Source organism: Thermomonas sp. (assembly GCF_023953935.1).
Taxonomy (GTDB): Bacteria; Pseudomonadota; Gammaproteobacteria; order Xanthomonadales; family Xanthomonadaceae; genus Thermomonas.
This window is the reverse complement of sequence record NZ_JAMLIW010000006.1, coordinates 1-82500: the sequence shown is the minus strand read 5'-3', so window position 1 is coordinate 82500 and position 82500 is coordinate 1. Positions and strand designations below refer to the sequence as shown.

The window sequence follows — 82500 nt, the reverse complement described above, 5'->3', positions numbered from 1 at the left end:
GTGAGTGGCTTGCGGGTGACATTCTTGCCGGTGGGATCGCCGATCATGCCGGTGAAATCGCCGATCAGGAAGATGACCTGATGGCCCAGATCCTGGAACTGGCGCATCTTGTTGAGCAGCACCGTGTGGCCAAGGTGCAGGTCGGGCGCGGTCGGGTCGAAGCCGGCCTTGATCCGCAGCGGGCGGCCGCCGTCTTTCATCGACGCGGCCAGGCGCGCCTCGAGCTCTTCGCGCTTGAGGATTTCGTCGCTGCCGCGGGCGAGCAGTTCCATCGAATGCTGCAAATCCACCACGAACGCCTCTCTCCCGCGGCCGAACACCGCATTCAGGTTTTTGCCGGCAACGTTAATATCACGTTAAAGCGGCCATCAAAAAAACATCCGCCGATTCAACGGGTTGACGCACCTTTCTGACGCGACTATGTTAGCCCGCTGTGGCGCCCACGAACGCGCCGGAGATGATCATATGACGGATCACACGGCGGATTCGAACCACAATGCGGTCCGGCGCAAGAATCTGGAGCGCGCGCGGGTCAACGCGGACCGCTCGATTTCGTCGCTGATCCCGCACGATTTCCGCGGCCGCTGGACGCGCCGCCACTGGGCGCAGGTCAGCGTGCTGACCACCATGGGCGCCCTGCTGGTCGCCATCGTCCCGGGGTTCTCCCAACTGCTGGGCACGCCCGGCAACGTGACGGCGCAGCGCATGACGATGGCGCTGACCCTGCCCAAGCCCGACAAGGCCGCGACCAACCAGGACCGCTGGCAATCGGTGACGCTCAAGCCCGGCCAGACCCTGAGCGGCGTGTTCGAGGAACTGGGCATTCCCTACAGCCAGCTCGAGCGCGTGATGCAGCACCCGCGCATCCAGCCGACCCTGCGTCGACTGCGCCCCGGCACCCAACTCAGCTTCAACCTGCCCGAGGACGGCAGCGTGCGGGCGATGCGGCTTGAAGCCGGCCCCGGCGTGGGTGATACCCCGATCGAACTTGAGTTCAGCGCGGATGCGGTGCGCGAACGGGCGGTGCCGGTGGAAGTGACGACCCGTACCGTGGTGTTGACCGGTGAAGTCGGCAATTCGCTGTTTGCCTCGGCCCGCGCGCTGGGCTTGGGCAATGCCCAGCTCAACCAGCTCACCGACGAGATGTTCAAATACGACATCGACTTCGATTCCGATCTGGACGAACACGACCGCTTCAGCGTCGTCGTCGACCAGACCTGGAAGAACGGCCAGCTGGTCAGCACCGGCCCGGTGCAGGCGGCGGCGTTCACTGTCGATGGCAAGATCAAGAGCGCGTTCCGCTTCCTGCGCGACGGCAAGCCCGAATACTTCACCCCGGACGGCCGCTCGCTCAAGCGCCCGTTCATCCGCATGCCGATTCCGTATGCGCGCATCAGCTCGGGGTTCGGGATGCGCCGCCATCCGATTCTGGGGCGGATGCGCGGCCACATGGGGATTGACTACGCGGCGGCCTCCGGCACCCCGATCATGGCGGCGGGCAATGCGCGGGTGGCCTTCGTCGGCCGCAAGGGCGGCTACGGCAACGCGGTGATCCTCGACCACGGCGGCGGCAAGACCACGCTGTACGGCCATATGTCGCGTTTCGCCAACATCCACGTCGGCCAGAGCGTCGCCCAGGGCGCGGTGATCGGCTACGTCGGCAGCACCGGCCTTGCCACCGGCCCACACCTGCATTACGAATTCCGGGTCAACGGCGTGCACATGAATCCGCAGAAGATGACCCTGCCACCGCCGGCACCGCTCAGCGGCGCGGCCCTGGTGGCGTTCCACGCCGACACCCGGCATGCGCTCGACAAGATCCGCGAGATGGAAGACGTGGTGTTCCAGCTCGACGACGGCAGCCGCATTGCCGATGCCGCGCCCACTGCGCAACCGGGTGCGGTCGCCTCGGCGCAAGCGCCCGCGAGGAAGCCGGCCCACGCTCCCGCGCGCCGTCGCGGCTGATTGACGCGCGCAGGCAGTGCGATACTGCGGCGCATGACGGCTGCCGCTGACCATCGCCTGTACCTCGGCCTGATCTCCGGCACCAGCGCCGACGGCATCGATGCCGCGCTGGTGCGATTCGATGGCGATCACGCACACGCACAACCGACATTGGTGTTCGGCCGTACCTATGCGTGGGAACCGGCACTGCGCGAGCAGCTGGTGGCGCTCGGCCAGCAGGCGCAGGCGGTGACGCTGGATGCCATCGGCGCGCTCGACGTGCGCATCGGCCAGGCCTTCGCGGCAGCGGCGCAGGCGGCGCTCCGCGAGAGCGGCCTGGCGGCGACCGCCGTCACGGCGATCGGTTCACACGGGCAGACCTTGCGCCATCACCCGCACGGCGCTGCGCCGTTCACGCTGCAACTGGGCGATCCCAATTGCATCGCCGAACGCTGCGGCGTGCCGGTGGTGGCCGATTTCCGTCGCCGCGACGTCGCCGCCGGTGGCCACGGCGCGCCGCTGGTGCCGGCCTTCCACGCCGCCGTGCTGCACGACGCCGGTGAGGATCGCGCCATCCTCAATCTGGGCGGGATCGCCAATGTCACCTTGCTGCCCGCGCAGGGCGCGGTGCGCGGCTTCGATACCGGCCCGGCGAACGGGCTGATGGATGCGTGGTGCGCCCGCCACACCGGCGCAGCGTTCGATGCCGGCGGCGCGTTTGCGGCGCAGGGCCGCGTGGATACCACGTTGCTGGATCGGCTGCTGGATGAGCCGTGGTTTGCCCTGCCGCCACCGAAATCGACCGGCCGCGACCAGTTCCATCTGGATTGGGTGGAATCGCGTTTGGCCGGCCAGGAAGCCGCCGCCGACGTGCAGGCCACGCTGCTGGCGCTGACCGCGTGCAGCGTGCGCGACGCGCTGCGCGCGCATCAGCCGGCTACCCGGCGCGTCATCGTCTGCGGCGGCGGCGTGCACAATCCGCGGCTGCTGGCGGCGTTGGCCGAAGCCCTGCCGGGCGCGGTCGTCGAGACCAGCGCCGTCCACGGACTGGATCCGGATTTCATCGAAGCGATGGCCTTCGCATGGCTGGCCCGCGAATATCTGGCTGGCCGGCCCGGCAACCTGACGGCGGTGACCGGCGCGGCCGGGCCGCGCGTGCTGGGTGCGCTTTATCCGGCTTGAGCCGCCGGATCGAAGACCCGCGCGCGCAGCTTCGGCGTCAGCCAGACGTACAGCAATGCCGCCGGTACCAGCGCCAGCACGGTGATGATGAAATACATGCCGTAGCCGGTCGCCATCACTATCCCGCCGGCGAAGAAACCGAGGACCTTGCCTGGCAGGTTCACCAGCGAACTGAGCAGCGCGTACTGGGTGGCGGTGTGCTTGGGGTTGACCAGCGCCGACAGGAACGCCACGGTCGGTGGACCGAGCATGCCGAGGGTGAAATTCTCCGCCGAGATCACCGCCGTGAGCACCCACAGGTCGCCCTTGTGCACCATCAGCAGCAGGTAGAGCAGATTGCAGCTGCCGCAGACCAGCATCATGATCCCGAGCGATTTCCACGCGCCCAGCTTGGTCACCATTGCACCGCCGCAGAACACCCCCACGATCCCGACCCACACGCCCCACAGCTTGGTGATCGAACCGATCTGGGTCTTGGTGAAGCCCTGATCGATGTAGAACGGGCTCATGATGCCGCCCACGGTGGCCTGCTCGGGCACCTTGAACAGCAGGATGTAGGCCAGCACCGTCAACGCCAGCGCCCAACCGAAGCGGCGGAAGAAATCCGCGAACGGATCCGCCACCGCGCTCACCATTGCCTCGCGCCAGCGCGGATGCTGCGGCTTGATTGCGACCTGCGGCTCGCTCGCGACCAGATTGGCGGCCAGCGGAATCAGCATCGCCGCCGCCATGATCAGGTAGACCAGGCTCCAGGCGATGTGGTCGGCCATGATCGCGGCGAAGGCACCGGCCACGATCAGGCCGATCCGGTAGCCCAGTGAATAGGTCGCCACCAGCGCACCCTGCGCATCCACCGGCGCGATCTCGATGCGGTAGGCATCCACCGCGATGTCCTGAGTGGCGCCGAAGAACGCCACGCCCAAGGTTGCCGCAATGAACAGGCCCAGCTGCGCCGGGGTGATCGCGGCCATCAGCAGCAGGCTGGCGATGACGCCGAGCTGGGCCGCCAGCAGCCAGCCGCGCCGGCGTCCCAGTCGCTGGAAACCCGGCAACCGCCAGTGATCCAGCAGCGGTGCCCAGACGAACTTGAAGGCGTACAGCATGCCGGCGCTGGCGATCATCGTGATGTCTTTCAGGACGATGCCGTTGTCCTTCAGCCAGAACGCCAGGGTGCCGGCCACCAGCAGGAACGGCAGGCCGGAGGAGAAGCCGAAGAAGAACATCGTGCCGGCGGCAGGCTGGCTGAAAGACTGCCAGACGGAGGGCTTTTTCGGCTTGGCGTCGGCGTTCAAATGTCGTACTCCACCCGCAGCGGGGCGTGGTCGGAAAATTTCGGCTCCGGGAAGATGTCGGCGCTGCGGATGCCGGCGGCGATGCCGGGCGTGCAGAGTTGATAGTCGATCCGCCAACCGACGTTGTTGGCGCGGGCGCCGCCGCGCTGCGACCACCACGAATACTCCACCGCATCGGGCTTGGCGACCCGGAAGGCGTCCTTCCAGCCCCGCGCAGGTGGCGTGATCAGTCCGTCGTGGCAGTCGTCTGCAATCAAGCCACTGAGCCAGGCGCGCTCGTGCGGCAGGCAGCCGGAGTTCTTCTGGTTGCCGGTCCAGTTCTTGATGTCGTTCCTGGCGCGGACGATGTTCCAGTCACCGCACAGGACGTATTCGCGGCCGCTGCGAAGCCAGCCGTCCATGATCGGTTCGAGCCAGGCCATCACCGCTTCCTTGAAGCCCTGGCGCTCCTCGCCGGAGCTGCCGGACGGGATGTAGAAACTCACCACGCTGAGATTGCCGAAGCGCGCCTCGATGTAGCGACCTTCGTCGTCGAATGGCGCCCAACCCAGCGCGGTGCGTACTTCGTCGGGCGCGCGCCGACTGTAGATCGCCACGCCGCTGTAGCCTTTCTTCTGCGCATCCTTGAACAGTGCCTGATAGCCCGCAGGGCGGAACGCCGCACCGGTGAGCTGGTGCTCCTGCGCCTTGGTTTCCTGCACGCACAGCACGTCCACGTCCTGCTGGCGGAACCAGTCGAAAAAACCCTTGCTGGCGGCCGAGCGCAGGCCGTTGGCGTTGAAGCTGAGGATGTGCATGGGTAACGGGATTGTGGAGACGGGAGACGGGATTCGGTAGAGCCAAAGCGGGTTCTTCCGGTGACCCTGCAAGGATAAGCGCAACTCGAAGCCGCATGCGCTAACCTTTTGCGGGTTCGAACGTCGATCTTGTCCATGCTCGCCGAATACCAGACCCGTTTCCTGCAACTTGCACTGCGCGTCGAGGCGCTGCGCTTTGGCGAGTTCACCTTGAAGTCGGGGCGGGTGAGTCCGTACTTCTTCAACGCCGGGCGCTTCGATTCCGGCGCGGCGCTGCGTACGCTGGCCGCATGCTATGCCGACGCGATCGCGGCAGCAACGCTGGACTTCGACCTGCTGTTCGGCCCGGCCTACAAGGGCATTCCGCTGGCCACCGCGCTGGGCTGCGAGTTCGCCCACCGCGGACGCGATCTGCCGCTGGCGTTCAACCGCAAGGAGGCAAAGGCGCACGGTGAAGGTGGCTGCTTGATCGGCGCGTCACTGGCCGGCAAACGCGCGTTGATCGTGGATGACGTGATCACCGCCGGCACCGCGATCCGCGAGTCGCTGGCGATCATTGCCGAAGCCGGCGGCACCCCGGCCGGGATCGTGATCGCCCTCGACCGCCAGGAGCGGGTGCGCGAGGACGCCACCGAATCGGCGGCACAGGCGGTCACGCGTGAACACGGCATCCCGGTGCTCGCGGTGGCCGGGCTTTCCGACCTGCTTGCGTTTGCCGGTGAAAGCCGCGAACTTGAGGCCCACCATGCCGCCCTGCTCGCTTACCGCGCGCGCTACGGCGTGGCCTGATAGGCTTGCCGGAAGGGGGAGACCGCCCATGTCGAACACCGCCCACACGACCGCAATTGCCCTGACCCTGGCACTGGCCGGAATCGGCGGGGCCATGGCGCAGTCCAGCACGCCCCCGCCGAAGAAGATCTACTGTTGGGATGAAGGTGGCCGCCGGGTCTGTGGCGACGCCCTGCCGGCCTCGGCGGCCAACAGCGCGCGCACCGAATTCAACGCCCGCACCGGCCTGGAAACCGGTTCGGTCGGGCGCGCCCTGACCGCCGACGAGCGCGCCGCCGCCGCCGCCGCCGCCCGCAATGCGCAGATCCAGGCCGACGCCGAAGCGGCGGCGCGCAGGCGCGATCTGGCGATGGTCGAGTCGTATCGCACCGAGGATGACTTGCGCAAGGCCTACGGCGAGCGCACCAGCCTGCTGGATGAGACGATCAAATCCAGCGTGCTCGGCCTGTCGAATCTGCGGCTGAGCCTGATTTCCCTGCTCAACCAGGCCAGCGACAAGGAACTGGCCAGCGCACCCGTGCCGGTGTCCCTGACCAATTCGATCCGCGACCAGCACGCCGAACTGCTGCGCCAACAGCAGATTCTGCAATCGCAGCGGGCCGACCGCGCCGCCCTGGAAGCCGAAATGCAGGACAGCCTGCGCCGTTATCGCGAAACCCGACAGGAAAGCGCCGCTGGCGCGGATGCGGCGCCGGCCACGCCGGCTCCGGCGGCTCCGGCAACGCGCTGAGCCGCACGCTGGGGCAGTGCTGACTCGGTCTGCGTTGCCCTGGCCGCGCCGTTGACCGCAGCGATGCTTGCCGGCCCGCGGATTTCCGGGCAGTGCCTCAGCAGAACGGCAGCTGCAGATTCGGCTCCAGCGCCAGCATGTTGGCCGAGAACAGGCGCTGGATGCGTGCCAGTGCATCGTTGTTGTCGGCATCGAAACGCATGACCAGCACCGGCGTGGTGTTGGAGGCCCGCACCAGCCCCCAGCCATCGGGCCAGTCCACCCGCACGCCATCCAGGGAGGTCAGCCGGCCACCCTCGAAGGTGGCCGACAGCCGCAGCCGATCGACGAATTCGTGCGGGTCGGTTTCTCCCGGCAGTTCGACCTTGATCTCCGGCGTCGAAACGCCATCCGGCAGCGCGGCGAACACGTCCTCGGCCGGCTGGCCCTGCCCGTCCAGGATTTCGAGCAATCGCGCGGCCGCATAGATGCCATCGTCGAAACCAAACCAGCGCTCGGCGAAAAAGAAATGACCGCTCATCTCGCCGGCAAGCGCGGCGTCGGTTTCGCGCATCTTGGCCTTGATCAGCGAGTGCCCGGTCTTCCACATCATCGGGCTGCCGCCGTGGCGCAGGATCTGGGTGGACAGGCGCGACGTGCACTTGACGTCGTAGACGATCACCGCGCCCGGGTTGCGTTCCAGCACGTCGGCCGCGAACAGCATCAGCAAGCGATCCGGATAAATGATGTTCCCGGCCTTGGTGACCACGCCCAGCCGGTCGCCGTCGCCATCGAAGGCAATGCCGATGTCGGCATCGAGTTTCTGCACCATCTGGATCAGCGCCTCGAGGTTGCGCGGCTCGCTGGGGTCTGGATGGTGGTTGGGGAACTCGCCGTCGATGTCGCAGAACAGCGGCGTGACGTCGGCACCGACCGCCGCCAGCACCTGCGGCCCGATCTCGCCGGCCACGCCGTTGCCGGCATCGACCACCACTTTCAGGCGCTGGCCAATCTGGACGTCGCCGGAAATCCGCTGCACGTAGTCCTGCCCGATGTCGCGCTCGTCGAGCGTGCCCTGGGCCTCCGCTTCCAGCAGTCGATCCTCGGCAATCCGCGCGTGCAGGTCCTTGATCGCGGGGCCGGACAGGGTTTCGCCCCCGACCACGATCTTGAACCCGTTGTAATCGGGCGGATTGTGGCTGCCCGTGACCGCCACGCCGCAGCCGGTACGCAGGTGGAAGGTACCGAAATACACGACCGGGGTCGGGACCATGCCGATGTCGATCACATTGCGTCCGGCCTTGCGCAGACCGGCGATCAGGCCCTGCACCAGATCCGGCCCGGACAGCCGGCCGTCGCGGCCAACCACGATCGTATCCAGCCCCTGCTCGGCCATGCTCGAACCGACCGCCTGGCCAATCAATTCCGCCACGCCCGCATCCAGCGAATGCCCGATCACGCCGCGGATGTCGTAGGCGCGGAAAATCCGGTGGTCGATGACCACGGGCACCTTCTCCTTGACCGGCTTGGGTTCTTCCTTGACCCGCTCGTGCAGGGTGCGCTCTTCGGCGGGCTTCGCCGGCTGCAATTCGGCCAGGGTTGGCCCGGCCTCGACCTCGGCCTGGCCACCCATCGCCAGCAGGCGCGGACGCAGGACCAGCCACAGCACGGCGGCGATGCCTGCAAGTACCAGCCCGAGCACGACCCCGGCCAGCGCACCCAGGCCAAACGGCACCCGGGTTTCATCCGGTGTCGCCGCCACCAGCCGCAGATCGCTGTCGGGAATCTTGACCGACAGTGCCTCGGCTGAATTGCTCAGCGCGGTGTCCCCGCCCTCGATCACGCTCTGGCCGCCCTGGCGCAGCGCAATGTAGACCCCGCCGGGCAGCTTCGTGGTTTCGATGATGTTGCTCAGCGCATCCAACGGGATTTCTGCGTAGGCCACCCGCACGCCCGCCGCCTGCACCGGCGCGGCCAGCGCCAATCGCCGTGCCGTGCCGGCCTGGACCACCCGGACACTGGTCTTGCCGCTGGACAGCGCCGCTTCCGCGGCTGCCAGCGGTCCGAACCCGCTGCGCGGCAGCCCCGCGTATGAAGCATCCAGGTCCGCCGGCCAGACTTCGGCACGCATCACCTCGGGCCAGCCCTTGCGCAGCGCCGTCGCCGCCTGCGGCCCGCCAGCGGTCAGGGCCGCCTTGAACTCCGCCGACGCCAATCGCGCATCCAGCTTGCGCCGCTGTTCGTCGAGCTTGCGGCGGATCGCCAGCGCCGCGTCGTCGCGCGCTGACTCGAGCGAATGCAGGCGGCTGTCGTCGCGCAGCCGCAGCCCGCCCGCGATCAGGCACCACAGGGCCAGCGCGCCCAGCAGCGCCACCAGCCATGGCAGCGCGCGCGCGGCCTGCAGCGGGTCGAACTCCAGCTTGGGCTTCTCGCTGCCCGCGTGTTCGCCCTTCTCGCCTTTTCCACCCAAGCCAAACACCGCCATGGACACCCCCCGTCAGCGCACCCCAGTATGGCCGAAGCCGCCCTGTCCGCGCGCGGTTTCCTCGAACGCCTCCACCACCCGCAGGTCAGCCCGGACCACCGGCAGCAGCACCAGCTGCGCGATCCGATCCCCGGGTTGGATGGTGAACGCCTCCGCTCCGCGATTCCAGAGGCTGACCATCAGCGGGCCCTGATAATCGGCATCGATCAGCCCGGTGCCGTTGCCCAGCACGATGCCGTGCTTGTGGCCCAGCCCCGAACGCGGCAGCAATACCGCGCACAGGCCGGGATCGCCGATGTGGATGGCGAGCCCCGACGGGACCAGCGCAGTCGCGCCGGGCGCCAGCTCCAGCGGCGCCTCCAGCGCCGCGCGCACATCCATCCCGGCGCTGTGCTCGGTGGCATGCGCGGGCAGCGGCCATTCGCTGCCGATACGCGCATCGAGCACCCGGACTTGCAGCAGGTGCCGAGTCACGGCTTGCCACCGTGCAGGTGGGCGTCGATCAAGTCCAGCAGCTGGGCCGCTAGCACAGGCTTCGGCGCCGGCCCCAGCGGGCGCTCGCCGTTGGCATCGATCACCAGCAGCGCGTTGTCGTCGCTTTCGAAACCGCAGCCCGGCAGACCCACCTGGTTGGCGCAGATCAGATCCAGCCCTTTGCGCTCGAGCTTGCTGCGCGCGTAGGCGGCGACATCGTTGGTCTCCGCCGCAAACCCGATCACCCGCGCCGGTCGCTGCGGGTGCGCGGCCACCTCGGCCAGGATGTCACGGGTCTTGACCAGTTCCAGCACCAGCACGTCCTGCCCGGGCTGTTTCTTGAGCTTGCGGTGCAGCGGTGCGCGCGGGGTGAAATCCGCCACCGCCGCCGCGCCGATGTAGATGTCGCACGGCAGCGCGTCCAGCACCGCCCGGTGCATCTGCGCCGCGCTGCGCACATCCACCCGGCGCACGTCCTCCGGCGTCGGCAAATGCACGGGGCCGGCCACCAGCACCACCTCGGCGCCGCGCTGCGCGGCCACCGCGGCAATGGCAAAGCCCATCTTGCCGCTGCTTCTGTTGCCGAGGAAGCGCGCCGGATCGATATCCTCGAAGGTCGGCCCCGCGCTGACCACGATCCGCATGCCGTCAAAAGGCCCGCTCATGCGCACGCCTCCAGCGCGGCCACGATCGCCGCAGGTTCGGCCATGCGCCCCGGCCCGGATTCGCCTTCGGCCAGCGGGCCATCGTCCGGCCCGATCAGGCGCACGCCGCGCGCCAGCAGCAGGGCGACATTGGCCTGGGTGGCCGGGTGCCGCCACATCCGATGGTTCATCGCCGGAGCCACCGCAATCGGCGCCTCGGTGGCCAGACACAGAGTGGAAACCAGATCATCGGCCAGCCCATGCGCCAACTTCGCCAGCAGGTTGGCCGTTGCCGGGGCCACCACCACCTGCTGCGCCCACGCTGCCAGTTCGAGGTGGCCCATGCCGGCTTCGGCCTGCGCGTCCCACAGACTGGTGCGCACCGACCGGTGCGACAGCGCCTGGAAGGTCTGCGCGCCGACGAAGCGCTGCGCGTTGTCGGTCATCGCCACCTGCACCGCGGCACCGGCCGTGCGCAGCCGACGCACCAATTCGGCCGATTTGTACGCGGCGATCCCGCCGCCTACGCACAGCAGCACGCGGTAGTCGTCGTTGGGAAAACGCGGAACCTGCATCGGGCCATTCCCTGACCTCTTTCCAGCGCATCAGCTTACCCGATGCCGGGGCAAACGCCGCTGTCCGTTTCGACGTGGCTTGTTCACGATTGGCATATGCATATCCGTGACTGGCCCGAATCCGAACGCCCCCGCGAAAAACTGCTGGCCCGCGGGCCCGGCAGCCTGTCCGACGCCGAGCTGCTGGCGCTGTTCCTGGGCTCCGGCACCCGCGGACAGGATGCGGTGACTGCCGCACGCACGCTGATCGCCAACGCCGGTGGACTGCGGCCTTTGCTGGATCTGGACGCCAAGGCCATGACCCGGCACCGCGGGCTCGGCCCGGCCCGCGCCTGCCTGCTGACCGCTGCGCTGGAACTGGGGCGGCGCCATCTGGCCGCCCAGCTTGAACGCGGCGCGGCGCTCGGCGACCCGCATGCGGCCGGGCGCTATTTCGCCCAGCGCCTGCGCGGGCTGGGGCACGAGGTGTTTGCGGTGCTGTACCTGGACACCCGCCACCGTGCGCTGGGCTTCGAGGAGCTGTTCCGCGGCGGCATCGATGGCGCCGAGGTCCATCCGCGCATCATCGTCCAGCGCGCACTGGCCTTTGGGGCCGCCTCGGCGATCATCGGCCACAACCACCCCAGCGGGAACCCCGAGCCCAGCGCCGCTGACCGCGCCGTGACGATGCGCATCAAGCAGGCGCTGGCGCTGGTCGATATCCGCCTGCTCGATCACTTCGTGATCGGCGACGGCCCACCCACCTCGATGGCGGAGCTGGGGATGGTGTAGCGGCGGCAAGTTGGCAAGCGGTCTGTCGGCAAGCCCATGCCCGTCCTCGCGTACAATGGCAGGTCGTATCAACGTCGCAACCTTCCCCACCGTGAAAGCCCAGCTCCGCGCCCTGATCGCCGATCTGATCGAACAGGGCCTGACCGCCCTGCGCGCCGCGGGCGCCCTGCCTGCCGATTGCCCGACGCCGGACTTCGTGATCGAACGCCCGAAGGAACGCGCGCACGGCGACTTTTCCAGCAACGTCGCCATGCTGCTTGCCAAACCGGCCCGGACCAATCCGCGCGCGCTGGCGCAGCAGCTGGTTGCCGCGCTGCCAGCCTCCGAAGCCATCGACCGCGTCGAAATCGCCGGCCCCGGCTTCATCAACTTCCACCTCACCCCGGCCGCCTGGCAGCAGCAGGTGCGCGAGGTGCTGGATGCCGGCGCCGCCTTCGGCCGCAACGCCAGCGGCGGCGGCAAGACCGTCGGCGTCGAATACGTGTCCGCCAATCCCACCGGCCCACTGCACGTCGGCCACGGCCGCGCCGGCGCAATCGGCGACTGCATCGCGCGGGTGCTGGCCGCCAACGGCTGGAACGTGCAGCGCGAGTACTACTACAACGACGCCGGCGTGCAGATCGAGAACCTCGCGCGTTCGACGCAGGCGCGCGCCAAGGGCTTCAAGCCGGGCGACGCCGACTGGCCGGCGGAGGCCTACAACGGCGACTACATCATGGACGTGGCCACCGCCTACCTGCGCGGGGATTCGGTCGAAGTCGAAGGTCACGTCGTCACCGGCAAACCCGACCCCGACGACCTCGACGCCATCCGCAAGTTCGCCGTCGCCTGCCTGCGCCGCGAGCAGAATGACGACCTGAGCGCGTTCGGCGTCCGCTTCGACCGTTATTTTCTTGAATCCTCCCTGTATGCCGACGGCAAGGTGGAAGAAACCGTCAATGCGCTCATCGCCAAGGGCCATACCTACGAGGACGGCGGCGCGCTGTGGCTGCGCACGACCGATTTCGGTGACGACAAGGATCGGGTGATGCGCAAGTCCGACGGCAGCTACACCTATTTCGTGCCGGACGTGGCCTATCACCTGAGCAAATGGCAGCGCGGCTACCAGCGCGCCGTCACCGAGCTGGGCGCCGACCACCACGGCTCGCTGGCGCGGGTGAAAGCCGGCCTCCAGGCGCTCGACTGCGGCATCCCCGCCGGTTATCCCGATTACGTGCTGCACCAGATGGTGACGGTGATGCGTGGCGGCGAAGAGGTGAAGCTGTCCAAGCGCGCCGGCAGCTACCTGACCCTGCGCGATCTGATCGACGAAGCCGGGCGCGATGCCACCCGCTGGTTCCTGATCGCGCGCAAGCCGGATTCTCAGCTCACCTTCGACATCGATCTGGCACGTTCGCAGAGCAACGATAACCCCGTGTTCTACGTGCAGTACGCGCACGCTCGTGTGTGCAGCCTGCTGCGCCAGTGTGGCGAGAAGGGATTCGTTTTCGATGCCGAAAACGGCGCGGCGCAGCTGCACCTGCTGGACGACGCCCCCGCGCAGGAGCTGATGCGCGAACTGTCGCGCTATCCGGAAGTGGTGGAAGCCGCGGGCAGCACGCTGGAGCCGCATCTGCTCGCCCAATATCTGCGTGAACTCGCCAACGCCTTCCACACCTGGTATCACGCCAGCCCGGTGCTGGTGGATCAAGCCACGCTGCGCGACGCGCGCCTGACCCTGGCGTTGGCGGTACGACAGGTGCTGGCCAACGGCCTGGACCTGCTGGGCGTGGGCGCACCGGAGAGCATGTGATGGCAGCACGTCGCGGTAAATCGCAGGCACGACGCAATTCTTCGGGCCGCCTGCCCGGCTGGGCCTGGCTGGTGATCGGGGTGGCGCTGACGCTGGCGGCCGTGCTGCTGGTGCCGCGCCTGCTCAAGCCCGGCGCCGGCGATGGCTTCCTGCGGGTGGGCCCCACACCCAACCCGGACGCCCAGCCGATGGCAGCGCAGGGCGACACCATCGCGCCCGACGTCGCCACCGAGACGCCCAGGCCGACCAACGCCGAACCGCCCAAGCCGCGCTACGACTTCTACACCCTGCTCCCCGGCGAGGGCGTGCAGATGACCGATGCCGAACTGGCCGCCAGCGCCAAGGCCGAGGCCGAGGCGCGCGCAAGACAGGCCCAACTCGACGCCACGGCTGCGGCTGAACCGGACGGCACCCTGCCCGCGCCGATTGGCGAGCCGACCAGCGCCACCGCGCCGACGGCCACGGCCGCCCCCAACGAGACCGCCCCCGGGGCCGCCCGCTACCTCCTGCAAGCCGGCGCCTTCGGCGCTTCCGGCGACGCCGAGGCGGTCAAGGCCAAGATCGCACTGCTGGGCCTGAGCGCACGGGTGGAATCGGCGCAGGTGGGCGACAAGACCGTCTATCGCGTGCGGATGGGGCCCTACGGCACCGCTTCGGAACTGGCCGACGCCAAGGCCAAGCTGGCCGGCGGCGGGCTGCCGGCGATGGCAATCAAGGCGAAGTGAGCGCGGCGACGGAACCGCATGCGCTGCGCATGATGGTTGTCACTGTTGCGGCGATGGGCGCGGGGCCAACCTGCGCCTGAACTTTCCGTCTGGACGCGTGCCATGTTCCTGACCATCGGTTATTACAGCCTGATCGTCCTCTGGGTTGGCAGCGAAATCTGGCTCAGCCTGCGCCGCCGCGCCAACGCCGACAGCAATCGCCAGGACCAGGGCAGCCTGAAGCGGCTGTGGTGGGTCATCTTCGTCAGTATCTTCGCCGGCGTTTTTTTCTCCTACCTGCACCTGCTGCCATTTCCGGAATCAACGCGCCACCCGGCGTTCTTTGCCGGCATGGGCTTGATTGCGCTGGGGCTGCTGCTGCGCTGGTGGTCGATCCGCGTGCTGGGGCGCTTTTTCACCGTCGATGTCGCCACCGGCGGCGACCAGCACATCGTTCGCACCGGCCCTTACCACTGGCTGCGGCACCCGTCCTACACCGGCGCGCTGACCAGCTTTTTCGGCCTGGGCCTGTGCCAAGGGGACTTCGTGTCGATGGGACTGATCTTCTTTCCCGTTCTCGCCGTCTTCCTGCACCGCATCCGCATCGAAGAGCGCGCGCTGGCGCAGGCATTCCCCGAGACCTGGCCGGACCACGCCCGCCACACCGCCCGCCTGCTGCCCGGCCTGTGGTAGCGCCGTCGTAGAATGCGGGGATGACGACATCTCCCCGCACCGCCCTCATCACCGGCGCCACCGCCGGCTTCGGCCGCGCCGCAGCGCGCAAATTCATCGACAACGGCTGGCAGGTCATCGCCGCCGGTCGCCGCGCCGAGCGGCTGGACGCCCTGCGCGCCGAACTCGGTGACGCCCTGCACACCGCCTGTTTCGACATCCGCGACGAAGCCGCGATGCGCGCCGCGCTGGCCGCGCTGCCGGAACGCTTCCGCGGCATCGACCTGCTGGTCAACAACGCCGGTCTGGCGCAGGGGACGAAGCCGGCGCAGGACGCGCTGCTGTCGGACTGGAAAACCATGATCGACACCAACGTGACGGCGCTGGTGACGCTGACCCACGCCCTGCTGCCGACGCTGATCGCACGCAAAGGCGCGCTCATCAACATCAGCTCCACCGCGGCGATCTACCCCTACACCGGCGGCAACGTCTACGCCGGCAGCAAGGCCTTCGTCAGCCAGTTCTCGCTGAACCTGCGCGCCGACCTGCACGGTACCGGCGTGCGGGTGACGGCGATCGAGCCGGGCATGGCCGAAACCGAGTTCACCGTGGTCCGCACCCACGGCGACCAGACCGCCTCCGACAAGCTCTACGCCGGCGCCCACCCGATGACCGCCGAGGACATCGCCGACACGATCTTCTGGGTGGCCACCCTGCCGCCGCACCTGACCATCAACCGCATCGAACTGATGCCGACCTCGCAGTCGTTCGCGGGGTTTCAGGTGCATCGCGACGGCTGATTCTGGCTATTTTGGGAATTTTACCTATTCAGCCTGTTTTCCCCAAAAAGGGTATATTGGCCTCATCTTCTGCTGGAGATCGGCCATGAACGCTGCCACCACCCCGAAACCCGCGAGCGCCCTGCCCCAGACCCCCGCCTCCGACGTGAAAAAGCTGGGCTGGCGCGGGGTGATGAAGCTGGTGGCCAAGAACGGCAAGGTGCTGGTGACCAACCACAAGCAGCCCGAAGCGGTGATCCTGCCGGTGGAGGAATACAACCGCATCCTGCAGCTGCTGATCGATGCGGGGGAAAAAGATCGCGCCGTGGTAGAGCAGTTGCGTCGCAAATACGACGAACGCCTGCAATGGCTGGATGAGCCGGGCGCAGGCGACATGCTCGACAGCCTGTTCAACAAGCCCCTGGATCTTGGCGGGAAAATCTTCACCGGCGACGAGTTCTGAGCCATGGTCAAGCCCAAGCTGTTCGTGCTGGCCGGCGTCAACGGTGCGGGCAAAAGCTCGGTGGGCGGCGATCTGCTGCGTCGTGCGGGCAAGACATGGTTCAACCCCGACGACTACGCACGCGACCTGCTTGCCGCCTCCGGCTGCTCACCCACCGAAGCCAACGCCGAAGCATGGCAGGAAGGCATGCGTCGCCTGGAAATCGCCCTCGCCGGGAGGCACAGCCACGCCTTCGAGACCACGCTGGGCGGGAACTCCGTCCCGGCGAAGCTGCGCGAAGCCGCCACCACCCATGACGTGTTGATGTGGTTCTGCGGCCTGGACACGCCGGAACATCACATTGTCCGCGTGCGGCAGCGTGTCACCCGTGGCGGCCACGACATCCCCGAAGCCAAGGTGCGCGAACGCTACACCGCCTCGCGGCGCAACCTGATCGCGCTACTGCCCTTCCTCGCGCAATTGCAGGTGTACGACAACAGCATCGACGCCGTCCTCGGCCAGCCGATGCCCAACCCGCGCCTGCTGCTGCAAATGGAGCGCGGACACATCGCCTGGCCGCGCGACGTGCAGGGCTTGCGGGACATGCCCGACTGGGCCAAGCCGATCATGGAAACCGCGTTGTCGATGTGATCCCGGACTTGGGCGCCTTACACCGCAAACGAGGCAGCAACATCAAGCCGGCGCAGCATCCAGATAGGTGTACGCGGTCAACCCGCGTTCCAGAGCTTCGCTCAGGCGCTCGCTTTCGGCACCGCCAAGATCGGCGGAGGTCACCAGCGCGCGGTAGCGGCGGCGCAGGTCGTCGAGCTTGTAGCCGACGTAATCCAGCATCACGTCGGTGGTGTCGCCACGGCGTTGCTGGCTGATGGCGTAGCCGGCGCCGCTGGCCTTCACTTCGATGGCGTCGGTATCGCCGAACAGGTTGTGGATGTCGCCGAGGATCTCCTGGTAGGCGCCGACGAGGAAGAAGCCGATCCGGTAGCGCTCGCCCTTGCGCAATTCGTGCAATGGCAGCGAGCTGTCCAGATCCTCGTTTTCGACGTAGGTGTCGATCTTGCCGTCGGAGTCGCAGGTCATGTCGGCAATGATGCCGCGCCGGGTGGGCGCTTCGTCCAGACGCTCGATCGGGACGATCGGGAAGATCTGGTCGATCGCCCACACGTCCGGCATCGACTCGAAGACGCTGAAGTTGGCGAAGTACTTGTCCACCAGGCGCTCGTTGAGTTCATCCAGCAGGTCGCGGTGGCTCTTTTCGTCATAGGTCAGGCGCGCTTTCACCGCGTGCGCGATGGCGTAGAAGAGATCGTCGATGCGCGCGCGCTGGGTCAGATCCAGTTGCCCGAGTGCATACAGGCTCACGCCTTCCTGATGCGCCTGGGTGGCCTCGTGGAACACCTCCACCGCCGGCCGCTGCGCCATCTCGGCGTGCAGTTCGCGCAGTTGCCGCACCGGCTGCGATTCATCGGCGTGCACGTCAGGCACGCGGCCTTCCGGGGCGCGTTCGACTTCACTGACATTGGTGACCAGCACCGCGTGGTGGGCGGTCATCGCGCGCCCGCATTCGGTGAGGATGCGCGGCGGCGCCAGGCCTTCGCGCGCGCAGGCTTCGGCCAGCGGCTGCACGATGCTGGAGGCGTAATGGTGGATGCCGTAATTGACCGAATTGTAGGAACGGCTGCGAGTGCCTTCGTAATCAATTCCGAGCCCACCGCCGACATCGACGTGGCTGATCTTCGCGCCCAGTTTGCTCAGCTCGACGAAATAGCGGGTGGCCTCGCGCATGCCGGCGGCGATATCGCGCACGTTGGAAATCTGGCTGCCCATGTGGAAGTGCAGCAGCTGCAGGCAATCGCCCATGCCGGAATCGCGCAGCTCCTTCCACAGGGTCAGCAGCTGGCGCGGATCGAGGCCGAACTTGGCCTTGTCGCCGCCACTGTTCTGCCATTTGCCTGCGCCCAGCGACGTCAGCCGCATGCGCACGCCCAGGCCCGGCTGCACGCCGAGTTTTTCCGCTTCTTCCAGCGCCAGCCTCAGCTCGGACGGTTTCTCGATGACGATGTAAGTCTCCAGGCCCAGCTTGCGCCCGATCAGCGCCAGCCGGATGTATTCGCGGTCCTTGTAGCCGTTGCAGACAATCGTGCCGCCGGGACGCGACAGCGCCAGCACCGCCATCAGCTCGGGCTTGCTGCCCGCTTCCAGACCAAAGCCATCACCGTGATGGCTGGCCAGGGTCCCTGCGACGCCGGCGTGCTGGTTGACCTTGATCGGATAGATGGCGGTATAGCCACCGGCGTAATCCCAATCTTTCCGGGCCTGTGCGAATGCGGCCTGCAGCTTGCCGAGGCGGTCGCCGAGGATTTCCGGGAAGCGCACCAGCAGCGGCAGCTTGGCGCCCTGCGCCATCGCCGCATCAACGATCTCCGGGAGCGCGAAATCCGGCCCGCCCGCGCCGCACGGGCGCACGCGCATGCGCCCACCCGTGCCGATATCGAAATATCCATCCGCCCAGTGCGGGATGGAATACGTCTTGCGGGCGAGGTCCAGCGTCCACTGACTCATTGCAAGGCCACCGGTAGAACAGGAAGGACGCGCATTGTAGGCCGCACGCGCCCGCCTTGCCTGCCGGCGTCGCTAGCGCGCCGCCACCGCGTCCGCCATCTGCGCCACGGCCTGCTCCAGCAGCGGGCGCGGCAGGGCGAAATTGAAGCGGACATGGCCCTGTCCGCCGTCACCGCACTCACCGCCGTCGGTCAACGCCACCTTGGCCTGTTGCCGGAAAAACGCCTGCGGCGTGGGTGTCAGTGCCAACGCGCGGCAATCCAGCCACGCCAGATAGGTGCCCTGAGCGGGAATATGGGCGATCTGAGGCAGTTGCCGTGCCAAACGCTGCGCCAGCACATCGCGATTGCCTTGCAGGTATGTCAACACCTGCGCTCGCCACGGCTCGCCCTGCGCCCAGGCCGCAGTGTGCGCAATCACGCCAAAAGTCGAAGTGGCGTCGTTGACGTGATGGCCGATCTTCCGCCACAGCGCACGATCTTGATCGCGACTCAGGATCAATTGCGCGCACTTCAGCCCGGCCAAGTTCCACATTTTCGAGGCCGACACCGCCGTGATGGCCTGCTGCGCAGCGGCTTCGTTGATGGCGGCATAGGGCACGTGCTGCTGGCCGGAAAATACCAGCGGAGCGTGGATTTCATCCGCAAACACCCGGGCGCGATGGCGGCCCGCAATCGCGCTGATGCGCTCCAATTCGTCACGGCGATACACCTTGCCGATGGGGTTGTGCGGATTGCACAACAACAGCATCCCGGCCCCGCCGGCAAAGGCGGCCTCCAGCCCCGCCTCGTCCATCTGCCAGCCGTCCGGCGTGCGCAGCATCGGCAGCTGGATCACCGGGTTGCCCACCCAATTCAGGATGGGGATGAACGGCATGTAGCAGGGCACCGGCACCACCACCGGCGTGCCGATCGGCAGAAAATGCCGCAGCACCACTTCCAGGGCACTCAAGACATCGGGCATCACCTTGACGTCAGCGGGCGCCACCGTCCACGCATGGTGGGTCTGCTGCCATTGCGCGCAGGCTTCGCCCAGGTCCTGCAACAGCCTGGGGGTGAGATAGCCGGTCAGTCCATCGTGCATCGCCTGCGCAAGCGCCTGCTGGATCGGCGGCGCGATGCCGAAATCCATTTCCGCGATGAAGGCGCCGATGCAGCCGGGGAAAGCCGTCCATTTGCGGCTGCCGGCTGCTTGCAGCTCGGCGGCGGTGATCGCGTCAAACTCGGTCGTCTCCAATGTCACTGACTCCTTTGCAAGTTCGGGAAAGCGGCTGCGCCAGCGCCGTTCGGACACGGTCCAGTCCAAGAATAACCGGGGCACCGGTCCGGGTCCCGGTCAACCCCTGACCAATCCTCGATACAATCCGCGCCTGTATCGCAGAGGACAATTCCGCCATGAGCGAGGCCATCTGGCTGCATGAGAACTTCGAGCACACCGGCTCGTCAATCGGCTTTCGCGTGACCCGCAAGCTGGACGAGGTGCAGTCGCCGTTTCAGAAGATCGAGATCTTCGAATCGACCGACTGGGGCAACCTGATGCTGATCGACGGCGCGATGATGCTCACCACCCGCGACAATTTCTTCTACCACGAGATGATGGCGCACCCGGCGCTGTTCACCCACGCCGACCCCAGGCGCGTGGTGATCATCGGCGGCGGCGATTGCGGCACCCTGCGCGAAGTGCTGCGGCATCCGGGCGTGGAGCAGGCCATCCAGTGCGACATCGACGAACAGGTGACGCGGATGGCGGAGAAACACTTCCCCGAACTCTGCGAATCCAATCACGATCCGCGCGCCGAACTGCTGTTCGACGACGGGATTGCCTGGATGGCCCACTGCGCGCCGAACAGCGTGGACATCGTGATCGTTGATTCCACCGATCCGGTCGGCCCGGCCGAAGGCCTGTTCAACCAGGCGTTTTACGAGAGCTGCCACCGCGCGCTGAAGGCCGACGGCATCCTCGTGCAGCAAAGTGAATCGCCGCTGGCGCTGCTCGACCTGATCAAGGCGATGCGTGCGGAGATGGGCAAGGCCGGCTTCCACAGTTTCCAGACCCTGCCGTTCCCGCAGCCCTGCTACCCCACCGGCTGGTGGAGCTGCACCCTCGCGCAGAAAGCCGCGACCGCCGATTTCGGCTTTCGCGAAGACGCCGCACGCGCCAAACGCTTCGACACGCGCTATTACTCCGCTGACGTGCACAAGGCAGCGCAGGCGCTGCCGCCGTTCGTCGCCCGGGCGTTGGCGGGCTGAACAGGCGCGCTACCCTGCTGAAAGCAATGCTGGACGGTTCGGACTGTCTGAAGTTGGAACTTGCGCACGGAAGCCGAGTCGGGTTGCCGTTATGGTCCACGGTTGGCTGGTTCCGGGATGCCCATGAAGCGACGCCTTGCCCTGTTGCGCTGCCTGTTGTCGCTGTTGCTGGCGTCCATCGCCTTGGCAACGGGCGCGCAGCAGGTGGCACCCGCAACCGGCGCAGATCGCGCTGCCCGCTTCGATGCCGTGTTCGAACGGGTCGTGGGCCCGTCGTCGATGGATTCCAGCTTCGTCGATTACGACGCCAACCTCGAACGCCTGCGGGTCCTGCTGCCCCCCGGTGACAAGGCGCGCGATGTCCAGTTCCGCTCGGTCTACTGCAGCAGCGAGCGCTGGAAGGATTCAGCCAAAGGACTGGCCTACGCCACGGACGCGCTGGCGCGTGCGCAAGCGGCCGGGGACATCGCCTCGCAGGGCCGCGCGATCTTCTGCCGGGTCGATTTCCTTTCTGTCCTGAAAGGCGGAAAACAGGCGCTGGAGGAAGCCGGGCGCATGGTGGCGCTGCTGCAAAATTCGGAAGAACGCCAGTTGTTCGCCGAAGCGCTGTCCCTGCGGGGGTCGCTGTTGTCGGACATGGGCGAGCAGGCCAAGGCCCTGCTGGATTTCCAGCGCGCCCGCGCCAGCTACCGCGAAGCCGGGATCGAACATGAAATCGACGCACTGATGATGCTGACGGCGGTGGCTTACCGCCGCATGGGCGACTGGGCCCAGGCCGAGCGCTACTTCACCCACGCCATCAACCGCATGGAAGAACAGCGCGACTGGGAGCGGGTGGTCACCTACAACATCCAGCTGGGCTATCTCTACGACGAGGCCGGCGACCCGAACAAGGCCGAGGCGCCATTGCGCGAAGCCCTCGCGGTCGCCCGCAGCCACCAGGATGACGCGAGCATCGCCAGCGTGCAGATCGCGATGGCCACCGTCCTGATCGACCAGAAGCAGTTCGACGCCGCATTCGACCTGCTTGCCCAAGCCCAGTCCTTTGCACAAACACGCGAAGACCACTGGAACGCGGACGTACTGGCGCTGCTGTCCGGACAGGCGCTGGCCGGCACGGGCGAACATCAAGCGGCGCTTGCCCATTACCGCGTGGCGCAGCCCCTGATCGAGCGTGACGGCAACGAGCGCTATCTGGCCACGCTGTTCCGCGCCCGATCCGCCAGCGAGGAAGCGCTGGGAGAGACCACCGCGGCGCTGGCCGACTACAAGCGCTACAGCGACTTGCAGTCAAGCTTGCAGGGCAAGATGCGGTTCCAGCAAAACCGCCTGCTGGAATACGAATACGAAATCCGGCGCCGCGATTTCGAGAATCGGCGCCTGCGCGCCGAAGCGGCTTCACGCCTGCAGCAGGTCAAGGCCCTGCAAAGCATCCGCCACTGGCAGCGGCTGGCGCTCCTGCTCGGCGCACTGCTGGTGGCCCTGCTGGTCTGGCTGGCACTGCGGCAATGGCGCAAATCCGGGACATTGCGCGCCTTGGCGATGACCGACTCCCTGACCGGCATCGCCAGCCGGCGCGCGATCGAAGCCGGGCTGGACCACGAATTGGGCCTGGCCGCGGCCAGCGGGCAACCGCTGTCGATTCTGATGCTCGATCTGGATCACTTCAAGACAATCAACGACCACCACGGGCATGCCGCCGGTGATCGCGTCCTGCACGCGGCCACCGCAATCTGGAAACAGCAGCTGCGAGAGTACGACCGGCTGGGTCGCATCGGCGGCGAGGAATTCCTGATTCTCTGTCCGGACACCAGTCGCGAACAGGCACAGGTCGCTGCCACCCGCTTGCTGGACGCCACGCGCGCGCACGCGCTGGCCGACATCGACCCGGCTCTGACCCTCACCGTGAGCATCGGCATCGCCCAATTCGAACCGGGCGACACCCGCGAGGCTCTGCTGGCCCGCGCCGATGCGGCGCTGTATCGCGCCAAGGATCGCGGCCGGAATCGCGTGGAATCCTGAACCGCCATGCTGCCGGCAATCCCTCCGGCGTTCACGGCGCGCGCGTAGAATCGCGCAGTTTTCTTTCTGAAGCCTCCCGCATGCCGACGTTCTGGGCCCGGTTCTACCTGCGCCAAAGCCTGCTGCTTGCAGCCAGCGCTTTGGCCCTGCTGTTCCTGTTCAGGGACAATCGGCTCGACCTGCTGCTGGCGGACCCGTTTTTCGATTTCGGCAGCATGCTGTGGCCCCAACGCAACGCATGGTGGGCCAAGACCCTGATCCACAGCGGCTTCAAGAACGTCCTGATCCTCGCCGCCCTGGCCTGCCTGTGGATCGCCTGGCGCCACCGCAAAGCCAACGATGCGCGCCGCTGGCGGCTGGTCGCCGCCGCCATCTTCGTTATCCCCACCGTGGTGCAGATCGGCAAACGCCTGTCCCCGATGCACTGCCCGTGGGACGTCGATCGCTATGGCGGGTACGCCCCTTATTTCGATGTGTCGGCGCTGTTTTCGACGCAGGTGAGCCAGGCCGGGCACTGTTTCCCCGCCGGCTTCGTTTCAGTCAGCAGCTGGCTGTTGGCCTTTGCCTTGCTGCGTTACCCGGAGGATCGCCGCTTCAGCCGGCGCGCGGGGCTCGGCGCCGTCGCGCTGTGCCTGGGCTTCGGCCTGGTTCAGCAGATGCGCGGCGCGCACTTCTTCTCGCACGTGCTGTGGACGCTGTGGCTGAGCTGGGCGCTGGTCGTGGTTCTGCATGCGCTGCTCGGGGTCTGGCGCGAACCTGCCGACTGAACCCGGGTCACGCCGGCGCGGCCTTACAGCGCATCGGCATCCAGCTCGCCGGTGCGAATCCGCACCACCCGTTCCAGATCCCAGACGAACAGCTTGCCATCGCCGATCTTGCCGGTGCCGGCAGCCTTAACGATGGCCTCCGTCACGGCCTCGACCTGGTCGTCGGTGACGGCAATTTCCAGCTTGATCTTGGGCAGGAAGTCGACCACGTATTCGGCGCCCCGGTACAGCTCGGTGTGACCCTTCTGGCGCCCGAAGCCCTTCACTTCGGTCGCGGTGATCCCCGCCACGCCGGCCTCCGCCAGCGCTTCGCGCACGTCATCGAGTTTGAAGGGCTTGATCACCGCCATCACCATCTTCATCGCATTGCCTCCCGTGGTTGCGGGCAGGATACCGCGGGCCGGCAATTCCCTGACGCCCGTGCCGGGAATTGTCCGACCTTTGCGCGCGCAGTCCCCCGAGTGCCGGCGGCGTGCGCAACGCGCAATCTGGCCCGGCCACCGGAGGACCGCCATGAACGCACTGCAAATCCAGGATCTCAACCAGCTCGACGAACTTGCGCGCCGCCTTGCCAACCTCGTTCCACCGCATCCGCGGGACGAGCGCGACGAGCTGCGCGAGAACTTCAAGATCGTCCTGCGCGACACCCTCGGCGCACTGGGTCTGGTCAGCCGCACCGAATTCGAACTCCAGCGCGCCCAGCTCACCCTCACCCGGGACCGACTGGCGGTGCTGGAAGCGCAGTGGGGGCGTTGGCACCGCGGCGTGGCCCGCACACCCGGTCGTCCTTGAGGTGTCGTGATGAACCTTGCCGTCGTGCACAGCCGCGCCCGGATCGGTGTCGATGCGCCAGCCGTCCGGGTCGAGGTGCATCTCGGCGGTGGGCTGCCGGCGATGTCGATCGTCGGCCTGCCGGAGGCCGCGGTGCGCGAGGCCAAGGATCGCGTTCGCGCCGCCATCCAGTGCGCCCAATTCGAATTTCCCGCCCGCCGGATCACCGTCAACCTGGCGCCCGCCGACCTGCCCAAGGACGGAGCCCGATTCGATCTGGCGATCGCGCTGGGCATCCTTGCCGCCAGCGGCCAGATTCCGGTCGAGGCCCTGGCCGGCTGGGAATTTCTCGGCGAACTGGCGCTCACCGGCGCGCTGCGCGGTTGCGACGGCACGCTGGCAGCCGCACTGGCGGTCGCTGCCAGTGGCCACCGGCTGATCGTCGCCCCCGACAACGGCGCCGAAGCCGCACTCGCCAGCGGCGTCGAAGTGCGCACCGCGCGCACCCTGCTGGAAGTCTGCGCCGCGCTTGAAGGACGCGTCGGGCTGCCGCAGGCCGCGCCGCAGGACTGCCAGCGGGCGCCGCTGCCCGACCTTGCCGACGTGCGCGGACAAACGCAGGCGCGACGGGCGCTGGAAATCGCCGCCGCCGGCGCCCACCACCTGTTGCTCATCGGTCCGCCCGGCAGCGGCAAAACCCTGCTGGCATCGCGGCTGGCCGGCATCCTGCCCGAGCCCTCCGAAGCCGAAGCGCTGGAAGTGGCCAGCATTGCCAGCGCCAGCGGCCACGGGCTGGATTTGGCGCAGTGGCTCCAGCGCCCGTTCCGCGCCCCCCACCACACCGCCAGCGCGGTGGCGTTGGTCGGTGGCGGTGCCGATCCACGCCCCGGCGAAATCTCGCTGGCCCACCACGGCGTGCTGTTTCTCGATGAGCTTCCGGAGTGGAGCCGGCACGCGCTGGAGGTGCTGCGCGAACCGCTGGAATCGGGCAGCGTCGGCATCTCGCGCGCCGCGCGCCATTGCAGCTTTCCGGCCCGTTTCCAATTGGTCGCCGCGATGAACCCCTGCCCCTGCGGCTGGGCCGGGGATCCGTCCGGCCGCTGCCTGTGCAGCAGCGACATGATCCGCCGCTACCGCGCCCGCATTTCCGGACCGCTGATGGAGCGCATCGATCTGCATGTGGAAGTGCCGCGACTGGCGCCTACCCTGCTGCGCACGGATGCGCCGGCGGGCGAATCCAGCGCCGACGTTCAGGCCCGGGTGGTGGCCGCACGCGCGCATCAACGCGCGCGCGGCCCGCTGCCAAACGCGCGCCTGGGCCAGAGCCAGACCAATGCGTTCTGCCGGCTGGCGCCACGTGACAGCAGCCTGCTGGAGCATGCGGTGGAATCCCTGCAACTGTCGGCTCGCTCCCTGCACCGCATCCTGCGGGTGGCGCGCACGATCGCCGATCTGGCCGACAGCGCGACCATCGAAACCCCGCACCTGACCGAAGCCATCGGCTATCGCACGCTGGAGCGACAAGGTGAACGCGCCGCTGCCTGAACCGCTCGCGGCAGATGCCGGCGCGCTAACGAACGCATCCGCGTGCCGTCGGCGGCACCGGCACGCCGCACGCCAGCGCCGCAAGCTCCGGGCCGGCGCTTGGCCGGCCCGTCAACGCCCGCTCTGGGCCGAATCAGGCCGCCGCGCGCTTGCCGTGGAACTGTTCCTCTTCGGTGCTGCCCCTGAGCGCCACCGTGGAGCTTTGTCCGCCCTGAACGGTCTGGGTGACGGCATCGAAATAACCGGTGCCGACCTCGCGCTGGTGCTTGACCGCGGTGAAGCCGCGTTCGGCGGCGGCGAATTCCTTTTCCTGCAATTCGACGAAGGCGCTCATCTGCCGCCGCGCGTAGCCGTGGGCCAGCTCGAACATGCCGTAGTTGAGGGCGTGGAAGCCGGCCAGGGTGATGAACTGGAACTTGTAGCCCATCGCGCCCAGCTCACGCTGGAACTTGGCGATGGTGGCGTCGTCCAGATTCTTCTTCCAGTTGAAGCTCGGCGAGCAGTTGTAGGCCAGCAGCTTGCCGGGGAATTTGCGATGGATCGCCTCGGCGAACTTGCGCGCGAACTCCAGATCCGGCTTGCCGGTTTCGCACCACACCAGATCCGCGTAGGGCGCATACGCCAGGCCGCGGCTGATGGCCTGGCCCAGGCCATTGCGGGTCTTGTGGAAGCCTTCGACGGTGCGCTCACCGGTGCAAAACGGCTTGTCGTTGTCGTCCACGTCCGAAGTCAGCAGGTCGGCGGCTTCGGCGTCGGTGCGCGCCACGATCAGGGTCGGCACGCCGCACACGTCAGCGGCCAGCCGCGCCGCGGTCAGTTTTTCCACCGCCTCGCGGGTCGGTACCAGCACCTTGCCGCCCATGTGGCCACACTTCTTGACGCTGGCCAGCTGGTCCTCGAAGTGGACGCCGGCCGCACCCGCCTCGATCATCCCCTTCATCAGCTCGAAGGCGTTGAGCACGCCACCGAAACCCGCTTCGGCGTCGGCCACGATCGGCTGCAGGTAGTCGATGCCGTGGTCGCCTTCGGCGTGGCTGATCTGGTCGGCGCGCAGCAGCGCGTTGTTGATGCGCTTGACCACCAGCGGCACCGAATTGGCCGGATACAGCGACTGGTCCGGATACATCTCGCCGGCGACGTTGGCGTCGGCGGCGACCTGCCAGCCGGACAGGTAGATCGCCTTCAGCCCGGCCTTGACCTGCTGCATGGCCTGGTTGCCGGTCAGCGCGCCCAGCGCGTTGACGAAATCTTCCTGATGCAGCGACTTCCACAACTTCTCGGCACCCAGCCGCGCCAGCGAGTGCTCGATGTGGACGGTGCCACGCAGGCGGGCCACGTCGGCGGCGGAATAGGTGCGGGTGATGCCGGCCCAGCGCGGATTGTTGGCCCAGTCAAGGTTGATCTGTTCGGCAGTGGGGAGAGGGTTCTTCATGGATGGCCTCGTTGGATGGTGGGGTCGGTGCAGGACAGCGTGGATCGGTGCGGTTTCAGTCGATGCGCTCGTACGCGGGAAGGGTGAGGAAATCAGCCAGCGCGTCGGCGTGGGTCAGGCGATCAAGGAGACCGATGGCCTCGCCGACGTGGTCGGCGCCGGGCATTCCGGGAATCCGGGCCAAACGGCTGGGCAAACCGATCAGGATGCGATCGAGCAGGACGAAATCGATCGGGCTGCCATCCTCCAGCGCCAGCGGCTCGCCGCCGCCGTCCGCGTAGTGCAGCCATTGCCACAGCTGGGCGCGGGCAATCTCGGCGGTCGCCGCATCCTCCATCAGATGGTGGATCGGCACGCAGCCATTGCCGTCCAGCCATGCGGCCAGATAGCGCACGCAGACCTCGACATTGTTCTCGAAGCCGGCGCGGGTGATGGTGCCAACCACTGGTTCGATCAGATCGTCGCGATCCACTTCCACGTCATCGCGCAAGACGTGCTTCTGGTTCGGGCTGCGCATGCGCGCATCGAACACCTCGCGCGCCAGCGGAATCAGCGCCGGGTGCGCCACCCAGGTGCCGTCGTGGCCCGCAGTCACCTCGCGCAGCTTGTCGGCGCGCACTTTCTCCAGCGCGGCCTCGTTGGCCGCCGGATCGCCGCTGATCGGGATTTGCGCGGCCATCCCGCCCATCGCGTGGGCGCCACGGCGGTGGCAGGTCTTGATCAACAGTTCGGAATAGGCGCGCAGGAACGGTCGGGTCATGCCGACCTGGCCGCGTTCCGGGAACACGTGGTCGCGGTGGCGGCGGAAGGTCTTGATGCAGGAAAAAATGTAGTCCCAGCGCCCACAGTTGAGGCCGACGATGCGGGCTTTCAGCGCGTGCAGGATCTCGTCCATCTCGAACGCGGCCGGCAGGGTTTCGATCAGCACCGTCACCTTGACCTGGCCGTGCGGCAGGCCGAGTTCGCTCTCGATGCAGGCCAGCGCCTGCTCCCACAGTGCGGCTTCTTCCATCGACTGCAGCTTGGGCAGGTACAGGTAGGGGCCGCGGTCCCTGCCGCCCAGCAACGCCGCGTTGTGCAGCAGGAACAAGGCGGCGTCGAACAGCGCGGCCGAGATCCGCTGACCATCGACCAACACGTGTTTTTCATCCAGATGCCAGCCACGCGGCCGCACCAGCAGCACCGCCTGCTCGGCTTCCGGCTTGAGCGTGTAGTGCTTGCCGTTGTCGGCGGTGAAGGCGAGCGTGCCGCGCACCGCCGCGCGCAAGGCCCACTGGCCGCCGATCAGGTTGGCCCAGGTCGGGCTGGTGCTGTCCTCGAAATCGGCCATGAAGCAGTTGGCGCCGGAATTGAGCGCGTTGATCACCATCTTCGGATCGACCGGCCCGGTGATCTCGACCCGGCGGTCGCGCAGCGCGGCCGGGGTGGCCGCCACCGTCCATTCACCGGCGCGGATCGTGGCGGTATCCGGCCGGAAATCCGGCAGGGCGCCAGCGTCAAAGGCCGCCTGCCGGGTCTGGCGTGCGGCCAACCGCGCCTGCCGTTCGGGCTCGAAGCGGCGGTGCAGCTTGGACAGCAATGCCAGCGCCTCCGGGGTCAGGATCGCGCCCTGGCCGGGCAGCGTCCGGGTGATCTCGACGCCCGATTCGAGGCGATCTTGCAGAACTGCCGACATCGGTGGCTCCGTCAGGTGAGGGGGTTTCACCATCCGCAACCGTTTGGTATTTGACAAACCAGATTTGTCAATGTAAATCATAAATTTCTTAAATATCCAAGCAATATCAATGGCCAACAGCCCCACTTCTGCGCTGCGATTCGCCTACAAAGGTTCGCGCCTGAAGCCACTGCGGGCGTTTTGCCAGATCGCCCGGCTCGGTTCGATTTCCCGTGCCGCCGAGGCGCTTTTCCTCAGCCAACCCGCCGTTTCGCTGCAATTGCAGGCGTTGGAACGCGAATTGGGCGTGCGCCTGCTGGAGCGCAGCGGACGCCGGCTGACCCTGTCACGGGAAGGTGAGCTGCTCTACGACATGGCGCGTCCGCTGGTGGAAGGGCTGGACAATCTGGCCGCCAACTTCCGTGAGCGCGTGCGCGGGCTGGACGCCGGCGAACTGCACGTCGCCGCCGGCAGTTCCACCATCCTGTACCTGCTGCCGCAGTTCGTGGAAGCCTTCCGCAAGGCCCACCCCGACGTGCGTCTGGCCCTGCACAACGTGACGGGTGCCAGCGGCCTGGACTTGCTGCGCGGCGATGGCGTGGACCTGGCCGTGGGCTCGATGCTCGACGTCCCGGCCGACCTGAGCTACACCCCGGTGTATCGCTTCGAACCCATGCTGATTACGCCACTGGATCACCCGCTGGCGCGCAAGCGCGACCTGCGCCTCGACGACCTGTCGCCCTACGGTTTGATCCTGCCGCCCAAGCGCCTGACCACCTACCGGCTGGTGGACCTGGTGTTCCAGCAGAACCGCGTCCCTTATACCGTCGCGCTGGAAGTCGGCGGCTGGGAGGTGATCAAGCAATACGTGGCGATGGGATTGGGCATCAGCATTGTGACGGCGATCTGCCTGACCGAAGCCGACCACCAGCGGCTGGCCACGCGCTCGCTGTCCAACTGGTTCCCGGCGCGCAGCTACGGCATCGTCATGCGCAAGGGCAAATACCTGAGCAAGCAGGCCCGCGCCTTCGTCGATCTGATCAACCCGCAGGCGCTGGCGCCGCGCCAGTACGACGAGACCGGGCATTCGGAGCGCTGATCCCGTCCGCGCGCAGGTCGACCGTCACTCCGCTTCGCCCTGCCCCCGCGCGCCCGCCCGCCCCGGGCAGCCCCAGTGCAGGATCGGCGTACCGGGCGGCAGCACGCGGCGGAACAGGGCCACGCGCGCCGGCTTCGGATTGACCACCACTGGATGTTGTGCGGTCTGCAGCAGCGGCAGGTCGGCGCTGGAATCGCTGTAGGCCACCGCAACCGGCTGGGTGAAGCCGGCATCGCGCAGCATCGCCAGCTTCATCGCGTGGTGACAATGGCGGGCGACGACAAGACCGCCGCAACCGGGACCCAATTCGGTGCCGAGCACCGGCAAATCGGCGTCACCGGCCACCCGTTCCAAGATTGCCCGCGCCAGCCGCGGCGGCGCGCCGGTGGCCACCACCACGCGATCGCCCTTGTGCCGGTGCTCGGCGAACACCGCCAGCGCGATCGGCAAGGCGCTGGCGCGCAGTTTGGTTTCATGCAGCGCAACGTAGCGGTCGATCAACGCGTCCAGCGACAGCCGTTCACCCACGCTGCCTGCCCAGACAAACGCGGAAATCCCGCGCTTGCGGGTGGGCAGGAAGGCCAGCATCGGGCCCGCCACCGGCGCCACCAGCAGCGCCAGCAACCCACGCCACCAGGCCCGCCCGATCAACCAGCGGTAGAAACCAGTGCCGGCGTCGCCGTCGCACAGGGTGTGGTCGAAATCGAACACCACCAGCGGCGCAGCGGCGGCCGGCGCGGGGAAGTGCTCGCTCACGCGAACAAGTCCTGCAAGGCTCCGCCCGGATCAGGCTGGCGCATGAAGGTTTCACCAACGAGGAATGCGTGCACGCCGGCGGCACGCATCCGCGCAACATCGTCATGATTGCGGATACCGCTTTCGGTCACCAGCACGCGATCGGCCGGCACCGCGTCCTTGAGCGCAAGCGTGGTTTCGAGCGACACCTCGAAGCTGCGCAGGTTGCGGTTGTTGATGCCGAGCAGACGCGCTGGCACCGGCAGCGCGCGTTCGAGTTCGTCGAGATCATGGACTTCGATCAGCGCGTCCATGCCCAGCTCGGCGGCGAGGAAGGCGTATTCGGCCAATTGCACGTCATCCAGCGCGGCGGCGATCAGCAGCACGCAATCGGCCCCCAGCGCGCGCGCCTCGTGGAGCTGCCAGGCATCGACAATGAAATCCTTGCGCAGCACCGGCAGCGCGCAGGCCGCACGCGCCTGCTGCAGGAAGGCGTCGCTGCCCTGGAAAAATTCGACGTCGGTCAGCACCGACAGGCAGGCCGCGCCATGTTCGGCATAGCTGCGCGCAATTGCGGTGGGGTCGAAGTCGGCGCGGATCACGCCCTGGCTGGGGCTGGCCTTCTTGATTTCGGCGATCACGGCCGCCTGGCCGGACGCGATCTTCTCGGCGATCGCATCGGCAAACCCGCGCGTCGGCGCCGCGTCGGCGGCACGCGCGCGCAGCTCGGCCAGAGGCACGCGGCCCTGACGTTCGGCCACCTCCTCGCGTTTGCGCGCAAGAATGCGCTGGAGCACGTCGTGCATCGTCATCTACCGCTCTCGTCAACCCGTCATTGTATGGGGCTGACGGCTTGGCTGCGCATCGTGGACGCAGGCCTCACGCCGGCGACAAATTCGCCGAAGCCAGCTTCAGCCATTTGCTGCCGACGGCCTCGAAGTTGACCTGGATATTGATGTAGCGGCCATCGCCGACGAAATCGGTGACGGTGCCGCGGCCGTAGCTGGGGTGCAAAACGTCCTGACCGATCCGCAGCGCGGGTGCATCCAGCGCGGCGTGGCCGGGGTTGCGCTGGAAGCCGGGGCTGGGCGTGAACGCTGCCGAAGCCGCTGCCCGCGGGCGCACGTCGCGCAGCAGGCTTTTCGGGATTTCGCGCAGGAAGCGCGATGGGATGCCGTACAGGTCGCTGCCGTGGATGCGCCGGCATTCGGCGTGCGCAAGCACCAGTTGCTGGCGGGCGCGGGTGATGCCGACGTAGGCCAGCCGGCGTTCTTCGGCCATCCGCCCCGGCTCTTCGGCGCTGCGTGAATTCGGGAACAGGCCCTCTTCCAGCCCGACCAGGAACACCAGCGGAAACTCCAGGCCCTTGGCGCTGTGCAGGGTCATCAGCTGGACGCCGTCTTCGCCGGCCTGGGCCTGGCCTTCACCGGCTTCCAGCGCAGCATAGGCGAGGAAGGCGATCAACTCCGGCATCGCCGCCGCATCTTCCTCATCGCCGCGCACGAAGCGGCTGGCCACCGAGACCAGTTCGTCGAGGTTGTCGACGCGTGAATCGACCTGGCCGCGCGATTCCTTGTCGTAGTGTTCGCGCAGGCCCGAGCGGGCCAGCGCGTGGTCGATCTTTTCGGCCAGCGGCATGGCGGCGGATTCTTCGCCCAGCGTCTCGATCAGGACGGTGAAGCCGGCCAGCGCATTGCGCGCGCGTGCGCTGAGCGCGCCGCCTTCGACCAGCCGTCGCGCCGAGCGCCACAGCGATTCGGCGTGGCCGCGCGCGCCGCGTCGCACTTCGTCGAGAGTGCGCTCACCAATCCCGCGCGTGGGCGTGTTGACTGCGCGCTCGAAGGCGGCGTCATCATCGCGATTGGCGATCAGGCGCAGGTAGGCCAGCGCGTCCTTGACCTCGGCGCGCTCGAAGAAGCGCACGCCGCCGTAGACGCGATAGGGGATTTGTCGCGCCACCAGCACTTCTTCGAACGCGCGCGACTGCGCATTGCTGCGGTACAGGATTGCGGCGTCACCAAAGCGGCCGCCTTCGCGTACCCACTGGGCGATGCGATCAATGACGTATTCGGCTTCATCGACCTCGCTGTAGGCGTGGAACAGGTCGATCGGTTCACCCGCGCCAGCGTCGGTCCACAATTTCTTGCCCAAGCGGTCTTCGTTGTGCGCGATCACCGCGTTGGCGGCATCCAGAATCGTGCTGGTCGAACGGTAGTTCTGTTCCAGCCGGATCGTGCGCACGCCGGCGCCGGTCTGGCCGCCGAAGTCGCGCAGGAAACGCTGCACGTTCTCGACCTTGGCACCGCGCCAGCCGTAGATGGCCTGATCGTCGTCGCCGACCACGAAGACCTGCCCACTCTCGCCGGCCAGCAGCCGCACGAAGCCGTACTGGATGGCGTTGGTGTCCTGGAATTCATCGACCAGCAGGTGGGTGAAACGGTGGCGGTAATGCGCCAGCAGCGCGGGGTTGTCACGCAGCAGTTCGTGCGCGCGCAGCAGCAGTTCCGCGAAATCGACCAGACCGGCGCGCTCGCAGCGTTCCTGGTAGGCGGCATAGGCGCGCAGCAGCACCTCGTTCCAGACATCGCCTTCGGGTTGGATGTGCTGCGGACGCCGGCCTTCGTCTTTTTGCGCATTGATCCACCAGGCGATCTGGCGCGGCGGATACAGGCCGTCATCGAGATCGAGCTGTTTGGCCACGCGCTTGACCAGCCGCAGCTGGTCGTCGGAATCGAGGATCTGGAAGCCTTCCGGCAGCTTCGCCTCCTGCCAGTGCAGCCGCAGCAGGCGGTGGGCGAGGCCGTGGAAGGTGCCGATCCACGCGCCGCGCGGCGCTTCGCCCAGCTGGGCGGCGATGCGTGCGCGCATCTCGCCGGCGGCCTTGTTGGTGAAGGTGACGGCGAAAATGGCGTGCATCGGCACCCCATCGACTTCATGCAGCCAGGCGATGCGGTGGGTGAGGACGCGGGTCTTGCCGCTGCCGGCGCCGGCCAGCACCAGAATGTGGCCGGGCGCGGCGCAAACGGCCTCGCGCTGGGCCGGGTTCAGCCCGTCGAGGAGGTGGGTGACATCCATGCGTCCAGTGTACCGGGCGCCGGCCTGCGGACCGGCGCTACAGCAGTTCGACGGTGCCCGCGCGCCCGTCCACGCGCACGCGCTGGCCGTTTTCCAGCAGTTGCAGCACCTGGCGCACGCCCATCACCGCCGGCAGGCCCAGCTCGCGCGCGGTGACGGCGCCGTGCGACAGCGGCCCGCCGCTTTCGGTGATGACGCCGCGCGCCTGGTAGAACAGCGGCGTCCACGCCGGGTTGGTGGTGCGTGCGACGAGGATGGCGTCCTTGGGGAAGTGCGGGAAATCCTCCGGGCTGCGCACCAAGAACACCTCGCCCTCGACGCGGCCGGGGCTGCCGCCCAGGCCCTTGAGTACGCGCACACCGTCGGCCGGCGCGGCTTCGGCTTCGCCATACACCCAGTCCGGGGTGCGCGCGCAGGCCGCCTGGTAGCCGGATTTGTGCTGCGCGGCGGCCGGCGTGATCGGTGCCAGATCGCCGGTCGTCAGCGCCCGGTCGAGTACGTCCAGCGGCACGAAATAGACATCCATCGGATCGGCCAGCACGCCGCGCTGCACCAGCTGCGCGCCGATGGCCTTGAGCCCACGCCGGAATGGCAGGTGCAGGCGGGTGGTCTGGTAGTGCTCCAGATCGTCCAGCGCGGTGTAGACGCGCGCCAGGCGGATGACCTCGCGCACCAGATAGCGCAGGTCGGCGGGCGCGTGCTCGATCACCGCGTGCTCCATCGCCATCTGCGCCGCGCGCGGTCCGTGTTCACCGTTGCCGCGCTGGGCGTCGTCCTGCTGGACCAGGATACGCAGCTGGTCGAGGACCACGGTCGGGGCTTCCAGCCAGGTCGGGTGGTAGGCGTCGAAATCGAGCTCGCGGTGGCCGTGGCGGGCGAGGAATTCGGTGAACTCGGCGGCAAAGTCCGGGTGCTGAGGCAGCCGGGCCAGCAGCGCGGCGCTGTCGTCTTCGACAAATGCTGCTGTCAGCGCGGCGTCGCGGCGCACGCTGCGCGACAGCGTCCACAGCTCGGCGTTGACCTGTCCGGTCTTGGTGTCGGCCATCGCCATCAGGCGGTCGAACACGTGCCGCGCCTCGTCTTCCGGCAGCGCAAGCCGCAGCATCGCCAGCAAGGTGGCGTACAGCGTGGCCTGGGTGAGCGAGATCGCGATATTGGGCAGGAAATAGCGTGCGCCCAGCGCGTTGATGCGCTGGACATAATCCCACAGCTGCGCCAGCGATCGCCCTTCCAGCGGCTCTTGCATCAGCGCGCCGATGCCCAGCAGGTAGGTGTCCAGATCGCGCATCCAGCGCACCGGCAGCTCCTGCACCCAGCCGAAGCGTTCGGCGATCTCCGGCAGTGCGGCGCGGATGGAATCGACGTCGCGCAGCATCCGCACCGGGGTGCGGCCGCGGTAGAGGTCCACCGCGTTCTGGTTGCCGTAGATGGAGTAGTCGCGCATCGCGAACCACTTTTCACCGAACGGCGGCAGGCCCATCAGCTGGAAACTGTAGTTGAGCGAAGCGTGGAAGCCGGCTTCGCACAGATCCCAGGTCAGCGGGGTGACGGGATTTGGAAAGCGTTCGGCGGATTCGTCGCGGGTCCAGCGCGCAGGAATGCGGGTGACTGCGCGCGATTGCAGCAGGAACAGCTGGCCGCCCTGCCAGGCCCATTCGATGTCCTGCGGGAAGCCGAAGTGGGTTTCCGCCGCCAGCGCCAGTTGCGCGACCGCCTGGCGTTGTGCGGGATCCAGCGCAGCGCGGGCGGCGTTTTCCGCATCCAGTTCCACTTCGCGGGTGCCACCGGTAGCGCTGTCCACCAGCGCCACCGGTTTGTCCACCACCACGCTTTCCACTTCGGAAAAATCATCGCGGCGAATACGGTACTCGTCCACCGGCGCCTCGCCGCCGACCACGCTTTCGCCGAGGCCGAACGCGGCGTTGATCAACACCTGATCGAGCGCGCCGCGCACCGGGTCGATCGAGAACGCCACCCCGGCCGCTTCATCGGCGCCGACGCGCACCATTTTTTGCACCACCACCGCCATCGCGGCAGACAGGTGATCAAGCCCGAGCCGCTCGCGGTAGGGCAGCACGTGGGCGTTCCACAGCGAGGCGTAGCAACGGCGGATCGCGTCGAGCACGGCATCGACCCCGCGCACGCCCAGCAGGGTGTCGTGCTGGCCGGCGAAGGCGGCACCGGGCAAGTCTTCCAACGTGCCGGAAGAGCGCACTGCGACCGGACCGTCCAGCAATCCGAGCGCGGCCATGTGCGTGTGCAATGCATCCCCCAATGCGTCCGGCAATGGCTGCGCGAGAATCAGCGCCTGGATCCTTGTGCTGCGGGTGGCGTGATCGAGCGCAGCATCCGTCAGCACAGCGCGGATCGGTCCGCGCAAGGGTTCGACGAAGGCCCGGTAGACCGCGCTGCCGACGATCAGTCCCGGCGGCACCGGCAGATGCGCCGCGGCCTGCGCAAGGTTCGCGCCCTTGCCGCCGCTGACGGCCAGGTCGGTTGCTTCCGGATCGTTGAATGCAAACAGTTCGATCACGCGTCAATTTCCTTTCGATAACGTCGGACGAAGGCCAGCACCAGCGCAGCCAGCAGCACGCCGGCCAGCACATCGATGCCGTAGTGGTAGCGCAGATAGACGGTGGCGAGCACCAGGGCCGCGACCACCGGCGTCAGCAGCAGGGCGATGCGCCGATGGTCGCCCAGCGCGAAAAAGCCCAGCACGTACACGCCGATCCCGCTGTGCAGGCTGGGGAACACGTCCATGCCGGTGATGCCTGCCGCGACCACCTTGGTCAGCATCGCGGTCATCGCGCCGCCTTGGACGGGGTAGGAGAACAGTTCGGGGAACGCCGCATACGGCCCGCTGGCCGGCACCAGCAGATAGCCGCTGAAGCCGACCAGGTACATTGTCGTGAGGCCGAGAAAGAACGCGCGCGCCTCGCCCTCGCGGCGCCGTCTGGCAAACCCGATCACTGGCAGCAGGACGATGAAATAGAACAGGAAATAGCCGGTACTGAGCAGCTCCGACAGCTCTGGTCGCTGCCATGACAGCAGATGTTCGGTCAGGCTCGCCCCGCCCCAGAGCGTGCGATCCAGTGCCAGCAAGGTCGCGTCGGCGCGGTGGGCGATGAAGACGGTGGCAATCCCCTTGAACAACGGGAAGATCAGCCAGCACGCGACGAACTGCAGCAGACCGCGATAGCTGGCCCACACACTGCCCGTTGGCGATCCGGTCGCCAACAGCAAGGCCAACCACGCACCGCCGCCAAGAAACGTGGCGGTACGCAGGGTCGGATCACCCATCCGCGCGGCACCGATCCCGCCCAGCACCAGGATCAGCAGCAGTTGCGCGCAGAACGCCCAGCCGATCCAGCGTTCGATCTTCATCATCGTCACGCACGTTCTCCATGCACGAACTGCGGCCAGCGCCACCAGCCCAGCGCCGCCAGCAGCGCCAGCGCGGCCAAGGGCAGCGGAAACCGCCATGCCAGCAGCGCCAGGCAGGGCAGCCACGCCAGCGCCATCAGCGCGCCGCCCACCATCCGGAACAGGGTGACGGTGTTGCGCGCATCGGCTTTGCGGCCCGCCAGCCAGCCGACCAGCAGGATTGGCGCCAGCAACAGGCAAAACCCGGCCACCGCCAGAGCGTCCCACGGCCAGCGGCGCGTGCGCGGGGTTTGGGCGAGTTCGGCCGGTGGCGCGTTCTGGGCAGCGATCAAGGCCTGCGCGTACGACGCGCCGTTGGCCATCTGCCGCCGTGCTTCAGCTTCGACCCGCTCGAACGTTTGCGCGTCCGGACAGTTGACCGACACCGCGTCCAGCGCCGCGGTGATCAGCGCGTGCAGGCGCAGTTCAAACGCGCGCTCGGGCTCGTCGGGCAGGCGCGGCGGCAGCGCCACTGGCGCGCCGACCAGCACTTCGGCGCGCGAACGCAGGGCATCGGGCCGCGCGTAGTGCAGGCCCAGCGGTACCAGCTCGAACGGCGTGCCCTCGTCCAGCAGCAGGCGCGCCATCCGCGCCGCGCCGCGTTGATAGGGCAAGGGCCGATGGCCCCATTCACTGCTGCCCTCGGGAAACACCATCAGATCGCCGCCGCCGCGCAGCTGGGCACAGCCGGCGGCGATCGGATCGGAAAACGCGCCGCGGCGGACGCGAAACCGCGCGCGGTCCTTGTCGCGCACGACCACAATCCCGCCGAACATCCAGCGCAGCACCGGATGTTTCCGCAATTGCACCGAGATCAGGCCGGTGGCCGCGGGGAACGCGCGCAGCACGAGATAACCGTCGATCGCGCCGTTGCGGTGGCTGGTGACGATCAGCCGCGCCGCCGCCGTTCGCGCCGGCTGGCTGCGCGCACCGGTGATGCGCACGCGCCCGAAATAGAAACCGCGCAGCAGCGCCGCCAGCGCGCGCACGCGCCAGGGCAGCGGCTGGCCCAAGGGTGGCGGGTTCGGGGGAGGAGTGTCGGTTTGCGGCACCGGCGCAGTGTCCGGATCGCGGCGGGATTGCGCAAGCCGGCGGCGTCAGTCCGGGTTAAGGCAACGCTGATCAAGACAGCATCGCCTTGAAGTTGTGCGCCGGCAGAGCGTGCCGGCAGCGCCGCAAACACGCATCATTCAAGCAGGATTGGCTACAGTGCCAAGCCTGCCTGACGAATGCGGATTCCGCCATGATCGATTTTCATTATTGGCCCACGCCCAACGGCCAGAAGGTGGCCTTGTTCCTCGAAGAAACCGGGCTGCCTTATCAGGTCCGTCCGGTCCACATCGGCAAGGGCGAGCAGTTCGCGCCCGAGTACCTGAAGATTTCCCCGAACAACAAGATGCCCGCCATCGTGGACGCCAATCCGGCCGACGGCGGCGCGCCGATTTCGGTGTTCGAATCCGGCGCGATCCTGCGCTATCTGTCCGACAAGACCGGCCGGTTCACCGGCGTGGATGCCGGCGCCGATCCGCGCACCGAGCTGCGGCAGGCGATCGAGGTTGATGAGTGGCTGTTCTGGCAGATGGCCGGCCTCGGCCCGATGACCGGCCAGTACGGCCACTTCCACGTCTATGCGCCCGAGGTGATTCCGTATGCCCGCGAGCGCTACCGCAAGGAGGTCGAACGCTTGCTCGGGGTGCTCGATCGGCGTTTGCAAGGGCGGGCCTGGATCGCCGGCGGCGGCTACAGCATCGCCGACATGGCCTGCTATCCGTGGGTGGGCGCCTACGCCAAGGCGCCGATCGACCTGACGCCGTTCTCCAACGTCCGCCGCTGGCAGGCGGAGATCGCCGCGCGTCCGGCCACCGAGCGCGCCGCCGCGTTGGCGCAGCGGGTCAATCCGGATGCCGGCAAGCCGATGAGCGAAGAAGAGAAAAAGGTCTTGTTCGGGCAGGGGCGCGCCTGAGCCGACGGCCCGATTCGGCGCGCGTGGCAGCAACGCGATGCTGTCACTCGCCGCAGTGGAACGGGATGTCCAGTGAAGCGCGGCTGCCGCCGCCGCCGCGCAGGCTGGCCTTGACGGTGAGCGGGATGCAGCCGGTGTCGGAAAGCCAGACCGGGACGTGAAAGCGGCCTTGGGCGCTGAAAATGCCCAGCGCCGAGGTGCGCTTCAAAACCACCTTGCCCGACCGGGTTTCCGTGACAACGATGTCCAGCACGCCCGGCGGATAATCGCCCGGCTCCCCGCGCAGGATGACATCGACCAGGGTGGATTCGGACGGCTCGCTGGCGTCGCCTTCACCGATGATCACGTTCCACAGCGCCGCATCCGGGGCGATCGGGGCCGACAGGCTGCCGCTGTGGCTGTAGAACAGCCGTGCTTCCACCCGTTCGATGTTCGGGCCGTCCGCGGCCAGCGCCGCGCCTGGCATCGACAACAGCACGGTGATGAACGCCGCCCCGGTGATTCCGCGAACTCTCATGTTGCCGTCCTTTCTGTATTGGCTCGTGCCGCAGTCACGCCTACCACAGCCCGCGATCCAGCTCTGCCAGCCGCGCCTGATACAGGCCGGTAAGGCAACGTTCCAACGCCGCACCCTGCTGCGCGCCGCAGCGGGTGTTGCGGTTGGAGATGAAGGCGCGCTGGTCCTTCCGAACCCGGGCATCGTTGTCCGGATCGCCCGAGGTGGATCGCAGTCGGTATGCGCGCGCCATCCGCGTATCCAGCTGGGCCAGCCCGGTGTTGGCGCAAATCGCATGCTCGATCGGGGTGCCTGCTTTGCCACAGTCGAACGACGGCACCGGCGTGCGCAAATTCGTGCGCAAGATGTCCTTCAGCGCGGAAAGCGGAAACTCCACTTCCTGCGGACCGGAGGAATACGGGCCCACGGCGTAGGGGTCGAACAGGATCTTCAGCTTGTCAGGCAGCAGCACGAAGGTCTGGAAATTGCCCCACTCGGGGCCGGCACCGCCTTGGATCATTTCCGGCATGGAAAGCTCATCGGGCAGCAGCGCGCGATTGAGCTTGGCGATGGTCAGCGCGCTCAGCCGCTGCAGACCCTTGCGGCCGTCGATGACCTGCTCGATGTCGATCTGCGCGCCTTCCGGCAACAGGAAGTTGAAGGCCACGGAATTGTGGTTGGGGTGGGCACCACCGGCGTAGCTGTAGATCCCGAACACCACCGAAAAAAGCTTGCCGTCGTTGCGGGGAATCTCGTAATCGATGTCGAGCGACCAGGGCGAACCCGAGCCGACGTCATCCGCGCTGACATTGCGGTAGTCGTCGGCCTGCTGTTTGGCCCATTGGCCCAGCTGCGCGTCGATGGCGGCATTGCCGGTGCGCGGCCAGGCCACCGAAATCTCGACCTGCGCATTCTTCGATTCGAGCTTCCGTTCCTGCACCGGCAGGCCGGCAGCGAACAGGTTGCCGGCAAACAGCAGCGCAGCGAAGAACACGACCCATTTCATGGCAACTTTCCTTTCGACGCCCATCTCCTCAGAAAACGCCAAAGGGGACGGATTCCGGACGACTACGCCGCGCCGGAATCGGATCGCGGCACTTGAACCGGGGACGCAACGCGCCGCCGCCAGGACGGTGACACCAAGCTGCCCCGGCGCACCGCAATCGCCAGCAAGGCAATCGAAGGCAGCAGGCACACGGCAACCGCCACCACCGACGTCTCGGCGCCGAAGCTGCCGCCCGTGAGCCAATCCGGCCCTGACAGGCTGGCATCGAGCCAGCCGCCCTCGGCCGTGCTGCCTGACACGGGGATACCGTAGACCGTGCCCTCGACGATGTTCCAGCCCGCGTGCAGACCAATGCACGCCCACAGCGAACGGGTGACGTGATAGAGCAATGCCAACAGGATGCCAGCCTCGATCATGATCGCAATCGCGCTCCACGGATCCGCGTAGGGGTTGCCCAGGTGCAGGGCACCGAATATCGCCGCCGACACCAACAGCGCCGACCACGTGCCCAATCCCTCTTCGACCATTCGGTACAGCACCCCGCGCAAGACGATCTCCTCGGCCACCGCGGCGCCGAAACCCACGATCACAACGCCATGCAACCAATCAACCTGCGCACGGGTTCCGTCAACGTGGTAGCTGTCAGCCAACCACAACACCAGCACGACCACGCTGAACAGCGCCAGGCCCGCCGCCAGCCCACCCAGGCCGTAGCTTGGCAGGTCACGCCAAGCCAGTTCCCCCGCACGACGCCGTTCGAGTCGGAACACGATCGCCAGATAGGCCAACAATGCCGGCAGCAGCTGGGCCGTCAACAGCGCCGCCGGCGGTGCCATCGGGCCCTCGACCCTCCAGCCCCACACGGAAAACGCGGATTGCACAGCCAATCCGATCCCGGCCACCAGCAGCAAGAACCACAGGATCCGCGCACCCGGCGAATACAGCAGCCAGCGCTGCCAGCGCGGTTTGTCCAACGGCGTGGAAAACGCGATTCGCTCAGCGGGCACGACGACTCCTCCGGCTCAGAACTGCATCTTCAGCTCGAACTCCTTCGGCGGGGTGGCGCCCAGCAGGTTGCGCACGAAGTAATCCCAGCGCCGGCGCATGACGTAGTAGCTGTCCATGCCGTAGCCGTGGCGGGCGTGCGGCAGCAGCAGCAGGTCGAAGTCCTTGTTGGCCTTGACCAGCGCATCGACCACCAGCAGGGTGGACTGCGGCGGCACGTTGTCGTCCATCATGCCGTGGATCAGCAGCAGCTTGCCTTGCAGGTGGCTGGCCAGCGGCGCGTTATCCTGGCCGGTGTAGTTGCTGGTGCCGTCGGGTTTGCGCTCCAGCAGGCCCTGGAAGCGCTCACCCCAGTCGTCCTCGTAGGACAGGTTCTCGTGGTTGCCGGATTCGGCGATCCCGACCTTGTACACGTCCGGATAGCGGAACATCGCGGCGGCGGTGGCATTGCCTCCGCCGGAATGGCCCCAGATGCCGGCGCGGCTGGTGTCGATCCACGGATAGCGTTCACCCAACTGCTTCAGCGCGGCGACCTGATCGGGCAGGGTGTTGTCGGCCATGTTGCCGTAGGACACGTCCTGGAAGGTCTTGCTGCGCATCGGCGTGCCCATGCCGTCGAGTGCAATGACGACAAAGCCGAGTTCGGCCAGCGCCTGGTTATCACCCTGCGCCGGCAGGAAGCTGCGGCTGCGCACCGAGCCGACCTGCGGGCCCGGATAGATGTAGGTGATGATCGGGTACTTCTTCGCCGGATCGAAGTTCGACGGCTTGAACATCTGCCCGTACAGGTCGGTCTTGCCGTCGCGCGCCTTGACCGTGAACGCCTCCGGCGGCACCCAGCCGGCGGCACGCAGGCGAGTGAGGTCGGTGCGTGCCAGCTCGGCCACCTGCTTGCCGTCGGCATCGCGTACCACGGCCACTGGCGCGGTCGCAATGGTCGAGTAGGTGTCGAGGAAATACTTGCCGTCGGCGGAGGCGGTAATGGAATGATTGGCGTCTTCCGGCGTCAGCAGTTGCACGTCACCGCCATCGAGACCGATGCGGTAGTAATGGACGAAGTAGGGATCACGACCGGCCTCGCGGCCGACGCCGGTGAACCACAGGCTGCGGGCCTTGGCATCGAGGCGGACGATCTTGGCGACGTTCCAGTTGCCGCTGGTGAGCTGGCGCTTGAGCTTGCCGGTGGTCAGGTCATACAGGTAGAGATGGCCCCAATTCGATTGCTGGCTGAACCAGAGGAATTCGTTGCTCTCCGGCAGGTAGCGCCAGTTCACCGAATCCAGCGCCGGTGCGCTCTGGTACTGGGTGGCCACGGTTTCCTTGAACACATCGCGCACGGCGCCGGTCTGCGCGTCGGCCACCCGCAGGGTCGCCGATTTGTGGCCGCGGTCGGTGCTGACGAAGGCCAGGGTCTTGCCGTCCTGCGCCCACTGCACGTCTTCCCAGCCGTTGCCGCAGACGAGGTCATCGGCGCAGGTGGAACGGTGCTGGTCAGGCGGCATCTGCAAGCGGATGAGCCTGGGCGTGGCCGCCGACAGGTCGATGATCACCCGCTCGATCAGCGTGATGTCCTTGTCACCGGCGAACGGATAGCGCCACTGCTCGACCTTCGGCGCGCCGACATTGGTGCCGACCAGGGTCATCAGGCTGGTCTTGCGCTGGTCCTGGCGGAACGTGGCAATCTTCTTGCCATCCGGCGACCACACCAGCACCGCATCGCCGGTGTGCTTCCAGCCGGCGTTGTCGGTGGCATAGCCGTAGTCGGGCTTGCCGTCGAAGGTGAGCTGGGTTTCCTTGCCGCTGGCGACATCACGCAGCCACAGGTTCCAGTCGCGCACGAAGGCTTCGCGGGCTCCATCCGGTGACGCAACGCCCGGCTCGTCGCCGCTGACCGCCGGTTTGGGAACCGCGGTACAGCCGGACGTGTCGCAGCGGAACCCGCCGCCTGCCATGCTGGTCAGCAGGAGGCTGCCGTCGGCATTGCGCTGGATCGCCAGCGGCGGCAGGCGATCCTTGTTGACCGGACGGCCCTTGCCGCCGGCGGCGAGGTTCATCGCATCGGCCAGGGCCTGCGGATCGAACGCCGGCGCGCTTTTGCCGGTGGCCGGGTCAAAACGCAGCACCCGGGTCTTGCCGTCGGCCTGCTCGCGGTAGACCAGGCTGCCGTCGTCCAGCCAGGATGGCTGGCTGATGGCATGGTCGATCAAGGGCATGGTGCGGTCGGCCAACATGCTGGCCGCGCGCTGGTAGTCCGCCGTCGTCACCGTCTGGCCCATCGCCGCGCCTGCTCCCGTCATCAGCATGGCCCCCAACAGCCAACCCGTGCCCGTGATCCGTGCCATCGTCTGCTCGCCCGATCCCAAGCGCCCACCGGCGCACCAGACCCGATCCTAGCGCGCACGGCGCCGGCGTGCCCGTGCCGATGGTCGGGGCCGGGCGATTCATCGGCGCTGGCCCGGGTTCGTCGCAAAATCCTTGCATCCGGCCCCCTGTGACCGCATATCCTTGGCCAGACGTTGTCACAAACTGGAGTGGACGCGCGATGGGATTGATCAGCTTGCTCTGGGGCATCGTTGCCCTCGTCTGGATGGTGCTGGCCCTGATCCCGCTGGTGGGCTGGGCCAACTGGCTGTTGATTCCGTTTGCAGCGGTCGGCGCGATCCTCGCCGCGGTCGCCCTCGCCGTCACCCGTCCAACCCACAATGCCCGCGCCAAGACCGGCTTGATCCTGAACGGCATCGCGATAGTCGTCGGCGCGATCCGGCTGGCCCTCGGCGGCGGCCTGCTGTGAGCTTCACGTGGCGCCCGTAGAATGACGCCATGAGCCAGTTTCCGATCCGCCCGCGGCGCATGCGCCATGACGACTTCTCGCGCCGATTGATGCGCGAGACGGTGTTCACCGCCAATGACCTGATCTATCCGGTTTTCGTGCATGAAGCGCGGGGCCGAGCCCCGGTTGCCTCGATGCCCGGCGTCGAGCGCCTGTCGATCGACGAACTGCTGCGGGTGGGTGAACAGGCGCTGGAATTGGGCGTGCCGGTGCTCGACCTGTTCGGCGTGCCCGATCCCGACGCCAAGACCGCCGACGGCCGCGTGGCCTGGGATGAAAACGGCATCATTCCGCGCGCGATCCGGGCGCTGAAATCGCGTTTCCCTGAACTGGGCGTGATGAGCGACCAGGCGTTGGACCCGTACACCACCCACGGTCAGGATGGGCTGATCGACGAGTCCGGCTACATTCTCAACGACGAGACCATCGAGGCCTTGATCAAGCAGTCGCTGGTGCATGCCGCTGCCGGGGGCGACGTGCTCTCGCCCTCGGACATGATGGATGGCCGCATCGGCGCGATTCGCGCGGCGCTGGAGGCCAACGGCTACATCCACACGCGGATCCTGGCCTACAGCGCCAAGTACGCCAGCAGCTTCTACGGCCCGTTCCGCAGCGCGGTGGGCAGCGCCGGCAGCCTCGGCAAGGGCAACAAATACACCTACCAGATGGACCCGGCCAACAGCGATGAAGCGCTGCACGAAGTCGCGCTGGATCTGGCCGAAGGCGCCGACATGGTGATGGTCAAACCCGGCCTGCCGTATCTGGACGTGCTGTACCGCGTCAAGCAGCAGTTCAAGCGCCCGACCTATGCGTATCAGGTCAGCGGCGAGTACGCGATGATCAAGGCCGCCGCCGGCAATGGCTGGCTGGACGAAAAGATGGTGGCACTGGAGGCACTGACCGCGTTCAAGCGCGCGGGTGCCGATGGCGTTCTCACATATTTCGCGCTGGACGCGGCGCGCTGGCTGCGCGAAGCTGGCTGAGGGTCAAGGCAAAGACGAGGATTCGCCATGAGCAAGCGCTACGCAGTCTTCGGTTCTCCCATTGCCCACTCGCAATCGCCGTTCATCCACGCGGCATTCGCGAAGCAAGCCCGCATCGCGCTCGACTACACCGCCATCGAAGCCGGGCCGGAGGATTTCGCCGGCAAGCTTGCCGCCAGCGGCGTCGATGGGGCCAACGTCACCCTGCCGCTCAAGGAAGTGGCTTTTGCCCTGTGCGGTGATCGGGTCAGCACCCGCGCGCAACGTGCCCGTGCGGTCAACACCCTGGTCCGCGACGCCGACGGCTGGCGCGGCGACAACACCGACGGCATCGGCCTGGTCCGCGACCTCACCGAACGCCACGGCATCGACCTGCGCCAACGGCGAGTGCTGATGCTGGGCGCTGGCGGTGCCGCGCGCGGAGTCACGCCGGCGCTGCTCGACGCCGGCATCCGCGAACTGATGATCGTCAATCGCACCCGCGAACGCGCCGATGCGCTGGCCGATGCCTTGGGCGAACCCGCCCGCGTGCATGCCCGTGGCTGGGATGCGTTGCCGAAGCTAGGCAGCTATGACCTGCTGATCAATGCCACCTCCGCCGCTCACAGCGGCGCCTTGCTGAGCTTGCCGATGGCGCTGGTCGAATCCCGCAGCGCCGCCGTGGACGTGAGCTATGGCGAGGCCGCGGTTCCGTTCCTGGCCTGGGCCCGTGCCGCCGGCTGCGTGAAGACGGTGGATGGCCTCGGCATGCTGGTCGAACAGGCCGCGGAAAGCTTCCTGCTCTGGCACGGCGTCCGCCCGGACACCGATGCGGTGTACGCGCAGCTTTCGGCGCGATCGATCGCGCTGTTCACCGCCGACTGAGCGCTGCAACGGCGTCGTACTCCCGCCTACAACAACCCCTCGCGCTTGATCGCCAGATAGCGTTCCACCAGCGCACCGGGCAGTTCGGCGCAGGTGACATCCAGAACCGCCACATGGTGGGCGCGCAGGGCGTCGTGGGCGACGGCGCGTTGTTGCAGGTAGCGCGCAGCCGAGGTGGCACGCAGGGCGCCGCGCAAGTCATGCGCATCGTCATCCAGCGCTTGATCGAGCACCTGCTCGCGCAGGCTGGCAATGACCACGTGATGGCGCTGGCGCAGCAGGCGCACGGCGGCCAGCAGGTCTTCGCTATCCTCGTCGCGCAGGTTGGTGACCAGCATCACCAGGCTGCGGCGGCGCTGGCGCAAGGTGAGCTCGGTGGCGGCAGCAAGATAGTCGGTGGCCACCGGCTGCGGTTGCAGGTCGTAGGTTTGTCGCAGCAGCACGTCGATCGCACCGGCGCCACGCTGCGGCGGCACCCAGCGACGCGGGCCGCCGTGGGCCAGCAGGCCGACCGCATCGCCCTGCCGCAGCGCCAGCCACGACACCACCAGCGCCGCATCCAGGGTCTGGTCGAAGTGTGAAAGGTTGCCGTCGCGGGCGAGCATGCGTTGGCCGGTATCGACCAGCAGCACCAATTGCTGGTTGCGCTCGTCCTGGTATTCACGCGAGATCAGCCGGCGCATCCGCGCGGTGGCCTTCCAGTCGATCTGGCGCAGGCTGTCGCCGATGCGGTAATCGCGCATCTGGTGGAAATCGGTGCCCTCGCCACGACGCCGGCGCACGTGCGCACCGACCGCGCGCGAGGCCTGCTCGTCGCCCAGCAGGGCGAGCTTGGCCAGCGGCGCGAAGTTCGGGAACACCCGCACGCGCTGTTCCGGTGCCACGGTGGCGCGCCGCCACCACAGCCGCCAGGGCGCGTGCAGACGCAGGTGGACGCCGATGAAGTCGGCATTGCCGCGCTCGACCGGACGCAGCCGGTAGGCAAAGCGGCTGTCGCTGCCAGGCGCCAGATCCAGTCGCCGTGGCAGGCCCGTGGCTTCCCAACCCACTGGATGCAGGTCGAACACATCCACCCGCTGCCGGCGCCCGCCGGCTTCCAGGACCAGTTCCACCGCACGGTCGATGCCGACCGCCAGCGCCTCGGGAAGATCGCGCCGCACCGAAGGCAACGCCTGTCGCCGCAGACGCAGCGCATCGACCAGCGCCAACAGCGCCAGCAACCCACCGGCCAGCGGCCACGCCAGCGTCGGAACGAGCGCGAAACTCACCAGCAGGCCGAGCAGCGCCCAGCCCGCCAGCAGCCAGATCAGGGCCGGTGCCGGTCTCACTGGCGCGGGGCGTCCACCTTGGCCAGCAGCGCGCGCAGCACCTCGTCCACCGACTGGCCTTCGATGTGCAGTTCGGGCGCGAGCTGGATGCGATGGCGCAGGCAGGGCAAGGCGATCTCGCGGACATCGTCGGGGGTGACGAAATCGCGCTCGGCCAGCACCGCCTGCGCGCGCGCCGCCCGCACCAGCGCAATGCTGCCGCGCGGCCCGGCACCGAGGGCGATGCCCGGCCATTTGCGGGTGGCGGCGGCAATCCGCACCGCATAGTCGAGCACCGCCGGATCGACCCGCACCAGCGCGGTGCCGATCTGCAGGGCGCGCACGTCTTCATGGCCGAGCACGCGCTGCACCTGCGAAAGATCGAACTCGGCGGCGGTGCGGCCTTCACTGACCGCGGCAACCATCCGTTTCTCGTCCTCGATGCCGGGATAGCCGATCAGGATCTTGAACAGGAAGCGATCAAGCTGCGCCTCCGGCAACGGATAAGTGCCTTCCAGCTCCAGCGGGTTCTGCGTCGCCAGACACAGGAAGGGCGAGGGCAGCGGGAAGCTCTCGCCTTCGATCGTCACCTGCTGTTCCTGCATCGCCTCCAGCAGCGCCGACTGGGTCTTGGCCGGGGCGCGGTTGATTTCATCGGCCAGCAGCAGATGGGTGAACACCGGGCCCTTGCGCACTTCGAAACGTTCGGTTTTCGGGTCGTACACCGCGTGCCCGCAGATGTCGCTGGGCATCAGGTCGGGGGTGAACTGGACGCGTGCGTGCTGGCAATCCAGCGCCTGCGCCAACGCCCGCACCAGCAAGGTCTTGCCGAGGCCGGGCACGCCTTCGAGCAATACATGGCCACCGGCGAGCAGGGCGATCAGGACCTGGTCGAGCACCTCGGGCTGGCCGATGAAGGCCTTGCCGACGGCATCGCGGATGGCGGCGGCACGCGCGCCCAGCGCGGCACCGACCGGCGGCGGAACGGGAGGCAGGGCAGGCGAATTCATAAGCGTTTCCTCAGGTCGATCAGGCGGGCGATGCGTTGGCGGAAATCGTGCGCATCGCGGGGTGGGCGGGTATCCAGCAGGCTGCGGACGTCACTGGCCGGCAGGCCGGTGCGCTTGGCGATCAGGCTGGCCTGTGGCTCGCCCTCCAGCGCGGCGGCCAGCGGATCGCGGCGACGCAGCCGCGCCTGCACGGCGGTCAGCAACGCCCGATGCAAGGCCGCGAGTTGGCCGTAACGCAGCAGGTGCTCGCCGCTGGCTTCAAGGTGCTCCAGCAGCGAGCGGCGCGGCGGTTGCGGTGCCGGCAGCAGCGGGCCGAACCGCTGGGCGCGCATCCACAGCCACAGCAGCAGGCACAGGAACGCCGGCAGCAGCGCGCGCCAGCCGTGCTCCAGCAACCAGCGCCACAGCGGCGGCAGGTCCACCGAATAGACCAGATGGAAGCGGCCGGAACCCCAGTTCGGCGTCAGCAGCTGGCGCGCGAATTCCGGGTTGCCGGCATCAGCGAGCTGGTCATTGGTCAACAAGCCCATGTCCGAAAGCAGGTCCACGCTGCCCTCGCCAAGGCGGAAGCGGGCGAACAAATAATGGCCTTGCGGGTGCTGCAGCCCGGCCGCGACGTCGGCGTCATCCTCCAGGGTGAAGCTTGGAGCACCGCAAAACAGCGACTGCTCCCGCTGGCCCGCCGTGGTACGCAGCAGGCACGACGACCGGGTGACCACAGGCTGGATCGGCAGGAATCCGGACAGCGGCTCCGCCCCGGTGCCCTGGCCGCTTTCGCTGAACTCCGGCAGCCCCACGACCAGATGGCCGCCGCCGCGCACGAAGCGCTCCAACCCCTCCAGGTCGGTCTGGCCCAGGCTGCGCGGATCGCCCAACATCACCACGGTGTCATGCGCGCCAAGCGGCACCGCATCAAGCTGCAGGCGCTGGCGCGACAGCACCTGTTGGCCGGCCCCGCGCAACGACAGCTTGAGTGCATACAGCGGATTGAAGCTGGCCTCGCCGATGGGCGGCAGCTCCACGCTGCGCTCCACCTTCTTGTAGGTGAGCAGGAACCAGGCCGCCACCAGCCCCAGGAACAGCAGGCCCAGCAGCCAGGGCAGGACGGAAGACCCGCGCTTCATGGCGCCCACCCGAAGCGTTGCCCCAGCAATGCCAGCAGGGATTCGAAGTCATCCCCCCCCGGCAGCCGCTCGGCATAGGCGGCGTATTGCCAGACGTTGACCATGCGCGCGAACGCGGCACGATCCTGCGCATCACCCAGCGCGCGCGCCGCGCGCAGGCACTGGGCCTCGGTGGCGCCGGGCACCAGCAGCACGCCGGTCCGTTCGACCATCGAAGCGACGCTGGCGCGATACAGCAATGCCAGCGCCGCGCGCGACTGGCCGCCGGCCCACAGCCGACGGGCATGGCCGATGACGTCGGCGGGCAGCGGCAGGGCCTCGGTCTGACCGTCCTGGACTATCGGTGTGGATGGCGCCTTGGGGGCAGGCGCGAAGCCGCGCAGCCACGGCAGCCAAGTGCGGCGGCTCAGGAAAAGGAGGATCAGCAGGATACCCAGCAAGATCCACAAGCTGTACTTGGCGATGCTGGCGAACACCGCCGCGAGCTTGCGCAGCCACGGCGAATCGTCTCGGCGCACGGCCTCTTCGGGATTGCGGCGCACCCATTCACTGAGGGTCTGCTTCGGGTGCAGGCGCGGATCGTCTTCGGTGCGGGCCACGGCTTCAGGGAAACGCGGGTCGTTTTCAACCTGTCCGAAGATCTCCAACAGGCCGGGCATCGGCGCCGTGGTTTGGTCCGAGTCCCGAGCTTCGCCCCCCTCGGCGTAATCGAAGCTGTCCGCCGCTGACGCCGTGCACTGGCCCCGGGGTTCTTCCCCCGCCTGCTCTGCCTGCGCTGCTTGCGCCGCCGCAGCCGCAACCCCCGGCGGCAGCGGGCAGGCACGCGACTGACCCGGCACGGCCAGCGCCAGCGCCGCCAACAGCACCGCCGCGCCGGCGCCACCCAGCCGCGTGCGCAGGCGGCGGAAGGCAATTTCCACGTCCCAGGCCTCGATCCGGGTGCGGCGATCGAGGTACAGACCAAAGCCGGCGCCGACGTAGAAGGGTTCAATCACGGAGGTGACCGACCATGCCAGCAGGTTGCCCAGCAGTTGCACCCAGCGCGGTGGCTCCCGGCTGATCAGGTCCCAGGCCGCGCGCATGGATTCGGACATCAGCTCGACCGGCACGAACAGCAGCGCCAGCGCGTAGGTCGCGAAGACCAGCACGAGCTCGAAATTCGCGCACACCAGGGTCAACAGCGCCGCCGTGCCGTGCACGCCACCGCCGACCACCCGCCGCCGCTGCGCGGCGCGTGGCCCGCCTTCCAGCAGGTCAATGGGCAGGTACAGCGAACGTACCGGGCTGAGCCGACGCCAGCCGAGGTAGCCAGCCATTGATCGCAAACCCCAGCCCCGCATTGCCGCCCGCGTCTCCCGCGCGCTCGGCGCCGGGCCGAACACGGCGCGTGAAATCACGTACAGCGGGATGCGGTCGAACACCGGCTTGAGCCACCACATCACCACCGCCGCCAGCCACACCTTGTCCAGCCCCCACGCGACGGCGTTGACCAGGACGAACACGGGCAGGGTCAGCACCAGCCACGGCCCCCAGATGGCCCGGGCGTGGCGGCGCACCAGCGCCGTGCCCAGTTCCACCGCCTCCCAGGCCGTGCGCGGGCGCAGCTCGACGCTGAGGTCATCGAGCCGCATCGCGATCCCTCCCGCCCAGCGCCAGCCAGGCCAGCACCAGCGCCCACAGCACGGCGGCAACGCCGTATTTGACCGCCGCCGGGATCGTCCCGATCGACGACCAGAACGCCTCGATGAAGGCGGCAATCACCAGCATCAGGAACACGCCCAGGCACAGCGCCGCGCCGCGCTTGCCGTCTTCGATCAGGGCGTTGACCCGGGTACGGCGACCCGGCGCCAGCAGAGCCAGGCTCAGGCGCAGCCCGGCGCCGCCGGAAATCACGATCGCCGTCAGTTCGAAGGACGCATGACCGGCCGCGAAGCGCCAGAACGGATCGCCAAGGCCGACGTTCTGCAGGTGTCCGGCCACCATCCCGATCATCACCCCGTTGAAGGCGATGGTCAGCACCGGGCCGATCCCGGCCAGCAGGCCACTGGCGTAGGTGCGCAAGCCAATGCTGATGTTGTTGAAGATGTAATAGCCGAACATCTGCAGGTCATCGCCCGAGCTGCGGCCCAGCTTTTGCGCGGCTTTCGAATACATCTCTTCCCACTGCGCGACCTGCTGCGGCGGCATCAGGGTGTGGATGAGCTCGGGCTTGAACTGCAGAGCGACGAAGCTGGCGAGCAGCGGCAGCAGGAACAGCAGCGTCGAAGCCCACATCACCCCCGACTCGGCGCGCACCAGACGCGGAAAATCGGCGATGAAGAATTCGATGGCGCGCTGCCAGCGCGGCGGCGGCGGTCGGTACAGCACGTCGTGGCCGCGTTGCACCAGTTCCTGCAACCGTTCGAGCAGATGCGGGCTGTAGCCGCGCCTGCGCGCCAGGCCCAGCTGGCGCGCCAGCCGGCGGTAGACGACCGGCACGTCGATGTCGGCCATTCCGCGCCAGTGGATGTCCGCACGCGCCTTGCGCGGGCGTGCGGCGCGGGCCTGCAGCCAACGCTCGAACTCGACCCATTCCTGCTGGTGCCGGGCGATGAACTGTTCCTGCCGCATCCGCGCTCAGCCCTGCCCCGACAGCCAACGGGCGATGCCGCCCAGCCGCGCCACCCCGGCTTCCCGCTGCGCGCCGGTGATCGGGCTGGCCAGATCGGCCAGCTCCATCTGCCGCTGTGGCGTCAGCCGTGGGGCCCGCTCGGCGAACGCCAGCACCGCCATCTGCTCCTCCGGCCGCAGCGGCGACAGCGGGGCGCTGGCGTCGCCCGCAGAGGTGACCGGCAGCGGCTGCAGCGGGCGCACGTGCACCACAAGAGTCCCGGCCACCAGATCGCCCAACCGCCGTCCCCACGGATCGCAGAAACCCGAAATCAGCCCACAGGCATAGCCGAAGGGCAGCATGTCCACCGTGCGCATCAGGTTGCGCACGATCGAGGCCAGCCATCCCACCGGCGCGCCGTCGCCGGCGACCACCCGCAATTCAAGCGCGCGCTTGCCCGGCGTCTGCCCGTTGAACAGACCTTCGCACAGGATCGGGTAGCCCCAGAACACCACGAACAGCGTCAGCAGGTAGAGCCCGGCGCCGGTGCTGCCAAACATCGCGAACACCATGCCGAACAGCATCATCAGCGCCATCCGGATCGCAAAATCAATCGCCCAGGCCAGCGCGCGCGGCACCGGGCCGGCGGCCGGCAGACGCAGGGTGATGCCCTCGGGGGTGTCGACGGTGCGAACGGTATCCAGCATGCGCAGGCACTTTAACCGCTGGGCGCGGCGACGCGAAGCGGTTGCCTCTTCCAACGGCAAGTGCGCCAGGAAGAGGCGGCATGATTCCAATGTCGATCCGTCAATGCACGAGCGTCTCGGCCTGGCACCCGCGTCCAGCCCGGGTTGCCGGGCTGGACGGGATCAAGCCATCAGGGCTTCGGCGGCACCGGCTTGCCGTCGGCATCGAGCACCGTCACCTCGCCGATGTTCAGCGCCCGCACCGGGGCTTCGATCTGCTTGAGATCGCCCACGATCACCCAGGTCAGGGCGTTCGGGCTGAACACGCGGGCGGCGGCGTTGACCTGCCCCGGGGTCATCGCCTCGATCTCGGCCTTGCGCCGGAACACGTAGTCGTCCGGACGCCCGAACAGGACGTTGCTGGTGATCGTGCCCAGCACCGAGCGCGCGGTTTCATAGGCGCCCGGCAGGCTGAGGGTCAGCACCCGCTCCATGCCCTCGACCTCTTCGGCGCTGGCCGGACGCGTGCCGTTGGCATAATCGGTGATCTCGCGGCGCATTTCCGCCACCGCCTCGCCGGTCTTGTCGATCTGCACCGGCGCCCGCGCCATCCACAGACGCGGCCCGATCGAACCGCCAGCCCCGCTGCCGGCGCCGTAGGACCAGTGCTTCGCCTCACGCAGGTTCATGTTGAGGCGGGCGGTGAAATCGCCGCCGATCACCATGTTGGCCATGTCGTATTCGGTCGATTTCGGATCGGAGCTGGGCGGCAGCAGTTCGGCGGCCGTGATGTTGGCTTGCACGGCGCCCGGCTGGTCGATCAGGAACACCCGCGGCCGCGGCTGTGCGGCCACCGCCGGGATGGCATTGGCGGCGGCGGCGTCACCCGCCGGCTTCCAGTCGCCGAAGTGACGCTCCAGCACCGGCAGGATTTCGGCCAGCGTGGTGTCGCCCACCACCACCAGGGTCGCGTCCTGCGGGCGCAGCGCGCGGTCGTGCCAGCCTTGCAGGTCGGCGCGGCTCAGCCCGCCGATCGACGCCTCGGTGCCGCTGCCGGTGCGCGGCGCGGCGTAGGGATGGCCGGCGCCGAAGACCAGCTGCGGCATCACCCGCGCGGTCAGCGCATTCGGGTTCACCTTTTCCTGCCGGATCCCGGCGATCCACTGGCCGCGAACGCGGTCGATGTCGGCCTGCTCGAAGCGCGGCCGGCGCAGCATGTCGGCGTACAGCGCCACCGAGGCGTCGAGGTTCTGCTTGAGCGCCGACAGGTAGCCACTGCTGCCGTCCAGCCCGGCGCTGGCGCCGAGGTTGGCGCCCAGCGCTTCGGCGCGGTCGGCGAAGGCCAGCGAATCGCGTTCACCGGCGCCCTCGTCGAGCAGACCCATGGTGAAGCTGGCCAGCCCCGGACGGTTGGCCGGGTCGGCCGCCTGGCCGGCGCGGAACTCGTAGCTCATCTGCACCACCGGAATGTCGTGGCGCTCGGCCAGGATGACCTTCGTGCCGTTGCTCAGGGTGGCGCGCTGCTGGTTCGGGAAGATCAGGTCCGGGAACCGGGTCGGCATCGGCGGGCCGGCCTTGCGGTCCACGTCGCTGGTCACGGTGGTGTAGCGCGGATCCGGCTTGGGGATGACGAACGGGGTCGGCGCCACCGCCGGCTCTTCGGCGATGGGCACGCGCGGGCCCGGATTCACGACCAGGGTGTGGCTGCCCTTGCCCGCCCCCAGCCAGCTGTTGCCGGCGGCGCGCACCGAATCGGTGCTGGCCTCGGCCAGGGTCTTGAGGACATCGCGGTAGCAATCGGGCTTGCCGGTGTAGACCGTACATTCGGCCAGCACGTCGGCCTTGCCGCCGAAGCCGCCGATGCGCTCGACCCCGCGCACCCAGTCGGCCTCGATGCCGGTGCGGGCGCGATTGAGCTCTTCCGCACTCGGGCCGTCGCGCAGCAGGCGCTGCAGTTCCTCGTCGATGATGGCCTCGACCCGGGCCACGTCGCCACCCTGCTTGACCGCCGCGGTGATGATGAAGTTGCTGCCCAGCTGCGAGGCCGAGACCATCGCGCGCACGCTGTCGACCAGCTGGTCATCGTGCACCAGCCGCTTGGACAGGCGCGAGGACTTGCCGCCGGCGAGGACGCGGGCGAACAGGTCGAGGCGGTCGATGTCGGGCTGGCCGTACTGGGCCACGTTCCAGATCCGGTAGATGCGTGACTGCGGCACCGTGTCGGTCATGGCCGAGCGGGTGTTGCTGGTGTGCGCGGCCACGTTGATTGCCGGCTGGGCCATGCTCGGGCCGGCCGGGATGTCGCCGAAATACTTCGTCACCTTCTCGCGGGCGGTGGCCAGGTCGATGTCACCGGCCAGCACCAGCACCGCGTTGTTCGGCCCGTACCAGGTCTTGAACCAGGTCTTGACGTCGTCCAGCGAGGCGGCGTTGAGGTCGTTCATGGAGCCAATGGTGCTGTGGTGGTACGGGTGCCCGGCCGGGTACATGATCCGGCCCAGTTCGTCCCAGACCTGGCCATAGGGCTGGTTCTCGCCCTGGCGCTTTTCGTTCTGGACCACGCCGCGCTGCTCGTCCAGGGTGGGCTGGTCGATCGCGCCGAGCAGATGGCCCATGCGGTCGGATTCCATCCACAGGGCCATGTCGAGGGCGGTGGTCGGGACGTTTTCGAAATAGTTGGTGCGGTCGGAATTGGTGGTGCCGTTCTGGTCGGTGGCGCCGACCGCCTTGAACGGGGTGAAGAACTCACCCGGCGCGTTTTCACTGCCGTTGAACATCAGGTGTTCGAACAGGTGGGCAAAGCCGGTGCGGCCGGCCGGCTCGTCCTTGCTGCCGACGTGGTACCAGACGTTGACGGCGACAATCGGCGCCTTGCGGTCGGTGTGCACGATCACCCGCAGACCGTTGGGCAGGGTGAAACTCTCGTAGGGAATGTTCACGGCCGGGGCAGTGGCGGCCAGCGCGGGCGGGGTGTAGCTGCCAACGCCAAGGGCACCGACAAGGGCGAGTGCGAGGGCGGCGGGACGGAAGACGTTCACGAAGAGCTCCTGATCAACGGCGTGGAACCTTTCATGATAGACGTCACATATCGTCGATACACTAGGCCAGAAGCCACACCCCGGAGGTCCCATGGCGCGCACCGCCGTCGTCACCGGCGCCAACCGCGGCGTCGGTCTAGAATTCACGCGCCAGCTGCTGGCCCGCGGCGACCGCGTTCTGGCCGGTTGCCGCCAGCCCGGCAAGGCCACCGAGCTCAACGCGCTCACCGGGCACCATCCCGGCCGCCTGCGCGTCCTGCCGCTGGACCTGGCCAATCCGGATTCCCGCGCCGGGTTCGTCGCCGAGCTGCCGCTGGCGCTGGGCGAGGACGCCCGCATCGACCTGCTGATCAACAACGCCGGCGTGCTGCATTCGGGCGAACGCTTCGGCCAGCTCCGGCAAGCCACGCTGGAAGACAGCCTCGCGGTCAACGCCATCGGGCCGCTGCTGCTGACACAGGCGCTGGCGCCGTGGTTTGCCGACGCCAACGCTGTCGAAGGGGGCGGGTTGCCGATCAACCAAGCGAGTATCGGGGAGCGACTTGATCGGCAACCCGCCCCCTTCGACACGAGCCACCACCCCGTCATCGCCAACCTCAGCTCGCAGCTCGGCTCGATTGCCGGCGTCACCCGCTTCGGCGCACCCAGCTATGCGATCAGCAAGGCCGCGCAGAACATGGCCACGGCGCAGCTGGCCAAGGCGCTGGCGCCGCGCGGGGTCGTGGTCCTGGCCTTCCACCCGGGCTGGGTGCAGACGGCGATGGGCGGGCCGAAGGCCACCGACGCGCCGCAGGCCGTGGTGGCCGGGATGCTGAGCGTGATCGATGCCGCCACCCCGGAGCAATCCGGCGGCTTCTTCGACTGGCGCGGCGAGCGCCTGCCGTGGTGATGCGCGCCTGATGTTCCACGTCATCCTGCACCGCCCGGAAATCCCGCCCAATACCGGCAACGTGATCCGCCTGTGTGCCAATACCGGCGCGATGCTGCACCTGGTACGGCCGCTCGGCTTCGATCTCGACGACAAGCATCTGCGCCGGGCCGGGCTGGATTACCACGAATACGCCACGCTGCGGGTGCACGACGACCTTGATGCCGTGCTGGCGGCCATCGCCCAGGCGAGCAACGCGCCGCCACGGCTGTTTGCGCTGTCCACGCGCGGCCAACTGCCCTACGACGCGCCCGCCTACCGGGATGGCGATGCCTTTCTGTTCGGCAGTGAAACCTGCGGCCTGCCGCCCGAGGTGTGGGCGCTGATTCCCGATGAACAGCGATTGCGCCTGCCGATGCGGCCAAACAACCGCAGCCTCAACCTGTCCAACGCGGTGGCGGTGATGGTATTCGAGGCGTGGCGACAGACCGGGTTTGACGGCGGCAGTTGAGCCACCGCGCGCGTCATTCCAGCAGATTGACGTTGCGGGTGATTTTCCCGGTCTTGAGGTCGATCTGCAGCAGCTGCGAGGCGTTGGCCAGCAACAGCGATTTCCCTTGCAGCACGAACTGCTCGGTGTCGAAATCATTGGCCCAGTCGCCGCGCGTCTGCGGCAGCGGCGTGCTCCAGCGGGTGGCCAGCGTTGCCGCATCCATCTGCGTCAGCAGCTTGTGCTGGCCGCTGGTCTTGTCGGTGCGCGAGAGCACCAGCAGGCCTCCGTCGAACAGCGTCGCCGGGCGCTCGTGCATGCTGTCCCCGGCGCCGAGGAACAGATACCGGGGCTTCAGGAAATCCACTTGCGAGCGTTGTGTCGGGTCGTTCTCGCGCGCGATGTAGCGCCGCCCGTCGCCGGCCTCGCGCAGCCCCTCGGGCAATTCCCCGTCCAACTGCCAGGAGATTCCCCGGAACGACTCGAACTCGCCGCTGGCGACCTGCGCGGCGCCGGCCTCCGGGTTCAACCGGTAGGTGCGCCCGTCCTTGCCCTGGAACAGCACGGCGTCCGGCTGCGCCGGATCGCGACGGAAGTCGGTGAAGCTCGCCCCATCGAGCGCCATCCCGGGGTTGCGCTCCAGCAGCGCCGCACCGGTGAAGGTGAGCGTTCGGGAAGCCAGTGAAAACACCATCGGTGCCAGCGATTCGCCTTGATGGCCCTGGCAGGCGATCACCACATAGGCATCGTTGGCCGTGCCCAGCTGCGGAAAGGTGCAGTCGGAGCTGTCGATTTCAAGAGGTTTGTCCAGCAGCCTGCGGCCGCTGGCGGTGTCCACGACCTGGAGATAGTTCGTCAACGAGCCGTGGCTGACGGAGCTGCCACCTTTGCGCTGGTAGGACCAGATGAAGGTGCTCTGATAGAGGTAGGCGTAGTGGTTGCCGCTCGGGCTGAACATGCCCTGGAACACTTTCGGTTCCTGCCGGCCCATCTGCGAGCAGGCGGCCAGCAGCAGTGCGGCGGCGCTGCTCACCAGCGAACGGAACCAGGTGTTGCGCGTGTCGGTCATCCATCGGTCTCCAGCCTGCGTTCCCCCATCATGCACGCCCAATCCGGCAAAAAGCGGACAGCGCGTGTACGCCGTCCTGCCTGAACACTTACTGGACGGTTCAGTTTGGTATTCAGGCCGCGTTGCCGCGCCGGCCACGACAGTGTGCGCACGTTCCGCCGACGCGCGGAGCGGCAACCCCACCACACGGAGGTACTCCCCCATGAAGCGTCTCGCCTTTGCCATCGCCCTCAGCTGCGCCGCCGCCGTGCCGTTCACGGCCGCCGCCGCCGACGGCATCTCCTACAACCACGTCCAGGGCGGCTACGTCGCCACCAACAGCAACGGCCCCGACGCCGACGGCTGGGGCCTGGGTGCCTCGGTTGCGGTGCATCCCAATGTGCATCTGTTTGCCAACTACGCGCGCCAGGACATCAAGCACACCGCCTTCGATTTCGACCAATGGCGCGTGGGTGGCGGCTACAATACCCAGATCGGCACCAACACCGATTTCGTCGCCAACGCTGCCTACGAGCGGGTCAGCGCCGGCGGCGGCGTGAATGCGGACGGCTACAGCATCGAAGGTGGTGTGCGCAGCGCGCTGGCACCGCGATTCGAAGGCTACGCCATGGTCGGCTACCTCGACGGCAACCACCTCAAGGGCGAGCCCTACGGCCGCCTCGGTGCCACCGCCAAGTTCAGCCCGAACTGGGGCGTGAACGCCGACGTGCGCATCATCAACGGCGGCACCACCGAATGGTCGGTCGGCCCGCGTTACACCTGGTAAGCCCCACCCAAGCAACAAAAAACGCCCGGCACTCCCGGGCGTTTTTTCCGAATCACCAATCACCAATCACCAATCACGAATCACCAAAAAGCGCCTGCGGATACTCGGCCTTGCGCTCGCGCGCCATCAGCCGGCGCAGCCCTTCGGCGGGCGTGATTTCGCCGTGCAGAACGTCGCGGACGTTTTCGGAAATCGGCAGTTCAATCCCGTGGGCGCCGGCCAGCCGCATCACTTCGTCGGCGGTTTGCAACGATTCCACCACCTGCCCGATTTCACGCACCGCTTCGTCGATCGACTGCCCGCGCCCCAGCGCCAGCCCGAGCCGGCGGTTGCGCGACAGGTCGCCGGTGCAGGTCAGCACCAGATCGCCCAGCCCGGCCAGGCCCATCAGGGTTTCCGGACGACCGCCAAGGGCGAGGTTCAGCCGCAGCATTTCGTTCAGGCCGCGGGTAATCAGGCCGGCGCGGGCGTTCAGTCCCAAGCCCATGCCGTCGGCGACGCCGGTGGCCACCGCCAGCACGTTTTTCATCGCGCCACCCAGTTCGGCACCGCGCATGTCATTGCCGGTGTAGGCGCGGAAGGCCGGGCCGTGCAGGGCATCGGCCACCTTCTTCGAAAACTCCGCGTCATCGGAATGCACGGTCAGCGCCGTCGGCAGACCTTGCGCGACCTCCTTGGCGAACGACGGCCCCGTCACTACCGCCAGCGGTACCTCGGATCCCAGCGTCTCGGCGGCGACCTCGTGCAGGAAGCGCCCGCTGCCGGGTTCGAAACCCTTGGTGGCCCACGCCACCCCCGCATGCGCCGGCCGCAGCGGCGCCAGCGCGCGCAGGGTCTGCGCAAACGCATGCGAAGGCACCACCACCAGCACCCAATCGGTGCCGATCAGCGCGGCGGCCAGGTCGGTGGTTGCGCGCAGCCCGTCCGGCAGCTGGATCCCCGGCAGATAGCGGGTGTTGCCGGCACCGGCGTTGATCGCCTCGGCGATCGCCGGATCGCGACCCCACAGCCGTGTGGGATGCCCATGGCGGGCGGCCAGCGCCGCCAGCGCGGTGCCCCAGGAGCCCGCGCCAAGCACCGCGAGCGCCGCTGTGTCGGTCTCACCCATGCTGCAAGCCTAACCCGCGGCCCGCGCGAATGACACGGGTGCGCTTGGGCGGCGCGCGCGCGCCCGTGTCATGAGGCCCGGAAGACGCGCGGATCGCCGCACGGCGACGCGGTCAGGCGTTGCCGGCGGTCGGGGCGTTGGCCAGGGCTGCCTCGCCCTGACCCTGCGCGGCACGCTGGCGCAGCGATTCGGCGTACAGCGCTTCGAAATTGAGCGGCTGCATCGGGAACGGCGGGAACCCGCCGGTGGTGACGAGCTGGCCGATCGCGGCGGCGGCATACGGATACAGCAGGTTCGGGCACTGAATCCCGAGCATCGCGTCCAGGGTCTGGTCATCGAAGCCGCTCAGGCCGAACACGCCGGCCTGCACCACTTCGGCGAGGTAGGCGTTGTGCTCGTTGATGTTGCAGGTCAGGGTGATGCCCAGGCTGACCTCGAAGGCGTTTTCAGCCAGGCGCTGCACCTTCTGGTTGAGCTTCATCTGCAGGTCCGGCTGGCCCTGTTCGTTGAACACCTGCGGGGTGTTGGGCGCTTCGAACGAAGCGTCCTTCAGGTACATCTTCTCGACCGTGAAGGTCGCCTGCGGCTGGTCGGCGGCCGGAGCAGCGCCGTTCAGGATTTCATCGGACATGGGGTGACTCCAGGGATCGGCGGCGCGGCCGCGCGGGCAAGAGGGGGATTATCGCATCGCGCGCGGCACTCTGCCCGGCGATCATTTCAACGTGGGGACAGCGCGGCGGATCACAAGCCCCCGCCGCCGACGCGGCGCATCCGGGAGCGCCCGCTTCAGCGCCCCTTGACCAAGGGCAGATCGGCGCCGCGCCAGGCCTGCACGCCGCCATCGAGCACGCTGACCTGGGTGAAACCGGCCTTGCGCATGCGGCTGGCCGCACCCTGCGCGGTCTGCCCAGACTGGCACACCAGCACCACCGGCAGCGCCTTGGCCGGAGCCAGCTGCTTGTTTTCCGGGTCGAACTGGCTGAGCTGGACGTTCTTGGCGCCGGCGATATGGCCTTTCTCGAAATCGCCCGGCGAACGCAAATCCACGACCAAGGCGTTTTCACGATTCATCATGGCCACCAGCACCGCCGGGCCGATCCGGCGGATGCCGCCCAGCCGCAGGGCGATTTCCACGCCGATCAGGGCCAGGGTAATGGCGATCAGGGCGATCGACAGCTGGGGGTGGCGGCCGGCAAAAGCGGCAATTTCGGCATAGCTCACGTGGTTCGGCCCGAATTCGGCGGGGGCGGCAATTGTAGCCGCAGCGCCCGCACCATGCCGGGCCGGGCGCGCCTCAGTCGCTGGGCCACAAGTCGGGCAGACCGCTCATCTGCCACCACATCTTGCGCTCTTCGTCGTAATGCCATTGCTCGCGGTAGCGCACGGTGCGCTCGGTCAGGTTGTATTTGTTGACCACGCCGATCTCGATCTCGCGCACCACGTCGCCGTTCTCCAGCACGCGGGTTCCAAGCTCGCGGTAGCTCGAGATCTGGACCTGCTTGTAGCGGGAAAAATCGATGTCGGTCAGCGGGTGGTCTTCCCGGACCTTGGGATCGATCAGGTTCCAGGCCCCTTCGAAATTGCCCCAGCGGATCGCCGCTGAATAATCGATCTGGTTGCGGTCCAGCGCGCCAGCCTTGCCGCCGGCTTGCGGGCAACCGGCGAGCAGGACGAGGCAGCACAGCAGCAGACAGCGAAACAGCAAACGGGCCATCGGTGTTCTCCGCGGGTGGCGTTTCCGCATCCTACCTGCTTGTTCAAGGCAATGCTGATCAAGCCAGCATTGCCTGCCGACCAAGGAAGGCCGGCCACGGATCATTCACGCAAATGATTGATCCGAGTGCTCTCGGGGCGCGCGGCAACCCTCGTGCCGGGTCAGGGTTTGCCAATCGCCACGTAGCGCCCGGAAAAGGTCGCCGCCACCCCGCCGTCGGCCAGCAGCGTGCGCGCGCGCAGGCGGGCGCCGGCCCGACCCTGGCGCGCCAGCGTGTCGGCCAGCGCCGTGCGCTCGGCAGCGGTGTCGAAGCTCGCCTCGACCACGATGTCCTCGAACACCGGTTTCAGATATCGGATCTGGCTGTCGGCCACGTACACCTCGGCGACCTGATCGACCTGTTCCAGCTCCAGCGTCATCAGGCCCCAGGCGGCGATGGTCATCAGCGACACGGTGCTGCCGCCAAACGCGCAGCCCTTGTCGTTGACGTTGGCATCGAGCGGGGCGCGCAGGCGCAGCAGGCCGTCGCGCCATTCCAGGATCTGCGGCCGCAGCGCGGCCACCGGCGGCATGCCGAGGAAGTGGCCGGTTAGCGCCGCCAGTGCAGCGATGGGTGTGGTGTTTGCGTCCATGCCGACAGCCTGCCGCAAGCCGGCGGTTGTGCCAAGCTTTCGACATGCCCGCCCGCTCTCGCCCGCTGCCGCTGTCCGGCTGGACCGTCCTGTCGCTGCGCCCGCGCGGCCAGCACGACAGCCTGCGCGCCGCCGCCGCGCGCGCCGGGGCGCGGACGCTGGCGCTGTCGGTGCTGGCGATCGTGCCGGTTGCGGAGATCGAGGCGCAGCGCGCCCTGGCGGCCGATCTGGTCGTCTTCACCAGCCCCAACGCGGTGCGGATGGCAGCAGCCCTGCATCCTTTGCGGGCGCGACGCGGGCAGCGCTGGCTGGCGGTGGGTGCCGGCACCCGGCGCGCGTTGCGCCGTGCAGGCATCGCCGCCGACGCGCCGCGGCGCATGGACAGCGAAGGCCTGCTGGACCTGCCGGCGCTGGCGGACTTGCACGGCAAGACGCTGGGGCTGATCACCGGCCAAGGCGGGCGCGGCCTGCTGGAACCGGCGCTGCGCGCGCGCGGCGCGCAGGTGGTGCGGGCGGACGTCTATGCGCGCGTCACCGTGGCGCTGACACCCGCCCGACTGGCCGCGCTGGAGCTGGCACTGCGGCGGCCGCAGCGGGTGCTGCTGGCGCTGACCAGCGCCGAAGCGCTGGCGGAGCTGCGGGCGCAAACCGCGTTGCCCGGCCTGCGCAAGGTGCGCGTGATCGTCGCCAGCGGGCGGCTGGCGCAGCTGGCGAAAGCCGCCGGTTTCGATCGCGTGGTGATCGCGGCCAGCGCACGCCCGGCGGCAATCCTGGGCGCGGCCGTGGCTGCTTGCGGATGAGGCGCAGGTTCGCAGCGCCGACGCCTGCCCCGGCTTCGTCACCCGGCCGCTGCGCCCACCACGCCGGAGCGCGTAAAGTGCTCGGCATTTTGCGAATCGGCTGACGCAATGACCTTCGTGCTTCTGGCGGCCCTGTGCAGCGTGCTGGTGTCGGTGCTGCTCAAGCTGGCGCCGCGGCTGCGTTTCGACATCGGCCAGGCGGTGGCGTGGAACTATGTGGCGGCGCTGGGGCTGGCGCTGCTGCTCGGGCCGGCGCCGGCGGCGCTGCGCGACCCCGCCACGCCGTGGCTGGCATTGGCCACGCTGGGCGTGCTGCTGCCGACGATTTTCCTGGCGCTGGGCGCCTCGGTGCGCCACGCCGGGATCGTGCGCACCGACGCTGCCCAGCGGCTGTCGCTGCTGGTACCGCTGCTGGCCGCGTTCACCCTGTTCGGGGAAACCCCGGCGCCGCTCAAACTCGCCGGCTGCGCGCTGGGCCTGGTCGCACTGGCCTGCATGGTCCAGCGTCCCGGGCGCGCGCCGACCCCGGGTGCGGGCTGGCGCTATCCGCTGCTGGTGTTTGCCGGGTTCGGCGTGATCGACGTGCTGTTCAAGCGGGTGGCGGCCGCGGGCATTCCGCTCGGCACCGCGCTGACCGCCACTTTCGCGCTGGCGCTGGTGGTGGCCTTTGTCATTCAGTTCGCCCGCCGCGCGCGCTTCACCCCACGCAGCGCGCTGGCCGGACTGCTGCTGGGCCTGCTCAACTTCGGCAACATCCTGTTCTACCTGCGCGCGCACCGCGCCTTGTCGCAGCAACCCTCACTGGTGTTCGCCAGCATGAATCTGGGCGTGGTGGTGCTGGGTGCGCTGATCGGAATCGTGGTGTTCCGGGAGACGCTCGGCCGCACCGCGACGATCGGCCTGCTGCTGGCGCTGGCGGCCATCGCCTTGTTGACCCGCGGCTGATCTGGGTTGTTGATTCAGATCAGGCCGACGCCGGACACGTCGGCACGACCCGCCTACACTGGCCACATGCAAACGATTCCCGATTTCGATCAGGTCCGCGCCTATCTTGCCGACCTGCAAGACCGCATCTGCGCCGCGATCGAGTCCGCCGACGGCGGCGCACGTTTCCATGAAGATCGCTGGACCCGCGCTGAAGGCGGCGGTGGCCGTACCCGCGTGCTGCGCGAGGGCGGCGTGTTCGAACAGGCCGGGATCGGTTTTTCCGACGTGATCGGCAGCGCGCTGCCGCCCTCGGCCACGGCCGCACGCCCGGAATTGGCGGGCGCGAGCTGGCGCGCAGTCGGGGTGTCGCTGGTATTCCATCCGCGCAATCCGTATTTGCCGACCACCCACGCCAACGTGCGCCATTTTTGCGCGCAGCGCGACGGCCAGACCGTGGCCTGGTGGTTTGGCGGCGGCTTCGACCTGACGCCGTTCTATCCGTTCGACGACGATATCACCCACTGGCACCGGGTTGCCCGCGCGCTGTGCGAGCCGTTCGGCGGCCAGGCCCGTTACGCCGCCCACAAGGCCTGGTGCGATCGCTATTTCTTCCTCAAGCACCGCGATGAGACCCGCGGCGTCGGCGGGCTGTTCTTCGACGACTTGCACGATGACGCCGACGCTGACTTCGGCTACCTGCGCGCGGTCGGCGACGGCTTCCTCGATGCATACCTGCCGATCGTCGAACGCCGGAAGGACACCCCGTTCGGCGAGCGCGAGCGCCAGTTCCAGCTGTACCGGCGCGGCCGCTACGTCGAATTCAACCTGGTCTACGACCGCGGCACCCTGTTCGGCCTGCAATCCGGTGGCCGCAGCGAATCGATCCTGATGAGCCTGCCGCCGCTGGCGCGCTGGGAATACGGCTACGTGCCGGAACCCGGCAACGCGGAGGCGCGGCTGGCCGACTACCTCAAGCCGCGCGATTGGCTGGGATAAGCCCGCTCAATAGCTGAACTGCACCCGCACGCCGGCGGTGAGCGGGGAATTCGTGACGCCGGCGCGCCGGCTCCGGAAGTGCAGCAGGTTGGCGATCACCCGCAGGCGCGGGTGCGGATAGCAGGTGGCCGCCAGACCCCAGGTTTGCACTTGCCCGCCCTGCACCGGGCCATCGTCGAGGTCGATGAAGCCTGCGCGCAGCGCCAGTTCCCAGCCGACGTGGCCCGCCGGGGCCGGGCCGGCGGCAATGCCGCGCTGGTAGCGGCGGCCGTCGCCGGTGGGCGACCAGGTCAGCTGCACACTGCCGGCGCTGGCATGCACAGTGCCCAGGTCGCGACGCACGATCACCTGCGCCAGTTCCACCTGCGCCGACCACGCGCCGCGCAGCCACAGGGCTTCGGCCGCGAAGCGATCGACCCGGTCCACGCCTGCGAGGCTTCCGGTTGCCGCAGTCTTCAGGTCGGAAAAGACGGTCCCGGCATTGAGGCTGTAGCCGGCGCGCGCGCTGCGGGGGAATTCGCTGGCCACGCTGAAGCCGAGGTGGGCGCTGGTCTGCGCCTCCGAACGCAGCCGCCAGGTGCCGCGCAGGCTGGCGCCCGGCGATGCATTGCTGCCATCCAGGCGCTGCCCGAACAACGCCGCCGCGAAGGTGCCGCGCGGGCCCCAGCGGGCATATTCGACGCCGATCCGGCGGCTGATCACCAAGGCCCCGAGCGGCGATGGCTCCAGGAAGGCACTTTGCTTGTCGGTGAGCGCATCTTCCAGCGAGAACGGCTGCTTGAACTGGCCGATGCGAATTGCCTCGCCATTGGAAGGCGACAGTTCCAGAAATGCATCGGCCGGCGTGCGTCCGGAAAAATCGTGCTCGACCACCAGCTGCCAGCGCTGGTCATCGCCCTTGACGCGAAACCCCAACCGCGCGCGCCGGAAACCATCCACCGACTGCGCCGAGCCATTGCCGGAATCCACCCGCGCCCATTCGTACTGGAGATTGGCGGTCGGCACGATCTTCGCCGGCGCGGCACCGGCAAGCGCGGGCCACGCGGCGGCGGCAATCAGGACGATGCAAGGGGCTGAACGCAGCATGCGGCGGGGCTCGGGGCGACACTCGACGCAGTGTGCCGAAACCGTATGACGGGCCAATGACAATCCCGCCCCGACGCTCACAGCACCAGCCGGCCGTGGCGGTCAGCCGTGTCGATCACGGCTTCCATGCCGGAATTGAATTCGAGGAAATCGGCCTCGATGCCATCGCTGAAAATCACCCCGAAGCCGGCCATCTGCGAGACCATCCGCAGCGGCTGGCCGGGCGTGATGGTGCCGAACACCAGCTCGGTGCCGGTGGTGCGGCTGGGAAAGGGCTCGCGCACGGTGAAGTGCAGGTAGTCCGCTTCCCACGGGAAACCCCGGGCGCGCAAGCCGTCAAGCGCCGGTTCCAGCGGGCCGTGGACGATCCCGGCCGCGCCGGTGATCAAGCTGCGGAACCAGCCGGTGGAGCCCAGCCCGGTGGACACGATCACGCCGCTGGACGACTGGGTTTCGCGCAATTCGCCCAGCTGGATTTCATAGCGCGCGGACACATGGCTGCGCGGGCCGATGAACAGGTCATTGACCGCATGCAGCTCCTGCCCGTCGCTCAGACGCACCCGCGCCATCGTCACTTGGCGGATCCGGCGTTTTTCGGCCAGCACTTCGGGCAGCAGCGCGTTCAGGTCACCGGGCTTGAACGGCAGCAACACCCCATCCCAGCGCGCCGGATCGGGGTTCACGCCAAGCACCGGCTGTCCGGACAGGTATTTGAGGGTGTTGGCCACCAGCCCGTCCTGGCCCAGCACCGCGACCAGCGCATCGGGGGCGAACAGATAGTTGGGCAAGAAGCGACGATCAAGCCGGTGCACCCGGCCAAATCGTCCCAGCGCGGCTTCGGTCAGCCGCAGCGCCGACTGGTAGTTGCGGTGCTCGGTTTCATAATCGCCAAAATCGGCGCCGAGGTGCTCGACGTAAAACCGCGCCTGCTCGACCGTGTTGAAGCGCGCGACCAGATCCTCCAGACGCGACTGGCGCACCACCAGCACGATGCGCTGGTTCAGCGCGTCCAAGGTTTACTCCTTGCCGGTGAGCTGGCGCAGCAGGTCGGGGCTGATGTTGAGCTCGCCGATGCGCTGCGCGTTTTCCGCCAGCCCCTGGAAAGCCTGGGCAATCAGCGCGCCCGGATCGGCCTGGCCGACGTTGAGTGCCTGCAAGACCTTGGGGTCGATCTTCCCGACCACCTCCATCAACGCGGCCATCGCGTAGGCGCGGCTTTCGGATTCGGTTTTCGCGTTTTCCGCACGCAGCCGGGTGAGCGCCTTGTTGCGGTCTTCCAGATCGATCTTGCCGGCCATGTCCTGCTGCTGGATCTGCTGGCGTTTTTCCAGCGCTGCGCGCTCGGCTTCGAGCTGGGCGTCGCGGATCTGGCGCTTCTTGGTTTCCACCGCGATCTCGGTATTGAGCTCGTTTTCCTTGATCGCGCGCTCCTGCTCGATCGCCGCATTGCGGCGGCGGTAGGTGGCGTCATCGGCCTGCTTGAGAATCTGCTCGCGCACGGTGGCTTCCAGCGCCCGCGCGGTTTCCGGATTCGGCCGCACCGCCAGCACCGAAAGATTCACCAGCTCGAGCCCGAGCGCAGGCAGGCCGTCGGCGCCGCGCAGGCCCTCGCGCACCGCCTGCACCAGCCCTTCCGAAGCCCCCAGCAACTGCTCCAGAGTCTGCCCGGCCAGCACCGCGCGCAGCTGCACCTGCACGGCATTGACCACCCGCTGCGGCAGCCGGGTCGGGTCTTCCGAGACATGGGCGCCGTTGCCACCGAGGGTGAAGTTCATCAAGCCGGTGAGCCGCTTGGGATCGACGACGCGGTAGGTCGCCTGGCCCTGGAAGGTGATTTCCTGGAAGTCGGCGCTGACCTCGTTGAACATGAAGGGCACGTCCACGCTCTCCAGCGGCACCGATACCAGCGAGGTGCTGGGCGCGAAGTAGAAGAACGCCAACCCGGTGCCTTCGCGCACCAGTTGTCCGTTGCGGTACTGGATCAGGTAGGTGCTGGGGGTTGCCTTGGCATAGCGCAGGCCGAACATGGCGTTCTCCACGAAATCACGATAGGTGTCAGCGTGCGCGCAGCATGGCGGGCCCGGCTCAATCCCGCATCAGCGTGGACTTGCCGAACAGGCTTTCCACCAGGTCCACGGCCAGCTTCGCGGTCATGTTGCGGCGGTCGAGGGCCGGATTGATTTCGACCAGATCCAGCGAGGCCAGCCGACCGCAGTCGGCGATCATCTCCATGATCAGCTGCGCCTCGCGGTAATCGATGCCGCCGGGAACGCGGGTGCCGGTGCCGGGCGCGATTGGCGGATCGAGCATGTCGACATCGAAGCTGACGTGCAGGTGGGTGTTGGCATCGACGCCGTCCAGCGCCTCGTTCATCGCGCGGCGGATGCCGACCTCGTCGATGTAGCGCATGTCGTAGATGTCCAGGCCCTGCGCCTGCACCAGCTGCTTCTCGCTCGGATCGACCGAACGGATCCCGATCTGGCGGATCTGCTCCGGCGCCAACTGCGGCGCCGGGCCGCCCAGCGCCGTCAGCGCCTCCGGGCCGAGCCCGCACAGGCAGGCCACCGGCATGCCGTGGATGTTGCCGCTGGGGGTGATCGCGCGGGTGTTGAAGTCGGCGTGGGCGTCCAGCCACAGCACCCGCAACGCCTTGCCGGTTTCGCGGCAGTGCGCGGCCACCGCGGAAATCGAACCGATGGCGAGGCAATGATCACCACCAAGCAGGATCGGCATGCGGCCGGCGCGCAGCTCGCGGGTGCTGATGTCGAACACGGCCCGGTTCCAGGCCACGACTTCCGGCAGATGCCGGTAGCCATCGACGGGCGGCGTCTGCGGGTTGGCCGGGCCGACCGCATCGCCCACGTCGCGCACGTCCACCCCGCGCCCGGCGATCGCCTCGATCAAGCCGGCCACGCGCAGCGCTTCCGGCCCCATCGAGGCGCCGCGCAGGGACGCGCCGATGTCGGTGGGTGCGCCGAACACGGAAACGGGCGGATAGCTGCGGGTCATGCGGACTCCGGTCGTGATGAAAATGCGCACAGGCACGGATTGGTGCCGCTTGTCCGAATCGAACGGACGACCTGCTGTTTACAAGGCAGCTGCTCTACCAACTGAGCTAAAGCGGCGTGACAACCGGATTCTAGCAGGGGCGGAAGGCAGGCCCGCGGTGACCTTACCGCAGCATCCGGCAGTCCAGCGCCTGTGCCGGCGCGATCTGCGCCACCCGCGCCTGGCCCATCCCGGCCGGCAGGCGTGCATCCAGCCAGATCCGCGGTTTGCCGCTGCCGCGGGCTTCGATCATCGCCTCGACGCCCTTGCCGCGCAGCTCCTCAACGCGCCGGCGCGCGCCGGCTTCGCTGCTGAAACGCCCCAGCGCGATCCGGTTGGCGTGACTGCCTTCGTTCATCACGAACACGTCATCCACGCCCTGGGTCTTGAGCTTGCCGGCCAGTTCGACCGCCTCGGCGCGGCTGGCCTGCGCCGGCAGATACACGTCCCAGCCGCTGGAGGCGCCGGAACGGTCCTCGAAGGGGGTGGCCTCGATGCCGAGGGCGGCCAGCGCATCGCGGGCGCCGGAGCGCGCGGCGGGACCGGCAAACGGACCAAAGCGCAGGCACAGGCCGGTGGCTTCCGGTTGCGCAACGGGCCCGCGGGCTTGCGCCGCGGAGGCCTGGGCCTCACTGAGCAACTTCAGCTGTGGCGCATCCGGCGGCGCCTGGACCGCCGCTCGCGCCCGTGGCCCGGCCACCCACCACGCCGCGGCGCTCAGGTTCAGCATGAAGAAAATGACCAGGGCGGCGCGCAGCAACATCGGAACAGTTTAGCGAAGCCGGGAGCCTTGCCGCAGATTGCGCTCAGCCCAGCCGCAGCGCCTGCCAGCGCGCCAAACCCGCCAGCACCGCATCGGGCACCCAGCGGTGTTCAGGCAGCCGCGCGCGCAGGGCCTGCGCGCCGCCGCCGTGCAGGCACAGCGCCGGCGCGACGCCAAGCCGCGCTTGTGCGTTGTGCAGGCTCTGTTCAACCAGCGCCAGCGCCGCGCCCTCGCAGCCCGACGCCAGCGCATGGTCGGTGTCGTCGGCAAATTCCGCATACTGTCCACCCGCCGCGGGCAGATGCGGTGCACGCGCGTGCAGACTGGCGCGCATCAGCGCCGGCGCCGGCGCAATGCGGCCGCCCAGGTGACGCCCGGTTGCATCAACCAGATCGAGCGTCAGCGCGGTGCCGACGCCGACCACCAGCAGCGGCGCGCCGTGGCACAAGCCGAGCATCGCCAGAAACCGATCGACGCCCAGATGCTCCGGCACCGGATAGGCGATCCGCAGCGGCCCCAGCGCCGGTTCGGTGCGCACCCGGTGCAGCCGCTGGAAGCGTGACGCCAGCGCCTGCAACAGCGCGGCGGTGGGCTCCGATGGCGCCACGCTGGCCACGCAGGCGACCGCACCGGAGGGCAGCGCGGCGAGCCAGTCGTCGCGATCGCAGGCGATCGCCGCAACCTCGCCCACGCCGCTGTCGGCACCCAGCCGTGCCCACTTCAGCCGGGTGTTGCCCAGGTCGAACAGCCATATGCTCATGCGCGCACGCTCACATCCCCCGCGTGGACCCGGCGTTCGCAACCGGACCCAGCGCGCACCCGCAGCGCGCCATCCACGGCGATGCCCAGCGCCCGCGCGTTCCAGCGCTGCGCGTCCTCGCACACCACGACCTCACGGCCGGCCAGCGCGTCCCATTGCGCATAGCGCTCCAGGAACGGTTCCAGCCCGGCACTTTCGAAGACATCCAGGGCCGGCAGCAGGTGGGCCAGCAATTCCGCGACCAGTCGATTGCGGGCGGGCGGGTTCGGCGCAAGGCCGGCCAGGTCGATCCATGGCTGATCGATGGCCGCGGCGACGCGGGTCGGCATCCTCACGTTCACCCCTATGCCAAGCACGGCCCGGCTCAGGCCGGCCGCCTCGCCGCCGCCCTCCACCAGCAGCCCGCCGAGTTTGTGCAACGTCCCGCCGCGCGCCACCACCAGGTCATTCGGCCACTTCAGCCGCACCGCGCCGAAGCCCTGCGCGTGCAGCGCCTCGCAGGCGGCCACCCCGGCGGCCAGGCTCAGCCCGGCCAGCCGCGCCAGCCCGCCGCGAAAGCCGCGCGCCAGCGACAGGTAGACGTGGGCAGCCAGCGGCGAGGCCCAAAGCCGCCCGCGCCGCCCGCGCCCGCCGGTCTGGCGCTCGGCCAGCAGCACCGCGCAGCCGCGCGCCGGCGTGGGCCGGCGCAGCAACTCGCTGTTGCTCGAATCGATCGACCAGAGCAGATCCAGCGCCGCCACCTGCGTGCGCAGCGGCACCGGCAACGCGGCGCGAATCGCGTCGGCATCCAGCAGGTCGAGCGGCTGGGTCAGGGCATAGCCGTCGCGGACGTGCGCCTGGATGGGAATCCCCGCGTCGCGCAGCGCGGCGATCCGTTTCCACACCGCCGCGCGCGTGACACCGAGTTCGCCTGCCAGCGCCACGCCCGTCACCGGCCCCTGCGCCAGCCGCAGCAGCAGCGCACGTTCCTCACCGCCGGGTCGCATGCCGCGCGTCACGCGCGCCCCCGCCAGCGGTGCAGCAGCCGCGCCCGTTCGAACCGCAGCTCATTTCCGCGCCACAGCCGGCGCAGGTTCTCGCGATGGGTGAAGGCGATGAACAATGCGATGGCGACGGCAAAGCCCGACGCCGGCGCACCCGCGTCCAGCAGCCACGCCCACAGCGGCAGGCTGGCCGCCGCCAGCACCGTCGCCAGCCCGACATAACCGCTCGCGATCAGGACCAGCAGCCACAGCCCGACCAGCAGCGCCACCGCCAGCGGCCACAGCACCAGCAGCGCACCGACGCCGGCGGCCGCGCCCTTGCCGCCGCGAAAGCCGTGCCAGACCGGCCAGACGTGGCCGGCCATCACCGCCAGCAGGCTCCACCACGCCCACGCCGGTGCCAGTTGCAGCGCCAGCCACGCCGCCAGCGCGCCCTTGCCCAGGTCAATGGCCACCACGCCCAGCGCGAAGCGCGCGCCTTGGGTGCGAAAGGCATTGGTGCCGCCGGCATTGCCGCTGCCCTGCGTGCGCACATCCACCCCACGCAGGCGCCCGAGCAGCAGGCTGCCCGAGAGCGAGCCGAGCAGATAGGCGGCCAGCAGCACGAGCGCGGCAACCAGTGCAGGTGGCAGCGAGGCAGGCATCGGTCGTTGCGATCCTGAGAAAGCGGCATGAGGGGAATGGCAGCGATGATACCGGTGCCGAACCGGCGCCGGGCCACACCCCGCAGGCCACTGCGCGCTCGATCCGCAGGTGCGCCATCTAGGACGGACGAGCCTCCCGCCGCACCACGCCGCCTCAGCCCGACGCCGGTTGCAGCCCCGCCAGCAAGGTGCCGGGGCCGGCGTGGGCGCCGATCGCCGGGCCGATTTCGACCAGATGGTCACCCGCCACCGTCAGGCGCTGGCGCAGCGCCGCCAGCATCCGCGCCCCGTCCTCGGCGGCATCCGCATGCCCGACGATGACCCGCCAGCGCTGCCCCGCCGGCACATGCCGCGCCACGTAGCGCGCAAACGCCTCCGGCGCGCGCTGGCGCGCCAGCAGCCCGCCGGCCACCTTCAGCACGCCCTGTTCGGTGACCGCCGCCACTGGGGTCAGGCCGGTCCAGCGCACCAGGGGCGCCGCCCAGCGCGGAATCCGGCCACCGCGCACCGCGTGTTCGATGTTGCGCGCCATTGCGAAGGTGCGGGTCAGCGGGCGCAGCCGCAGCAATTCGGCCTCGATCGCTGCCGGGTCGGCGCCGGCGGCGGCCAGTTCCCCGGCACGCCAGGCCAGCAGCGCCTGCCCGGCGCTGACATTGCGGGTATCGAAGCAGCGCAGCTTCGCCTCGTGATCACGCGCGGCCGTTTCCGCCGACTGCAGGGTCCCCGAAAGCGGCCGCGACAGACCGACGTACAGCGCGGCGGACTGGCAGGCCAGCACCTGGTCGAACACGCGCCGGAAATCGCCCGGCGGCGGTTGGCTGGTCTTGGGCAGCGCAGCCGATGCGCGCATCCGGCGATAGAACTCGCCGACGCCCAGGCCGAGGCGATCGAGGTAATCGCGTCCGTCCAGGCTCACCCGCACCGGCACCATGTGGATGCCGAAACGTTCCGCCAAGTCTTCGGGAAGGTCGGAAGCGCTGTCGGTGATGATGGCGACCAGTCCGGGCGACTGCGCGCTGCGCTGCTGGCGCAGCATGTCGTCGGCCTTCATCGCCTCGACCCGACCGAAACCGGCGCCAATGTCGAAAATCCGCTGCGGCTGGCCGCTGTGTCCGTGCACGCGGACCCGGCGCGCATTGCCGGCGATCACCAGCGAATCCACCCCCTGCGCCTCCAGCGCGGCGCGCAGCGCGACGCGATCGATCGCCTCGCCCACCAGCAGGCATTCGGTGCAGTAGCGGCGCTGCGGATCGATCGTCTCGTGCGAATGCGCAACCGGACCGGCGTCCTGCGCCGGCAGCGGCAACCCGCCGTGCGCGCGCAGCGTCGCCAGGCCACCGTCGGCGTAGGCGGCGATGCCTTCGAGCCAGACCACGAATCCACGCGCGCCCGCATCCACCACGCCGGCCCGTTGCAGCACCGCCATCTGTCTGGGGGTGGCCGCCAGCGCGGCATGGGCGCGTTCGAGCGCATCCGCAAACAGCCGCCGCGGCGAACGTTGTTGCAGTCGGGCGCCGTCCTCCAACGCCGCGCTGAAAGCCTCGATCACGCTCAGGATCGTGCCTTCGACCGGCTTGGCCAAGGCGGCCCGCGCGGCCTCGGCGCCACGCCGGACCGCACTGGACAGGCCTTCCACATCCAGCACCTGGCGCTGGCGCAGGCGTTCGGCGCTGCCCACCAGGAACTGCGCCATGATCGCGCCGGAGTTGCCGCGGGCGCCGTCGATGGCATCTTCGCCCACCCGTTCCAGCAACTCGCCCACCTGCCGGCTGCGCCGGCTGAGCGCGCCGTGCAGAACCGCGCCGAAAGTGGCTGCGAGATTGTTGCCGGTATCGCCGTCGGGCACCGGAAACACGTTGATGCGGTTGAGCTCGTCGCAGGCGGCGATGACCCGGCGCGCGCCCACGATCAGCGCCCGCCGCAGCGCGGCAGCGGTGATGACGGGTGGCGGCTCCAGGCTGACGGCGTGCATTCGTTCAGTCTGCAATGAACCCTGCCGAACCGCCTGCTGCGACGCAGCAACACCACGTCCGGTTTATCGCTATAGTGCGTGTTGGGTTCGTGCCGGTCGCACGGCCCGCCCCCCACGCCGGTGATCGCCATGCGCCCGTCCAAGACGCTTTGCCTGCTCGCCTGTCTCGTCCTGCTCGGCTGTGCTGGCCAGGCGGCCGCGCGCGAGCCGCAGCGCGCGGCTCCGGAAGCCGTTGACCCTCCCGATGCGGCCAGCTCGCAGGGTGAGCGCAGCTTCGACGGCGACATCGACGCCGCCGTGGCCGGCGCCCACGCGGCCCAGCGCGCGACCAAGCCGGCCGCGCGCACGGCGACGCCCGCACCGACGCGCTCCAGCGGCGACGCCCGCACCTTGCCCTCGCGTTTCCACAGCTTCCTGCCCGGCATGTTCCGCTGACGCGTGATCTGGCCGTTCTCGCGGCGCCCGTCGGCGTCTCCAGCCCTCGATCCCATCCGCTTCCGGCAGGCCGCCGTCGGCCTGCCCTGGCTGCGCGGTCTGGACGCGGCGCGGCTGCAGCGCCTGGCTGCGCTTGCGGCGCAATTCCTCGACGAAAAAACGATCACCCCGGTGCACGACCTGCGCCTGAGCGACGTCCAGCGCCTGCGGCTGGCCCTGCTGTGCTGCCTGCCGCTGCTGGAATACGGCGCGGACGGCCTGCGCGGCTGGAGCGAGTTGATCGTCTATCCCGGCGCCTTCCGCGTCCGTCACCAGCGGCTTGACGCCCACGGCGTGCTGCATGATGACGTGGCGGATCTGGCGGGCGAAGCCTGGGAGCGCGGCCCGGTGATCCTGTCCTGGGCCGACGTGCGCGACAACATCGCCGAACCGTTCGAGGGGTACTGCGTGGCGGTGCATGAGATCGCGCACAAGCTCGACGCGCTCGACGGCGGCCTGGACGGCACCCCGCCGCTGCCACCGGCGTGGCGCAAGACGTGGGCGGCCGATTTCCAGCAGGCCTTCGATGCGCTGTGCGCGGACGTGGACGCCAACCGCGACCCCTCCATCGACCCGTATGCCGGCGAATCAGCGGAAGAATTCTTCGCGGTCTGCAGCGAATACCACTTCTCCGCGCCCTGGCTGCTGCGGGCCGCCTACCCGCAGGTCGCCGGGCATCTGGAAAGGTTCTACGGCGCGTCCCCCGCGGCCAGCGCGCACGGCCTGCCGCCAACCGGCGGCTGATTCACCGACACCGGCTCAGGCGCCACCCGGCAGCAGGGCCTCGAAGCGCGCACCTCCGCGCTCTTCGGAGCGCCCCACCCGCAGCTCGCCGCGGTAGGCGCGCAGGATGTCCTGCACGATGGACAGGCCAATGCCGTGGCCCTGCACGCGCTCGTCGCCGCGCACGCCGCGCTGGAGCACGCGGGCGATTTTTTCTTCGGCGATTCCCGGGCCATCGTCTTCCACCACGATCCGCAGGCCGGGCCGGCGGCCCGCACTCGGCGCGACTTCGGTGACGGTAAGCAGCACCCGCGCGCGCGCCCACTTGAACGCATTCTCCAGCAGGTTGCCCAGCAGCTCCTGGAGATCGCCCAGCTCGCCGTGGAAACGCGCTTCGGGCGCGATCTCGAATTCGCACAGCACCCCGCGCGCGGCATAGACCTTTTCCAGGCCCACCACGATCTGTTCGGCGTAAGGCTCGATCTCGATCGGCGCCGCATACAGCGCGTGTCCGGTACGGGCGGCGCGCGCGAGCTGGTAGGACACGAGGTCATTCATCCGCCGCACCTGGGTATCCACTTCCTGCCGCAGCTCGGCTTCATCGCCTCCCGCATCCAGCCGCGCGCGCAGCACCGCCAGCGGCGTCTTCAGACTGTGGGCCAGGTCGGCCATGGTATTGCGCTGGCGCTCGAGGTTCTCACGCTCGCTCTGGATGAAGGCGTTGATGCTCTCGGTCAACGGCTCCAGTTCGCGCGGGTGGGCTTCGCTCATGCCTGCGGCCGAACCCGCCTGCACGCGCTTGAGCTCGTCGATCACGTCGCGCAGCGGGCGCAGGCTCCAGCCCAGAACCACCGTCTGCAACAACAGCAACACGGCACCGGCGCCGCCGAGGTAGCCCCACAGCGCGGCGCGGAAAGTTGCGACCTGATCGGTCAGGGCCGAGGCGTCTTCAAGCACGTAGACGGTATAGGGAATTTCCTGGCCGCTGCCACTGCTGATCCAGGCCAGCCCGTAGCCGTAGCGATACACCATGCCCTGTTCGCCGTTGATCCGGGTCATCGGCAGCGGGCCGTCGAACTGGCGGGTGCCGGGTTCGAGCAGCGGCCCCGGCGGCAAGCGCGGGCCCTGCGCCGAATCCGATTCCCAGCGGCTGGCGCGCAGCACGATTTGCGCGTACAGGCCGCTGCCGGGACGCAGGAAGCGCGGGTCGGGCGCGACCCAGGGAGGAATCACGCTGCCATCGCGCGCGAAGTCACTGCCGGCATAGGCCAACGCATAGCTGTGCAGGCGCTCGCGCATCCCGTTTTCGGCGGTGTTCTGGAAGGCGTGATCGAGGGCGAAGCCGGCCAGCGCGAGAAAAGCGATCAGCCCGAGACTGGCGGCCCACAGCTGGCGCGAACGCAGCGAGCGCGGCTGGGCGATCCGCAGCCGACGCCGGCGCGGCGGCGGTCTGGACTCAGGTTCGGGTGGGGAAGACATCATGCCCGGCAGCGACCCCGACCGCAGCCCGACCGCAGGTCATTCGCCGCTGCGGGCGATCGCGAACCGGTAGCCGCGCCCACGCACGGTTTCGATCGGCTTGAGCGCGCCGTCGGGATCGAGCTTCTTGCGCAGCCGGCCGATGAAGACTTCCAGCACGTTGGAATCGCGATCGAAATCCTGCTGGTAGATGTGCTCGGTGAGGTCGGCCTTCGAGACCAGTTCGCCAGCGTGCATCATCAGGTATTCGAGCACCTTGTACTCGTAGCTGGTCAAATCGACGTTGGCACCGTTCACGCTGACGGTCTGCGCCGCCAGGTCCAGCAGCACCGGGCCGCATTCGAGGCTCGGCTTGCTCCAGCCGGCCGCGCGCCGCACCAGCGCGTTCAGGCGCGCCAGCAGTTCCTCGACGTGGAACGGCTTGACCAGATAGTCGTCGGCGCCCTGGCGCAGACCCTCGACCTTGTCCTGCCAGCTCGAGCGCGCGGTCAGGATCAATACCGGGAATTTCTTGCCTTCGCCGCGCAGTGCCTTGATCAGCTCGATGCCCGACATCCTGGGCAAACCCAGATCGATGATGCCAACGTCGAACGGCACCTCGCGACCCATGTACAGGCCTTCCTCGCCGTCTTGCGCCGCATCCACCGCGAAGCCCTCGCGCTTGAGGCGCGCGGCCAGGGTTTCGCGCAACGGCGCTTCGTCTTCCACCAGAAGGATACGCATGCCAGCTCCCCGAATGGCGCGCCACCGCGGCGGCGCGCTCGATCAATCAATCGTCGTTGTCGTCACCGCGCTGCGAACCGGTCGGCCGGCGACCCCCGCTGCGCGAATCCTGCATGTATTCCCGCACTCGCCCACGGTCATCAACCACCTTGACCCGGTGCATGTCGCGACCGTCGTACTGCACGCGCTCGACCGAGAGCACCTCGCCGCGGGTGTCGCGCTCGATCCGGCGCACCGCATCGGAAGCGCTGTCGCGGCGTTGCTGGCGGCGCAGGAATTCCTCATTCCCGGCCAGCGGCGGTGGCTGCATCCAGGGGGGCGGCTGGCCACGATCACCGTTGCGCGCCTGCGGGTACGGCGGCGCCTGCTGCGCGAACGCCGCCGGCGCCGCGCCCAGCAGGGCGAGGGCGATCAAGCTCGACAGGGCGCGTGGACGGCAGGACATGAAATCGCGTGTACCCAGAATCTTGTGCGGGCCCATTCTTGGCGCCGCGGAGTGAATCCGCCCTGAAGTCTACCCCACGACCTGACCCGCCATTCAGGTCCGCCGGCGGGCTTTGCGTGACTCCGGTCTCAGAAAATCTCGCCAATGCAGCAGCGCAGAGAACCGCCGGCGGCCTCGATCGCATCCAGTGCCACGCCCTCGACCCGGAAGCCGGCAGCGGCCAGCACGCCGCGATGCGCGGGTGTCAGCGCCGCGGCCGCGTTCGCGCTCATCCACACCCTGTCCGCCGACAGCGCGATGCAATTGCCGACGAAGGCGGCATGTTCGGCCTCGTTGCATACCACCGCATGCGGCGCGTAGAACTCGGCAATGGCCTGCGCGACCGCCGGATCAGCGAAGCCGTTCGGACACACCACCGTCGCGCGACCGGCCAGCACCGCCAGCACCACATTGGTGTGGTATTCCCCCGGCGCCAGATCGAACAACAGCGTCGCGCGCAGGCCAAACGCTTCGTGCATCAGGCGCGCACCTTCCTCGTCGCAACGCTCGGACAGGCCGCAATAGCCCAGCCCGCGGGCGTGGTCGATCACCAACGCGCCGGTGAGTTCGCAGGCGTGCGGCTGCGCGTCCAGAGCAACTTCGGCATAGCCCAGCACGTCACGGAAAAACCCGCGAATGTCGGCGCGCCCGGCTTCACGCTGGCGTACCTCATGCCGCATCCGGCCAACCACGTAGCGCCCCGGCGCAGTACCGAACACATTGTTGGGAAACACCGCGTCCGGCGTGTCCGGGTTGCCGGCAAAGCAGACCGTCGGCAGCACCGCCGAGAGCGCCCGCTGCAAATCCCGGTGCTGCGCCGACGCACGCGCCGCATCGAACGCGGTCGCCTCCGCCATGTAGGCATTGTCCTGCGCCGACTGCTCGGCCAGTCGAAACCCATCCGGCGCCACCAGGAACGCGGCGCGTGCGGTGGCCGCGCCGAAATCGGTGTCGAGGGTGCGGGCGTGGGCGGTGAAGGCGGTGAAGTCGCGGGTGATCATGGCGTGATGGATTCTCGTTCGGTCAGTGCCAGGGCGCGTTCGACCAGTGCCCAATCGGCACCGGGCTGGTGCGCGCCTTCGCTCAGGATCTGGCGAAAGGCGCGCCCGCCGGGCTGACCGGAAAACAGCCCGAGCAGGTGGCGGGTGATGTGTTTCAACAAGACCCCACGCGCAAGCTGCTCCTCGACATAGGGACGATACGCGCGCAACAGCTCGGCGCGAGATCGCAACTCCGTTCGTGGCGAGCTCATTTCCGTTCGTGGTGAGCCTTCCCCCGTTCGTGGTGAGCTCTCCCCCGTTCGTGGTGAGCTTGTCGAACCATGAACGCGCGCCTGCGCCCACCCTTCGACAGGCTCAGAGTGAACGGTTTGATGCGTTCGTGGTGCGCTCATTTCCGTTCGTGGTGATCCCTCCCCCGTTCGTGGTGAGCTTGTCGAACCATGAACGGCATTACCAAACCAACGCACATCCAGCTCGTGCAGCAGATACGGCGTGTGATAGGCGGCGCGCCCCAGCATCGCGCCATCCACATGCGCAAGGTGCGCCGTGGCTTCCGCCGCATCGGCAATGCCGCCGTTGACGATGACCTGCAACGTCGGTCGTTCCTGTTTGAGTCGATAGGCCCAGTCGTAGCGCAGCGGCGGCACTTCGCGATTTTCCTTGGGCGACAGGCCCTTGAGCCAGGCATTGCGCGCATGCACCACGAACAGCCGGCAGCCGGCCTCGGCAATGGTGTCGATGAAACGCAGGAAGTGCTCCCACTCGTGGTCGTCATCGACGCCGAGGCGACACTTCACCGTGATCGGCACCTCCGGCACCGCCGCGATCATCGCCGCCACCGATTCGGCCACCAGCGCGGGCTCGCGCATCAGGCAGGCGCCGAAACGCCCGACCTGCACGCGGTCTGAGGGACAGCCACAGTTGAGGTTGATTTCATCGAACCCATGCTCGGCACCGATCCGCGCCGCCTGCGCCAGCAGCGCCGGTTCGCTGCCGCCCAGCTGCAGGGCCACCGGATGCTCGACCGGATCCAGCGCCAGCAGCCGTGCCCGGTCGCCGTGGATCACCGCATTGGCATGCACCATCTCCGAATACAGCCGCGCATGCGGTGCCAGCAGGCGATGGAACGCCCGGCAATGCGCATCCGTCCAATCCATCATCGGGGCGACGGAAAGACGCAGGGAGGCGTCATAGCGCGATTTTTCGCGCTGAGCCAATGACTTACCCGTGTTTTCGCGTTCCTTAGTTGCGCTCATGATCGGCTAATTTCGCGAGTTTTCGGGCTCGAAGTGCAACACGTGGTGCAACATGGAGGCCGTTGTTACACTCCGGACATGGGCTCAATTCTCTCCCGCCGCCGGAAGAACGGATCACTAGGTTACACGGCCATCGTCCGACTCAAGCGCGATGGAAAGACCGTCGTTTCGGAGTCGGCCACCTTCGACCGGCGGCAGTTGGCCAACGAGTGGATGCGTCGACGAGAAGCCGAGCTGGATCAGCAGCGCGCCCGTGGCGAACCAGTGGGCAAGGGCTCGACCTTGGCCGAACTGCTGGACTGGTACGGCAAGACCATAAAGGAACTGACGCCCTGGGGTCGCACCAAGGAAGCCGACCTCAAGCGCCTGACCGGCTACGAGATCGCGAAGAAGAATGTGTTGCGCCTGACCACCGCCGACTACATCGGCCACGTCGAAGCGCGTCGCAGGGACGGAGCTGGTCCGGCCACCGCCAACAGCGATCTGATATGGCTGCGCTAAGTACTGCGGTCGGCCCGTGCCTCCCTGTCCCTGCCCATCGATCTGCAACTGCTGGAGGACGCCTCCCACGAGTTGCGGCAACGCCGCGTAGTTGCCAAGTCGAAGCGGCGCCAGCTCAAGCAGCTGCAGGCCCAGCTCGACCAGGCGAAGATGCAATACGCCTCGCTCACCGGCTCGCGCGGGCTCGGCGAGATCTTGCCCGAGGACTACACCAGTTCGGTTCCCCGCAACTGGCAGGAAACGCTTGCGGCCATGGAGGGCGGCGGTTCGGTCGGCAGCCTGGCCCAGTCGATCGCCGAGCAGGCCTCGCAGCTCGACGACGAGCATTTCAACGATGTCCTGGACGACGTCACCGCCTCGATGCAAGCGAACTTGGACAACGACGCTAGCGCCCAGGCGCTGAACGCGCAGGTCTACGACAACTCCGGCAATCGCTTCGAGCGCCTGCAGAACCTCATGGGGCAGATCGATTCCGCACAGGACATGAAGGCGATCAGCGACCTGCAGGCCCGCCTGCAGGTCGAGACCGGGATGTTGATGAACGAGCTGATCAAGCTGCAGTCGATGAACGCCATGATCGCCAAGCGCGACAGCCTCCAGGAGAGCGAAGCGATCCAGTCCAGCTTCCGCCTCCGCGCCGGCAGCTACTGAGGGAGGCCAAGCATGAAGATCCATGTTTGCCTGGCCATTTCCGTCGCCATTCTGGCGGCGGCGTGCACCCGCACCGACAGCGGCGAAACGGAGATCTCGGCAACGGTGCAGGTTGCACCCGCGTTCGACCCAGGTTCGATGACAGAGCCGCCCCCACTGGCAGAAGTGACCGGCAACGATGCGATCAGCCGGGCCAAGGCCGAGGAAGTGTATTTCCGCTGCGCGAAGGTCCCGCGGCCCGAGCGCAAGACCAACCCTTGGTGCCAGCTGCGCGACC

Annotated in this window: 79 protein-coding genes, 1 tRNA gene and 1 pseudogene (1 of these 81 only partly in view); 32 read left to right on the top strand and 49 right to left on the bottom strand. The window is 68.1% G+C overall.

What is annotated here, in order from left to right; translation table 11 throughout:
• On the bottom strand, window positions 1-293 hold the beginning of the coding sequence (gene tyrS / locus M9902_RS08325; RefSeq protein ID WP_297222204.1) for a tyrosine--tRNA ligase. It extends 934 nt beyond the left edge of the window; the window shows 293 of its 1227 coding nt (coding positions 1-293); its start codon is at window positions 291-293; the stop codon falls past the left edge of the window.
• 172 nt (window positions 294-465) lie between these two features.
• Here tyrS and M9902_RS08320 point away from each other — a divergent pair, with 172 nt between their 5' ends.
• Entirely contained in the window at window positions 466-1965 is a 1500-nt protein-coding gene (locus tag M9902_RS08320) for a M23 family metallopeptidase (protein ID WP_297222202.1), read from the top strand.
• Window positions 1966-1998: 33 nt separating this feature from the next.
• Complete coding sequence (locus M9902_RS08315; protein WP_297222200.1) at window positions 1999-3126, top strand: anhydro-N-acetylmuramic acid kinase; 1128 nt, start codon at window positions 1999-2001, stop codon at window positions 3124-3126.
• On the opposite strand, the gene M9902_RS08310 is transcribed toward M9902_RS08315, so the two are convergent.
• Window positions 3114-4418: an MFS transporter gene (locus tag M9902_RS08310; RefSeq protein WP_297222199.1), complete on the bottom strand. Its 1305-nt coding sequence runs from the start codon at window positions 4416-4418 to the stop codon at window positions 3114-3116. The two genes, M9902_RS08315 and M9902_RS08310, sit on opposite strands and share 13 nt — an antisense overlap.
• Window positions 4415-5215, bottom strand: a complete 801-nt coding sequence (locus M9902_RS08305) for an exodeoxyribonuclease III (RefSeq protein ID WP_297222198.1) — start codon at window positions 5213-5215, stop codon at window positions 4415-4417. Before M9902_RS08305 ends, M9902_RS08310 begins: the two co-directional genes overlap by 4 nt.
• Before the next feature lie 135 nt (window positions 5216-5350).
• Between M9902_RS08305 and pyrE the strand changes: the two genes are divergently transcribed.
• The gene (gene pyrE, locus M9902_RS08300; protein WP_297173214.1) at window positions 5351-6004 is read left to right on the top strand and encodes an orotate phosphoribosyltransferase; all 654 of its coding nucleotides are present in this window, start codon (window positions 5351-5353) and stop codon (window positions 6002-6004) included.
• 28 nt (window positions 6005-6032) lie between these two features.
• The gene (locus tag M9902_RS08295) at window positions 6033-6734 is read left to right on the top strand and encodes a hypothetical protein (protein ID WP_297222196.1); all 702 of its coding nucleotides are present in this window, start codon (window positions 6033-6035) and stop codon (window positions 6732-6734) included.
• A gap of 97 nt (window positions 6735-6831) precedes the next feature.
• Here M9902_RS08295 and M9902_RS08290 read toward each other — a convergent pair whose 3' ends face one another.
• From M9902_RS08290 to coaBC, 3 genes and pseudogenes are all read right to left on the bottom strand, one after another.
• Window positions 6832-9198, bottom strand: coding sequence for a phosphomannomutase/phosphoglucomutase (locus tag M9902_RS08290; RefSeq protein ID WP_297222194.1), 2367 nt, complete (start codon window positions 9196-9198; stop codon window positions 6832-6834).
• Window positions 9199-9210: 12 nt separating this feature from the next.
• Window positions 9211-9672: a dUTP diphosphatase gene (dut, locus tag M9902_RS08285; RefSeq protein ID WP_297173225.1), complete on the bottom strand. Its 462-nt coding sequence runs from the start codon at window positions 9670-9672 to the stop codon at window positions 9211-9213.
• A gap of 110 nt (window positions 9673-9782) precedes the next feature.
• Window positions 9783-10891, bottom strand: a pseudogene (gene coaBC, locus M9902_RS08280) (bifunctional phosphopantothenoylcysteine decarboxylase/phosphopantothenate--cysteine ligase CoaBC); the annotation flags it as partial.
• A 96-nt stretch (window positions 10892-10987) separates the two neighbouring features.
• On the opposite strand from coaBC, the gene radC reads away from it, so the two are divergent.
• From radC to M9902_RS08245, 7 genes are all read left to right on the top strand, one after another.
• The gene (gene radC, locus M9902_RS08275; protein WP_297173228.1) at window positions 10988-11662 is read left to right on the top strand and encodes a DNA repair protein RadC; all 675 of its coding nucleotides are present in this window, start codon (window positions 10988-10990) and stop codon (window positions 11660-11662) included.
• Between the two features lie 55 nt (window positions 11663-11717).
• On the top strand, window positions 11718-13454 hold the full coding sequence (gene argS, locus M9902_RS08270) for an arginine--tRNA ligase (protein ID WP_297222191.1): 1737 nt from the start codon (window positions 11718-11720) through the stop codon (window positions 13452-13454).
• On the top strand, window positions 13454-14179 hold the full coding sequence (locus M9902_RS08265; protein WP_297222189.1) for an SPOR domain-containing protein: 726 nt from the start codon (window positions 13454-13456) through the stop codon (window positions 14177-14179). The genes argS and M9902_RS08265 overlap by 1 nt, the downstream gene beginning before the upstream one ends.
• A 102-nt stretch (window positions 14180-14281) precedes the next feature.
• Window positions 14282-14851 carry an isoprenylcysteine carboxylmethyltransferase family protein gene (locus M9902_RS08260; RefSeq protein WP_297222187.1) on the top strand — a complete coding sequence of 190 codons (570 nt, stop codon included), beginning with the start codon at window positions 14282-14284 and terminating at the stop codon, window positions 14849-14851.
• Between the two features lie 20 nt (window positions 14852-14871).
• Complete coding sequence (locus M9902_RS08255; RefSeq protein WP_297222185.1) at window positions 14872-15630, top strand: SDR family NAD(P)-dependent oxidoreductase; 759 nt, start codon at window positions 14872-14874, stop codon at window positions 15628-15630.
• Between the two features lie 85 nt (window positions 15631-15715).
• Window positions 15716-16072: a type II toxin-antitoxin system Phd/YefM family antitoxin gene (locus M9902_RS08250; protein ID WP_297222183.1), complete on the top strand. Its 357-nt coding sequence runs from the start codon at window positions 15716-15718 to the stop codon at window positions 16070-16072.
• A 3-nt stretch (window positions 16073-16075) separates the two neighbouring features.
• Entirely contained in the window at window positions 16076-16702 is a 627-nt protein-coding gene (locus M9902_RS08245; protein WP_297222181.1) for an AAA family ATPase, read from the top strand.
• 42 nt (window positions 16703-16744) lie between these two features.
• Here M9902_RS08245 and speA read toward each other — a convergent pair whose 3' ends face one another.
• Together speA and M9902_RS08235 are read right to left on the bottom strand one after the other, a co-directional pair.
• Entirely contained in the window at window positions 16745-18631 is a 1887-nt protein-coding gene (gene speA, locus M9902_RS08240; protein ID WP_297222179.1) for an arginine decarboxylase, read from the bottom strand.
• Window positions 18632-18703: 72 nt separating this feature from the next.
• On the bottom strand, window positions 18704-19867 hold the full coding sequence (locus tag M9902_RS08235) for an aminotransferase class I/II-fold pyridoxal phosphate-dependent enzyme (protein ID WP_297222177.1): 1164 nt from the start codon (window positions 19865-19867) through the stop codon (window positions 18704-18706).
• 158 nt (window positions 19868-20025) lie between these two features.
• Here M9902_RS08235 and speE point away from each other — a divergent pair, with 158 nt between their 5' ends.
• The 3 genes from speE to M9902_RS08220 all read left to right on the top strand — a co-directional run bounded on the left by speE (window position 20026) and on the right by M9902_RS08220 (window position 23669).
• The gene (speE, locus tag M9902_RS08230) at window positions 20026-20880 is read left to right on the top strand and encodes a polyamine aminopropyltransferase (protein ID WP_297222175.1); all 855 of its coding nucleotides are present in this window, start codon (window positions 20026-20028) and stop codon (window positions 20878-20880) included.
• Window positions 20881-21003: 123 nt separating this feature from the next.
• Window positions 21004-22902 carry a diguanylate cyclase gene (locus M9902_RS08225; protein ID WP_297222173.1) on the top strand — a complete coding sequence of 633 codons (1899 nt, stop codon included), beginning with the start codon at window positions 21004-21006 and terminating at the stop codon, window positions 22900-22902.
• Window positions 22903-22982: 80 nt separating this feature from the next.
• A complete protein-coding gene (locus M9902_RS08220) occupies window positions 22983-23669 on the top strand; it encodes a phosphatase PAP2 family protein (protein WP_297222172.1) in 687 nt (228 codons plus the stop codon).
• 23 nt (window positions 23670-23692) lie between these two features.
• On the opposite strand, the gene M9902_RS08215 is transcribed toward M9902_RS08220, so the two are convergent.
• A complete protein-coding gene (locus M9902_RS08215; RefSeq protein ID WP_297173265.1) occupies window positions 23693-24031 on the bottom strand; it encodes a P-II family nitrogen regulator in 339 nt (112 codons plus the stop codon).
• A gap of 151 nt (window positions 24032-24182) precedes the next feature.
• On the opposite strand from M9902_RS08215, the gene M9902_RS08210 reads away from it, so the two are divergent.
• Both M9902_RS08210 and M9902_RS08205 read left to right on the top strand, forming a co-directional pair.
• On the top strand, window positions 24183-24461 hold the full coding sequence (locus tag M9902_RS08210; RefSeq protein WP_297222169.1) for an accessory factor UbiK family protein: 279 nt from the start codon (window positions 24183-24185) through the stop codon (window positions 24459-24461).
• A 9-nt stretch (window positions 24462-24470) separates the two neighbouring features.
• The gene (locus tag M9902_RS08205) at window positions 24471-25985 is read left to right on the top strand and encodes a YifB family Mg chelatase-like AAA ATPase (protein ID WP_297222167.1); all 1515 of its coding nucleotides are present in this window, start codon (window positions 24471-24473) and stop codon (window positions 25983-25985) included.
• Window positions 25986-26118: 133 nt separating this feature from the next.
• On the opposite strand, the gene aceA is transcribed toward M9902_RS08205, so the two are convergent.
• Together aceA and aceB are read right to left on the bottom strand one after the other, a co-directional pair.
• The gene (gene aceA / locus M9902_RS08200) at window positions 26119-27417 is read right to left on the bottom strand and encodes an isocitrate lyase (RefSeq protein ID WP_297222165.1); all 1299 of its coding nucleotides are present in this window, start codon (window positions 27415-27417) and stop codon (window positions 26119-26121) included.
• Between the two features lie 55 nt (window positions 27418-27472).
• Window positions 27473-29092: a malate synthase A gene (gene aceB, locus M9902_RS08195; protein ID WP_297222163.1), complete on the bottom strand. Its 1620-nt coding sequence runs from the start codon at window positions 29090-29092 to the stop codon at window positions 27473-27475.
• Window positions 29093-29201: 109 nt separating this feature from the next.
• Here aceB and M9902_RS08190 point away from each other — a divergent pair, with 109 nt between their 5' ends.
• On the top strand, window positions 29202-30170 hold the full coding sequence (locus tag M9902_RS08190; protein WP_297222161.1) for a LysR family transcriptional regulator: 969 nt from the start codon (window positions 29202-29204) through the stop codon (window positions 30168-30170).
• Between the two features lie 24 nt (window positions 30171-30194).
• On the opposite strand, the gene M9902_RS08185 is transcribed toward M9902_RS08190, so the two are convergent.
• The 6 genes from M9902_RS08185 to M9902_RS08160 all read right to left on the bottom strand — a co-directional run bounded on the left by M9902_RS08185 (window position 30195) and on the right by M9902_RS08160 (window position 38455).
• On the bottom strand, window positions 30195-30926 hold the full coding sequence (locus M9902_RS08185) for a haloacid dehalogenase-like hydrolase (protein WP_297222159.1): 732 nt from the start codon (window positions 30924-30926) through the stop codon (window positions 30195-30197).
• The gene (trpC, locus tag M9902_RS08180) at window positions 30923-31711 is read right to left on the bottom strand and encodes an indole-3-glycerol phosphate synthase TrpC (protein WP_297222351.1); all 789 of its coding nucleotides are present in this window, start codon (window positions 31709-31711) and stop codon (window positions 30923-30925) included. The genes M9902_RS08185 and trpC overlap by 4 nt, the downstream gene beginning before the upstream one ends.
• Window positions 31712-31784: 73 nt before the next feature.
• A complete protein-coding gene (uvrD, locus tag M9902_RS08175) occupies window positions 31785-33980 on the bottom strand; it encodes a DNA helicase II (RefSeq protein WP_297222157.1) in 2196 nt (731 codons plus the stop codon).
• 37 nt (window positions 33981-34017) lie between these two features.
• Complete coding sequence (locus M9902_RS08170; protein WP_297222155.1) at window positions 34018-36513, bottom strand: PEP/pyruvate-binding domain-containing protein; 2496 nt, start codon at window positions 36511-36513, stop codon at window positions 34018-34020.
• Window positions 36510-37367: a phosphatase PAP2 family protein gene (locus M9902_RS08165; RefSeq protein ID WP_297222348.1), complete on the bottom strand. Its 858-nt coding sequence runs from the start codon at window positions 37365-37367 to the stop codon at window positions 36510-36512. The genes M9902_RS08170 and M9902_RS08165 overlap by 4 nt, the downstream gene beginning before the upstream one ends.
• A gap of 2 nt (window positions 37368-37369) precedes the next feature.
• Window positions 37370-38455: a hypothetical protein gene (locus M9902_RS08160; protein WP_297222152.1), complete on the bottom strand. Its 1086-nt coding sequence runs from the start codon at window positions 38453-38455 to the stop codon at window positions 37370-37372.
• A 191-nt stretch (window positions 38456-38646) separates the two neighbouring features.
• On the opposite strand from M9902_RS08160, the gene M9902_RS08155 reads away from it, so the two are divergent.
• Window positions 38647-39366, top strand: coding sequence for a glutathione S-transferase N-terminal domain-containing protein (locus tag M9902_RS08155; protein ID WP_297222150.1), 720 nt, complete (start codon window positions 38647-38649; stop codon window positions 39364-39366).
• A 43-nt stretch (window positions 39367-39409) separates the two neighbouring features.
• Here M9902_RS08155 and M9902_RS08150 read toward each other — a convergent pair whose 3' ends face one another.
• The 4 genes from M9902_RS08150 to M9902_RS08135 all read right to left on the bottom strand — a co-directional run bounded on the left by M9902_RS08150 (window position 39410) and on the right by M9902_RS08135 (window position 44170).
• Window positions 39410-39883 (bottom strand): hypothetical protein, encoded by a 474-nt coding sequence (locus M9902_RS08150; protein WP_297222148.1) that lies wholly within the window; start codon window positions 39881-39883, stop codon window positions 39410-39412.
• A 40-nt stretch (window positions 39884-39923) separates the two neighbouring features.
• Entirely contained in the window at window positions 39924-40868 is a 945-nt protein-coding gene (locus M9902_RS08145) for a DUF3298 domain-containing protein (protein ID WP_297222147.1), read from the bottom strand.
• 62 nt (window positions 40869-40930) lie between these two features.
• Window positions 40931-41875: a type II CAAX endopeptidase family protein gene (locus tag M9902_RS08140; RefSeq protein ID WP_297222144.1), complete on the bottom strand. Its 945-nt coding sequence runs from the start codon at window positions 41873-41875 to the stop codon at window positions 40931-40933.
• A 15-nt stretch (window positions 41876-41890) separates the two neighbouring features.
• Window positions 41891-44170 carry a S9 family peptidase gene (locus M9902_RS08135; protein WP_297222142.1) on the bottom strand — a complete coding sequence of 760 codons (2280 nt, stop codon included), beginning with the start codon at window positions 44168-44170 and terminating at the stop codon, window positions 41891-41893.
• Window positions 44171-44421: 251 nt separating this feature from the next.
• Between M9902_RS08135 and M9902_RS08130 the strand changes: the two genes are divergently transcribed.
• The 3 genes from M9902_RS08130 to aroE are packed head-to-tail and all read left to right on the top strand — an operon-like array spanning window position 44422 to window position 46550.
• On the top strand, window positions 44422-44664 hold the full coding sequence (locus M9902_RS08130; protein ID WP_297173324.1) for a hypothetical protein: 243 nt from the start codon (window positions 44422-44424) through the stop codon (window positions 44662-44664).
• Between the two features lie 29 nt (window positions 44665-44693).
• On the top strand, window positions 44694-45686 hold the full coding sequence (hemB, locus tag M9902_RS08125; protein WP_297222140.1) for a porphobilinogen synthase: 993 nt from the start codon (window positions 44694-44696) through the stop codon (window positions 45684-45686).
• Between the two features lie 27 nt (window positions 45687-45713).
• A complete protein-coding gene (aroE, locus tag M9902_RS08120) occupies window positions 45714-46550 on the top strand; it encodes a shikimate dehydrogenase (RefSeq protein WP_297222138.1) in 837 nt (278 codons plus the stop codon).
• Between the two features lie 26 nt (window positions 46551-46576).
• On the opposite strand, the gene M9902_RS08115 is transcribed toward aroE, so the two are convergent.
• The 7 genes from M9902_RS08115 to M9902_RS08085 all read right to left on the bottom strand — a co-directional run bounded on the left by M9902_RS08115 (window position 46577) and on the right by M9902_RS08085 (window position 56305).
• Window positions 46577-47878 (bottom strand): DUF58 domain-containing protein, encoded by a 1302-nt coding sequence (locus M9902_RS08115; RefSeq protein WP_297222137.1) that lies wholly within the window; start codon window positions 47876-47878, stop codon window positions 46577-46579.
• Window positions 47875-48867, bottom strand: a complete 993-nt coding sequence (locus M9902_RS08110) for a MoxR family ATPase (protein WP_297173309.1) — start codon at window positions 48865-48867, stop codon at window positions 47875-47877. Before M9902_RS08110 ends, M9902_RS08115 begins: the two co-directional genes overlap by 4 nt.
• Entirely contained in the window at window positions 48864-49991 is a 1128-nt protein-coding gene (locus M9902_RS08105) for a DUF4350 domain-containing protein (RefSeq protein WP_297222134.1), read from the bottom strand. Before M9902_RS08105 ends, M9902_RS08110 begins: the two co-directional genes overlap by 4 nt.
• Window positions 49988-51622 (bottom strand): DUF4129 domain-containing protein, encoded by a 1635-nt coding sequence (locus tag M9902_RS08100; RefSeq protein WP_297222131.1) that lies wholly within the window; start codon window positions 51620-51622, stop codon window positions 49988-49990. Before M9902_RS08100 ends, M9902_RS08105 begins: the two co-directional genes overlap by 4 nt.
• The gene (locus tag M9902_RS08095; protein WP_297222129.1) at window positions 51609-52601 is read right to left on the bottom strand and encodes a stage II sporulation protein M; all 993 of its coding nucleotides are present in this window, start codon (window positions 52599-52601) and stop codon (window positions 51609-51611) included. Before M9902_RS08095 ends, M9902_RS08100 begins: the two co-directional genes overlap by 14 nt.
• Window positions 52602-52607: 6 nt before the next feature.
• Entirely contained in the window at window positions 52608-53288 is a 681-nt protein-coding gene (locus M9902_RS08090; RefSeq protein WP_297222127.1) for an RDD family protein, read from the bottom strand.
• A 170-nt stretch (window positions 53289-53458) separates the two neighbouring features.
• Window positions 53459-56305, bottom strand: a complete 2847-nt coding sequence (locus M9902_RS08085) for a pitrilysin family protein (RefSeq protein WP_297222124.1) — start codon at window positions 56303-56305, stop codon at window positions 53459-53461.
• 91 nt (window positions 56306-56396) lie between these two features.
• Between M9902_RS08085 and M9902_RS08080 the strand changes: the two genes are divergently transcribed.
• Window positions 56397-57194 carry an SDR family oxidoreductase gene (locus M9902_RS08080; protein WP_297222122.1) on the top strand — a complete coding sequence of 266 codons (798 nt, stop codon included), beginning with the start codon at window positions 56397-56399 and terminating at the stop codon, window positions 57192-57194.
• Window positions 57195-57204: 10 nt separating this feature from the next.
• Window positions 57205-57684 carry a tRNA (cytidine(34)-2'-O)-methyltransferase gene (locus M9902_RS08075; protein ID WP_297222120.1) on the top strand — a complete coding sequence of 160 codons (480 nt, stop codon included), beginning with the start codon at window positions 57205-57207 and terminating at the stop codon, window positions 57682-57684.
• A gap of 13 nt (window positions 57685-57697) precedes the next feature.
• Here the strand turns inward: M9902_RS08075 and M9902_RS08070 are convergent, their stop codons facing one another.
• Complete coding sequence (locus M9902_RS08070; protein ID WP_297222118.1) at window positions 57698-58732, bottom strand: hypothetical protein; 1035 nt, start codon at window positions 58730-58732, stop codon at window positions 57698-57700.
• Between the two features lie 202 nt (window positions 58733-58934).
• Between M9902_RS08070 and M9902_RS08065 the strand changes: the two genes are divergently transcribed.
• Entirely contained in the window at window positions 58935-59498 is a 564-nt protein-coding gene (locus M9902_RS08065; RefSeq protein ID WP_297222117.1) for a diffusible signal factor-reguated Ax21 faimly protein, read from the top strand.
• 73 nt (window positions 59499-59571) lie between these two features.
• Here the strand turns inward: M9902_RS08065 and M9902_RS08060 are convergent, their stop codons facing one another.
• From M9902_RS08060 to M9902_RS08040, 5 genes are all read right to left on the bottom strand, one after another.
• Window positions 59572-60606: an NAD(P)H-dependent glycerol-3-phosphate dehydrogenase gene (locus tag M9902_RS08060; RefSeq protein WP_297222115.1), complete on the bottom strand. Its 1035-nt coding sequence runs from the start codon at window positions 60604-60606 to the stop codon at window positions 59572-59574.
• Between the two features lie 112 nt (window positions 60607-60718).
• Window positions 60719-61237 (bottom strand): protein-export chaperone SecB, encoded by a 519-nt coding sequence (gene secB / locus M9902_RS08055; RefSeq protein ID WP_297170678.1) that lies wholly within the window; start codon window positions 61235-61237, stop codon window positions 60719-60721.
• Between the two features lie 155 nt (window positions 61238-61392).
• Entirely contained in the window at window positions 61393-61827 is a 435-nt protein-coding gene (locus M9902_RS08050; protein WP_297170675.1) for a rhodanese-like domain-containing protein, read from the bottom strand.
• Window positions 61828-61900: 73 nt separating this feature from the next.
• Entirely contained in the window at window positions 61901-62320 is a 420-nt protein-coding gene (locus M9902_RS08045) for a hypothetical protein (protein WP_297170673.1), read from the bottom strand.
• A gap of 161 nt (window positions 62321-62481) precedes the next feature.
• Window positions 62482-62952: a YiiD C-terminal domain-containing protein gene (locus M9902_RS08040; RefSeq protein ID WP_297170671.1), complete on the bottom strand. Its 471-nt coding sequence runs from the start codon at window positions 62950-62952 to the stop codon at window positions 62482-62484.
• A gap of 44 nt (window positions 62953-62996) precedes the next feature.
• Here M9902_RS08040 and M9902_RS08035 point away from each other — a divergent pair, with 44 nt between their 5' ends.
• From M9902_RS08035 to hemF, 3 genes are all read left to right on the top strand, one after another.
• Entirely contained in the window at window positions 62997-63752 is a 756-nt protein-coding gene (locus M9902_RS08035; RefSeq protein ID WP_297222112.1) for a uroporphyrinogen-III synthase, read from the top strand.
• A gap of 108 nt (window positions 63753-63860) precedes the next feature.
• Entirely contained in the window at window positions 63861-64697 is an 837-nt protein-coding gene (locus M9902_RS08030) for an EamA/RhaT family transporter (RefSeq protein ID WP_297222110.1), read from the top strand.
• A gap of 75 nt (window positions 64698-64772) precedes the next feature.
• On the top strand, window positions 64773-65675 hold the full coding sequence (hemF, locus tag M9902_RS08025; protein WP_297222346.1) for an oxygen-dependent coproporphyrinogen oxidase: 903 nt from the start codon (window positions 64773-64775) through the stop codon (window positions 65673-65675).
• 6 nt (window positions 65676-65681) lie between these two features.
• Here the strand turns inward: hemF and M9902_RS08020 are convergent, their stop codons facing one another.
• The 10 genes from M9902_RS08020 to M9902_RS07975 form a co-directional block, all read right to left on the bottom strand.
• Window positions 65682-66761 (bottom strand): porin, encoded by a 1080-nt coding sequence (locus M9902_RS08020; RefSeq protein WP_297222108.1) that lies wholly within the window; start codon window positions 66759-66761, stop codon window positions 65682-65684.
• A gap of 77 nt (window positions 66762-66838) precedes the next feature.
• A complete protein-coding gene (locus M9902_RS08015) occupies window positions 66839-67774 on the bottom strand; it encodes a sugar kinase (RefSeq protein WP_297222106.1) in 936 nt (311 codons plus the stop codon).
• A gap of 3 nt (window positions 67775-67777) precedes the next feature.
• Window positions 67778-68800: an SPFH domain-containing protein gene (locus tag M9902_RS08010; RefSeq protein WP_297173554.1), complete on the bottom strand. Its 1023-nt coding sequence runs from the start codon at window positions 68798-68800 to the stop codon at window positions 67778-67780.
• A gap of 46 nt (window positions 68801-68846) precedes the next feature.
• Window positions 68847-69770: an arginase gene (gene rocF, locus M9902_RS08005; protein WP_297222104.1), complete on the bottom strand. Its 924-nt coding sequence runs from the start codon at window positions 69768-69770 to the stop codon at window positions 68847-68849.
• Window positions 69771-69810: 40 nt separating this feature from the next.
• Window positions 69811-69886 (bottom strand) — tRNA-Thr (locus M9902_RS08000).
• Window positions 69887-69933: 47 nt separating this feature from the next.
• Window positions 69934-70572, bottom strand: a complete 639-nt coding sequence (locus M9902_RS07995) for an SPOR domain-containing protein (RefSeq protein ID WP_297173561.1) — start codon at window positions 70570-70572, stop codon at window positions 69934-69936.
• A 43-nt stretch (window positions 70573-70615) separates the two neighbouring features.
• Complete coding sequence (locus M9902_RS07990; protein WP_297173564.1) at window positions 70616-71332, bottom strand: type III pantothenate kinase; 717 nt, start codon at window positions 71330-71332, stop codon at window positions 70616-70618.
• Window positions 71329-72318, bottom strand: coding sequence for a biotin--[acetyl-CoA-carboxylase] ligase (locus M9902_RS07985; protein ID WP_297222344.1), 990 nt, complete (start codon window positions 72316-72318; stop codon window positions 71329-71331). The genes M9902_RS07990 and M9902_RS07985 overlap by 4 nt, the downstream gene beginning before the upstream one ends.
• A gap of 8 nt (window positions 72319-72326) precedes the next feature.
• Window positions 72327-72959: a glycerol-3-phosphate 1-O-acyltransferase PlsY gene (gene plsY / locus M9902_RS07980; protein ID WP_297222101.1), complete on the bottom strand. Its 633-nt coding sequence runs from the start codon at window positions 72957-72959 to the stop codon at window positions 72327-72329.
• 154 nt (window positions 72960-73113) lie between these two features.
• The gene (locus M9902_RS07975) at window positions 73114-74931 is read right to left on the bottom strand and encodes a DegV family protein (RefSeq protein WP_297222099.1); all 1818 of its coding nucleotides are present in this window, start codon (window positions 74929-74931) and stop codon (window positions 73114-73116) included.
• 129 nt (window positions 74932-75060) lie between these two features.
• On the opposite strand from M9902_RS07975, the gene M9902_RS07970 reads away from it, so the two are divergent.
• On the top strand, window positions 75061-75366 hold the full coding sequence (locus tag M9902_RS07970; RefSeq protein WP_297222097.1) for a hypothetical protein: 306 nt from the start codon (window positions 75061-75063) through the stop codon (window positions 75364-75366).
• 3 nt (window positions 75367-75369) lie between these two features.
• Window positions 75370-76149 (top strand): M90 family metallopeptidase, encoded by a 780-nt coding sequence (locus M9902_RS07965; protein WP_297222095.1) that lies wholly within the window; start codon window positions 75370-75372, stop codon window positions 76147-76149.
• Window positions 76150-76164: 15 nt separating this feature from the next.
• On the opposite strand, the gene M9902_RS07960 is transcribed toward M9902_RS07965, so the two are convergent.
• The 5 genes from M9902_RS07960 to dusA all read right to left on the bottom strand — a co-directional run bounded on the left by M9902_RS07960 (window position 76165) and on the right by dusA (window position 81071).
• Window positions 76165-77532 (bottom strand): ATP-binding protein, encoded by a 1368-nt coding sequence (locus M9902_RS07960; protein WP_297171031.1) that lies wholly within the window; start codon window positions 77530-77532, stop codon window positions 76165-76167.
• 114 nt (window positions 77533-77646) lie between these two features.
• Window positions 77647-78330 carry a response regulator transcription factor gene (locus tag M9902_RS07955; protein ID WP_297171026.1) on the bottom strand — a complete coding sequence of 228 codons (684 nt, stop codon included), beginning with the start codon at window positions 78328-78330 and terminating at the stop codon, window positions 77647-77649.
• Window positions 78331-78376: 46 nt separating this feature from the next.
• Complete coding sequence (locus M9902_RS07950) at window positions 78377-78811, bottom strand: hypothetical protein (protein WP_297171023.1); 435 nt, start codon at window positions 78809-78811, stop codon at window positions 78377-78379.
• A 92-nt stretch (window positions 78812-78903) separates the two neighbouring features.
• Entirely contained in the window at window positions 78904-79815 is a 912-nt protein-coding gene (locus tag M9902_RS07945; RefSeq protein WP_297222093.1) for an arginine deiminase-related protein, read from the bottom strand.
• Window positions 79812-81071, bottom strand: a complete 1260-nt coding sequence (gene dusA / locus M9902_RS07940) for a tRNA dihydrouridine(20/20a) synthase DusA (protein ID WP_297222091.1) — start codon at window positions 81069-81071, stop codon at window positions 79812-79814. Before dusA ends, M9902_RS07945 begins: the two co-directional genes overlap by 4 nt.
• Window positions 81072-81149: 78 nt before the next feature.
• Between dusA and M9902_RS07935 the strand changes: the two genes are divergently transcribed.
• The 3 genes from M9902_RS07935 to M9902_RS07925 form a co-directional block, all read left to right on the top strand.
• A complete protein-coding gene (locus M9902_RS07935; protein WP_297222090.1) occupies window positions 81150-81572 on the top strand; it encodes a hypothetical protein in 423 nt (140 codons plus the stop codon).
• A 72-nt stretch (window positions 81573-81644) separates the two neighbouring features.
• Window positions 81645-82223: a type IV secretion system protein gene (locus M9902_RS07930; protein ID WP_297222088.1), complete on the top strand. Its 579-nt coding sequence runs from the start codon at window positions 81645-81647 to the stop codon at window positions 82221-82223.
• 12 nt (window positions 82224-82235) lie between these two features.
• On the top strand, window positions 82236-82500 hold a 265-nt coding region (locus M9902_RS07925; RefSeq protein WP_297222085.1), incomplete at its 3' end, for a hypothetical protein.

Excerpts from the sequence above, each read along its gene's own strand:
- M9902_RS08320 (WP_297222202.1), top strand. The coding sequence starts at position 466 with ATGACGGATCACACGGCGGATTCGAACCACAATGCGGTCCGGCGCAAG.
- M9902_RS08315 (WP_297222200.1), top strand. The coding sequence starts at position 1,999 with ATGACGGCTGCCGCTGACCATCGCCTGTACCTCGGCCTGATCTCCGGC.
- M9902_RS08305 (WP_297222198.1), bottom strand. The coding sequence starts at position 5,215 with ATGCACATCCTCAGCTTCAACGCCAACGGCCTGCGCTCGGCCGCCAGC.
- pyrE (WP_297173214.1), top strand. The coding sequence starts at position 5,351 with ATGCTCGCCGAATACCAGACCCGTTTCCTGCAACTTGCACTGCGCGTC.
- M9902_RS08295 (WP_297222196.1), top strand. The coding sequence starts at position 6,033 with ATGTCGAACACCGCCCACACGACCGCAATTGCCCTGACCCTGGCACTG.
- M9902_RS08290 (WP_297222194.1), bottom strand. The coding sequence starts at position 9,198 with ATGGCGGTGTTTGGCTTGGGTGGAAAAGGCGAGAAGGGCGAACACGCG.
- radC (WP_297173228.1), top strand. The coding sequence starts at position 10,988 with ATGCATATCCGTGACTGGCCCGAATCCGAACGCCCCCGCGAAAAACTG.
- argS (WP_297222191.1), top strand. The coding sequence starts at position 11,718 with ATGGCAGGTCGTATCAACGTCGCAACCTTCCCCACCGTGAAAGCCCAG.
- M9902_RS08265 (WP_297222189.1), top strand. The coding sequence starts at position 13,454 with ATGGCAGCACGTCGCGGTAAATCGCAGGCACGACGCAATTCTTCGGGC.
- M9902_RS08260 (WP_297222187.1), top strand. The coding sequence starts at position 14,282 with ATGTTCCTGACCATCGGTTATTACAGCCTGATCGTCCTCTGGGTTGGC.
- M9902_RS08255 (WP_297222185.1), top strand. The coding sequence starts at position 14,872 with ATGACGACATCTCCCCGCACCGCCCTCATCACCGGCGCCACCGCCGGC.
- M9902_RS08250 (WP_297222183.1), top strand. The coding sequence starts at position 15,716 with ATGAACGCTGCCACCACCCCGAAACCCGCGAGCGCCCTGCCCCAGACC.
- M9902_RS08245 (WP_297222181.1), top strand. The coding sequence starts at position 16,076 with ATGGTCAAGCCCAAGCTGTTCGTGCTGGCCGGCGTCAACGGTGCGGGC.
- speA (WP_297222179.1), bottom strand. The coding sequence starts at position 18,631 with ATGAGTCAGTGGACGCTGGACCTCGCCCGCAAGACGTATTCCATCCCG.
- speE (WP_297222175.1), top strand. The coding sequence starts at position 20,026 with ATGAGCGAGGCCATCTGGCTGCATGAGAACTTCGAGCACACCGGCTCG.
- M9902_RS08225 (WP_297222173.1), top strand. The coding sequence starts at position 21,004 with ATGAAGCGACGCCTTGCCCTGTTGCGCTGCCTGTTGTCGCTGTTGCTG.
- M9902_RS08220 (WP_297222172.1), top strand. The coding sequence starts at position 22,983 with ATGCCGACGTTCTGGGCCCGGTTCTACCTGCGCCAAAGCCTGCTGCTT.
- M9902_RS08215 (WP_297173265.1), bottom strand. The coding sequence starts at position 24,031 with ATGAAGATGGTGATGGCGGTGATCAAGCCCTTCAAACTCGATGACGTG.
- M9902_RS08210 (WP_297222169.1), top strand. The coding sequence starts at position 24,183 with ATGAACGCACTGCAAATCCAGGATCTCAACCAGCTCGACGAACTTGCG.
- M9902_RS08205 (WP_297222167.1), top strand. The coding sequence starts at position 24,471 with ATGAACCTTGCCGTCGTGCACAGCCGCGCCCGGATCGGTGTCGATGCG.
- aceA (WP_297222165.1), bottom strand. The coding sequence starts at position 27,417 with ATGAAGAACCCTCTCCCCACTGCCGAACAGATCAACCTTGACTGGGCC.
- aceB (WP_297222163.1), bottom strand. The coding sequence starts at position 29,092 with ATGTCGGCAGTTCTGCAAGATCGCCTCGAATCGGGCGTCGAGATCACC.
- M9902_RS08190 (WP_297222161.1), top strand. The coding sequence starts at position 29,202 with ATGGCCAACAGCCCCACTTCTGCGCTGCGATTCGCCTACAAAGGTTCG.
- trpC (WP_297222351.1), bottom strand. The coding sequence starts at position 31,711 with ATGCACGACGTGCTCCAGCGCATTCTTGCGCGCAAACGCGAGGAGGTG.
- uvrD (WP_297222157.1), bottom strand. The coding sequence starts at position 33,980 with ATGGATGTCACCCACCTCCTCGACGGGCTGAACCCGGCCCAGCGCGAG.
- M9902_RS08165 (WP_297222348.1), bottom strand. The coding sequence starts at position 37,367 with ATGATGAAGATCGAACGCTGGATCGGCTGGGCGTTCTGCGCGCAACTG.
- M9902_RS08155 (WP_297222150.1), top strand. The coding sequence starts at position 38,647 with ATGATCGATTTTCATTATTGGCCCACGCCCAACGGCCAGAAGGTGGCC.
- M9902_RS08150 (WP_297222148.1), bottom strand. The coding sequence starts at position 39,883 with ATGAGAGTTCGCGGAATCACCGGGGCGGCGTTCATCACCGTGCTGTTG.
- M9902_RS08145 (WP_297222147.1), bottom strand. The coding sequence starts at position 40,868 with ATGAAATGGGTCGTGTTCTTCGCTGCGCTGCTGTTTGCCGGCAACCTG.
- M9902_RS08135 (WP_297222142.1), bottom strand. The coding sequence starts at position 44,170 with ATGACGGGAGCAGGCGCGGCGATGGGCCAGACGGTGACGACGGCGGAC.
- hemB (WP_297222140.1), top strand. The coding sequence starts at position 44,694 with ATGAGCCAGTTTCCGATCCGCCCGCGGCGCATGCGCCATGACGACTTC.
- aroE (WP_297222138.1), top strand. The coding sequence starts at position 45,714 with ATGAGCAAGCGCTACGCAGTCTTCGGTTCTCCCATTGCCCACTCGCAA.
- M9902_RS08110 (WP_297173309.1), bottom strand. The coding sequence starts at position 48,867 with ATGAATTCGCCTGCCCTGCCTCCCGTTCCGCCGCCGGTCGGTGCCGCG.
- M9902_RS08105 (WP_297222134.1), bottom strand. The coding sequence starts at position 49,991 with ATGAAGCGCGGGTCTTCCGTCCTGCCCTGGCTGCTGGGCCTGCTGTTC.
- M9902_RS08100 (WP_297222131.1), bottom strand. The coding sequence starts at position 51,622 with ATGCGGCTCGATGACCTCAGCGTCGAGCTGCGCCCGCGCACGGCCTGG.
- M9902_RS08095 (WP_297222129.1), bottom strand. The coding sequence starts at position 52,601 with ATGCGGCAGGAACAGTTCATCGCCCGGCACCAGCAGGAATGGGTCGAG.
- M9902_RS08090 (WP_297222127.1), bottom strand. The coding sequence starts at position 53,288 with ATGCTGGATACCGTTCGCACCGTCGACACCCCCGAGGGCATCACCCTG.
- M9902_RS08080 (WP_297222122.1), top strand. The coding sequence starts at position 56,397 with ATGGCGCGCACCGCCGTCGTCACCGGCGCCAACCGCGGCGTCGGTCTA.
- M9902_RS08075 (WP_297222120.1), top strand. The coding sequence starts at position 57,205 with ATGTTCCACGTCATCCTGCACCGCCCGGAAATCCCGCCCAATACCGGC.
- M9902_RS08070 (WP_297222118.1), bottom strand. The coding sequence starts at position 58,732 with ATGACCGACACGCGCAACACCTGGTTCCGTTCGCTGGTGAGCAGCGCC.
- M9902_RS08065 (WP_297222117.1), top strand. The coding sequence starts at position 58,935 with ATGAAGCGTCTCGCCTTTGCCATCGCCCTCAGCTGCGCCGCCGCCGTG.
- M9902_RS08060 (WP_297222115.1), bottom strand. The coding sequence starts at position 60,606 with ATGGGTGAGACCGACACAGCGGCGCTCGCGGTGCTTGGCGCGGGCTCC.
- secB (WP_297170678.1), bottom strand. The coding sequence starts at position 61,237 with ATGTCCGATGAAATCCTGAACGGCGCTGCTCCGGCCGCCGACCAGCCG.
- M9902_RS08045 (WP_297170673.1), bottom strand. The coding sequence starts at position 62,320 with ATGGCCCGTTTGCTGTTTCGCTGTCTGCTGCTGTGCTGCCTCGTCCTG.
- M9902_RS08040 (WP_297170671.1), bottom strand. The coding sequence starts at position 62,952 with ATGGACGCAAACACCACACCCATCGCTGCACTGGCGGCGCTAACCGGC.
- M9902_RS08035 (WP_297222112.1), top strand. The coding sequence starts at position 62,997 with ATGCCCGCCCGCTCTCGCCCGCTGCCGCTGTCCGGCTGGACCGTCCTG.
- M9902_RS08030 (WP_297222110.1), top strand. The coding sequence starts at position 63,861 with ATGACCTTCGTGCTTCTGGCGGCCCTGTGCAGCGTGCTGGTGTCGGTG.
- M9902_RS08020 (WP_297222108.1), bottom strand. The coding sequence starts at position 66,761 with ATGCTGCGTTCAGCCCCTTGCATCGTCCTGATTGCCGCCGCCGCGTGG.
- rocF (WP_297222104.1), bottom strand. The coding sequence starts at position 69,770 with ATGACCCGCAGCTATCCGCCCGTTTCCGTGTTCGGCGCACCCACCGAC.
- M9902_RS07995 (WP_297173561.1), bottom strand. The coding sequence starts at position 70,572 with ATGTTGCTGCGCGCCGCCCTGGTCATTTTCTTCATGCTGAACCTGAGC.
- M9902_RS07990 (WP_297173564.1), bottom strand. The coding sequence starts at position 71,332 with ATGAGCATATGGCTGTTCGACCTGGGCAACACCCGGCTGAAGTGGGCA.
- M9902_RS07985 (WP_297222344.1), bottom strand. The coding sequence starts at position 72,318 with ATGCGACCCGGCGGTGAGGAACGTGCGCTGCTGCTGCGGCTGGCGCAG.
- plsY (WP_297222101.1), bottom strand. The coding sequence starts at position 72,959 with ATGCCTGCCTCGCTGCCACCTGCACTGGTTGCCGCGCTCGTGCTGCTG.
- M9902_RS07975 (WP_297222099.1), bottom strand. The coding sequence starts at position 74,931 with ATGCACGCCGTCAGCCTGGAGCCGCCACCCGTCATCACCGCTGCCGCG.
- M9902_RS07970 (WP_297222097.1), top strand. The coding sequence starts at position 75,061 with ATGCGCCCGTCCAAGACGCTTTGCCTGCTCGCCTGTCTCGTCCTGCTC.
- M9902_RS07955 (WP_297171026.1), bottom strand. The coding sequence starts at position 78,330 with ATGCGTATCCTTCTGGTGGAAGACGAAGCGCCGTTGCGCGAAACCCTG.
- M9902_RS07950 (WP_297171023.1), bottom strand. The coding sequence starts at position 78,811 with ATGGGCCCGCACAAGATTCTGGGTACACGCGATTTCATGTCCTGCCGT.
- M9902_RS07945 (WP_297222093.1), bottom strand. The coding sequence starts at position 79,815 with ATGATCACCCGCGACTTCACCGCCTTCACCGCCCACGCCCGCACCCTC.
- dusA (WP_297222091.1), bottom strand. The coding sequence starts at position 81,071 with ATGAGCGCAACTAAGGAACGCGAAAACACGGGTAAGTCATTGGCTCAG.
- M9902_RS07935 (WP_297222090.1), top strand. The coding sequence starts at position 81,150 with ATGGGCTCAATTCTCTCCCGCCGCCGGAAGAACGGATCACTAGGTTAC.